General features: G+C 42.1%; 90 protein-coding genes. 21 read left to right on the top strand and 69 right to left on the bottom strand.

Annotated features, from left to right (window positions below; genetic code table 11):
• Positions 1-620: 620 nt before the first annotated feature.
• From NRIC_RS19160 to NRIC_RS01605, 27 genes are all read right to left on the bottom strand, one after another.
• The gene (locus tag NRIC_RS19160; protein WP_175579966.1) at positions 621-797 is read right to left on the bottom strand and encodes a hypothetical protein; all 177 of its coding nucleotides are present in this window, start codon (positions 795-797) and stop codon (positions 621-623) included.
• A gap of 278 nt (positions 798-1,075) precedes the next feature.
• Positions 1,076-2,188, bottom strand: coding sequence for a glycerate kinase (locus NRIC_RS01730; RefSeq protein ID WP_146620971.1), 1,113 nt, complete (start codon positions 2,186-2,188; stop codon positions 1,076-1,078).
• A 107-nt stretch (positions 2,189-2,295) separates the two neighbouring features.
• Positions 2,296-3,060 carry an ABC transporter permease gene (locus tag NRIC_RS01725; RefSeq protein WP_146620970.1) on the bottom strand — a complete coding sequence of 255 codons (765 nt, stop codon included), beginning with the start codon at positions 3,058-3,060 and terminating at the stop codon, positions 2,296-2,298.
• Positions 3,057-3,977, bottom strand: coding sequence for an ABC transporter ATP-binding protein (locus NRIC_RS01720; RefSeq protein WP_146620969.1), 921 nt, complete (start codon positions 3,975-3,977; stop codon positions 3,057-3,059). The genes NRIC_RS01725 and NRIC_RS01720 overlap by 4 nt, the downstream gene beginning before the upstream one ends.
• Positions 3,974-4,186: a PLD nuclease N-terminal domain-containing protein gene (locus tag NRIC_RS01715; RefSeq protein WP_146620968.1), complete on the bottom strand. Its 213-nt coding sequence runs from the start codon at positions 4,184-4,186 to the stop codon at positions 3,974-3,976. The genes NRIC_RS01720 and NRIC_RS01715 overlap by 4 nt, the downstream gene beginning before the upstream one ends.
• Complete coding sequence (locus NRIC_RS01710; protein WP_146620967.1) at positions 4,179-5,306, bottom strand: helix-turn-helix domain-containing protein; 1,128 nt, start codon at positions 5,304-5,306, stop codon at positions 4,179-4,181. The genes NRIC_RS01715 and NRIC_RS01710 overlap by 8 nt, the downstream gene beginning before the upstream one ends.
• 167 nt (positions 5,307-5,473) lie before the next feature.
• Entirely contained in the window at positions 5,474-5,827 is a 354-nt protein-coding gene (locus NRIC_RS01705; RefSeq protein WP_146620966.1) for a PTS glucitol/sorbitol transporter subunit IIA, read from the bottom strand.
• A 38-nt stretch (positions 5,828-5,865) separates the two neighbouring features.
• Positions 5,866-6,864: a PTS glucitol/sorbitol transporter subunit IIB gene (srlE, locus tag NRIC_RS01700; RefSeq protein WP_146620965.1), complete on the bottom strand. Its 999-nt coding sequence runs from the start codon at positions 6,862-6,864 to the stop codon at positions 5,866-5,868.
• A 47-nt stretch (positions 6,865-6,911) separates the two neighbouring features.
• Entirely contained in the window at positions 6,912-7,463 is a 552-nt protein-coding gene (gene srlA, locus NRIC_RS01695; protein ID WP_146620964.1) for a PTS glucitol/sorbitol transporter subunit IIC, read from the bottom strand.
• A gap of 2 nt (positions 7,464-7,465) precedes the next feature.
• Positions 7,466-7,948, bottom strand: a complete 483-nt coding sequence (locus NRIC_RS01690) for a transcriptional regulator GutM (RefSeq protein WP_146620963.1) — start codon at positions 7,946-7,948, stop codon at positions 7,466-7,468.
• 1 nt (position 7,949) lies between these two features.
• Entirely contained in the window at positions 7,950-9,797 is a 1,848-nt protein-coding gene (locus NRIC_RS01685) for a BglG family transcription antiterminator (protein WP_146620962.1), read from the bottom strand.
• Between the two features lie 20 nt (positions 9,798-9,817).
• Complete coding sequence (locus NRIC_RS01680) at positions 9,818-10,618, bottom strand: SDR family oxidoreductase (RefSeq protein ID WP_146620961.1); 801 nt, start codon at positions 10,616-10,618, stop codon at positions 9,818-9,820.
• Between the two features lie 140 nt (positions 10,619-10,758).
• Positions 10,759-11,817, bottom strand: coding sequence for an NAD(P)-dependent oxidoreductase (locus tag NRIC_RS01675; RefSeq protein ID WP_146620960.1), 1,059 nt, complete (start codon positions 11,815-11,817; stop codon positions 10,759-10,761).
• On the bottom strand, positions 11,814-12,650 hold the full coding sequence (gene rhaD / locus NRIC_RS01670; RefSeq protein ID WP_146620959.1) for a rhamnulose-1-phosphate aldolase: 837 nt from the start codon (positions 12,648-12,650) through the stop codon (positions 11,814-11,816). The genes NRIC_RS01675 and rhaD overlap by 4 nt, the downstream gene beginning before the upstream one ends.
• An 11-nt stretch (positions 12,651-12,661) precedes the next feature.
• Positions 12,662-12,844, bottom strand: a complete 183-nt coding sequence (locus NRIC_RS01665; protein ID WP_146620958.1) for a hypothetical protein — start codon at positions 12,842-12,844, stop codon at positions 12,662-12,664.
• Between the two features lie 73 nt (positions 12,845-12,917).
• The gene (locus NRIC_RS01660; protein ID WP_146620957.1) at positions 12,918-13,610 is read right to left on the bottom strand and encodes an L-ribulose-5-phosphate 4-epimerase; all 693 of its coding nucleotides are present in this window, start codon (positions 13,608-13,610) and stop codon (positions 12,918-12,920) included.
• 15 nt (positions 13,611-13,625) lie between these two features.
• Positions 13,626-14,687, bottom strand: a complete 1,062-nt coding sequence (locus tag NRIC_RS01655; RefSeq protein ID WP_146620956.1) for a galactitol-1-phosphate 5-dehydrogenase — start codon at positions 14,685-14,687, stop codon at positions 13,626-13,628.
• A gap of 11 nt (positions 14,688-14,698) precedes the next feature.
• Positions 14,699-16,120 carry a PTS galactitol transporter subunit IIC gene (locus tag NRIC_RS01650; protein WP_146620955.1) on the bottom strand — a complete coding sequence of 474 codons (1,422 nt, stop codon included), beginning with the start codon at positions 16,118-16,120 and terminating at the stop codon, positions 14,699-14,701.
• Between the two features lie 15 nt (positions 16,121-16,135).
• Positions 16,136-16,444 (bottom strand): PTS sugar transporter subunit IIB, encoded by a 309-nt coding sequence (locus NRIC_RS01645; RefSeq protein WP_146620954.1) that lies wholly within the window; start codon positions 16,442-16,444, stop codon positions 16,136-16,138.
• A 37-nt stretch (positions 16,445-16,481) separates the two neighbouring features.
• The gene (locus NRIC_RS01640) at positions 16,482-16,787 is read right to left on the bottom strand and encodes a PTS sugar transporter subunit IIB (protein ID WP_146620953.1); all 306 of its coding nucleotides are present in this window, start codon (positions 16,785-16,787) and stop codon (positions 16,482-16,484) included.
• Positions 16,788-16,815: 28 nt separating this feature from the next.
• Positions 16,816-17,274 (bottom strand): PTS sugar transporter subunit IIA, encoded by a 459-nt coding sequence (locus tag NRIC_RS01635; protein WP_146620952.1) that lies wholly within the window; start codon positions 17,272-17,274, stop codon positions 16,816-16,818.
• Between the two features lie 204 nt (positions 17,275-17,478).
• A complete protein-coding gene (locus tag NRIC_RS01630; RefSeq protein WP_146620951.1) occupies positions 17,479-19,569 on the bottom strand; it encodes a BglG family transcription antiterminator in 2,091 nt (696 codons plus the stop codon).
• A gap of 125 nt (positions 19,570-19,694) precedes the next feature.
• The gene (locus tag NRIC_RS01625; protein ID WP_146620950.1) at positions 19,695-20,753 is read right to left on the bottom strand and encodes a zinc-binding dehydrogenase; all 1,059 of its coding nucleotides are present in this window, start codon (positions 20,751-20,753) and stop codon (positions 19,695-19,697) included.
• An 18-nt stretch (positions 20,754-20,771) separates the two neighbouring features.
• Complete coding sequence (locus NRIC_RS01620; RefSeq protein WP_146620949.1) at positions 20,772-22,040, bottom strand: PTS galactitol transporter subunit IIC; 1,269 nt, start codon at positions 22,038-22,040, stop codon at positions 20,772-20,774.
• 30 nt (positions 22,041-22,070) lie between these two features.
• On the bottom strand, positions 22,071-22,361 hold the full coding sequence (locus NRIC_RS01615; RefSeq protein WP_146620975.1) for a PTS sugar transporter subunit IIB: 291 nt from the start codon (positions 22,359-22,361) through the stop codon (positions 22,071-22,073).
• Positions 22,362-22,380: 19 nt separating this feature from the next.
• Positions 22,381-22,857: a PTS sugar transporter subunit IIA gene (locus NRIC_RS01610; protein WP_146620948.1), complete on the bottom strand. Its 477-nt coding sequence runs from the start codon at positions 22,855-22,857 to the stop codon at positions 22,381-22,383.
• 4 nt (positions 22,858-22,861) lie between these two features.
• Positions 22,862-24,931 (bottom strand): BglG family transcription antiterminator, encoded by a 2,070-nt coding sequence (locus tag NRIC_RS01605; RefSeq protein WP_146620947.1) that lies wholly within the window; start codon positions 24,929-24,931, stop codon positions 22,862-22,864.
• A gap of 357 nt (positions 24,932-25,288) precedes the next feature.
• On the opposite strand from NRIC_RS01605, the gene NRIC_RS01600 reads away from it, so the two are divergent.
• On the top strand, positions 25,289-27,655 hold the full coding sequence (locus NRIC_RS01600) for a phosphoketolase family protein (RefSeq protein WP_146620946.1): 2,367 nt from the start codon (positions 25,289-25,291) through the stop codon (positions 27,653-27,655).
• Positions 27,656-27,730: 75 nt separating this feature from the next.
• Here the strand turns inward: NRIC_RS01600 and NRIC_RS01595 are convergent, their stop codons facing one another.
• Positions 27,731-28,402 carry an HAD family hydrolase gene (locus NRIC_RS01595; RefSeq protein ID WP_146620945.1) on the bottom strand — a complete coding sequence of 224 codons (672 nt, stop codon included), beginning with the start codon at positions 28,400-28,402 and terminating at the stop codon, positions 27,731-27,733.
• 189 nt (positions 28,403-28,591) lie between these two features.
• Here NRIC_RS01595 and NRIC_RS01590 point away from each other — a divergent pair, with 189 nt between their 5' ends.
• Entirely contained in the window at positions 28,592-28,786 is a 195-nt protein-coding gene (locus tag NRIC_RS01590) for a hypothetical protein (protein WP_146620944.1), read from the top strand.
• 95 nt (positions 28,787-28,881) lie between these two features.
• Here the strand turns inward: NRIC_RS01590 and lpdA are convergent, their stop codons facing one another.
• The 12 genes from lpdA to NRIC_RS01530 all read right to left on the bottom strand — a co-directional run bounded on the left by lpdA (position 28,882) and on the right by NRIC_RS01530 (position 41,863).
• Positions 28,882-30,261, bottom strand: coding sequence for a dihydrolipoyl dehydrogenase (gene lpdA, locus NRIC_RS01585; RefSeq protein ID WP_146620943.1), 1,380 nt, complete (start codon positions 30,259-30,261; stop codon positions 28,882-28,884).
• Positions 30,262-30,271: 10 nt separating this feature from the next.
• The gene (locus tag NRIC_RS01580; protein WP_227873706.1) at positions 30,272-30,994 is read right to left on the bottom strand and encodes a 2-oxo acid dehydrogenase subunit E2; all 723 of its coding nucleotides are present in this window, start codon (positions 30,992-30,994) and stop codon (positions 30,272-30,274) included.
• The gene (locus tag NRIC_RS01575) at positions 30,942-31,184 is read right to left on the bottom strand and encodes a biotin/lipoyl-containing protein (protein ID WP_146620942.1); all 243 of its coding nucleotides are present in this window, start codon (positions 31,182-31,184) and stop codon (positions 30,942-30,944) included. Before NRIC_RS01575 ends, NRIC_RS01580 begins: the two co-directional genes overlap by 53 nt.
• 12 nt (positions 31,185-31,196) lie before the next feature.
• The gene (locus NRIC_RS01570; protein ID WP_146620941.1) at positions 31,197-32,168 is read right to left on the bottom strand and encodes an alpha-ketoacid dehydrogenase subunit beta; all 972 of its coding nucleotides are present in this window, start codon (positions 32,166-32,168) and stop codon (positions 31,197-31,199) included.
• A 14-nt stretch (positions 32,169-32,182) separates the two neighbouring features.
• Positions 32,183-33,187: a thiamine pyrophosphate-dependent dehydrogenase E1 component subunit alpha gene (locus NRIC_RS01565; RefSeq protein ID WP_227873705.1), complete on the bottom strand. Its 1,005-nt coding sequence runs from the start codon at positions 33,185-33,187 to the stop codon at positions 32,183-32,185.
• A gap of 28 nt (positions 33,188-33,215) precedes the next feature.
• Positions 33,216-34,448, bottom strand: coding sequence for a RuBisCO large subunit C-terminal-like domain-containing protein (locus NRIC_RS01560; RefSeq protein ID WP_146620940.1), 1,233 nt, complete (start codon positions 34,446-34,448; stop codon positions 33,216-33,218).
• Between the two features lie 109 nt (positions 34,449-34,557).
• A complete protein-coding gene (locus tag NRIC_RS01555; protein ID WP_146620939.1) occupies positions 34,558-37,491 on the bottom strand; it encodes a sigma 54-interacting transcriptional regulator in 2,934 nt (977 codons plus the stop codon).
• A 127-nt stretch (positions 37,492-37,618) separates the two neighbouring features.
• Positions 37,619-38,890: a PTS transporter subunit IIC gene (locus NRIC_RS01550; RefSeq protein ID WP_146620938.1), complete on the bottom strand. Its 1,272-nt coding sequence runs from the start codon at positions 38,888-38,890 to the stop codon at positions 37,619-37,621.
• A gap of 28 nt (positions 38,891-38,918) precedes the next feature.
• A complete protein-coding gene (locus tag NRIC_RS01545; RefSeq protein WP_010756850.1) occupies positions 38,919-39,212 on the bottom strand; it encodes a PTS sugar transporter subunit IIB in 294 nt (97 codons plus the stop codon).
• 22 nt (positions 39,213-39,234) lie between these two features.
• Entirely contained in the window at positions 39,235-39,702 is a 468-nt protein-coding gene (locus NRIC_RS01540; RefSeq protein WP_227873707.1) for a PTS sugar transporter subunit IIA, read from the bottom strand.
• A gap of 37 nt (positions 39,703-39,739) precedes the next feature.
• The gene (locus NRIC_RS01535) at positions 39,740-40,780 is read right to left on the bottom strand and encodes a zinc-binding dehydrogenase (RefSeq protein WP_146620936.1); all 1,041 of its coding nucleotides are present in this window, start codon (positions 40,778-40,780) and stop codon (positions 39,740-39,742) included.
• Positions 40,781-41,044: 264 nt separating this feature from the next.
• Positions 41,045-41,863 (bottom strand): ZIP family metal transporter, encoded by an 819-nt coding sequence (locus NRIC_RS01530; RefSeq protein WP_146620935.1) that lies wholly within the window; start codon positions 41,861-41,863, stop codon positions 41,045-41,047.
• 146 nt (positions 41,864-42,009) lie between these two features.
• On the opposite strand from NRIC_RS01530, the gene spxB reads away from it, so the two are divergent.
• The 3 genes from spxB to NRIC_RS01515 all read left to right on the top strand — a co-directional run bounded on the left by spxB (position 42,010) and on the right by NRIC_RS01515 (position 45,847).
• Positions 42,010-43,731, top strand: a complete 1,722-nt coding sequence (gene spxB / locus NRIC_RS01525) for a pyruvate oxidase (RefSeq protein WP_146620934.1) — start codon at positions 42,010-42,012, stop codon at positions 43,729-43,731.
• Between the two features lie 107 nt (positions 43,732-43,838).
• Positions 43,839-44,384 carry a PadR family transcriptional regulator gene (locus NRIC_RS01520; protein WP_146620933.1) on the top strand — a complete coding sequence of 182 codons (546 nt, stop codon included), beginning with the start codon at positions 43,839-43,841 and terminating at the stop codon, positions 44,382-44,384.
• 2 nt (positions 44,385-44,386) lie between these two features.
• Positions 44,387-45,847, top strand: a complete 1,461-nt coding sequence (locus tag NRIC_RS01515; protein WP_175579967.1) for an amidase — start codon at positions 44,387-44,389, stop codon at positions 45,845-45,847.
• Positions 45,848-46,014: 167 nt separating this feature from the next.
• On the opposite strand, the gene NRIC_RS01510 is transcribed toward NRIC_RS01515, so the two are convergent.
• The 7 genes from NRIC_RS01510 to NRIC_RS01480 form a co-directional block, all read right to left on the bottom strand.
• Positions 46,015-46,869, bottom strand: a complete 855-nt coding sequence (locus NRIC_RS01510; RefSeq protein ID WP_146620932.1) for a PTS system mannose/fructose/sorbose family transporter subunit IID — start codon at positions 46,867-46,869, stop codon at positions 46,015-46,017.
• A complete protein-coding gene (locus tag NRIC_RS01505; RefSeq protein WP_146620931.1) occupies positions 46,869-47,636 on the bottom strand; it encodes a PTS mannose/fructose/sorbose/N-acetylgalactosamine transporter subunit IIC in 768 nt (255 codons plus the stop codon). Before NRIC_RS01505 ends, NRIC_RS01510 begins: the two co-directional genes overlap by 1 nt.
• Before the next feature lie 27 nt (positions 47,637-47,663).
• A complete protein-coding gene (locus NRIC_RS01500) occupies positions 47,664-48,137 on the bottom strand; it encodes a PTS sugar transporter subunit IIB (RefSeq protein ID WP_146620930.1) in 474 nt (157 codons plus the stop codon).
• A gap of 15 nt (positions 48,138-48,152) precedes the next feature.
• Positions 48,153-48,575 (bottom strand): PTS sugar transporter subunit IIA, encoded by a 423-nt coding sequence (locus tag NRIC_RS01495; RefSeq protein WP_146620929.1) that lies wholly within the window; start codon positions 48,573-48,575, stop codon positions 48,153-48,155.
• 26 nt (positions 48,576-48,601) lie between these two features.
• Complete coding sequence (locus NRIC_RS01490; RefSeq protein ID WP_146620928.1) at positions 48,602-49,375, bottom strand: DeoR/GlpR family DNA-binding transcription regulator; 774 nt, start codon at positions 49,373-49,375, stop codon at positions 48,602-48,604.
• 17 nt (positions 49,376-49,392) lie between these two features.
• The gene (locus NRIC_RS01485) at positions 49,393-50,466 is read right to left on the bottom strand and encodes an alcohol dehydrogenase catalytic domain-containing protein (RefSeq protein ID WP_146620927.1); all 1,074 of its coding nucleotides are present in this window, start codon (positions 50,464-50,466) and stop codon (positions 49,393-49,395) included.
• Between the two features lie 189 nt (positions 50,467-50,655).
• Complete coding sequence (locus tag NRIC_RS01480; protein ID WP_175579965.1) at positions 50,656-51,033, bottom strand: PTS sugar transporter subunit IIA; 378 nt, start codon at positions 51,031-51,033, stop codon at positions 50,656-50,658.
• 138 nt (positions 51,034-51,171) lie between these two features.
• Between NRIC_RS01480 and NRIC_RS01475 the strand changes: the two genes are divergently transcribed.
• Positions 51,172-52,800: an ABC-F family ATP-binding cassette domain-containing protein gene (locus NRIC_RS01475; protein ID WP_146620925.1), complete on the top strand. Its 1,629-nt coding sequence runs from the start codon at positions 51,172-51,174 to the stop codon at positions 52,798-52,800.
• 38 nt (positions 52,801-52,838) lie between these two features.
• Here NRIC_RS01475 and NRIC_RS01470 read toward each other — a convergent pair whose 3' ends face one another.
• On the bottom strand, positions 52,839-53,804 hold the full coding sequence (locus tag NRIC_RS01470; protein ID WP_146620924.1) for an AEC family transporter: 966 nt from the start codon (positions 53,802-53,804) through the stop codon (positions 52,839-52,841).
• A 19-nt stretch (positions 53,805-53,823) separates the two neighbouring features.
• Entirely contained in the window at positions 53,824-55,464 is a 1,641-nt protein-coding gene (locus NRIC_RS01465; protein ID WP_146620923.1) for a malolactic enzyme, read from the bottom strand.
• A gap of 128 nt (positions 55,465-55,592) precedes the next feature.
• Between NRIC_RS01465 and NRIC_RS01460 the strand changes: the two genes are divergently transcribed.
• Positions 55,593-56,492, top strand: coding sequence for a LysR family transcriptional regulator (locus NRIC_RS01460; RefSeq protein WP_146620922.1), 900 nt, complete (start codon positions 55,593-55,595; stop codon positions 56,490-56,492).
• Positions 56,493-56,567: 75 nt separating this feature from the next.
• Here NRIC_RS01460 and NRIC_RS01455 read toward each other — a convergent pair whose 3' ends face one another.
• The 14 genes from NRIC_RS01455 to dnaA all read right to left on the bottom strand — a co-directional run bounded on the left by NRIC_RS01455 (position 56,568) and on the right by dnaA (position 72,862).
• The gene (locus NRIC_RS01455) at positions 56,568-57,434 is read right to left on the bottom strand and encodes a DegV family protein (RefSeq protein WP_146620921.1); all 867 of its coding nucleotides are present in this window, start codon (positions 57,432-57,434) and stop codon (positions 56,568-56,570) included.
• A gap of 71 nt (positions 57,435-57,505) precedes the next feature.
• Entirely contained in the window at positions 57,506-58,798 is a 1,293-nt protein-coding gene (locus NRIC_RS01450) for an adenylosuccinate synthase (RefSeq protein ID WP_146620920.1), read from the bottom strand.
• A gap of 178 nt (positions 58,799-58,976) precedes the next feature.
• On the bottom strand, positions 58,977-60,338 hold the full coding sequence (gene dnaB, locus NRIC_RS01445) for a replicative DNA helicase (RefSeq protein WP_146620919.1): 1,362 nt from the start codon (positions 60,336-60,338) through the stop codon (positions 58,977-58,979).
• A gap of 95 nt (positions 60,339-60,433) precedes the next feature.
• Positions 60,434-60,886, bottom strand: coding sequence for a 50S ribosomal protein L9 (rplI, locus tag NRIC_RS01440; protein ID WP_146620918.1), 453 nt, complete (start codon positions 60,884-60,886; stop codon positions 60,434-60,436).
• Entirely contained in the window at positions 60,883-62,856 is a 1,974-nt protein-coding gene (locus NRIC_RS01435; protein ID WP_373862067.1) for a GGDEF domain-containing protein, read from the bottom strand. Before NRIC_RS01435 ends, rplI begins: the two co-directional genes overlap by 4 nt.
• Before the next feature lie 105 nt (positions 62,857-62,961).
• The gene (gene rpsR / locus NRIC_RS01430; protein ID WP_146620916.1) at positions 62,962-63,195 is read right to left on the bottom strand and encodes a 30S ribosomal protein S18; all 234 of its coding nucleotides are present in this window, start codon (positions 63,193-63,195) and stop codon (positions 62,962-62,964) included.
• 25 nt (positions 63,196-63,220) lie between these two features.
• Entirely contained in the window at positions 63,221-63,730 is a 510-nt protein-coding gene (gene ssb, locus NRIC_RS01425; protein WP_146620915.1) for a single-stranded DNA-binding protein, read from the bottom strand.
• Positions 63,731-63,773: 43 nt separating this feature from the next.
• Positions 63,774-64,073, bottom strand: a complete 300-nt coding sequence (rpsF, locus tag NRIC_RS01420) for a 30S ribosomal protein S6 (protein ID WP_146620914.1) — start codon at positions 64,071-64,073, stop codon at positions 63,774-63,776.
• A gap of 179 nt (positions 64,074-64,252) precedes the next feature.
• Complete coding sequence (gene gyrA, locus NRIC_RS01415; protein ID WP_146620913.1) at positions 64,253-66,718, bottom strand: DNA gyrase subunit A; 2,466 nt, start codon at positions 66,716-66,718, stop codon at positions 64,253-64,255.
• 14 nt (positions 66,719-66,732) lie between these two features.
• Complete coding sequence (gyrB, locus tag NRIC_RS01410) at positions 66,733-68,679, bottom strand: DNA topoisomerase (ATP-hydrolyzing) subunit B (protein WP_146620912.1); 1,947 nt, start codon at positions 68,677-68,679, stop codon at positions 66,733-66,735.
• Entirely contained in the window at positions 68,676-69,797 is a 1,122-nt protein-coding gene (gene recF, locus NRIC_RS01405; RefSeq protein ID WP_146620911.1) for a DNA replication/repair protein RecF, read from the bottom strand. The genes gyrB and recF overlap by 4 nt, the downstream gene beginning before the upstream one ends.
• Positions 69,784-70,026 carry a S4 domain-containing protein YaaA gene (gene yaaA, locus NRIC_RS01400; RefSeq protein WP_146620910.1) on the bottom strand — a complete coding sequence of 81 codons (243 nt, stop codon included), beginning with the start codon at positions 70,024-70,026 and terminating at the stop codon, positions 69,784-69,786. The genes recF and yaaA overlap by 14 nt, the downstream gene beginning before the upstream one ends.
• Before the next feature lie 208 nt (positions 70,027-70,234).
• A complete protein-coding gene (dnaN, locus tag NRIC_RS01395; protein ID WP_146620909.1) occupies positions 70,235-71,365 on the bottom strand; it encodes a DNA polymerase III subunit beta in 1,131 nt (376 codons plus the stop codon).
• A gap of 165 nt (positions 71,366-71,530) precedes the next feature.
• On the bottom strand, positions 71,531-72,862 hold the full coding sequence (dnaA, locus tag NRIC_RS01390; RefSeq protein WP_146620908.1) for a chromosomal replication initiator protein DnaA: 1,332 nt from the start codon (positions 72,860-72,862) through the stop codon (positions 71,531-71,533).
• Between the two features lie 503 nt (positions 72,863-73,365).
• Here dnaA and rpmH point away from each other — a divergent pair.
• The 6 genes from rpmH to mnmG all read left to right on the top strand — a co-directional run bounded on the left by rpmH (position 73,366) and on the right by mnmG (position 79,372).
• Positions 73,366-73,500 carry a 50S ribosomal protein L34 gene (gene rpmH, locus NRIC_RS01385; protein ID WP_002293121.1) on the top strand — a complete coding sequence of 45 codons (135 nt, stop codon included), beginning with the start codon at positions 73,366-73,368 and terminating at the stop codon, positions 73,498-73,500.
• A 148-nt stretch (positions 73,501-73,648) separates the two neighbouring features.
• A complete protein-coding gene (gene rnpA / locus NRIC_RS01380; protein WP_146620907.1) occupies positions 73,649-73,987 on the top strand; it encodes a ribonuclease P protein component in 339 nt (112 codons plus the stop codon).
• A 17-nt stretch (positions 73,988-74,004) separates the two neighbouring features.
• Positions 74,005-74,826 carry a YidC/Oxa1 family membrane protein insertase gene (locus NRIC_RS01375; protein ID WP_146620906.1) on the top strand — a complete coding sequence of 274 codons (822 nt, stop codon included), beginning with the start codon at positions 74,005-74,007 and terminating at the stop codon, positions 74,824-74,826.
• Positions 74,827-74,885: 59 nt separating this feature from the next.
• Positions 74,886-75,632, top strand: a complete 747-nt coding sequence (gene jag, locus NRIC_RS01370; protein WP_146620905.1) for an RNA-binding cell elongation regulator Jag/EloR — start codon at positions 74,886-74,888, stop codon at positions 75,630-75,632.
• A gap of 429 nt (positions 75,633-76,061) precedes the next feature.
• A complete protein-coding gene (gene mnmE, locus NRIC_RS01365; protein WP_146620904.1) occupies positions 76,062-77,456 on the top strand; it encodes a tRNA uridine-5-carboxymethylaminomethyl(34) synthesis GTPase MnmE in 1,395 nt (464 codons plus the stop codon).
• Positions 77,457-77,467: 11 nt separating this feature from the next.
• Positions 77,468-79,372, top strand: coding sequence for a tRNA uridine-5-carboxymethylaminomethyl(34) synthesis enzyme MnmG (gene mnmG / locus NRIC_RS01360; protein ID WP_146620903.1), 1,905 nt, complete (start codon positions 77,468-77,470; stop codon positions 79,370-79,372).
• A gap of 88 nt (positions 79,373-79,460) precedes the next feature.
• On the opposite strand, the gene NRIC_RS01355 is transcribed toward mnmG, so the two are convergent.
• Positions 79,461-80,342, bottom strand: a complete 882-nt coding sequence (locus NRIC_RS01355; protein WP_146620902.1) for a shikimate dehydrogenase — start codon at positions 80,340-80,342, stop codon at positions 79,461-79,463.
• A 263-nt stretch (positions 80,343-80,605) separates the two neighbouring features.
• Between NRIC_RS01355 and rsmG the strand changes: the two genes are divergently transcribed.
• The 6 genes from rsmG (at position 80,606) to NRIC_RS01330 (ending at position 85,185) form a co-directional block, all read left to right on the top strand.
• Positions 80,606-81,322, top strand: coding sequence for a 16S rRNA (guanine(527)-N(7))-methyltransferase RsmG (gene rsmG / locus NRIC_RS01350; RefSeq protein WP_146620901.1), 717 nt, complete (start codon positions 80,606-80,608; stop codon positions 81,320-81,322).
• Positions 81,323-81,403: 81 nt separating this feature from the next.
• Positions 81,404-82,171 carry a ParA family protein gene (locus NRIC_RS01345; RefSeq protein ID WP_146620900.1) on the top strand — a complete coding sequence of 256 codons (768 nt, stop codon included), beginning with the start codon at positions 81,404-81,406 and terminating at the stop codon, positions 82,169-82,171.
• Entirely contained in the window at positions 82,158-83,048 is an 891-nt protein-coding gene (locus tag NRIC_RS01340; protein ID WP_146620899.1) for a ParB/RepB/Spo0J family partition protein, read from the top strand. The genes NRIC_RS01345 and NRIC_RS01340 overlap by 14 nt, the downstream gene beginning before the upstream one ends.
• 114 nt (positions 83,049-83,162) lie before the next feature.
• On the top strand, positions 83,163-83,351 hold the full coding sequence (locus tag NRIC_RS19435; RefSeq protein ID WP_227873704.1) for a DUF951 domain-containing protein: 189 nt from the start codon (positions 83,163-83,165) through the stop codon (positions 83,349-83,351).
• Between the two features lie 3 nt (positions 83,352-83,354).
• Positions 83,355-84,455, top strand: a complete 1,101-nt coding sequence (gene ychF, locus NRIC_RS01335; protein ID WP_227873703.1) for a redox-regulated ATPase YchF — start codon at positions 83,355-83,357, stop codon at positions 84,453-84,455.
• A gap of 22 nt (positions 84,456-84,477) precedes the next feature.
• Positions 84,478-85,185, top strand: a complete 708-nt coding sequence (locus tag NRIC_RS01330) for a DUF1129 domain-containing protein (RefSeq protein WP_146620898.1) — start codon at positions 84,478-84,480, stop codon at positions 85,183-85,185.
• A gap of 50 nt (positions 85,186-85,235) precedes the next feature.
• Here NRIC_RS01330 and NRIC_RS01325 read toward each other — a convergent pair whose 3' ends face one another.
• Together NRIC_RS01325 and NRIC_RS01320 are read right to left on the bottom strand one after the other, a co-directional pair.
• Complete coding sequence (locus NRIC_RS01325) at positions 85,236-85,940, bottom strand: DUF4811 domain-containing protein (protein WP_146620897.1); 705 nt, start codon at positions 85,938-85,940, stop codon at positions 85,236-85,238.
• Positions 85,937-87,394, bottom strand: a complete 1,458-nt coding sequence (locus NRIC_RS01320; protein WP_227873702.1) for an MDR family MFS transporter — start codon at positions 87,392-87,394, stop codon at positions 85,937-85,939. Before NRIC_RS01320 ends, NRIC_RS01325 begins: the two co-directional genes overlap by 4 nt.
• Before the next feature lie 141 nt (positions 87,395-87,535).
• Between NRIC_RS01320 and NRIC_RS01315 the strand changes: the two genes are divergently transcribed.
• Positions 87,536-88,024, top strand: coding sequence for a MerR family transcriptional regulator (locus NRIC_RS01315; protein WP_146620895.1), 489 nt, complete (start codon positions 87,536-87,538; stop codon positions 88,022-88,024).
• An 88-nt stretch (positions 88,025-88,112) separates the two neighbouring features.
• Complete coding sequence (guaB, locus tag NRIC_RS01310; RefSeq protein WP_146620894.1) at positions 88,113-89,597, top strand: IMP dehydrogenase; 1,485 nt, start codon at positions 88,113-88,115, stop codon at positions 89,595-89,597.
• Between the two features lie 102 nt (positions 89,598-89,699).
• Here the strand turns inward: guaB and serS are convergent, their stop codons facing one another.
• The 3 genes from serS to croR all read right to left on the bottom strand — a co-directional run bounded on the left by serS (position 89,700) and on the right by croR (position 93,143).
• Positions 89,700-90,971 (bottom strand): serine--tRNA ligase, encoded by a 1,272-nt coding sequence (gene serS, locus NRIC_RS01305; protein ID WP_146620893.1) that lies wholly within the window; start codon positions 90,969-90,971, stop codon positions 89,700-89,702.
• Positions 90,972-91,267: 296 nt separating this feature from the next.
• Positions 91,268-92,464 (bottom strand): sensor histidine kinase, encoded by a 1,197-nt coding sequence (locus NRIC_RS01300; RefSeq protein WP_146620892.1) that lies wholly within the window; start codon positions 92,462-92,464, stop codon positions 91,268-91,270.
• On the bottom strand, positions 92,454-93,143 hold the full coding sequence (gene croR / locus NRIC_RS01295) for a response regulator transcription factor CroR (RefSeq protein WP_146620891.1): 690 nt from the start codon (positions 93,141-93,143) through the stop codon (positions 92,454-92,456). The genes NRIC_RS01300 and croR overlap by 11 nt, the downstream gene beginning before the upstream one ends.
• Between the last annotated feature and the right edge of the window lie 613 nt (positions 93,144-93,756).

Genomic DNA, 93,756 nt, shown 5'->3' with positions numbered 1-93,756 from the left:
TTTTTAGGCGAATCTCTTTCTTGGTCTATTGAAGACTAAGAGAAAAGTAGCTAGGCCATAAAAAACAACCATTGGCATCATTCTTTAATTAGAATGATTTTTTTATTGCTTAAATTAAAGCCAAAGTCGCTTGATATTTCCTAACTAAAACAATTTAATAATAACAAATAATTCGAATTTTCGTATTTTATTTTTCGAAATATAAAATAAAAAGGTAATGACTCAAAATAAGTTAAGTGTATAGCTAAAATGATGATATGTATTGTATTTATGTGAAAATCAACTTCTCACCTTTCTATTGACTAGCAGCACTTGGTCAGATATCTGGCTGATGCTTTTCAAAAAAGAATCCACCAATCTCTTTGGCTACACCCGTCTTTCTCGTAAGTTGACCCACCTCCTACTTTGGGGAAACACAATTTCCCAGCCAAATTAATTATGAGATTGTTGCGGAAACGAAACAAGAAAAAACGAAAGGCCATGGAAACCCGCCTGATCCACCGCCAGGATAATCTCGTGGTACGTTCGTTGACAATCAAATATACAAACTTTCGAGGATTAAAATAGCCCAGAGGCAATCCTCTGGGCATGGGTATAGAAAGGGTATTCTTGCAGATCCTTTATTTCTTGAATGGGCCATCTAATTTCAGAAATGAGAGCATAAGGGAGTTCTTTTCCATCATGTTTTGAGCAATCATACGAGTTCCAATACTGATCCCGCATTTCTCTTCGCACCTTTCAGCGGTCGAGAGCTTGGCTTTATTCGTGTCATGGTCTTTTCTCATTTGACCTAACATCTCTTTCTCCTCGTTTTCTGAATATATCTGACTCGATAGACCCAAGTTATTGCATGAGAGCCTTCACTCATCTATGTTTTTGAGCGTTTCTGCTGTTCTCAGCTTGTTTCTTTTTTTCTCCTATATAAATACATCCGCGCTTAGATGCAAATACGGGGAATCGAAAAAAATGAATGTTTCGACAGCAAATGATTGCCTCAAAAAAAGAGCGAAAGTTCCACCACGAACACATTACTAACTTTCTTACTTGTCTAACTTGTACTTTCCTGACCATTACCTTATTCCAATAGTCGTCGATACAAACCGGCAATTGCTGCACTGGTACGAATCAGATTGCTTTCTGCATTTTCGATTGCTTCAGACAGGCTCATGGGCTGATTCACGATCGGAAACGCAGCGTCGATCCCGGATTTTGTGGTATCTCTCAGTTCTTTAGCAACACTGCCGCAGATCGCAACCACAGGGATGCCTTCTGGAACGCGGCGAGCGATCCCTACCGGCGCTTTACCTGAGAGACTCTGCTGATCCATCCGGCCTTCTCCGACGATCACTAAGTCGGCATGCTGCACCTGTTGATCAAATTCTTGGAGATCCAATACATAATCAATGCCTGAAACGATTTGACCGTTCGAGAAGGCCGCAATACCAGCAGCCAAGCCGCCACCGGCCCCAGCTCCTTCCAATGTTAAGATAGCTGGATTAGCAAGCTGATAAAATTGTTTTAAGGCTTGATCAACCGAAAGAATTTCTGTTTCTTTCAGACCTTTCTGCGGTCCAAAAATTTGGGCGGCACCTTGTTCTCCGCAAAGAGGATTAGTGACGTCGTTGATAATTTTGACGGTCAGTTCCTGAGGCAGCTCAAACGCATGTTGTCGATCGATCGCTGCCACAGAAGTCAAGCTTGCACCAATCGGCTGCAGCCTCTTGCCATCTTGGTCGAAAAAGCGATAACCCAAACCAGCAGCAAATCCGATACCGCCATCTACCGTAGCACTTCCGCCAATGCCGATACCAATTTCTCTAAAGCCTTGCTCTGCTAAATAGACCAGCATCTCCCCCAAGCCTTTTGTTTGGATAGCCAAAGGATCTCTTTGCTTCTCTGGTATTTGAGGCAGTCCGACCAGGTCCGCCATTTCAAAGAAGGCCTGTTGCTGTCGATAAGCATAGCGCAAGTTCGCCTTTTCGCCAAAAGGTCCGGTCACTTCTCTGCTGGCAATTTGCAGATCCAAACTACGGATCAGTGCATCGAGCGTTCCTTCACCACCATCGCCAACAGGCAATAGGTGATAGTCTGCTGGTAAAACTGTTTCAAACCCTTGTTTGATTGCTTGTGCTGCTTCTGACGCAGACAAGCTTCCTTTAAAGGAGTCCGGCATGATCATAATTTTCATTGTGATTTCCTCTTTTCTAGTGGTTCACTCTTCTGTTGTTATCGTACCATAGGTGGAAAAGATCCCACAAAAAAAGGAAGACACCTCCGTGCATCTTCCCTCACTTGCTAAAGTCGTTTTTTGTTCATGACTAGCACGGCACTGCCGACCAATAAAGCAGACAGCAGTCCTGCCAGTAAAAAGGCCGGCCAATAATCCTTTAGTTCGGCTGTATTTTTTAAAAAGACAAGATTCTCCGTAGCCAAGCTAAGCGGATTGTAGGTTTTGGTTTTATCGATCATTTGGATCAAGAACAAAACAACAACAAATCCGCCCGTCAAAAGCAGCCCGTCTGAACTATTTCTAGCAACTGCGGAGGCTAATAAAACAAGACTCATCAGCAGTACCCCGAACACCCACAATGGGAAAACAGCCACTAAGACATTCGGGCTTTGATCATCTGAAAAGTAATACAACGTATACCCCCATGTGACTAGAAGTGTAAGCATCAAACAAATCGACCACTGCACGATTATCGTCAGTGCTTTACTCAGAACTACCGTTTGACGCTTTAATCCCTTCGTGATCAGATTGACCAACGTGCCATTATTGATCTCCTGACTGATCGTTCCACTGGACATCAAAACCAGTACGACCAATCCGATCTGCGGTACATTTTTGTAAAACTGAGTCCAGGAATCCAGAGAGGTCGGGGCTGGAATGGTCGATGCCCAGGCTTCCCCCATCGTTCCTCTGATGATCTCTGGTAAAAATTTGGCTAAAAAAGGATTCATGATGCCTAAAATCAAAAAGACCAGCACCAACATTCCGATTCGTGCCGTTCGCCAGCCCTCCAAACACTCTTTTTTGGTAAAAAAGTAAACGGCTCTCATTTCACCACCTCCAAGAAAATAGTTTCCAAATTAGGGTCAATCTTTTTCAAGGAAACGGGCATGCTTTTTTGCTTCGTCAGCAGCTCGAATACCTGCTCAACTGCAGCATCGTACGTGTCGTGATAGGTCAAGGTCAGGGTTTGTGGATTTTCTTGCTGGATGCCGGTCAATTCAGGCAAAGTCAGAAGCGTATGCTTCATGGTTTGATCAACCGGTTGTGCAAAGGTGAGCTCCATTTTGTTTTGTGCATATTGCTCCTTTAATTCAGGAAATGAAGCGCAGGCCTTGAGTCGTCCTTCGTCCAAAATCCCCACATAATCACAGACTCGTTCCACGTCGCTTAGGATATGCGTCGAAAACAACATCGTGACCTGGCCTTTTAACGAAGCCAGTAAGGTCAAAAATTCATTCCTGCCGCTGGGATCCAAAGCAGAAGTCGGTTCATCACAGATCAGCAGCTCCGGATCATTTAACAAGGCCTGTGCGATCCCTAAACGCTGCTTCATCCCGCGGGAAAAGCCTTTGATTTTTCCTTTTTGATTTTCCAATCCCACCAAACTCAATTTTTCTGCAACTTTTTCTCTTAATACCTTTTTTTTGATCCCTGTCAGCTCCCCGCAAAGAATCAAGTATTCGCTAGCCGTCAGATACGGATAGAAGGCTGGAACATCTGGCAGATACCCGATGTAGCGATTGGTCGGCGTATTACCGAAGCGAACAGACTGGCCTTTGATTTTGACTGTACCCGCATCGGCTTCCTCCAATCCCAAAATCACCTTCATCGTCGTAGTTTTTCCGACGCCATTTTCACCAATAAAGCCAAAGAGTGAGCCCATGGGGACCGTCAGATTTAGCTGATCCAAGACCTTTTTCTTGCCGAAGGTTTTAGTCAATCCCTGAATCTCCAAAATCGTCATGCGTCATCTCCTCGGCCGAATCCAAAATAGAAGATCGGACCGACGATCTGCAGGATGACCACAATGAGTACCCACATCAAACGGTTGCCGAAGCGGTAATGTGGGTGTTTGAGTACGTGGACCAAAGACGTCAGCAGCAATACCAGCTCCAAAAGGATCAAAGGCAGCAACAACGGTAAATTTTCTGTTAAAAAAGACCAATCATTCATCTTTCTTCCCTCCTAGAGGAACCAATCGCTGAATCAGTTCTTGAAGTCTTGCTTGATCTTCAAAGCCTGAAAGCATTGGATTGTCTACAACGGCAGCGACTAATCCCTCTTGAACAAATGCAGGATCGCGCGGCATTTGAGTTCCCGTCTCCAACGAATCGAACCACGGACCCAGCTGATCAAAGTAGCGATCTCCATGCATTTTCATTGGGAATTCTATTTGCTCCATCAGATGGGTAAATTCTTCCAGAATATCCAAGGCTTCGGTTTCTTTTTGCTGCTGCGCATACCCGAACAGCGCTGACAATTGGAAATTCAACAATACAACCGGATGAAGCTGCTCCAAATCAAATACCTCGGCAAATTGATACCCGCGTTTGACCGTTTCTTCAAATTTTTCTGATTGTGGGGTCAAACACCGTAGATAATTAGTAAACGAGCTCATCATGACTGATACATGCTGATACAGCGCGCTTTGCATCGTCTCAATGGCTTTTTGTCCGTCGCCTTTCATTTGAAACGCCGCAGCAATCATACTTTCCACGGGAAAATTTGCCGGTGTGACATCGCCTAAAATTTCCAGCACTTCGTCGGCCTTATGCATCATCAATAAGGCAAAAGCCTCCATCCGTGATGCCTGCAAAATCAGTTCAGGATCCTTGGCATTTGTACGCACATGGACAAACAATTCCAGCGCCTCCAGAAAATAGCGCTGCTCCTTTTCCTGCTGGTTTTCTCCCGGCAGCAGATCCAAGTGATTCAAAATCAGCGAGCCCATCTGCAAAATAAACGGATAGCAGGAATAATAGCGGCGAATGAAGCTGTGAATCGAGGACAAAACTTCTTCTGGCATCATCGTCTCAAAGGATCTCTGAAGCGAAGTATAAATATGCTGGATCTCTTGATTGCTCAATTGCGGTTCGTAATTCAATAATTCGTCGATACTAATATTAAAATAGGCTGCCAGTAAAGGCAGTAAGGTAATATCCGGATAAGTATGCCCCGTCTCCCACTTCGAGACAGATGCCTTCGACACATTCATAAAATCAGCTAATTCTTGCTGGGTTATTTTTTTCTTTTTGCGTTTTTCGGCGATCACTGAACCTAGATTCATACGCATGTCCTCACGTCCTTTCTCTTTTATTGTATGTCCTGCAACGAAGACAAGCAATGGAGTGATTGTTAACTTTTACGGTGAATAGTCAACTTACGCGATACTTACGAGCTGCTTTATACAAAAAAATTCTTGGCAAATACCTTATGAAGGTACTTACCAAGAATCGACGTCTATTGAATACTGATTTTCGTTCCTACCTGGATCACCGGCATCGCTTTTTCTTCCACGTACAACGTGCCTGGAAGCTCTGCCTCTTTCGCACCGTCAAAGCGCAGCGTGATGTGACCTAAATCATCTAAGTTTTTCTTGACCACGTCACCGACAGCCGTGATTTGATACGGCTGGTCATCAAAGGTGAAAGTCATACCCGGCAGAATCTCGCCTGTCGAAGCCTTCAGCTCAATGTTGTAGCAATAGTCAGCCAGCGTATCAGGGGCTTCATCGCCGAAAAAGATCAGCATTTTTTCAGCCTGAAACATTTCTGCTTCTGGTCCAATGTTCGTTACCTGCGTCTCAAAAATCATTTTATCATCTCTCCCAACAACTACTTTTACCTATTAGTTTAACTGTACATCCCGAAACTTGCCAGCCATGCCACAACAACCCGTGGTACTCCATTCAAGAAACGAGAGTACAAAACAGAAGGAACACCAACTTCCACGGTTTCTGCCTCTGCTTCTTCAAGTCCTAAACCAACTGGAATGAAGTCAGCCGCATTTTGCGTATTAATGGCAAACAAAGCGGGCAAGGCCAATTGCGGCGGGATGTTGCCTTTGCCGATTTCGACCCCGATCAAGGTGCCTAAAATCTGACTGATGACCGCCCCTGGTCCTAATAATGGTGACAAAAATGGCAGAGAACAGATAAAGCCGATAATGATCAGACCGATCACATTGCCGGCCAATGGTTTCATCATGTTGGCAAAGACTGTGCCGACACCTGAACCTTGAATGATCCCGATCAACAGCGATACAAAAGCCATAAAAGGAATGACCGTGTTGATCATGGTTTGAACACCCTCGCGCGCAGACTGGTTAAAGGTTGCCACGACTTTTCCAGCACCCATCCCGATCTTAGCAATAAAACTTTGCTGCTCAGCCCGTTGCTCGGTGATCTTTTTGTCCGTAGAATATTTGTATTTCTTTTCTTCCTTTGGTGCTTCAACTGCGGTTGCAGCCGCTTCGCTTTCGTCTGCCAGCATGATTTGTTCCATCCCAACCGCAGAAACATAAATATCTTCGGTGATGTATTGTGCCAAAGGACCACTTTTGCCTGTCGGTACAATATTGACCGTCGGAATGTGTTTTTTCGGATAAATTCCACAGCGCAAGGTTCCACCACAGTCGATAATCGCCAAAGCGATCTCGTCGTCCGGGATCGAGGTTTTAAAGCCATTGACGGGCTCCATGCCGCTTAATTCTGCAATTTTATCGACGATCGCTGGCTTTTCACCGCCGCCGGTCACGTAAATAAATTTATGTTTTGCTTCGGTAGGAGTGATTACTAAGGGTCCACCGAATCCGCTGTTGCCTTTTACAATTTTGATACTTTTATAAGTCATCTTTCGTTCCTCCTGGTTTTAAAATCTGTTCGTCTCTCTTCGGGCGTTTAGTCGACCACTTTTACAGTCTTGCTCAATTCCACGCCTTGCTGTTTACAAACAAAAGCAGTTGTGAAGTCTGTGATCCAGCCACCGAAGAAATTCATGACAAGTCCAACTAGCATGTAACGGATTGCCAATTCCATTGAATTGAGCCCCAAAGCAGTAATCCCTTGCGCGATCCCCATCCAGACGAACAATTCACCGGGATTGATATGAGGAAAGACCCCATTGCTGGTATGGCAAAATTGAGCCAATGAAGCATAATAGCTTGGTTTGTAGTACTCTGGAATAAAGCGGCCCATCGTAAAGGACATCGGATTCCCCAGCATAAACGCCGAGATAAACGGCAAAACCAGATAACGAGTCAATGGGTTTTTGGAAGACGCTCGAGCAACTTTTGTGACACGCTCTTCTCCGAGAAAAGCAATCAGGGTATTCATGGCTACCATCAACAGCAGCACGACTGGCACGATCCCTGTCATCCAGCTAATAAACGTTTCTGCACCTGTTTGAAACAGGCTCATAAAGCCCTCCGCAAATTTGATAAGAAAATCCATTTTTATACACTCCCTTTAGAAAATTTTGTTTGAATCGATTGTTTCAGCAGCGACAACTGCAATCCGGCATTTATCACCGGTGACATCGGCTGTCTTTCTTGGTAATTGCCTTTTTCAACTTCGAGATAGACCTTTTGAGCGTTTAAGGCCGCTTGCCGGGTCAATTTGTTTTCCTTCAATAAAACCGGGTGCTGCTCGGACAATTCGTGAATATCCAAGCCGACAAATTGCGGACGTGGCTTGAAGCGAGCCAGGATAGAGGTTCCCTGCATCATTTCTGCTTCATCAATTCTCCCCGCCGCATCGACAGCAAACAGCAGAAGTGTTCCTGAAGCAATCTTTCCCGGCCTTCTGCCGATAGCTACCTTGCCTTTGCGGCGCATCCGACCATATACCGTGTTAAAATTTTTTATTTGTTTCAAGCCTAAAAACGTCTGAATAATATAAGCAACAAGAGCAATAGCACCTAGAAAAAAGATATTCATCTTAGACTTCCCCTTTCGTTAATAGCTGTGTGTATTCTTCCTTGGAAGTCACTTCCTTCACCTTCTTGCGCAGATGGGAACTGGAGGAAATGGTAAAAATAGTATCGTAAAAACTCAACAGCTCATCCTCTGCTTCCATTGTCAGATTCACTGGAATCGCTACCAGAAAGATCAACTCAATGTCTTCCAGCGACGGCTGTTCAGGATAGGAACCAATAAAGGCAATAATTTGATCGCTTCGATTATTAATTCCGTGGGGAAAGGCAATCTCATTTTCAATCACAGCCGATTCCTCCTGCGATTTTTGCAGGATGTACGTTTTAAAGTCTTTGTCAATCCACTGTTCAGTCTCAAGCTGCTCCAGCATCAGCAGCAGGTTTTCTTCGTACGACTTTTGACTGTCTAAAGCCACGAAGCTGAAATGGATATTTTCAAATGAAGCTGCCTTTGAAGCGATGATTCGTTTCCACTCGCCTAACAGCCAATTGTCATTGAACAGATCGGTCAGCTTAATCAACGTGGTTGGAACCTTTGTCTCCTTTAAAGGAATCGTTGTAAAAATAGCAAAGTACCGATCCAACTCTTGCGTTTGATACTCTTCCTCTGAATAATGGGCAATCCGAATATTGGGGCCCAAAACATTCCCCAGCTGACGCTTCAGCATCAACGCCGTGCCTTTTCCAGTATTGCAGACAATCGCAATTTCTTTAAAGTTTCCACTAGTGTCTGCCTTCAAAGCTAATTCAAAATAAATCGCCAGATAAGATATTTCTGCTGTCCGCCGCGGCTTGTTTAAAAAGTCTGCCAACGCACGAATTCCGATATCAGCTAATTCGTAGGTAAAGGCATGCTTGTTGCGAAAATCATGCCCGAAAATGTCATAGGCCTGCACGCGAAAAATAATGCGATTAAGCAAAAACATAAAATGAGCCCGCAGATTTTTAAACAGCTCCTCTTCATTTATCGTAATGATTACCGCTTCATGAATAGCTGCCATCATTGTCTGAAACAGCTGACGAACAATTGGGTTTTCCGCTACCTGCTCGTCGATCACATTATTGTTGAAAATATTCAACGGGAAACACAGAAAATCAAATTCAAATTGACTCAAGGTGACACTGTAGCTTTCCTCAATCGTCATCCGCAGCTCTTCAACCTGCGGATCTTCAGCAAAATAATTCACATAATTAGGAATAGCGTCTCGCAATGCTTGCCCCTCTTGAATTCGGTCCAACGTCAAACTAACGACCTTTTTCCATAAACCAGCCGTACGAAAATCCAGTTTCTTAGTTATCGATAGTTCTTCAATTAATAATAAAATCGACTCGCTTAAGCCGATATATTCTAGATAATCATAGGCATGGTACAAATACAGCATCCGTAAATTCTCTTCCTGCCCTTGCAGCAGCAAGCCCTTATTCGGGGTTCCAATCAATGAGACATCAAAATCCTTCAGCAGCTGCTTCAAATTCCGCAAATCCTTGTTTACTGTCGAACGACTGACACCTAAAATTTCCGACAAATCATCGATCACCACGTAATCCTGTCGTTTCATAAAACAGTCAATTAGTACTGCCATGCGTTTACTGCTGGAATTAAAATCCATCTGTTGCTTCAGACTGCCATTCATGACAGCTTCAAATTGCTTAGAATCAATGACCTTTAGCTGATAAAATCCGTCAGCTTCAACAATTTTTGCCACATGCTCCATTTGTTCATTCAGCAGCTGAATGGTCTTTTTGACTGTTTGTGAAGTTGTATTGGTAATCAGCTCCAGCTCCTCTAGAGTCAATCGATCTTGAGTAATAAAATGCTGCAATACTTGATACCAACGATTCACCAACGCCATCTTATTACCCCGCTTTCACCTTAACCTCGCGTTTTACCACCTGCGACATTGGTTGTAACACCTGTGATATAACTTGCCCGATCCGATAGGTAGTAGCACACTAGATCGGCCACTTCGCTTAACTTGCCGCTGCGTCCTAAAGGAATAGTTGTGGTTTTGCTATAGTTTTGGCGTAACTCATCAACTGTAATTCCGCGAGTGTAAGCTAACGCTGTTTCGTACTCGATCGTCCGCAAGCCTGTTTCCTCCATAATACCGGGAGCAATTCCCACCACTCGGATTCCTTGCTTGCCTAATTCCTTCGCCCAAGAACGGGTATAGCTGTTAACTGCGGCCTTGGTTGCTGCATAGGCACTCTGTCCTTCAGAACCCTCCAGCCCACTTTCAGAAGACATGTTGATGATGACACCTTGTTTCTTTCCTACCATTATTCTAGCAACTGCCTGACTCATTAAGAAGAGTCCTTTTTGATTAATGGCAAAAATCTTGTCGAAAACGCCATCAGACAGTTCAAATTCACCATGAGGTTCCTGACCATCCACCAATAATCTTGGAACATTAATTCCCGCATTATTTACCAAGCCGTCAATCGTTCCAAATTCTTCTACTACCTTCGCTACATTTGCTTCCACCTGTTCTCTTGAAGAAATGTCAGTAGCAAAGAAACGAAGATTTTCATGCTGCTGTTTGCCTTCATTTAAATCAAAATTCGCAACCTGTACGCCGACTTCCAACAATTCAGCGACGATACTTGCACCAATTCCTGATGAGCCCCCTGTCACAATTACCTTTTTGCCTGCAATGTTTAACCAATCTGTCATAGCACGTTCCTCCTATTTCTAATACACCCAAAGTATAGGACCCTTTTGTCATAAAATTAATACGGTCTTTTTTTCATCTCTGTAAAAAAAAGTGAACGAATTGAAAAAAGACCAAACACGAGGTTTGATCTTTTCTTGGATTAGTTGATTGAATGTGGAATAAGGAGTTCAGAAACGCCGCTTGCTAAATAGTGATTCAATTCTTTTTGCAGCAGCTCCGGTGAACGTTCGATCGCGTCGATCGTATCGCCAGCAATATGTGAGGTAATGATCAAATTATCCAAGCTCAACAAAGGATCATCAGGTCGGATCGGTTCTTCCCAAACCACATCGATTCCAGCACCGGCGATTTTTTTCGTTGCTAAGGCTTCGTAAAAAGCCTGCTTGTTCAAAATATCTGGTCGGGCGGTATTGATCAAATATGCACTAGGCTTCATCAGTTGTAAAAGCTGATGATTAATTAGATTGATCGTCTCCGGTACGACCCGCAAATGCAGCGATAGCACATCGGCTTGACGAAAAACCGTTTCGATATCGGCTAACTGCAATTGGTAACCAGCAGCTTGCAGCTGTTCTTCGTCAGCAAACGCATCATAAGCGATCACTGGAATTCCTAAGCCGTTAAGCTTCTTCACGACCAGCTTGCCAATGTGTCCCAACCCGATCAAACCAACGGTTAGATTGGACAGCGAGGTTTTGTACGGATCATTGAGGAAATGCTGCGGCCAGTTGCCTGCTTGCACTTCACTGGACGATCGAGCGATATTGCGCACGACGCTATACATCATCCCAATCGTGAAGTCCGCCACCGGTTCCGCATTGCGGATCACATGAATCAGCTGTACTTTGGGATGCTTTTCCCATTCCACTAGATCGATATGTTCCAGCCCACCACGACAGGTACCAATCAAGTGTAACTTTTCGGCCACCTGCAGCATGGCTTGTGATACTGGTGCGATATGAACCAACAAAATCTCAGCGGTCTTCATCGCTTCCATTAATCCTTCTGGCAACGAAAATTCATTAGGTCCTTCCTGTTCAATCTGCTTGACGATCTGCCGAAAAGCCTCACGTGAATACTTAGAATACCAGTCAAACGCGCTAATCTCGAAAGGCTGCTGAAGGTCTAACTGTTGCGCAGCCTTGATTAAGCTTTCGGCTGGAACAAAGGGATCGCCCACCACTACAATTTTGGTCATTGGTTTTTCGCCTCCAACACACCGTCTTTGGGAATTACTTGGAAGGTTGAGGCCAGATCCCATAATTGCTGATCTGTAATCTTTTGCAGAACAGGCTGATTGGTTGAGCTGATCTTCAAATAGATTTCAGCGGCTTTTTCGGCTGTTTCGATCAATCCAAACGCATCATCCATTGTCTGACCGGCGCTCATGATGCCATGATGTGGCCAGACCACGATCCGGCAATCAACCATTTTCGCTGCCGAAGCCTCCCCTAATTCATTGGTTCCGGCAACCATCCATGGCAAAACAGCCACACCGTCGGGGAACACCACCAAACATTCGGTAATCATTTGCCACAAAGTTTTAGTAAATGCACGATCTTCTAATGGATGGACAAAGGTCATGGCTGAAATGGCCGAGGCATGGGTATGTAAAATCACTCGGTGCTGTGGATCTTGAGCTAGTCGAATCTGATGGCATTTCAAATGGGAAGCCAATTCGCTGGTTGGCACATCACCGTTTTCTAATCCCCACAATAATTCGTAGCTTGCACCCTCCTCTGAAATACGAATCAAAGCTAAACTGTCCGCCGGATTATGCTGCACGTTTTTAAAGTATTTCCCTGAACCGGACACTAAAAAGATTTCACTAGCTAATTCTGGAACATGAAAGGACAACGGAGTAACTGGAAATGTTCGTTCCAAAGATAAATAATAGCGGACCTCCTCCGCGGGTATCCGATAACTGATATTCCCACCATTGCGCTCAGCCCAGCCATATTGCCACAGCTGATGCGTCGCTTGGCACATTTCTTGAATAAAAGGCGCAGTTAAAATGTTGTGAAGCTTCACTTTTTCCCCTCCTATAAAATCAATAGCAACAGACGACTAACGATAATAAAAGCAAAGCCTAAAATCCCATGAATAACATAGGTCTTGTTTTTGACGATGTCCCCATTGCTGCCAACGATGATTTTCTTAGCACCATCGAAAAAGATTTTGATAAAAAAGGCGAAGCCAATTAATGTAAACAGTTCACTTAACATGTGTAACCCTCCTATTCATTAAAAATCTTAAAAGAAGAATAACCAACTCCTGGAGCTGGTTATTCTTAAGGTCTTACTGACCGTAATAAGCATTCGCGCCATGTTTACGCAAATAATGCTTGTCCAAAACCCGCTGCGGCAGATTCTCCGCATAGGTATTCAGCTGACGGGTAAACAAATTCATTTTGCAAACCTCATCCAAAACTACCGCATTCATCACGGCACTGCTGGCATTTTTGCCCCACGTAAAAGGTCCATGACCATGCAGTAGAACTCCGGGCACCTCCATTGGCTTAATGCCTCTTTTGTTGAAGGTTTCAACAATCACGTTGCCCGTTTCATGTTCATACCCCTCATCAATTTCTCCTTGTGTCAAAAAGCGGGCACAAGGAACCGATCCATAAAAAGTATCCGCATGGGTTGTTCCCATCGCTGGACAATCCAAGCCAGATTGTGCCCAAATCGTAGCCCAAGTGGAATGCGTATGCACAATCCCGCCGATTTCCGGAAACGCTTTGTACAACACGGCATGGGTCGGAGTATCAGAGGAAGGATTCAACTTTCCTTCAATCACTTTATTCTCTAAATCTACTACCACCATGTCATCAACAGTCATATTCTCATAGCTGACACCACTCGGCTTAATCACGAAATACCCGGTTTCTTTGTCGAAGGCACTGACATTGCCCCATGTATATTTAATTAGCCCATGTCTGGGCAGCTCTAAATTCGCTTGAAAAACCTCTTCTTTTAATTGCTCTAACATCATCGATACTCCTTTTTATTCCGGATGAACAGCGACTACGATCTTGTTGTAGCTTAACTCTCGCTTGAACATCTTCGGTAATATTTCCGGCAGCTCTTCTAAAGAGATTTCATGGGAGATCATCTCTTTAAATTTGATACGACCCTTAGACATTTCATCCAAGGTGGCTTCCCATGCTCGACCAGGGTAAGGTGCGGTGTAAGAATTCCAAGACCCGGTCACCGTCAGCTCTGCCCGCATGATTCGTTCCGCTTCTTTTTCTGATAATGGCAAGTCTTGGTGCGAAATACCCACAAAGACGATTCGTCCATGCTTGCGCGTGATCAACAGCGACTGCTTTTGTGTAATCTTACTCCCTGCAGTCTCGATCACCACATCGACGCCTAATCCAGTCAATTCCCGAATGGCTTGCTCTAAGTCAACTTCTTTACTGTTGATCGCCACATCGGCGCCTAGTTCTTTCGCTAATTGCAGCTTATCGTCGAAAATGTCCACTGCTACAACCGTTTTTGCGCCAAATATTTTGGCGATCTGGATCGCAAATTGACCGATGGGACCGCAGCCTAAAACAGCAACTGTATCACCGACCTCGATCTGGGCTCTGCGCAATGCGTGCCAACTGATGGTCGCGGGCTCCACTCCGGCTGCGGATAACAGATCCAGTTCCTCCGGCATGACGACTGCATGGTCTTCGGGAACTTTTACATACTCGCTGAAGGCCCCGTTACTCCCTGTACCAATTATGTTATAATTGTCACTAAGCCCGTAGTATCCTTCTTTTGTGTATTCAGAATTAGGATCTGGGATTAATGGTGCAACAGCTACCTTGTCGCCGACCTTGAGTTTGGTTACATTTGATCCCACTTGATCAACCGTACCGCTAAATTCATGGCCTAAAATGATCGGGTACATTCTTGCACCGTTTTCGAGGTTTGCGCGGGGCACATCTGACCCACAGATTCCCGCGTAAGCCACCTTGATCAATACTTCTTGTTCACCGATTTCTGGAACTGCCACTTTTTTTACTTCCAAAACACCGGGTTCCACTAAAACACTTGCCTCCATTTGTTCAGACATCTTCTCATCTCCTATGCTACTTTGGTTTCCCCAGCAGGTTCTTCGCCGCTGTTTTTCGCCGCTGCACGTTCAATATAGCTGTAGAACGCTTCTTTGTTTTTGCGGAACAAGAAGTAGACCACAAAATAAGCAACGATCGTCAAGCCGATGAAGATCGGATTTTGACTCAAAAAGGCCAAGAAAATCAAACCAAAAATTGGTTTTCCTAAGATATTAAAACTGGTAACCATTAACGCTCCTGCTGGCAAGGTCACACCCACTGTTTGAGCGATTTCAGTAAACATTGGCGCAGTGTAGGTACACATATAAAGGCCTAAACTGAACCAAATCGTCCCATTCAACAAAGTCTTCGCGATATTTCCGTTAGATAAGCAAACCAATGCTTGAACCATGTAAGGGATTGCTAACAAATCGACAACTGGCAAAGTTTGATTTCCCGGTAGGATCATCGCCAATGCCACCATGATTGGGATCAAGATAATTCCAGAAATCAACGTAGCCGGCTCACCGTAACCTGTCGCATCATTTACTCCCAAGTACCATTCACGCTCTTTATTGTTCCCGCGCACATTCTTGCTGGCTGCTTGTGAAATCGGGTTGAAGGCTTGCGCAAAAATTCCCGCCACTTTAGGGAAAATAGCCATCACTGCACTGGTTGCGATCCCGACTTGAGTAATTTGCCCCCAAGATTCTAAGTTGCCAAGTTGACTGAAGTTACCTAAAACACCTAAGAACAAGCCTAAAAACAAGCCCAATGAAATCGGTTCTCCCAAAAAGCCTAGTTTTTTCTGCAGCCCTTGTGGATTCATCCGTACCTTGTGCAGTCCCAGCATGTTCCAAAGCGGGTCCATGATCAGGGCAAAAATTCCTGGCTCAATGTTGTGCATCGCAATGATCGTACAATTTGGATAGTGATAATAATTGGACCAGCGACGTGCCAACATTTCTGACAGCAATAAGCTGTACATGTTCAAAAGACACATTAGCACGATCGCCAAAACCATATTGCGCGTCGCCAGAAACACCATCGACCCCCATACCATGTAAGAATAGTTGTTCCAAAGATCTGACGGTTGGAACACGTTCGTCCATTTCACTAAGAATAAGACCGTTTGCAGAACCAGAGCGATCACTAAGTAAATCATTCCAGCTTCTGTTGAATAAGCAACAAGTGCTGTTGCCTGCCACCCCACATCAAAAGCGGGTAAATTGATTCCTGTCTGATCAACCATTTGCTGGACAACTGCTGAAATAATTGGTGTGTACGAATTCAAAATCAAAGTGAACCCCATCAAACCAACCCCTGCATACAACCCAGACAAGAAAGCTTTTTGTGTTTTTACCTTCAATACTTTTGCGACTACAAAAATCATTACAGGGACAAAAACCGCCGAGCCAAAGGTATCAAACACACTTTTTAACGTTTCTAACATCTCATTTCTCCTTTTCTATTGTTTATTTTTTTCTAGTTCTGCTAAGACCTCTGCAACTTCCTCCAGAAACTCATCGACAAAACCAGTTAAAAACCCCATTGCATTGACCGTAGGCACTCCATAGTCTCCTTCTGGCAGCGGACTCGTGTAGGTAATAAAATCAAACATTCCACCTTGTGCCAATTGCAGCGCTTCGGTTGGCCGTGCTTCCATTGTGGTGATAAAAAATCCCATTTCCTCCGACGATTCCCGCAATTTTTCCGCCACCATTGACGAGGTGACCGTGCCTGATCCGCAGACAGACAAGACTTTGTAGTGCTTCATGTTGTTTCCTCCTTTTTCATAAGTGAAGGGATGTTGCTTATCGTTTATCCAACTCTGCTAAAACACCGTCGATCTCTTCTAAAAATTCTTCATCGCCAAAACCGGTCAAAAAGCCGATCGCATTGACTACCGGTACGCCGTAATCGCCTTCTGGCAGCGGGCTGGTGTAGGTAATAAAATCAAAGCTGCCGCCTTGTGCCAGCTGTAGAGCCTCTGTTGGCCGTGCCTCTGTGGTGGTGATCCGATAGCCCTTTTCCTCTAACGCTTCTCTTAATTTTTCTGCTACCATCGATGAAGTAACTGTTCCTGATCCGCAAACAGACAATACATTATACTGTTTCATTGTGCTTTTCCTCCTAAATTGTAAGGGGTCAAACGACCTCTAATTCTAATTGTGACAAGATTTGATACATCTCTTCCGACGAATTGGCTTGCTCCAGCTGCTTCAGGGTTTCTACGTCTTGGAACAGTCCCATCAATTTGCTAAGCATTTTGACTTGGCCGTCCGGATTCTCCACTGCCATCAAAATGACGAGCGAGACTTCCACTTTTTTGGTGGGATCAATCATTGAATGGACATAAATCGGACGTTTCAAGGTCGCGATCGCCAGCGCCGATTCATACACGTGTTCACGATCGGTATGTGGGATTGCGATTCCGTAATCACCCATGCTTAATCCAGTAGGGAAGCCCTTTTCTCTTTCAACAACTGCGGGAACATAACTCGCTTTTACATACCCGAATGCTTCCATTCTCCCTCCGAGAAAACGAACCAATGACTCGTAATCTTCTACCGCAAGTTTGTGAAATAAGAGTTCTTTTCTTAGCACACGATCTCCTCCTTTTGCTTTTATTTTTCCTTGCTAAAGAAAAGATAGCACGGAACCGCTTTCTTTTGAATTGGTTTTGGAATCACTTTTTACTCAACAAATTCAGCAATACTTGTATGAATTGCTGAAAACGTTGATTTCACAAAGTTTTGTTGGTATAAAAAACAAATGCTCTCCTGAAAAATAATCCAGAAGAGCATTCTCCTATTTTTTAACTGCTGAAATAATGGCTAAGATTTCTTCTTTGCTGATAGCCGCAGCGAGCTTTTGCAGCATCGTTTCATCACTAGCGATCTTCAAAAGCTCCATCATCGGCTGGATATGCTGTTTCTTATCAACTGCCGAAATCGCCACAACGTAGTAAAATCGTTCCGTTCCGCTGGCAAATCCCTGATCGATTTTAGCAAAACACATCCCTAAACGTTTAGTCCCGTTTTCCGGAATCGTATGCGGAATAACAATCGTGTTTCCCAGCAAAATATTCGGCTTCACTGTGGGGAATTGTTCTTGCAAGCTCGTCAGATAGCGAGGCTCAACAATGTCGCGCTCAATCAGGTTCTGTGTCGTTTTTTGCAGCACACTGTTCCAGTCTTCTTCTCCCTTTAGCAAAATGATGCTTTCCGGTGTAATCACATCACAAAGGTGCAGCTTGACTTCATTGTTCAAGACTTCCTGATCCTGGATCTGGAAAATCGAATTGTAGGAAATCAATAATTCTTTACGGATGCGCTCCTCGATTTCCGGGGGCAGCTCAATGTATTTTTTGACGATTGCTAACGTGTGATCCGGCTGCAGCTTGTAGCTGTCGATCTTATAGATCAATTGAATGACCTCGTTGACGATCAAATTTTTGTTCATGGCCGACAGATCATTTCCGACAACGATCACAGGCAGCTCTGTCGTCAGCGGAGTGGTAGAAAAGACCAATTGAACATCCAACAGCTGCTCCTGTTCATAAAATTCCCGAATCGAAAAAGCTGGAATAAAATGGATCATTGGGAACCAATTGTCTAAAGTGTTCTCCAGCAATTTAGAGCTGATGATGCCATTCGGACAAACCACGACGGCATTAACCGTTGTTTTGCTCTCATTGATCGGTTTTTCCTTCTGCATATAAGCGCCCACAAACATCGTGATCAAATAAATCTCGTCACTAGGAATGCGTTCTTCAAAAAAATCTTCTAAAGGCGCAATAGAGGATTTCACCATAAAAAACAAAGGATCCAGCTGATTTTTTACAAAATCCGTGATGGCATATTCTGAAGTCAACCCATACTTGATCCGATAATATGCGGGTGCTAAATGCAGAGCCAAATTCTCGATCAGCTGTGCCTTGTCACTCAGCTGGATCACAATATTCTTCTCCAGCAGCTCGATAAATGAAGAGATATGGCTGCGCAATGCATCTGTATTCAACGAAAAGGTATTGCTTAAATCCGTGATCTTCAAAGACAAAATAAATAAACAGAGATACAGATGTTCACTGTAGCTTTTCGGCAGCTCGTACCGTCCAGCCAACACCTTGACGATCGCCGCATATTCCTTCGTGTCCATCACTTCTTTGGCCATCGTACCAAACGCTTGATCCAGCAAATGTCCATTTTGAATCCGTTTGGTCAATAGAATCAAAAAATACGGAGCTGTCTGGATTCGATTATCTGTGTAGTGAACCTGCAGCTCGGCTTCAATCATTCGGATCAGCTTGCGCTTTTCTTCGATCTCCTGCTCTGAGATCTGCAGATATTTATGAAAGATTACTGTATTGTAGATCGACTCCATCACCTTGTCTGTGATAGAAAGAATCACACCACGAATAGTCTCCTCATTGCCTTTAAAGTAATAGCCTTTTTTACGGGAATACTCGATGGTGATTAGGTACTTGTCTAAGTATTCCTTCAGTTTTTTAATATCTGAGACGATCGTATTTTTGCTGACCTCCAGTGTGTCTGAAAAATGATACAACGATAAATAATCCGAAGAAAAAATCAGCAGCAAGATCACCAGCAGCCGATACTCTTCATCCAAAAAACTGCTTTTCGTCGCCTTTAAGCGGCTCTCGCTGTTGGACACTCCCGAAAAATCATCTACCACTTTGGCGTCCACCACAAAATAGCCTTTTCTGGAACGGATCATCGGCTCGTAATTATTGTCCTTCAAGAAATCATTGATTTTTTTGATGGAGTAATCCAACTGGTTTCTCGTCAGGCCATGCTTTTCCATCAATTCCTTGGAGGTGATCTGCACACTGGAAGAAATCATTTGCAAAAGCTGAACGTTGCGATTATCTAATTCCACCCCTATTCACCTGCCTTGTCATTTTCCACCTAGTCTACCCTTAAATTCGCTTTTAGTAAACGGTATCATTGAATCCCGAAAAAAAAAGAACCTCAGACAGCTAAAGTCTGAGGTTCGCATAGTTCTTAAAATTCACCCGGATTCGATTCGATCATCACCTTGATCTCGTTGCCTTCCATGACTTTATCGAAGGCAGTGCGCCACTCTTCCAGCGGGTATTTTTTGGTGATCATTTCATCAATGTTGATGGCTCCTTTAGCCAGCAAATGAATGGCGATCGGCCAGTCGTAAGGATTTTGTGAACGGCTGCCTACGTACTCGATCTCGCGTTGGATAATCGTTTCTAAATCCAACTCGTTCATTTTGTCTCTAAACAAACCGACTTGAACGAACACCCCTTGTTTGCGCATCAACGGCAGGCTGGCATTGACTGCCGGCAAAGCACCGGAAGCATCATACACTTTATCAACACCATAACCATCTGTCGCTGCTTCAACTACTTTGGCTAAATCTTCTTGCATGGTATCGACAATCACGTCAGCACCCATCTTTTTCGCCAGCTCTAGGCGGTGTGCATCTTTGGTGATGCCGGTCATGATAACAAAAGCACCGATATCTTTAGCGATTTGCAGTAAGAACAAGCCGATCGGCCCCGGTCCCATAATAATGATTTTATCCTGTAATTCCAAGCGGCTCTTTTGATACATGGCATGTACGCAGCACGCCAGTGGTTCACTCATAGCGGCGCCTTCATAGCTCAAGCCATCCGGCAGCAGATGAATGCTCTCTTCTCTAGCTAAAACATAATTTGCCATGCTGCCATTTTGCTGAGTACCGATCCCTTTGCGATGGGGGCACAAGTTGTATTGCTTTTCTTTGCAGTAGTCGCATTCGTTGCAAACCGTAAAGGTAGTCTCGCTAGTTACACGATCTCCTACGCTTACCTTGGCTACCTTGTCGCCAACTGCGACGACCTGACCAGAAAATTCGTGTCCTAAAACAACCGGAGTCGTTGGATTTTTGTATTCACCTTTGAAGGTATGAATATCCGACCCGCAAATTCCGGTATAAGCGACTTTGATCAATACCTTGTCACCGGTCGCTTCTGGAACAGCCAAGTCGATAAACGCCATTTGGTCATACCCCGGTGCTTGTTTCGAAACACCGTTCATTGTTTTACTCATTTAAAAAGCCTCCACGATTTATAATAACGATGCAACTAACTGTGACAGCTTGTAGAATACCCATTTAGAGAAGTTGCCGCCAGTGTCTAAGTTAGTGATCTCAGCAGCACCTTTCGGGAATTCAACGATTCCTTGAGCCATTTCGGTCAATACAGGTGCATAGTCGGTTGCCATTAATAAAGCGACTGCCATCACAACTGTTAACGACAGCACTGAGTGCAAAATGTTTCCCTTTCGACTAGGAACAACTAAAGCCGCAAAGAATGGGATCGTTGCTAAGTCACCAAACGGCAGTACTCTGTTTCCTGGTAAAATAACGGCTAAGAACAAAGTGATCGGTACCATCAAAAGACCCGTTGCTAAAGCTGCTGGAGAACCAGTCGCCAACGCAGCATCCATTCCTAGATAGATCTCGCGGTCGCCATAACGTCCCTGCAATAATTTTTGGGCACTTTCTTGAATCGGGATCAATCCTTCCATTAAGATTTTCACCATCCGCGGCATCAAGAACATCACACCGCCCATGGTCATCCCAATTTGCAAAATACCAGAAATATCATAGCCGCCAAGCAAGCCTAAGAAGATCCCGATGATAATGCCCATGATCATCGGTTCACCGAAGATCCCAAACCGTTTTTGAATTGTTTCCGGTTTTACATCTAATTTATTGATTCCTGGAATCTTGTCGATTAGCCAGCCGACAGGCATTGCCAGTAAAGCATAGCCTTGCGCAGATCCCGTTGAAAGAGCGACACCTTCCAGTCCATAGTATTCTTGTACTTTTGGTGCAGTCACATCAGACATAATCTGCACAAAAATGGTATAAGCGATCCCGCAAATAATGCCAAAGATAAAACTTTTTGTTACAATAAAACCAGTTGCAGCAACTGAACTGATGTGCCAGTAATTCCAGATGTCGATGTTTAGTGTTTTCGTCTTATTCAATGCCAACATGATAAGATTAACAATCAACACAACTGGGATCATCACGGCAGCAATCGGTTGTGCCCACGTACCCGCTGCGACTGCTGGCCAGCCCGCATCAATGATCGTCAGGTTTAGCCCAAACCGTTCGACCATTGCTTGTGCTGCTGGCCCTACACTTGTGGTCAGTAGGTTGATAACCAGATTAATCCCGATCATCCCGATACCGACTGTGATTCCTGAAATAATTGCTTTTTTGACGGGAACACGGAAGACCATACCGACAATAAAAATAATAATCGGCAGCATTACACTGGCTCCCATGTTCAAAATACTTTGGACAATGTTAAACAAACTATCCATTCCATCCATTCCTCCTTTTTTTACAACTCATTATTGAACCGATTTCGCGGCTTCCACGATCTCGTTTTCAACCTTTTCTGTATTGATCCCTGTCAAAAATGCCATCGCTTTGATTGCTGGAATCGAGTATTCTGTTGGCAGCATCGTTGTAGAGATCAGCATATCTGCTTCATCCTGCTTGGCAGCTGCTTCCGCAATCTTGATTTGGATGATGTCTGCCGGAATATTGTGTTTGGCAAATAATTCTTCGACCTTCTTCATGACGACGGTTGATGTTGCAATTCCTGCTCCGCACGCGACTAATACTTTAATTTTTCTGATCATTGTTTTTCCCCTATTCTTATAAATTATTTTTTTTAATGACTTCCAACAAAGCAATTGAATTTGACGCCAACAACATTTCTGACAAGAGAGTCTCATTTTGCAGCAGACCCATTAAGGACTGCAGCATTTCTAACTGAGCATGGGGTTGATTTAATCCTAATACGAAGACGATGTCCGTTTTCACCTGCACCTGTTTGTCTTCCATGCTGTTGAATACTACCGGACCGTCATTCGTGACCACGGCCACAAATTCCTGCAGCACGCATTCAGAATCCGTGTGAGGAATCGCTGCGCCTAAATTCTTTAACTGTATGCCTGTTGGGAAGTTTTCCTCCCGTTCTTTGATTCGTTCCAGAAAATCCTCTCTCACCCAGCCAAGATCAAAGGCTCGGTGATACACCTGTTCCAGCAGCTCATCTCGTGAGCCAAACACCTCCTGTACAAAAATCAGCGGCTCCTTAAGATACCCGCTTAGCTTCGCATCTGCCGTCATCTAATTACCTCCAATAGTCTTCGTTGAAGCTCAATAAAGCTTCTCGTACTTCTTCCTTATTTTTTGCTCGTTCCAGTTGGTCCAGCTGCTCCGCTCCAGCCAAACTCATCAATTCAAATATCAAATCGATGTGTTCATCCTTGTCGTTTGATCCCAGCAACACTACCGTTTTGATTCGGCTGCCATCGTCGGCAATCAGTGCGTGCTTCAAGATCCCTAAACTAATTCCCACGCCGATGGCTCCAGCTTCGGGTACGGTATGTGGGAGGACAATGCGGTTGCGCAGCACCGTGTAGGCTGGTAGCGTTGGCATCTCCTTTTTCAAGGCTTCGACATAATGTTCATTGATCACGTTTTGCCTTTGCAGCGGCTGGGCCAGCTCCTCTAAAACGGTCAGCCATTCAGTCGGCTCTTCAAAGAGCTGAATCGTTTCACCTTTGAGCATGTCGATCAGCCTCGGTCGTTTTCTCTTTAAAATCTTTGATTCCTTTGGTGTGAACAGATTGACCAGTTCACTGTACAGTTGGTCTTCGTCTTCTACTGTCGCGTATTTTTTTACCACCGTTATGACTTTTTCCGGTGTAACAACTCCTGGCTGAATAGCCGCAGTGGAACGTAATACGCGTTCACGCAGTTGTTTCTTCTCTTGCTCCGTTAAAAAGCTGTTTACTACAAAAATCTTCTTTTCCGTCTTTAATGGGACTGCCGAGAAAATGAAATCCACCTCGTAATCCTTTTGATAGAATTCTCGTGTGGACATTAACGCAACAAAATCGATCTCCGGCAGCAGATTGCGCAGAGTATTCTCTAGCAAAACGGCGATAGAAATACCGTTTGGACAAACAATAATACCTTTTTTACGATTTTCTGGATGGATGATCTCGGTACTTTCTACGATATGACTACCGATAAACAAAGAGATGAAAAACAGTTCCGCCTCAGGAATCTCCTGTCCAAAGAAGGTTTCTAGAGGACCGCTAGCCTCCTTGACCAAATAGGCCAATGAAAACAAGTTGGCGTCTTTATTTTCCTGATAGTATTTCGTTTGCAGGTTCAAATGGTACTTGATGCGATAATAAGCCGGCCGCATGTGAACCAGCAGCCGATCCAGCAATTTGGCTTTCTCTTCTAAATTGACCCCGGCAATTTTTTCGAAATTGGCGATGACACCCTCCAATGCCTCCTTCATTTTGTTAATCTCTTTCGCAGATAAAATATCTCCGCGTGAAAGGTTGGTGGTCAAAAGCAGCAGTGTTAGATAAACCCGCTCATTCTCACTGATTCCATCAACGTCCCAAACCACACGATCAGCTGCCAAGTATTCTTTCGTATCCGCCAACTCGCGGTAGTTTATTTTGAAGCTGTAGGAAATCAGCCTTCCTTTTTGTGCCCGTCGAATCAATAAAATAATCAATAACGGCAGGATTTTTAGGCGTTCATCGGTGAATTGAACCTCCAAGTCCTGTTCGATCAACTCCACTCGCTTGCGAAAGGTCTCGATCATCTGCTGCTCCAAATTGGCGAACTGGATGATTACATTGAGGCCATTGTACATCTCTGCTAGATGACTCAATACATCGGAAAGCAGCTGTCGTTTGTTCCATTCATCTCCATCAATAAAATAACCTCTTTGCCGAGTGTACTTTAAGACCAGATCATGTCGTTTAATCTCAAGGTTGGTCTCCTTCAAATCCCGTAAAATTGTATTACGGCTGACCTGCAGCTCATCAATAAAATGATTCAGCGACACATATTCTTCCTTACTCAACAACATCAGTTCAATTAAATAAATCCGTTCTTTGCCCGAAAACACATAATTTTCCTGCGGTTCTCCCAATGGTTCTTCACTACCTCTAAAAAATGAGAGTGTGTCATTCGGTACGATAAAGCGACCATTTTTCGTTCGTTTGATCCGCCCTAGTTTTTCGTCTTGCAGCGAATCATTGATTTTTTTCAACGCGTAATTCAACTGCCCGCGTGAAAGATCAAATTTTTCACACAGTGCTTTGCTGGCGATTTGCGGATTATTCATTAGTTCGACAAAAATTTGGTTGGTACGTTTTTCTAAGTTCATAGGCATCCCTCTCACACATTAAATTTAGTATAAAATCGCTTACATTACTACCACCGTTGTTCCCAAAATATTCAGTGTTTTTTATGCAACATGAGACTCACTTTTTGAGTATATTCACAAAAAAATTTTATTAGCTCTTGAAAACCAGATAAATCCTAAGTGAATCTCCTTTCTAATATACTTTTTTGCCATCACTTTATGCAACTTGATACTCTGGATTTTGGTTTTTCTGCTGATTGAATCTCATTATTTAACAATCCCATGATGCAGCAAGAGACTGATTATTTTACATTTTTCTAAGATGACGTTATAGTGAACTATATTATAGTAAAAAATACTAAAAAGGAGTTTTTTTTTATGACAGTCAACGTAGACTCAACGGAATACCTCAATCGTCTCGATGCATGGTGGCGTGCGGCGAATTACATTTCTGTCGCTCAAATTTATTTAAAAGACAATCCTTTGCTGAAACGACCTATCCAAAAAGAAGACGTAAAAGTCCATCCGATCGGCCACTGGGGGACCATTGCTGGGCAAAACTTTATCTATGCCCACTTGAACCGGGCGATTAACAAATATGATTTGAATATGTTTTACATCGAAGGCCCTGGTCACGGCGGCCAAGTAATGGTCTCGAACGCTTACCTTGACGGAAGCTATTCTGAAATCTATCCAGAAGTCACGCAAGATGAAGCTGGACTAAAACGATTGTTTAAAATATTTTCGTTCCCTGGTGGCATTGCCTCTCACGCGGCACCGGAAACACCGGGATCGATTCATGAAGGCGGCGAATTAGGCTATTCGATCTCTCATGCAACAGGAGCCATTTTAGACAATCCAGATGTAATCGCAGCTACTGTTGTAGGAGACGGCGAAGCAGAAACCGGTCCTTTAGCTGGCAGTTGGTTTTCAAATGTCTTCATCAACCCGGTCAATGACGGGGCGGTTTTGCCGATTCTCTATTTAAATGGTGGAAAAATCTCAAATCCAACGATTCTTTCGCGTAAAAGCAACGAAGAATTGACACAGTATTTTGAAGGAATGGGTTGGAAGCCTTACTTTGTAGAAGGAACTGATCCAGAGAAGGTACATCCGATCATGGCAGAAACCTTAGACAAGGTGATCGAAGAGATCAAAGCCATCCAAACGGAAGCACGCAAAGGCAAAGCAGTAGATGCTGTGATGCCTCACTGGCCAGTGATTATTTTCCGAACTCCTAAGGGTTGGACAGGCCCTCAAACTTGGGATGATGAAAAAATCGAAGGAACCTTCCGAGCTCACCAAGTACCGATCCCTGTCGATGGCGAACACATGGAGCATGCAGACAAATTGGTGGAATGGTTGAAATCCTATCGACCAGAAGAACTGTTTGACGAAAATGGCACTTTAATAGAAGCGATTCGCGAAATTTCTCCTAAAGGTGATCAACGGATGTCCAGCAACCCGATCACCAATGGAGGAATCGATCCTAAGCCATTGAATATGCCTGACTGGCGCAAACTGGCCGTCGATACAGCTCAACCGGGTGCTGTAACCGCGCAAGATATGATCGTTTTTGGCGGTCATGCTCGGGAAGTTATTAAGAACAATCCAGAAAATTTCCGAATTTTTGGTCCTGATGAAACGAAATCCAATCGTTTGAATAAAGTCTTCGAGGTCACTGACCGCCAATGGTTAGAGCCAAAGAAAGACTCCGATGAATGGCAAGCCTCTGTGGGTCGTGTGATCGATGGACAGCTTTCCGAACATCAAGCAGAGGGCTTTTTAGAGGGGTATGTCTTGACTGGTCGGCATGGTTTCTTTGCCAGCTATGAATCGTTCCTGCGAGTCGTGGATTCGATGCTGACTCAACATTTTAAGTGGATGCGTAAAGCCAGCGATCAACCTTGGCGCAAGCATTACCCATCGTTGAATTTGATCTCAACCTCCACCGTTTTCCAGCAAGACCACAATGGGTATACTCACCAGGATCCTGGTGTCTTGTCCCATTTGTCTGAGAAAAAAGCGGAATTCATTCGTGAATACCTGCCAGCTGATGCGAATTCCTTGATGGCGGTCATGGACAAAGCATTGCAGGAGGAACAAGTCATCAATCTGATCGTGTCTAGTAAGCATCCGCGTCCCCAATTCTATTCTGCGCAAGAAGCGGAGGAACTGGTAGCTAAAGGAATGAAGATCATTGACTGGGCAAGTACAGACGGCGACAGTGAACCAGATATCGTCATGGTTGCTGCCGGGACGGAGCCAAACTTAGAAACACTGGCTGCGGTCAGCATTTTAAATGACCATTATCCTGAGTTGAAAATTCGCTTTATCAATGTCGTTGATCTTTTGAAATTACGCCATCCTGACCATGATCCGCGCGGATTGAGCGATGAGGCATTCGATGAATTGTTTACGAAAGATAAACCCATCGTGTTTGCGTTCCACGGCTATGAAAACATGATTCGTGATTTCTTCTTCGACCGTCACAATCACAATATCCGCATTCACGGCTATCGCGAAAACGGGGACATTACTACACCATTTGATATGCGTGTCTTCAGTGAGATGGATCGCTTTCACCTTGCGCAAGATGCAGCCAATGCAGTATATGGTGAAAAAGCTGGCGAATTTGCTGAAAAGATGGACGAAATTTTGCAGCGTCATCATGACTTCATCCGTACAGAAGGAAAAGATTTAGTCGATGTAACGGATTGGACTTGGAAAGAATTGAAAAAGTAATCGAAATTTTAAAGGAGGGGAACTCCAGATTAAACATCTGGAGTTCCCCTCCTTATTTTTCGCGTAACCCTCCAATTAGCCTTCGCGGACTTCTTGGTGGATCTGTGCAAGCGCTTCAGCATCTAGGTCATCAAACGAAGAGACGATCCGATCGGCCAGCTGCAAATCCTGTTTGGGAAAGGCTGGATTTTGAAAGCCTACACAAACCATTCCTGCACGGTGAACAGCGGTGCTGCCGTTTTTGGTATCTTCAATCCCCAAACAGTCAACCGGATCGACACAAAGGCGCCGCGCGACCTCTAAATAGACGTCTGGAGCAGGTTTAGAATTGGGCACCTCTTCAGTGCTCATGACTGCCTGAAAACAGTCCTCAATTCCCAATGATTGCAAAATAACTTTGATTTCTTTCAAGGTCGACGAGGAGGCAACGCCTAAAGGCAATCCGGCGTCATGCAATCGTTTCACTAATTCTGGTGCACCCTCGATGGGACGAATCCCATCTCTTTCAACCATTTTACTTCTGTAGCGGTTCATTTTCTCAATGTATTCTTCTACAGATAGAGGCAACGAAAACTGCTCCTTCATAATCCGCCACATGTGTTCACCGGTGGTGCCCATAAACTGGTAATGATAGCTTTCTTCAACGGGGTGCCCCGCTTCTTCTAAGATGGTCGATTTGCTTTCCAAGTACGTATATTCTGAATCCGCCAAGACCCCATCCATATCAAAAATAATTGCTTTTAACATTTTTTCGCTCCTTTTGTCATCCTTATTCTGTCTCCACTCTAGCATATAACGAAAAGCGATGATAGCCAAAGCTTAGAAATTTCTCCGACTTATAGCCAACAAACAAATACGTCTTAAGTTGGACGTTTTTCATAAAAACGTTTGTTATACTTTATACATCATCAAGAACAGAAGAAAGAAGGAAAACTCATGAATAATTACTCAACTCCTGTACGAATTTTAATGGTCATCGGCTTTTTTCTCGTAGCCAGCTTAGCTCTTCACATCATTGGACCGCTTATTTCCGGTGTTTTATCACTCGTCTTTCGGATCGGTATTCCATTAGCAATCGCTTACTTTATTGTTAATTGGCTAACAAAACGCAGCAGTCAACGCAGATATTAAGCCATTTCATAACCATCTGTATTCAATCGTATCCTTACAAATAGAAACATCCATTGCCTAATAACAGGATAGGCAGTGGATGTTTTTTTGTACGATCAATTGGGGATATGAATGGCCTGTTTTTTCGCAGCCAACGCTGCTTCACGAACAACTTCGCTCACGGTTGGATGTGGATGTATGGTTTCGTTAATTTCTTCAACGGTTCCTCCTTGGCGTAGCACCATAGCAGCTTCGCCGATCAGATCAGTTGCCCGCTCACACAGCAGGTGAACACCCAGTAGCTTATCCGTCTTCTGTTCAATCAACACTTTGACCATGCCATAGGTACGATCCATCGCCAAAGCTTTTCCGCTGGCCTTCATTGGGAATTTTCCAACATGGTAGTGGATTCCCCTGCTGGCTGCTTCCTGTTCAGTTAAACCTACCCCGGCAAATTCAGGATCTGAATAAACACAGCCGGGCGTTGCATATCCATTGAATGCTTGGTTGGCACCTAAAGCATTCTCTGCAGCCCGTTCACCTTGTGCAGAAGCATAATGGGCCAATAAAATCTGTCCCGTACAATCGCCGACTCCATAGACATGGTCCACCGTTGTTTGCAACTGATCATTCACCAGCAGCCGACCTTTTTCGATTTGAATCCGGGTATTTTCTAGTCCTAATCCTTCAAGATAACTCCTGCGCCCCACAGCAACCAATAGCTGTTCTGCAACAAGCATTTCTTCACCCATAGACAGCTGGATCTCATCCTTCTGCTTTTGAACCTGTGTAACGCGTCGTCCCAACACAAAATTGATCCCAGCCTTTGTCATTTTCTTTCGCAGCTGACCGGCCAGTTCTTGATCCATCGCTGGCAAAATCTCCGCTTGCTCCTCCACGATAGTAACCGCTACTCCAAATTGATTAAAGATGAAGGCGAACTCGATACCGATGACTCCGCCGCCAATGATCAGCAGGGAGGCAGGCAGCGTCTCAAGTGATAACGCCTTGCTAGAATTTAGATAATCCACCTTGTTTAAGCCATCAATTGGCGGAATAAACGGCTGCGACCCGGTAGCTAAAATGATACGCTCCGGACTTAGATTGATTTTCTCTCCTTCTGCAGAAACGACTTCCAGCGTCTGATCATCCAAAAAGGCCGCCGTTCCTTGCAAGACCTCGATCTGGTTGGTCTTCATCAATCCTTGAACTCCTTTGACCAGCTGGCCGACCACTCGGTCTTTTCGTTTCTGTACTGCCGCCCAGTCAAATCCGGTAACGGTTGCTTCGATACCAAATTTTTTGGCCTGCTTCGCTTGTTCATAGATTTCTGCCGCTTGCAAAAGTGTCTTTGTCGGAATACAGCCGACATTTAGACAGGTGCCTCCGATTTGCTTTTTTTCGATCAACGTTACCTTGCCGCTTAACTGTGCCGCCCGAATCGCCGCCACATAGCCACCGGGGCCGCCTCCTACGATCACTACTGTTTTTTCCAACGATATCCCCCTATTCCTTTGGTAAATGGATTTTTGGCTGTTCAATAATTTCTGCGAATCGAGTGAGAAAACGTGCCCCCAGCGCACCATCTGCTACGCGATGATCTAGAGTTAAAACCGGCTGTAAGACAGAAGCCGCAATCAACTGGTTCTCTTCGTCAACATAAGGCTTGCGAGCGATTTTTCCGATTGCTAAGATCCCTAATTCAGGTGTGTTCACAATCGAGGAAAACTGTTCTACGTTGAACATCCCCAAATTGCTGATCGTAAACGTGCCGCCAGTGAGCTGCTCCATTGCGAATTTTCCGACTTTGCTTTGTTCTTTGATTTGATTCAAGTCTGTTTGAAGTTCCACCAGCGACTTGGTATCCGCCATCGAGATGACTGGAACCAGCAACCCCCTTTTTGTATCGCTAGCGATCCCGATATTTACGGTTTCCACTGACTCAACCAGCCCGTCCACAAAACGCTGGTTGAGTTCCGGAAATTCCTTCAAAACTATGGCAGCTGCCTTGGCAATCAATGCCGTAAATGAGATTTTTGCCGGCAGACTTTTGCGATACGCGATCAGATTGTCACAGCGAACCGTCGTGCTCAGTTGAAACTGTGGCACATCGGTCCAGCTGCGGATCATTTGCTTCGCCATAGCCTTTTTGATTCCAGTCAGCTTTTTTCCTCCACTACTCATCGACTTCAATCCAGGCGATTGTTTCGCCAATCTCCACCGTTGCATCTTCTTCTTCCACGATCTCTGCCATGACACCGTCAACAGTCGCTTCCACATCGGTCGTTGCTTTGTCGGTTTCGATTTCTACCAGCATTTCGCCTTTTTTCACTGCATCACCGACTTTTTTGTACCAAGTAATAATAGTTCCTTCATCCATATCTAAACCGATTTTCGGCATGATTACTTCTTTTCTCATCCTCTATCTCTCCTACCTTACTGTTTTTTTGACTGCTTCAATGACTTGCCCTTCGTCTGGAACATACGCCTTTTCAAGATTCCGAGCGAATGGGACGGGCACATCCGGTGCAGTGACCCGCAAGATCGGTTTCTTCAACTGATCAAACGCAAATTCTTGAATCTGGGTTGCGATCTCCCCACCAAAACCAGATTTTCTCACGGCCTCGTGGACGATCACAGCATGTCCAGTCTTTTCAACCGATTTTAAGATTGGCGCCATATCTAAGGGTTCGATACTTTTTACATCAACTACCTCCGCGCTGATCCCTTCTTCTTTCAGCTTCTTGGCCGCTTTTAGAGCCACGTTGACCATTGCGGAGTACGCAATGATCGTGATATCCGTTCCCTCTTCCTTCACTTCGCTTTCGTAACCTACCTCATACGGCTCTTCCGGCACTTCGCATTTTAATTTGTATAGCGCTTTGTGTTCCACAAACACCACCGGATTGTTGTCACGAATCGCTCGCAGCAAAAGCCCTTTGGCATCGTAAGCATTTGACGGCATGACCACCCGAATCCCCGGCACATGAGACAAAATATTTTCCAGCGATTGGGAATGCTGCGCTCCATTTCCCAATCCTGCTCCGCATTGAGTTCGAATGACTAGAGGAATACTGACTCCACCGCCATACATATAACGCATTTTTGCCGCCTGGTTCAAAATCTGGTCAAAACAAACACCAATAAAATCCATGTAAGACAGCTCCACGATCGGCCGTCGACCAATCATGGCTGAGCCGATCCCTGCCCCGACGATCGCCACTTCAGAAATTGGGGTATCTCGTACCCGTTCCTCTCCAAAATGATCCAGCAAATCATAGCTGCAGCGCAGCTGTCCTCCGTATACTGCGATGTCTTCTCCGATAGTAAATACATTTTCGTCACTGTTAAAGGCAATGTGCAGTGCTTCATTGACCGCTTGACGCATTGAAAGTTTCCGCATAATAATCTCCTTTCCTACTTAGAAAATATTTTCCATTCGATGGCTTCGAAGGTTGGATCATACAGATCATCCATCATATCTTCAATCGCCGGTTCCGGATCTTGCTTGGCTAGTTCCGATGCGGCCAGCACTGCTTGATTTTCCTCTTTTTCGATGGCTCTTAATTCTTCTTCCGTCATATCATAATCAGTGATCAGAAGCTGCTCGCATCGTAGAATAGGGTCCTTTTTGCGCCATTTTTCCACGTCCGCGCGATCACGATAATTTTCATTGTCTCCAAAATAGTGCCCAGATATCCGATAGGTATCCATTTCCAATAAAACCGGACCGTTGCCGGCTAAAACGTACTTTTTGACTTCCGCAAAGGTTTCATAGACTTTGATCAAGTCATTTCCGTCAATCGTGATGCCTTTTATACCATAGCCTTTGGCACGATCAGAAATGTGTTTGATGTTCATCGATTTTTCGGTAGACGTAGAGATACCATATTTATTGTTTTCACAAATAAAAACGACCGGCAGCTTCCAAATCGAAGCCATGTTCAACGCTTCGTGGAAGGAGCCTTCATTTGAAGCGCCATCACCAAAGAAGGAAACTGATAAATGGGGTTCATGTGCTACCTGCAGTCCTAACGCAGCGCCCATCGCCATGGGAATGCCGCCGCCGACGATTCCGTTGGCTCCTAAATTTCCAGTGGTCAGATCGGCAATGTGCATTGAACCGCCCTTACCTTTGCAGTAACCGGCTTCACGCCCCATCAATTCCGCAAACATTCGACGCAGATCTGCACCTTTGGCAATACAATGGCCATGTCCGCGGTGAGTCGAAGTGATGTAATCCTTATCTGTCAGATGCGCACACACCCCTACAGCAATCGCTTCCTCTCCATTGTAAGTATGGACTGCCGCTCGCGTAATATTTGCCTTGGCCAATTCGATCGCTTCATTCTCAAAAGCCCGAATACGGATCATAGTTTGATAAAGTTTTAACAAAGTTTCTTTTGAAAGTTTTGTTTCCAACGCACTTCCTCCTAATATATGTGTTTGGCTAGGACCAGAATTTCAATGCTTGATCCAATTCTTCATGGTTTTTCGCTGCCTCTGTCACAGGAATCCCTTCCATCACAGCTTCGATCGCCTGCAGCAACGCTTTAGCGCCTGAAATCGCTCCGGCCGGATGACCATAAATTCCACCGCCAGCCATCAAGATGGTTTCATTACCCAATAGGTTCATTAAGTACTCGATACTTCCTGGGTGTACACCGCCAGCAACTGTCGTAAATGCGGGTTCGATGCCTTTCATCGGGGTGGATAGAGCACTGTGGGTTTCAACTAATTCATCGGTAGTTGTGCCAAAACGTCCGCTGTCTGGATAAACCAGAGGCATGTCCATTCCAATCATTCGCGGCAATTTACCACAGCTTAGAGCCGCAGACATCCCATTATTTGCTGAGCGATAATAAGCACCTGCTCCTGCACAGTGACCAAAAATCGGGATTTTGATGTTTTCTTTCTTTAAGAAACGAACTAGGTCTTCCGTTGCTGCCCAACCTAGCGCATTGTAATTGACCATGATCGAGTTGGCACCTGCATCGATCGCTGCTTTGGCACGATCCACTACATTTTGACCAGTAATATTGATTGCATATAAAGTTGTTTGGTCTTTGCCAACATCCTTCAAGTGAGACATCACCGTTTTCACCCGATCAATCATGGGCGAGTATGCCGGATCGCTTAGCAATTCATCATCCTTGATTACATCTGCCCCGCCTAATGCAGCCTTGGCTGCGCCTGCTGCACTAGCCTCTGGAGGAACACCGATACATGGTTTCAAAATCGCTCCAACTAACGGACGGTTTTTGATCCCTAACAACTTGCGAATCCCGCTGACACCTAATAGCGGACCTGTGAATTGTTCCAGCACCACTTCTGGAAACTCAATGTCTACCAAACGAATGCCATCTTGTGCCAATACATTTCCAGCAACCGTACTGATCACCATCGCCATATAGGCTGGGAAGTTGGCGATCGGGTATGCGACACGAGCCACACAAGAAATCCCATCGGACATAGGATAGACACCGACTACTTTTGCCCCATACAAGGCAATGACTTCTGGTGTTTCCCCTTCTACGTGCGTCCACGTCCCCGCACTTTGATCTGCTGCAACCAATTTCACCCAATCGTAGAGATCTGGTTCCTTTTCTGATCGCATGTAATAAGTAGCGACTACAAATTCATTCCCTAACCCTTCAGCCATTTTCAATGTTTCAAATTTCATGATTTTTTTCATCTCTTTTCAATTTTTTAGTTGACTAACTATCGACGATCCATCTTTTCCTCCACATCCTCGACTGTTTAAGAAAGAACTACTTAGATCCCTTTCTCTTTTACGAGGAAAAAGGATCTAAATAGTTTCGAATTTGTTCTTTGTCCTTCGCTTCCACCACTGCCTCAACCAAGTCCATGTCAGAAATGACGGAATAAACCTGACTGAAAATTTGGCTGGTATTCTCGGTAAAGGCTAATAAGAGAACGAGCTTCGCTTCTGACTGACCACCCCAAGGAATCGGTTCTTTAGGAAGCAGTACCGCAATTTGCGGTTTTTTTACTTCTGAAAAGTACCCATGAGGGATCGCTACCCCTGTTTCCAAACAGGTGGGTACCAGCTCTTCTCGCTCAATGACCGTTTTTACAAAGCTGGGCTTCACGTAATTTTTTTCAACCAGCTGATCGGACAAAAAATGAATTGCTTGCTCTTTTGTTCGAATGTCGTGATCGACAAAAATCAGATCAGCGCTCACAATGGTTGAAACTTGGTTTCTGCTCTCTATTTGTGAATTCTGATACCGTTTTTTTATTCTTAATAAAAAGCGCTCCAATGCTCCTGGTTGGTGCATTTCCTGCATTAAAAATAAAGGGATACTACCTGCATCAATATCGAGCGAGCCAGCCATTCCAATGAGGTGATACTGTTCCCTCACTTCACTGATTTGCTGCTCGATTCCCCGATCATTCAATACATTCAAGAAGATAAATTCCACCTCGGAAAACAACTCCAGTACACTGTCCTTCAAATACTCATATAAATATTTGGCACAGCCTTCTCCGGTTAAGCAGAAACAAACGAAGGCGATTTTTTTATTTGATAACACAGGCTGGCTTTTCAGCACTACATTTTGCCGCTGCTTGACCAACGATTCCGCTACTTCATCCAAATCCATATCCACCAGCTGCGTTTTACGAATCGCATCCAGAACCATCAGTGTGTCTACTCGATTAACGGTTCGGACTTCGATCCCTAATTCTTCACCGATCTGACTGCCAAAAGTTTCCGGCGAGCCCATATCCACAAGAATCAAGACGCCACGTCCTTGATTATTTTTCTCCACCAGGTTCAGCAAACGTGTATAGATTGATCGCGGGCTTTCATCTAAACTGATACAAAGCGATGTCAGATGCGAGCTTCCCATCAGTTCATTCGCTACTGCAACCATCTCAGCTGCTACCCGCCCATGTGTCACAACGATGACCCCGATCGCCTCGCCATAACGCACCTTTCCGCTGTTTGTCGCGGAAAGATACATCGCAATAAAACCGATCTCTTCATCAGGAAGTTCCATCCCGATATGCTTTTTTGCCAGTTGGGCCATCCTATACGCTAGTTTAAATTCTTTCGGGTAATGTTTTTTGACATTGTCTAAATTAGGATTGAGAATATGCTCGCCTTTGCGAATCCGTTCAACTGAGGCATTAAAATGTGTAGCCAAACAAAACAGTAACGATTTATCGATTTCCCCTAATTCCTCTTTGGCTATCTCCAGCATCTCCTCCACCATACTCAGCAGTTCTTCTTCCACGATCGTTTGAATATTGTCGGTGAATTGGCTTACGGTTTTATCGGTTTGGATATTGGTGATGTAACGAGAAATTTTCTTTTCCATTAATTTCCAAATGATTGAGTTGATCTCTTTTTCGGACAGTTGATCTGCCTGAAGCTTGGTATATTCGGTCTCAATAATTCGATAAAGCGTATCAGAAAATTCATAAGGATCATTGATTTTCAACTCTGGAATCATCGTTTTGTCCGTTGGATAGACCGTCAGATCCTTAGAAGAAAAGAACTCGATCTCTTTTGAAGGTGCTTCGGTTTCTTGAATCTTCTGATTGGACAAAACCAAGGCCTCTCGATCAATAATAATCCGAGAATTATTCTCTGACTTGTGCATACAGGCTAGATACCCCTTGGCACAGGCCACTTGGATTTTGCTGCGCAACTCGCCAATATTCCCCGGATAATGAAGAGACAGCAGTCGTCTTAGCGCATCAGAGGTAATGAATATTTCTCGATTGACTCTCTGGGCCTCTTGACGGAAAAAGTTCATGACGATATCGTATTTTTCATCGATACCACGCAAAGACAAGGGTGGAACAACAATCACCATTGGAATCCGGCGGCGAAAAGTATCCAACAAGTTTGTCTCAATATCTTCTGTTGTTGCCGCAATAATCATGACTTGGGCATTTCTCGTCAAACGATCACCCAAACGTCGGTAGACACCCTTATCAATTAACTGGAAAAGCATCTCCTGGCCATCTGGCGGCATCCGATGTACTTCGTCCAAAAAGAGGATGCCTCCATTTGCCTGACTGATCATGCCATCACGATCCTCGTCAGCACCAGTAAACGCGCCTTTTTTGTACCCGAAAAGCTGAGCCGTCAGCAATTGCGGATTTTCTGCATAATCCGCACAGTTCAACTCAACGAACGGCATCTCCTTTTCTTCCAGCTGTTTGTTGACTAAAGCAAACTTGTACATCGCCTCAGCTAAAATACTTTTTCCTACACCGGTCTCCCCTACGATCAGTGTATGCAGGCCGATCGGCGGATACATAGCCGCTGCCTTCGCTTGCTCCACTTGAATACTCAAACTACGTTGCGCTCCGATTATCCCGGTAAACGCTTCGTTTCTAGGAGCTCGTGGCTGCGCTTCTTCTTGCAAATTTGCATCGATTGACAGACCTTGCTGGTCCATAAAACTAATAATACTGTTCAACGTAATACGGTATCCAATCTCCACCAGCCTTTTTGTCAGCTGATTCATACTGACGGTTGGTTCCGCTTTCAAAATCGCTTGGATATCTTCTAGTAAAATTTGCTCTCTGCGTTCTCTTGAGTTTTCGATCCCTGCATTTTTTCTCATCATCGTTAACTTGCTGCGGGATAAATGCAACTGTTCAGCCAGCTCTTGATCTGTATAAGGATTTTTTGGATCCTCGGATTCGATCATTTCCAACATGCGATGATCATCGGATGATTTCATACTTTTTACCTCCCCCAACAGATAAAAGAAATCAAGAAATAGAATTCATTCTTTTATTCATCGTACTATAAAAGTATCTTGACTGAACATATGATTCTTAATCTTTTCTAAAATTGGAATAGTCAATTTAGTAGCTGACAAATCCCAAAAGATCAAGAATTTTATACATTATGAAGGTAATCGGATTACCTCCTTCTGACAGACTGCTGATCAAGTTGGTGCCTTCTGGGAATTCAAATCCAACGATTTCGGCAATATGCGTATGTGCACCTGCCATCGCTGTCGCACACCAAAAATAAATAGCAAAAACGACAAATACTGACATACAAATATGCAAAATATTTTCCTTCGCAAAAGCAGTGATCCCGATAATAAACCATGGAACAGCTACTAACGAAGCAGTTGCCAGCATTCTATTTCCAGGAATAATAGACATGAACGTAACGATCGGTGTCATGATTAAAATTGCTGACATGGTTGCTGGATTCCCCATGATGGTAGAAGCATCAATTCCGATCCATACTTCACGGCCCTTCATGTATTTCGCGGTAAAGATTTTGGCTTGGTCGGAAATGGAGATCAAGCCTTCCATCATGATCTGAATCATCCGCGGCAGCAAAATCATTACGGCAGCCATGTTAAAACCTAACAGCATAATTTGACGAACATCGTAGCCGGCAATAAAACCAATCAGCATTCCCAAGATAGCTCCGATAACAATTGGTTCCCCGAAGATACCCATTTTTTCCTGCATGGTTTCTGGATCGGCTTTGACGTTTTTGATACCAGGAATTTTTTGAATTAGTTTTACGACTGGAATCCCAATCATCGCTGGAGCAATAATCGCACCTGTTGGCCAGGTACAGCCAGGAATCCCATAGAATTCTTGATAAGTCGGTGCCATTTTATCTGCCCATTTCAAGGAAACGGCCATGTAGATACAAGCGGCTAAAACGGTGAAGACCATGTTGCCAGTTGCCCCATAAATCAACGCAGCACTTGCTGCAAAGGACCAATAATTCCAAAAGTCTACCATCAATGTCTTGGTGAAATTTAAGAAAATTAGTGCAATATTCGTCGCAATTAGTGCAATAATAACCATCCCTGATCCAGGCTGCCCCCAGGCCATCCCCATCAGTCCCCAGCCGACATCCACAATATCCAGGTTCCAGTTCATCCGTTCAACCATTGACATGGTTGCTGGCGACATTTGAGCAATCAGCATATCCACGGTTAAGTTCAATCCGATAAAACCAACTGTTGCGGTCAATGCTGAGCGGACTGCGTCTCCTACCTTTAACCCTAGAACTAATCCAATAATCAGCAAGGCGACACATAAAATCCCATTACTCCCTAATCCCGTAAACCACTGGAACCCTTTGTTTACTGCTTCAAACATGGATTTACCCCCATTCTTTTTTATTCTTTTACCCCTTAAGAATCTGACGCATTTCTTCCATTGCTTCTTCTTTGCCAATCCCTGAAATAAACGGCACGCCATTAACCTTAGGTGCATTCAATTCCGTTGTAACAGGTGTCATCAACAAATACATATCCGGCTGCATCGTGCTCAAAACCGTCTTCAATTCTGTTGCCCGACGTTTATTCAATTTGACTTTGATACCTAGCTCTTTGGCTACCTTTTTAACCTCATTTTCTCCAGCGGTGGAGGTTGCAAACCCCGCTCCACAAACAACAACTACGATTTTTTCTTCTGCCATTTTTATTCTCCCCTTTCTTTAGTTACCGTTCATTTTCTCTTTTTGAGAACTCCTGATGCATGATGTCTTCTACCTCTTCGGTTGATTTTGCTGCCAAAAGACTCGTAACCACCTGCGTATCCTGAATGATTTCCATAATATCCTTAATCATAAACAGATGATCATCATTCAAACTGGCTGCTAACATAAAGACAACCTTGACATCCAAATACAGATTTGGGTCTTCCATACTAGCAAACTTAGCACTATTCCTTAGTACCGCAACACCGATTCCCGCTTTAAATACCTGCGAACGCTCACTGTGGGGAATCGCAATAGGTACTGGTGTCGGTACGCCTGTTGGAAATTCTAATTCTCTTTCTAAAACGGACTTTCCATAGCATTCTTCTACCATCCCATGTGCAGCCATTTCACCGGCTAGCTGGTAAATAAGTTGATCACGGTCCGTTTCTTCCGTGATAATGGCATGAATTTCATTCTTGCTGAACACTTGCTTCAAATGATTCACCTCCTTCTCCCAGCCACGCTCAGGGAATGATAACCCCTTTGATCATTTTGCCGGCACGCATATCCGTATACCCTTGCGCCAACTCTTTCAGTTCATACTTGTGTGTAATGAATTTCCGCGAATCCAATTGGCGGTTTAAAACCAAATTCAATGCTTTGCGGTTCACTTCCGGTGAATAGGCGGATGCTCCATAAACCATAATTTCTTTGTAATGGATCGCATTAGTATCTAGCAGCTTCGCGCTAGATGGATGAATCCCGCCAAACAAAATGACCTTCCCGCGCTTGCGTGCCAAGTCGACTGCATCGGCTTGAGCCTGTCCAGCTGGACAAGCACTGATTACAACATCAGCACCACGTCCATCGGTCTTTTCCAATACCATCTCTTTTAAGCGCGGATCAGAACTGCTCATATTTATAACATTATCAAAGCCTTGCTTACGAGCCAGATTAGCTTTGTCTTCATTCATTTCAACAATAATCACTTCCTTCACACCGCGGATTTTGGCGATTTCACTATGAAGACAGCCGATGGTTCCTGCTCCGATCACTACAACTAAGTCATCCATAACAATATTGGTGTTGATCTGTGCGCACAGAACGGAAGAAGCTGTTTCCGCAATCACTGTGTCGATCGGATCAATATCATCAGGAATAGCATTGAAACAGCCATGATCGATGATCTCTTTCGGAAAAGCAATATATTCCGCGAATCCGCCATCAATTCCTTCGGCTGTCCCGATCATGCGAATGTTGTCGCACAGATTCTGAATACCATTTTTACAATACCAGCACTCGCCGCAGACCACGACTGGTGCTATCGAAAGCCGAGTACCTACTGGAAATCGTTCGTAATGACTTTCGATCACTTCTGCTGTGATCTCATGCCCTGATATTGCTGGTAAAATTGAATTTTTAGATCCACCACCATACGTACGTAAATCCGAACCGCAAATCCCACACCCTATTACTTTTACTTTTATTCCATCTGCTGGACATGCCGGTTCCACTACGTCTTCATAGCGTACGTCATCGGGTCCATATAAAACTGCTGCTTTCATTTGACCACTCCTTACTCCTTTAATTATGCAATCACTTTCCATAATGCAATTTGCGTGCCAAACCTTTCTCAATTCGGTTATTTCCTGTTCTGCCAAAGAAAGCGTTACCAAAATTTTATAAAAGTTTATCCTTTTTGAAAAAGATATTCTTGTCAATTTGGTTTTGCGCAATTTGGTCAATCCTATTTCCCAATATGGAAAAAAGACTATTTCGCAGCATCGCTGATCGAAATAGTCTTCTCTTTGTTTATTTTTTTGATCCAATTATCCCAACGCCACATCGAGAATCATCATAATAATAAATCCGCTCATTGCCCCAAAAACACCAAAATGATGTTTACTATCCGTCGTCGCCTGTGCCTCTGGAATCAATTCCTCAACAACAACATAAATCATTGCTCCTGCTGCGAACGCCAAAGCATAAGGTAGGAGAGGCTGAACTCGTGTGACCAGCAATGCGCCGATAACGGCTGCGATAGGCTCCACGATACCGGATGCCTGTCCATAGAGGAAGGATTTCGTTCGACTCAATCCTTCTTGCCGCAAAGGAATCGACACTGCTGCTCCTTCAGGAAAGTTTTGAATCCCAATGCCTAATGAAACCGAGATAGCGGCTAATACCGCTGCCGTAGGATTTGCTGCTTCATTTGCTGCACCAAAGGCCACCCCAACCGCCAGTCCCTCAGGAATATTGTGCAACGTTATTGAAAAAACCAGCAAAATCGTTCGCTTTAGGTGACTAGGGAAGCCTTCCTTTTCCTTGTTTGGACCAAAATGCATGTGAGGAATCGTTTTGTCTGCAATATATAAAAACAGCCCACCCAATCCAAACCCAATGCTGACGACCAGCCAGGGGATCGATCCATTTTCTTCCGCCGCTTCAATCGCCGGATCCAGCAACGACCAAAAACTCGCTGCAATCATGACACCCGAAGCAAATCCCAACATGAGATTTAAAACATTACGATTGATATTTTTGAAGAAAAAAACCATGGCTGCACCGAGCGCTGTCATTCCCCAAGTAAACAGCGTCCCCACTAATGCTTGCTGCCAGGCCGTGAGTGTTAACAACCAATCTGCCATAAAGTCCTCCTGAAATCGTTTTTATATATGCATACTATCATATTTTAGGCATACCTTCAATTTTCCAAAGCACTTTCTTTTGTCACAATTTATAAAAGGGTTATAATGACCCTGTGATAAACAATTAGTGAAAGCGAGTGAGAAGCATGTCAAAAATCAATGCCGCTGTTGCAATGGTCAAAGTTTTTGAAGCTTGGGAAGTCGACCATATCTACGGGATCCCCGGAGGTTCTTTTAACTCAACGATGGATGCCTTATACAAAGAACGCGAATCTGTAAAATACGTACAGGTTCGTCACGAAGAAACGGGTGCGTTAGCTGCTGCCGCTGATGCAAAATTAACCGGAAAGGTAGGAGCCGTTTTTGGTTCTGCCGGCCCTGGAGCCAGTCATTTAATCAATGGTTTGTACGATGCTCAAATGGATCATGTTCCTGTGGTTGCGTTGTTAGGACAAGTCGCATCGACTGCTATGAATTATGACTCCTTCCAGGAACTAAATGAAAATCCAATGTTTGCAGACGTAAGCATTTACAATCGAACGGTAATGACGCCAGAAAGTCTGCCTCACGTTGTAGATGAAGCCATCAAAGCTGCCTATAAACATGGTGGTGTAGCCGTGGTGACAATACCTGTAGATTTTGGCTTTGCAGATATTGAGGATCAAGAAATCGCGACCGCTAAAAATCATAAAACCGGTGTAGTCGTTCCAGCTGAAGAAGATTTAAACGCAGCTCTTCCTCTTATTGAAGCTGCAGAAAGGCCTGTTTTATATGTCGGACAAGGAACACGAGGAGGTTTTGAAGCGATCAAAGCCTTCGCAGAACACTTCTCGATGCCGATTGCTGCTGCAGTGTTGGCAAAAGGAATCGTTCCGGATACCTATGAGAACTTCTTGGGCTTTGCTGCTCGTGTTGCTACCAAGCCAGCAAATGAGGCCCTTGCAGTGGCCGATTTGATCGTCTTTGTGGGAAGCGATTTTCCATTTGCCGCTTATTTCTTCAATCCAGAGGCTAAATTTGTTCAGGTCGATATTGATGCCATGAAATTTGGGCGTCGTCACCACACAGATGTTTCTATTTTAGGTGATGGAACAATGGCTTTAAAACGTCTAACTGAACTAGGTAAAGCTCGTTCTGCAGATGGATGGTTGAAGGCCAATCAACAAAATATCAAAAATTGGCACGATTGGCGCAGAAGCTTCTACAATGATGAGCAACGTCCGTTACGACCAGAACCTGTTTTTAAAGAAATCAATCGAATCGCTGAAAAAGATGCTGTCTTCGTGACTGATGTTGGAAATACAACGATCAGTGCCATTCGTCATCTTGAAATGAATGGGGATCAGCTTTTCACAACTTCTGGCTGGTTTGCGACTATGGGCAATGGGGTCCCTGGAGGAATTGCAGCCCAACTGACCTTCCCAGAGCGTCAGGTCTTCACTCTTAGCGGAGATGGCGGCTTTGCGATGGCAATGCACGACATCATTACGCAGGTGAAATATCAATTACCGATCATCAACGTGATTTTCTCAAATGATTCGTTCGGATTTATTGAAGCCGAACAAGAAGACACGGAGCAAAAGAAATTTGGAGTTTTCTTAGAAGGCGCCGATTTCGGTAAAGCAGGAGAAGCATTAGGTGCTGATGGTTTTACTATCACTGAATACAGCCAACTGGAACCAGCCTTTGAAGCTGCTAAAAACAGTAAACGACCCGTTGTGATCGACATCAAGATCAAAAACGAACGTCCGTTGCCGGTTGAAGAATTAAAATTGGATCCGGATAAATTTTCTGAATCAGAAATCGCTGAATTTAAGGAAAAATACCAAGTACATGGTATGCCCGCATTGAGTGAACTGCTAAAATAATAATATTAAAAAGATCTATCGCGTAACATATGCGATAGATCTTTTTATTGACACGTTTATTATTCTACAAGTAGAATAATAAATAAAATAAAGGGTGGGGAATCAATATGTCTCTAAAACACGGTGTACTTGGATTATTGAAAGACAGCCCTATGACGGGATACGAACTAAATCAAGTATTTAAACGGTCACTTTTTAATTTTTGGACTGCTCAAACTAGCCAAATTTATCGAGAATTAAATGACATGGAAAAGAAAGGATGGTTGACGAGCGACTGGGTTATTCAAAAGGAAAAACCGAATAAAAAAATCTATTCAATCACTAAGTCCGGTAAACAAGAACTTAATAATTGGCTTAATCAACCGGAAAAGGATATTGAACAAACTTTTTCTGTTCGAAATCCTTTCTTGATGAGACTTTTTTTCGCAGAACAACAGTCAAAAGAGCAAGTTTTAGCTTTATTGCAGAAATTCAAAGCAGAGTGTGAAAGAACATTGGCTTCTTATGAATCCCTTCAAGAGGGTTGGAAAAATACTTCTGAAGATGTCCATCCATACTGGGATTTGACAATTTCTTTTGGAAAATACGAATGTCATGCAGCCTTAGAATGGGTACACATAGCGATACAAAAGATAGATCAGGAGGATAAATGATGATTAAAGATGCCACTTATTGGGTAGATAAGTTAAAAAATAGAGAAATTCATTTTACAGAACTTCTTGATCAAATGATAGGAAAGATTGCAGAGAAAAATGCTTCATTAAATTCGCTAGTCTCTTACGATAGAGAGTCTGCCATCGATCACTATCACTCAGTCCAAGATATCTCAGAACGCCCCTTTGCCGGATTGCCAATCCCATTAAAGATGCTCGAACAAAATAAGGCTGGATGGCTGGCTACTAATGGGTCAAAATTACTAGAAAATCGAAGAGCTTCCCAAACATCTAATTTTGTCAAACGTTTAGAACGGGTTGGTTTCATTCCCTTTGGTCAAACGAACGCACCCGAATTTGGTTTTAAAAATATCACAGACTCACACTTGTATGGTCCAGCTGCTAATCCGTGGGACCTGACCAGAACACCAGGTGGCTCCAGTGGTGGCGCTGCTGCTGCTGTAGCCGCAGGAATCTTTCCAATTGCTTGTGCTAGTGATGGCGGAGGATCGATTCGAATTCCTGCTGCTTTTACTGGATTGATCGGTTTGAAACCCAGTCGTGGTGTCATGCCCCTCGGACCAAGCAATTGGCGAAACTGGCAAGGAGCTTCTGTCGATTTTGTGTTAACTTGTTCAATGCGAGATACTATAGCGGCTTTCTTTTCTTTACGAGGACTTGATGCTGCTGCGCCTTATCATGTTTCTCCCAATGAATGGGTTTATGATCGTCCGGCAGAAAAAGAACGATTAAAAATCGCTTATTGTTTGGATTCCCCAATATCAAATTCTGTCTCTCAAGAGGTGAAACAAGCATTTGAAGAAGTGCTGTCTTTTTTAACAAATGCTGGACATGATATTTTCCCGATTGATTATCCTGTAGATGGTGAAGAGCTTATCAGGAGCTACTATCAAATGAATGGTGCTGAAACTGCAGCTATGTTTGATAGTATGTCTCAAACTCTTGGACGCCCTATTACAAAACAGGAGGTAGAACCTTTAACTTGGGCTGTCGCTCAATATGGAAGCAAGCTTTCTGCCCATACTTATGTATTAAATATGCAGCTTTGGGATAGAGCAGCAGTTACTATGGAAGAATTGTTTTCCGAAGTAGATCTTTTCCTCTCGCCTACCACCACTCAAGTTGCTCCAAAAATTACTGAAATCATTTTAACTGATTCAATGATTACTACTTTGCTTAACTTAGAGAAACTGTCTCTCTCAGAAGCAGAAAAAGCTCTCATAAACAGTATGAACCAAATGTTGGAAGTCACTCCTTACACGCAGCTTGCCAATTTGACAGGGCAACCAGCCATTAGCTTACCAACTTCACTCAGTCAAGAAGGACTGCCAATAGGAATACAATTCGTAGCATCAAAGGGGAGGGAGGACCTGTTGTTGCAAGTAGGGAAAATCTTCGAAGAGGCTGGTCGGTTCCAATTGCCAAGAGCTTATACGAAATAGAAGAGATGGTGACAGAAGCGATTAGCTCCAAGAAATAAGCCGGATAATCCGAAAATGGCTTCTCCTATTTTTGCGAGTATTCGGCTTACTTCCGAAAGAGCTGCTTCAGTCACACCGATTGTGCGACTTTTAAATAGGCTATAACAGTAATGTCACGGCCTCATTGATTAAATCGAATTGACGATTAAGCCTAATGCGGCAAGAACCGCGCCGCCAATAATTTGAATGACCAGTACCTTTGTAGGGGTATATTTCTTTGTTTTCAACAAGTAGTACGTTAGCAGGGTCACTCCTAAAGGCAAGATCCCTTTTACCAAACTATCCAGTACATCCGTTTGAATAGACAATGATTCTTTTCCACTTAGATGAACCTGCAATGGTGTTGCAATTTTTACAAAATTTGCAGCAAGCGAACCGATGACGATGGCTCCTAAGGTTTGTGAGAAGGTCATGATATAGGACAATCGTCCGCCAGCCATCATTTTTTGGATTCCTTCTTTTCCTTGCTCATAGCCTTGGATCCATAAGAAATAGGCGATCACGGTCATAATGATCCAGTGTAATGCGAAGAACAGAACTGGCCCCATAAAGATATTTCCTTCTGCGCCAAATGGCAGTGTGAAGGATAGCAATATCGGAATCAGCGTCCCCTGCCATAAGGTATCTCCGATGCCTGCCAGAGGACCCATCAATCCTGTTTTTAATCCGTTGATCGTTTGGTCATTGATATCAGCTCCGCTGGCACGTTCTTCTTCCATCGCGATTACCATTGCCAAGATAGGCCCACCAAAAGAAGGTTCGGTATTGAAGAATTGCATATGCCGATCCAGAGCGGCCTTCATTTCATTCTCATCTTTGCCATATAATTTTTTCAAGATCGGACTAAATGCATGGACAACTCCGGTTGCCTGCAAACGTTCATAATTATAATTGGCATGAGAAAAGAAGGTCCAGCGCCAGAAGGCTTTGACGACATCCTTTTTAGATAATAATTTTGGCTGTTCTACAGTCATTTGTTCCATTATGCAAGCCCTCCATTTTTATCTTTTAAGTATAATTCTGTAAATACGTAGCCGATCACCAAAGCAAATACTGCGATCGGAACAGCTGGTAACCCGGAGTAGACGGCTAACATAAATCCTAAAACAAAGAATAACAAGGTTCCCTTCCCGTTCATTGCCCGCAGGTTCATCGCGATCCCCAAAGCTGGCAAGATCCCACCAATCGCAGACAATACAACCAACGGACGGCCGCCTAAAGCATCAACCACTCCTTCTACTGCATCTGCTCCAAGATAAGCTGCTGCTGCGACAGGAACAACGGTGATCAACAACAAAAATAATTGCGGTGGTACGATATGCAGCCAGTTGATTCGATCAATGTTCCCCTCCTCTGCCGCTTTATCCGCCATATGAACAAACGTGATATCTACCGTCATATGAGCTACCCAGATCAATGTGCCCAACAGACCGATCGGAACTGCCAAGGTTGTAGCAACAGCTGGACTAACATTCGCTGCCATTGCCAACGCCGTTCCTAAGGTTCCAGCAAGTGCAGGGTCCATTGCTACTGTTCCCCCAGCAGAAATGAATGCTAAGTAAGGTAAGTTGATCGCAGCACCAATGATACAGCCTTTGACCGGATCGCCTAAAATAAGTCCTACAACGGTCCCATTCACTAACGGACGCATCCAACCATGCGTTCCTACCAAAGACAGCCAAGGTGTTCCATTAATTCCAAGATAGTAAACAACACCAATTAAAATCGCCTGAATAAGGTTGATCTTCATTTTCACACTTCCTTTTTATGTTTAGTTTTATAGCAATCCTTCAATTGCTTGTGATCCTTGGTCTGGAATAACATGAATTTTCATTTTTACATGATGAGCAATGATTTGACGAAACGCTTCTTTCTCTTCTTCAGAAGCAGAAATATTTTTATAGAAGGTTTGACGATTCTTGCGTGCTCCCATACCGCCGATAATGACCTCATCTAATTGCACGCCATTTTCGATCAATGCTAGATATGTTTGCGGTTCTTTTGCTAAAATAATGATTTTTTCATTATCTGGAACGCTTCTCAATACTTCCGACCCATCTGCAATTCCTAAGATCGACAATTTGATTCCGTTTGGTACAGCCATCGACATGATCGATTTGGTAAATTCATCCCCTGCCGTTGCATCATCGACGATTACGATGTGATTGCCTCCTGTAAATTGCAGCCAGGCCGTCATCACCTGTCCATGAATCAAGCGATCATCAATTCTTGCTAATACGATTTCTCCCATTTAAAAAACGCTCCTTTATGCATTCATTTTGTTCATTTCTTCTAAAAATTCCTTGATTCCTTCTTTACCAGCAGTCATCACCGCTTGATACATGGTCGTCAGATCTGCTCCTATCATCCGTTGATTGAAAGCCTCTATCAGCATGGGAAGATTTGTACCTGCAATCAACCGATAGTCATGCTGCTCTTTTAATTTGTTGAAGCACATCGCCGCCTGGTTATACGGGCTGGCGGACAGAAGATCAACAAGGACTAAAACACCTTTTCCTTTGTCCAATTCAACAATACTTGCTTGAATTTTTTCATTGAACTCACTAATGTCGTCGCCGTGTTTCAGCCCTAAGGTTAAATAATCACTTTGCTCCCCCATAATAAGACTTAAACTATCCATCATCCCATTGGCCATCTCCCCATGGGTGACTACCAAAATTCCTGCCATATAATCCATCCTTTCGCTTGTTTCTTCTATACTGTTTTGATGCGTTTGATGCCATTAGTTTTCAACTGCTTAAGTAGCAGAGGATCAGCCTTATCATCTGTGATTAACGTGTCGATCTCATTCAGTGGTAAAAAGGGATATAATGCTCGATGACCGATCTTTGAATGATCCGCAACCACAATCTTTTGACTGGCTGCCTGCACCATTCCCCTTTTCGCTGAAACCAGTAGCTCGTTGAAATGATTCACTCCTGTTTCGATATCCAAAGCCGGCGTTGCAATAAATCCTTTGTCGACATTTAGTTTGGCAATTGTTTCGTTCGTAATCTGTCCGTTTAACATAAAGCTGTCATGGAATAAAGTCCCTCCTGTTACAACAGTGGTAATTCTGTTATTCCCCCTTAAAAAAGAAGCAATATTGACGTCATTAGTGATAACGGTTACATTTCGGATGTTTTTCAACGCATTCAAACTTCGTGCAATCTGCAAAGTTGTCGTTCCCGAATCTAAGATAATACACTCACCATTTTTGATCAGCGTTGCTGCATACTGTCCAATGCGGATTTTTTCCTCAATCTTTTCCGTTTCTCGTTCGTTAAACGTGGGTTCCTCCTGTTTCACGTCAGAAGGAACCACCCCTCCGTGAATACGAATCACTTTTCCTTGCTCCTCTAACTCATCGAGGTCTCTGCGAATCGTTGTTCCATGAACATTAAAAATACGCGATAGCTGATTAACAGAGATGAATTGATGTCTTTTTATTTCGGCTAGAACCTTCGCTCTTCTTTCTTCTGTAAGCACAAGCACAACCCCTAGGTTTACCAATGAAAGTGCATCACCGTTTTGTTCCAACCAGGATTTTCAACAAATTTTGCCATCACCGCATGAAAGTCGCCTCCGTTGGAAATTTCCTTCACCTCTTTTGGTAAGATTTTTTTCAATGCCTTCCGATACGCTTCTTTTTTCATTCCTTCAACAACTGCTTCAAAATCAGCAGTCGATGAACGACTGCTCCCATGAATGGTGATTCCCTTTTCTAAAACGTCCCTCGTATTAATTGGAACCAACTCTTCCGTGACGCCCATGATAATCAAATCTGCCAATGAATCTGCGATTTCAATCGCTTGATTAATAGCACTTTCGCTGAAACGTCCGCCGGTACATTCAATCAATACATCGAATTTTTCTGTCTCATGAGTAAAATCATAGGACAATACATTGGCTGTTCTTGCAAAATCGAATTTTTCCAATTTATCGTCTGCTGCACCAAAAACCACAAAACGTTCTGCATCAACACCATATAAATATTTCAACATAACCGCGGTGAAATAGCCGACTGGACCATCTCCAAACAACGCTACTCGATTGGCTTTATCGATCAGTTTTTCTTTTACGTGACTAATTGCATGATGCGAGACCGAAGACAACTCAGAAAGTACGGCAACTTCATTTGGGATCTCATCCGGAATTTTAACAAGGCATTCTGCTGGGTGGACTAAAAGACTCTGTGCCAATCCGTCATAGCCACTGCCCAGAAAAGCATTCCCTTTCGAATAATTAGCCGGTACTCCTGCTTTCTGTTGAATTTCTGGGTGAACTATTTTTCCAGGAATATTAGGAACAACGACCACTCTGTCTCCTTCAGAAAATTGCTCAGCATTTGATTTTTTTACGATTCCTATTCCCTCATGAAGCAACGCCATGGGTAATTTTTTCGCTAACGCTTCTGGTCTTCTTAAACCAGCAAAGTAACGCAAATCTGCATGACAGATACTGGCATAGGTGGGTTCTAATGCGACCCAATTTTCAGGTATTTCTCTAACCTTGGTGACTTCGTCTATTACTTCAGGTTTTGTTAGACTAAACACTCTTGATTCAAGGGAATCATTCATAATTATCCTCCTTTAAGATAAGCACTCACACAAACTCATTACTGCTCGTAAACGAGTATATCACCTTGTTTATTTTTTGTAAACGGTTCTTATACTCTTTTTTGATTCTTTTTGCTTGTTTACGTCTGAAAAATCTCCTAAAAAACCATTTAAGCATAAAAAAAGAGCCCATAAGGACTCGTTTTTGCTTTATATTCGTCGGATAGCTTCTTTGCTTTCCAGTTCAAGTTGCCTAGTTAATTCCTCTGCAGTCAAGTTACTGTTAGCCAATGCTTGTAGCAGCATGGGCAAGTTCACTCCAGTAACTAAATGCTGTTTTGCATCCTTTAGAACGAGCTGGCTGGTGTATCGAAATGGAGTACCCCCAAATATATCCACTAGCCAGACGATCTCGCTGGTCTTCTCCAACATTCGCTTAGCTGCTTCTTCAAATCGGTCTTGCAGATTGTTTGCTTTGACCTCTACAGAAATAGTATCTACATGTGTTTGTTTGCCTATAATCGCTTCTGCAGTATCTACGAGTCCTTGCGCCAAGTGGTCATGAGTTACAACAATTATCCCAACCATATCTTCACACTCCTTCACCACTTAGTCTATCTTATTTTAAAACACAAGTAAATTCTTAGCGATTCGCTTGAAACTTCATATTGTCCCCGTTATAATGCAAAGAGACTTAGGTCAATTTTTATAAAGTGAGGAAATTCATTGATTACAGTAAATGATGTCAGTTTACAATTTTCTGACCGTAAATTATTTGATGACGTTAATATCAAATTCACTCCTGGTAACTGTTATGGGCTGATTGGTGCAAATGGTGCCGGAAAATCGACCTTCTTGAAAATTTTATCCGGAGAGATTCAACCAACTACTGGAAATGTCGCATTAGGACCAAACGAACGTATGGCCGTTTTAAAGCAAAATCATTTTGATTATGAAGAGTATACAGTAATCGAGACGGTAATCATGGGGCACGAACGTCTTTATGAAGTGATGAAAGAAAAAGACGCAGTCTACATGAAAGAAGATTTTACCGACGAGGATGGTATTCGAGCTGCCGAACTGGAAGGCGAATTTGCTGAACTGGATGGATGGGAAGCAGAACCTGAAGCCGCAGTTTTACTGCAAGGTCTAAATATCTCTGAAGAGCTGCATCAGCAAAAGATGAGTGAACTGACTGCTGGACAAAAAATCAAAGTCTTACTGGCACAGGCTCTATTTGGCAAACCAGATGTTCTGTTGCTGGACGAGCCGACAAATGGACTCGACATTCAATCCATCAATTGGCTAGAAGAATTTTTGATCAATTTTGACAACACCGTGATTGTTGTTTCTCATGACCGACATTTCTTGAACAAAGTCTGTACCCATATGGCGGATCTTGATTTCGGAAAAATCCAGCTCTATGTTGGGAATTATGACTTTTGGCTGGAATCCAGTCAGCTGGCTGCGAAATTAAAGTCTGATTCCAATGCAAAAAAAGAAGAACATATCAAAGAATTACAGGACTTTATTGCCCGTTTTAGCGCCAATGCGTCGAAATCAAAACAGGCGACTTCGCGGAAAAAAATGCTGGAAAAAATCACCTTGGATGATATTCAGCCTTCCTCTCGCCGTTATCCGTTTGTGCAATTCAAACCAGAACGTGAGATCGGAAATGACCTTTTGCAAGTCGATGATGTGACTGTTACGATCGATGGCAAAACGATTTTAGACAAGATCTCTTTCACCTTGAACCGTGATGACAAGGTAGCTTTCATTGCCGAAAACGATATTGTGACTACCACACTTTTTCGTGTCATGATGGGGGATTTAAAACCTGACTCTGGCACAGTTCGTTGGGGTGTAACGACTAGCCAGGCTTATTTGCCTAAAGATCCCTCTAAGGAATTTGAAAGTTCGTTAACGATTTTGGACTGGCTGCGTCAATATGCCAGCAAAGAAGAAGACGATAATACTTTCTTGCGCAGTTTCTTAGGCCGTATGCTGTTCTCAGGCGACGAAGTGATGAAGCCGGTCAATGTTTTATCTGGAGGAGAAAAAGTTCGTTGTATGCTGTCTAAACTGATGCTCTCTAAATCCAATGTTTTAGTTTTGGACGATCCAACCAATCACTTGGATCTAGAATCGATCTCTGCTTTGAATGAAGGATTGATGGCGTATACTGGAGCACTGCTTTTCGCTTCTCATGACCATCAATTTATTCAAACTTTGGCAAACCGAATCATTGCCATCTCAGAAAACGGAGTTGTAGACCGCAGCGAAACGACCTATGACGAATTCTTAGAAAACAAAGATGTACAAGAGAAATTGAATCATCTATTTACTGGGAATTAAAAAAGGAAAGCTCGAAAATGAGCTTTCCTTTTTTTCGTTTAAATAAATTGAACCAGCTGCATTAGAATGGGCACTACGATAACAAACAAAATCGTGCTGGTGGTGACTAAATTCGTCGCGTATTTGACATCCCCATGTGCTTCATTGGCTAAAATTGGCAAAACAGCTAACATTGGGGTTGCTGATTGTACAATCAGAGTTTGTTGCAGCAATGGCGCTAATTCTGCACCGAACATATTTTGTCCAACAACCAACAACGCAATCAGAATCGCTGGTGCTAAAATGAATCGTCCCAACAAAGCAACCACGGTATCTCGATCAAAACGAATACTTTTTAATCCAGCATCATGCAACACGATCCCAATGTACAATAGGGATAATGGTGTAACGATGTTTCCTACATAAGTCAAGGTAGAATTGATGAACGTGGGCACTGGAATACCAACCAGCAAAAAGACGATTGCCACGATAAAGCCTAGCAATGGTGGTGGCAGTAATTTCTTCCAATTCAATTTTGCTTTGTTCTCTCCTTTAACCTTGGTTGGATCATCATTCGAGATCAAGAACACCCCAAAGGCCCAAGTTGAGACAGTATTGGTTACATAATATACTAAGAAGTAAGGTAGCGCCTTTTCACCGAACAATGCAATGTTCAAAGGCAAACCAATGAAGATCGTGTTGGCATTCACTACCGCATTCATAAATATCCCGCGACGGCCAGGTCTAATTTTTAATAGCTTCACCAATGCATAAGCAATGATGTATGAAATAATGACCCCGCCGACTGGATAGACTAAACTTCCTGACAATTCAAATAATGAATCTTTTGTCAGGTTTTTTAAAACCGAAACGAAAATCGACGCAGGCAAGGCCACCTTTGTGATTAAGGATGAAATACTTCCGCCAAATTTTTCGTCAAACCATCCTTGGCCTTTCAAAATATAGCCCAAAGCAATCATCAAAATAATACTGATGACACTTTGAATTGATTGAAAGAATACCATGTTTACTTCCCCCTCTTAATTATTCAGCATCTAGTGAGTGGTATTCTGGGTACCATTTCATGTCTTCTACTGCTTGTTTGATATCTTTGATTTCCTCTTTATTCAACTGTTGATCCAGTACACTTTGACCCACCACTTCTGCAATAGTTTGAGAGAACTCAGTCAACTTGGATACTGGAGGCAAGACAGCTGCTCCAGGTTGTGTAGTGTCAACAATTCCACCCAACGCATGACTAGCTTGTGACAAGGTTTCGCCATTTACACGAGAAGCCGTTGAAGCGATGATTCCTAATCCCAAACCAGGATACATTAAAGCATTATTGGCCTGACCGATTTGATAAGTGACGCCTTTGTATTCTACATCAGCTGCGGGAATCCCTGTTCCAATCAGCGCTTTTCCATCAGTCCACTTAATTAGATCTTCCGCTTTGGCTTCTGCCAATTTGGTTGGGTTAGACAATGGGAAAATGATTGGACGTTCCGTATGAGCCGCAATTTCTTTCACAATTTCCTCAGTGAAAGCACCTGGCTGCGTGGAAGTTCCAATAATAATCGTTGGATGAATAGCTTTAACCGCTGCTGTTAGGTTGGTTAATTCATCGGCATTGTCAAACTCACTGCGTTGACGAGTGAATGGTTTTTGACCATTGGTTAAGTCCGCAGTATCTTCAAATAAGACACCTTGTTTGTCCACCAAGTAAAAATGTTTGCGCGCTTCGTCTTCTGATAAGCCTTGACGAGTCATTTCATCTAACAATTGGTTGGCAATGCCGACACCGGCAGTCCCTGCACCAAAAGTCATAACGGTTTGCTTAGTCAGATCTTCACCAGAAATATTCAAAGCCCCTAGTACACCAGCTAATACCACAATGCCTGTTCCTTGAATGTCATCATTGAAGGTAGTAATTTTATCTTCGTATTTTTCCAAAATATTGGCTGCATTTGAACGTCCGAAATCTTCCCAGTGCAACAATAATTTAGGGAACAATTCTTGTGTTGCATCAACGAATTGATCAACAAAATCATAATAACGTTCACCATAAACTCGTTCATGACGATTGCCTAGGTACAATGGATCATTCAATAATTCTTGATTGTTTGTCCCGGCATCAATCGATACTGGTAATACTTGAGATGGATTGATACCTGCTGCAGCTGTATAAACCATCAATTTCCCGATTGCAATATCGACACCATTGACGCCCCAATCACCAATACCTAGAATTCCTTCCGCATCGGTTACCACGATCAAACGGATATCACGGCCGGCCGCTGCATTTTGCAGGCTTGCTTTGATTGCTTCTGGTTCATCAATGGATAAAAAGGCTGCGTCTTGAGGTCGAACGAATAACTCATTGTATTGCTCAATCGAATCTGCCACCGTTGGATCATAAACGACAGGCATAAACTCAACAACGTGTTGGCCCATTAGTTTATAAAACAATGTACGATTCGTATTGAAAAGATTCATCAAGAAAATACGTTTTTCTAAATCGGTTGATTTACTTAGGTATTGTCCATAGGCCTGTACCGCTTGTTGTTCCAAAGTTTGTACTTGTGCAGGTAGAACCCCTTCTAATCCGTATGTTTTTCTTTCTTCTTTCGTAAAAGCTGTTCCTTTATTCAAAAATGGATTGTTTAAAATCTCGATTCCTTTCATCTCAATTCCTCCTCTTTGTTTTACAAGAGTTAGCTTACTCTTGATTGCTTGTCATAGTCAAAAATAAGGCTTATGATAAATATTATTTATATGACCCGATGTTTATCTTTTTATTAAAGGAGTAATTTATGAATTTAAAAGACTTGGAGTATTTTCAACGTTTAGTGAAGGAAAAAAGCTTTACGAAGGTTGCTCAAGCGTTTCATGTCAGTCAACCCACCGTCACCTATGCGGTAAAACGTTTGGAAAAGGAATTAGATACCGATTTAATTTTTCGAGATCAATCTCATCGATCGTTGGTCATCACAAAATCCGGCATGATCTTATCGAAACATATTAGTACTATTTTGAATGAACTGTCTGTAGCAATTCGTGAAATTGATCATTTAAAAAAGCAGACGCTGGAATTTGGTCTGCCACCGATTATCGGCAATTATTATTTCCCTAAATTGTCTGCTTTTTTATTCAAAAATAATTTGATGGAACATGTCAATTTAATAGACGGTGGGTCGAAAGATCTCTACGTATTATTAAAACGTGGAAAAATCGACATGGCTTTGCTTGGTTCCACAGAGCCTATTCGTGATCCTGAGCTTTATAGTGAATTGTTGGTTAAAAAAAATTTTTCGATCGTTGTCAGTCCTGACCATCCCCTCGCTCAACGAAAAAGCGTATCCTTCAACGAACTAGAAAATGAAGCTTTTGTTCTATTGAATGAGCATTATGTCCATCCGATTGCTTTTCAAAAATTTAGTCAGCAAGCCCATTTCGAACCAAACATTATTTATCAAAGCAACAACCTAACTATTTTAAAGGGAATGATCAAAGAACGCGTAGGAATTGGCTTTTTAGTCGATTTAGCCATTGGACCAGAAGATCATCTAATCTGTATTCCAATCAAAGACCAGCCTCAACCAGATTTTTTGATCTCCTTAGTTCAAAGAGACAGTGCGCTCGAATCTCATTCTCGAGATCAAATGTGTCAGCTGATTCGTGAATTTACAGATATAGAGCATCCTTCCAGCTAAACACCACAAAAAGGAGAAGAAGAAACCCATAAAGTTGGGTATTCCTCTTCTCCTTTACTAAGATTTATTGATCTTTTATTTTCTCTCTTTTCCTCTTGTAAAAACAGCGATACATCCTAATCCGGTATGACTCGCGATCGTTGGTCCTAAAGGGAAGATTCGGACTTCTTTTGGCTGCATTTGCTCTTCGATCAGCCGTTTGACCTCTTCTGCACCTTCCAAATCTGCACTAGTATTAATAAAGATTACCTGATGTTTAGGATCCGCTGTGGTTTCCACAACGTTGTCTGCAATATGCTGCAGCGCCTTTTTGCGACCACGAATTTTTTCCAAGGTTCGAAGTTTTCCATCTGGATCTACATCGATAATCGGTTTGATATTCATCAATCCGCCAATAGCCGCACTAGTTTTAGAAATTCTGCCGCCACGCTGTAAATGGTTCAAATCATTAACAGTCACCCAATGCTGGTAAGTTAAGCGATTGGTCTGCAGCCATTTCAAAAGCTCCTCTAAAGAAGCACCTTCTTTTTGTTTTTGTGCTGCTTCATAAACCATTAGTCCCTCGCCGCCGCTTGCCGCTAGCGAATCAAAAACATGGATTTCCGTATCAGGAACGTCCTCTCTTAAAATCTCAACTGCCTGAACAGCACTTTGGTAAGAACCACTCAAGCCAGAGGAAAAGCAAATGTATAAAATAGGTATCTTCTGATCCGCGTATTTCTTAAAAAATTCGACATAGCGTCCCACATTCACTTGTGAGGTTGTCGGCATAGCGCCTTCTTCAATTTTTTTATAAAAAGCCGAAATATCAAAGTCTTTTCCTAGGTCATCCACCATTTCTTGTCCATTTATATCAATATACATGGAGATAAAATCTACATTCAATTCGTTTAACAGCGTATAAGGAACATCACAACACGAATCGGTTAGAATTTGATACATTTTTTATCCTCCCAACACTTTTTAGTACCTCGATTATACTAAATATTTTGTTGTTTGTTCCAATAATACAATTAGATTTGTGCCCAAACACTTTCTAAAATATTGGTTTGAGTACGATCTGGACCAACTGAGAAGGTCGAAATACGAACACCCACCAATTCAGACACCCGACGAACATAATTTCGAGCATTCTCTGGCAATTCCGCCAAATCACGACACTCAGTGATATCTTCACTCCATCCAGGTAGTTCTTCATACACAGGCTTGCAGCGATTCAACTCTTTTAAACTAGCTGGATAATGATAGATCAATTCGCCGTCCAATTCATAAGCGGTACAAATTTTTACTGTTTCTAAACCGCTCAATACGTCGATTGAATTTAAAGAAAGATTGGTAATCCCAGAGACACGTTTTGAATGACGCATCACAACGGAATCAAACCAGCCCACACGTCTTGGACGTCCTGTCGTAGTTCCATATTCGCGACCAACCTCACGAATCTGATCTCCTACTTCATCAAACAGCTCCGTAGGGAATGGTCCGTCTCCCACGCGAGAGGTATAAGCTTTACAAACACCTACGACTTTGTCGATCTTAGAAGGACCCACACCGCTTCCGATCGTTACCCCTCCAGCTACTGGATTGGAAGAGGTAACAAACGGATACGTTCCTTGATCGATATCCAGCATAACCCCTTGTGCACCTTCAAAAAGTACCCGTCTTCCTTCATCTAACGCATCATTCAAAATGACAGAGGTATCTGTTACGTATTGTTTGATCTGTTGTCCGTATTCGTAATACTCTTCAAAAATATCATCAAAACTCATGGCTTCATCATCAAACATTTTAACAAACTGACGATTTTTTTCTTCCAAATTTATTTCTAAGCGTTCAGCGAAAATTTCTTTATCCAGCAGATCCGCAATTCGGATCCCCACTCGTGCCGCTTTGTCCATATACGCAGGACCGATCCCTTTGATCGTTGTTCCGATTTTATTCTCGCCCTTAGCATCTTCTTGCAGCTGATCCAACTTGATATGATAAGGCAAAATGACATGTGCACGATCTGAGATACGCAAATTTTCAGTTGTAACACCCCGTTCGTGTAAATAGGCCAGCTCTTTTACCAAGGATTTAGGGTTCACGACCACACCATTCCCGATCACACTGATTTTATCTTTGTAAAAGATCCCAGAAGGAATCAAGTGCAATTTGTATGTTTCATTGTCGAATTTGATTGTATGACCAGCATTGTCTCCGCCTTGATAACGAGCGATCACTTCAGCATTCTCACTTAAAAAATCGGTGATTTTCCCTTTACCTTCATCGCCCCATTGAGTACCTACTACTACTACAGATGACATCTGAACACCTCGTTCTATTTTATTTAATCCTGAATTATTGTACCAATAAAATCCTATTTTTTCAATAAAAATTCGAATATTAAACTTTTTAAACTTGGTTTTTTAAGCAAAATACGAACATTACGTAAAAAATCCACGTTTCGATCACCTCAAAAAAACACGCAACCTCGTCACGTGTTTAAAAGTCTTCTCTCGGTGAAAGAGAAGAAAATTTATTGTACTCTTTGATAAACAACAATTCGACAGTTCCTCTTGCCCCGCTCCGGTTTTTTTCGATAATGACTTCAATCACGTTTCGGTTAGACGTATTTTCTTCTTCCTCTCCTCCTTCACGTTCATAGTAATCATCACGATACAGAAAAGCTACAATGTCCGCATCTTGCTCGATTGAGCCGGATTCTCGGATATCACTTAACACAGGACGCTTGTCTTGTCGTTGTTCTACCCCTCGAGAAAGCTGTGACAAAGCAATGATCGGTACTTTTAATTCTTTGGCCAGCTTCTTAAGTTGCCGTGAGATCTCCGAAACTTCTTGTTGCCGATTTTCTCGTCCAGTGCCTTCGATCAATTGCAGGTAGTCAATTAGAATCAACCCAAGATTGTCTTTTTCTTTCGCTAACTTATGGCATTTTGCACGAATCTCAGAAACTTTGATCCCTGGTGTATCATCGATAAAGATATTCGCTCTGGAAAGACTTCCCATGGCAACGATCAGATTTTGCCATTCTTCTTCCGATAGTTGTCCCGTTCGTAAGTGGCTTGCTTCAATCGATCCTTCTGCGCAAAGCATCCGATTAACTAAAGATTCCGCTCCCATTTCCAAACTAAATATTGCTACAGAACGATCCGTTTTCGTACCAATATTTTGTGCAATGTTCAATGCAAAGGCTGTTTTACCAACGGCAGGTCGGGCGGCTAAAATGATCAATTCTTCGGGTTGCAGTCCAGCCGTCATCTTGTCTAATGCTGCATAGCCCGTTGGTATTCCTGTAATTTCTTCATTGTTGCGGGCCAGCTGATCAATATTTTCGATCGCTGTATTCAGTACTTCTGCAATCGTCAGGAAACCACTCTTATTTCGCCGCTGAGAGACTTCCATAATATCTCGCTCTGCAGTATCTAAAATGGTCTGAACATCGTCTCCTTGCTCAAATCCTTGCGTCACAATGTTGGTTGCCGCCTGAATCATGCTTCTTAAAAGAGATTTTTCCTCTACGATTTTGGCATAATAGCCCACATTTGCTGCCGTGGGCACACTTAAAGCCAATTCAGAAAGGTAGCTCAACCCGCCAGCATCCTCTAGCAGGTTCTCCTGCTCTAAAGCATCTTTTACTGTTACGACATCGATGGCTTCGTTTCGGTCGCTGAGTTTGATCATCGTTTGATAAATAACCTGATGACCACGTCGATAAAAATCCTCTGGTTGAATGTATTCCATCGCTGTAATCAAAGCATCTGTATTTAAAAAGATCGAGCCAATCGTTGCCTGTTCAGCCTCAATACTTTGTGGCGGTATTCGATCATGTAACATTTCATTCATCGCTTTTCTCCTAAATTTCTTCGTCCATCTATTTTACAAAATATACCGTAGAAATACAATAAAAGCTGAGATAGTCTCATCCCAGCTTTTTTCATTTATTCTTCACTTACATGAACCTTAATTGTGCCTGTTACCTTTGGATGCAATTTTACAGGTACTTTGGTATAGCCCAATGTACGAATTGGTTCTTCTAATTCAATCTTCCGCTTATCCAACTTCAAATTATATTGTCTTTTTAATCCTTCTGCAATTTGCTTCGATGGGATGGAGCCAAATAAACGTCCATCTTCTCCTGCCTTTGCCTTCAGTTCGACAACCGTCTCTTCTTTGTCTAAAAATTGTTTTAACTCTTCAGCTTCTGCCAAAACCTCAGCATCTTTTCTAGCCTGTGCTTTCTTTTGTCCTGTCAGTTCAGAGATGCTTCCTTTGGTGGCTTCCTTCGCCAAATTATTTTTTAAAAGATAATTTTGTGCATAGCCGGTAGGAACCTCTTTGACATCTCCCTTTTTTCCTTTGCCTTTTACATCCTCTAAGAAAATAACTTTCATTCTTCTTTTTCCCCTTCCGACAATTGATTGTTGATAGCAGTCAATAGTTTTTCTTTCGCACCTGTTATGGTCATATCGGACAACTGCGCTGCAGCATTCGTGAAATGACCGCCGCCGCCTAAGCTTTCCATGATTATTTGGACATTTATAGTCCCGGAACTGCGTGCACTGATCGCAATCACTCCATCCGTTCGTTTAACAATAACAAACGCTGCATTGATATCAACCATAGAGAGCAGCGTATCTGCGGTTTTAGCCGCTGTGACGTTATCATATTTTTTCGACTCGCTGCCTGTGGTGATTACAATATCCTCTCGAACATATTCACTTTCACCCACAAGTCTGCTGATCTCTAAATAAGATTGGATATCTGTACTTAATAAGTATTGTACTAAAGTCGCATCTGCTCCACAAGTCTTTAAATAGCTTGCCACATCAAAGGTCCGCGAAGTTGTTCTTACCGCAAAGTTCTTCGTATCAACTGTCATCCCAGCAAGCAAGAGTGTCGCTTCCATCTTAGTCATTCTGCGATCCTCTTTACTCTCAAATTGAATCAATTCAGACACTAATTCAGCAGAAGAAGATGCGGAGGACTCAATGTAAGTCAATAGTGATCGACTTGGAAACTCTTCTCCTCTACGATGGTGATCAATAATTACAACATTCTCAAATTGTTCATAGAACTCTTGTGAAATGGAAAGCGACGGACGATGATAATCGACCATCACTAATAAATCTCCTGGTTTGCGTTGTTTGATTGCTGCTTCTGGCGAAAGCAATAGTTTCTCCATATTTTCATCTTTATGGATTTCTTCCAAACAACGTTCCACATCCGGGATGGTTTCATTCTCGTTAATTATGACATATGAATTCTTACTGTGAAAACGGGCCAAACAGGTTACACCAAAAGAGGCTCCAATGGCGTCCATATCAGGGAAACGATGCCCCATGACATAAACATTTCCGGTCTCATTGAATACATTTTTTAAAGCAGTCGACATCGCTCTAGATCGCACGCGCGTTCTTTTTCCAGTACTGGCTGAGTTTCCACCAAAGAACGTCGGTTTTGAATTTTCATCGGCATCTTTAACAACTACTTGATCCCCACCTCGAACCAACGCTATATCTAAGTTGTTTTGAGCAGTATCACCGATCATCTCTAAGGACTGATTTCCGAAACCAATCCCCATACTGATTGTCACCAGCACCCCTTCTTCTTCTGCAGAAGACCTGATCTTTTCCAATAAATCAAATTGATTTTCTTGCATTTCTTCCAGGTCCTCGTATCTCGCCAAAAAGAAAAAACGCTCCGCATTGATTCGCTTGTAAAAAATTCCATAGGAGTCCATCCAGTCTGAAATCACAGCAGTAATAAAGGAATTGATATAGGAAATTTCCTTATCATCTTTTCGGTCCACCACATCATCGTAATTATCGACTGAAAGAAGACCGATCACCGCTTGTAGATTTTGCTCCTTCGTTTCTAATTCAACTTCTTTTGTAATATCAATCAAATAAACTAACTGCTTGTCCTTGTTTATTTGAAAGTGATAAAGAGTATCCTTGATTTTATAAATGCTTTTTTTCTTTTCATCTTGTTGAATCAACTCTTTTATAACATTTTGTTGTTCCTCAAGGGATAAATCATGCACTTCTTCCGTGATATAAGGGTTAGTCCAAACAAATTGATAATCTGTCCCCCAAGAGATCACACCCACGGGCATATCCTCTGAAACAAAATCCAACGCTTGTTCCGCTACTCTTGACGCACGCATGATCTTCTCGTGATTGCTTATTTGCAATCGTTTGTGTTGAGCAATGATTTGCCCCAACAAAAGCAGGTCAATGACTACAACTATAGAAGCCGTCACATAATTTAACGGCAAGAACAATATAGCTGACAATTGGATCAACAATAGAAGAAAAAAGAAAAAAAGAGAGAATATAAATCTTTTATTTTTTTTCATCATTTCCCTCCTGACAGGAACAATTTTATCACATTCATTGTCGGTAAGCGACTTTCTGATGTTTCACGTGAAACAAAAAGAGACTCCTATGAGAAGTCTCTTGACTGATTATTCTTCAGATACAAATGGTAGTAACCCCATAATACGAGCGCGCTTGATAGCAACGGTCAGTTTACGTTGGTTTTTTGCACTTGTTCCAGTTACGCGACGAGGTAAAATTTTACCACGCTCGCTGATGAAACGTTTTAGTAATTCAATATCTTTGTAATCGATATATTCGATATGGTTTGCTGCAATGTAGTCTACTTTGCGACGTTTGCGACCTCTTCTTTGTTGTGCCATTCCGTTTCCCTCCTATCAGTAATTGTTAGAATGGTAAATCATCATCTGAAATGTCGATCGATGATCCACTAAATGGATCAGAGTCTCGATCGAAGTCAGGCATTGTGTTGTTAGCTGACGGAGAAGATTGTTCAAAATTGTTATTGGTATTGCTTGAACCCTGAAACCCACCATTATTAGAGTAGTTTGGACTTTGTTGACGCTGTTCGCTTGCGGAACGCGACTCCAACAATTGGAAGTTTTCTGCAACAACTTCTGTCACATAAACTCTTTGTCCTTGTTGATTCTCATAATTGCGTGTTTGGATGCGCCCGGTCACTCCTAGAAGCGTACCTTTTCGAGCATAATTCGCCAATGTTTCAGCAGACTTGCGCCAAATAACACAATTAATAAAATCGGCCTCTCTATTCCCGCTTTGGTTTGTGAAATTACGATTCACTGCTAACGTAAATGTAGCCACACCTGTCCCATTTGCGGTATAACGTAAATCTGGGTCCTTAGTCAAACGACCAACTAATACAACGTTGTTAATCAAGTAAAGCCAGCTCCTTTCTCGTCAATTGTTTCACGTGAAACAATTACTCCTCAATCTTTACGATCATGTGACGAATGATATCGTCGTTGATTTTTGCTAGACGATCGAATTCGTTGATTGCACCGGCTGATGCTGGAGCAGTTACATTGACGATATGGTAGATACCTTCACGGAACCCGTTCATTTCATAAGCGAAACGGCGTTTTTCCCAATCTTTAGAATCGATAACTTCTGCACCGTTATCTTTTAAGATTGCATCGAAACGTTCTACTAAAGCAGTTTTTGCTTCTTCATCAATGTTCGGACGAATAATGTAAGTAACTTCATATTTCGTGTTTTGCATTGATATTCACCTCCCTATGGACTTTAAGGCTCTTAGTTTGCTAAGAGCAAGGAGAGTTATCTAAACATGTTTAGACTTCTCACAAATATTCATTATACATAATCGCTAGACAAAAATCAATTGTTTCTTATTTTTAATATACGTAAAAAGGACTGAGATGATTTTCTCAGTCCTGATTTTTATTCTGTTTTGTCGTTTTCCTCAGATTCTTCAACATCTTCTTTTTCGACCACAGCCATCGTGACTACTTTGGTATTTTCTTCCATCTTCATCAAGCGGACACCTAATGTTGCTCGTCCCGTTTGAGAAACACTGTCGACATTAAACCGTATAATAACACCTTTATCTGTAATTAAAAGGATGTCTTCATCACCATTCACAGTTGTCAAACCGGCTAATGGACCATTTTTAGCGGTAATATTTGCGGTTTTGATTCCTTTACCACCACGACCTTTTACAGGGTATTCAGTCGATCTTGTTCTCTTACCATATCCCTTTTCTGTAATTACCAGAACTTCTTGCTCTTCTTTCATTACAGCAGAGCCAATCACATAGTCTTCATCCCGCAAACGCACTCCTCGGACACCGCTAGCGGTACGTCCCATATCACGAACAGCTTGTTCTTCAAAGGTCACCGAGTATCCATTATGGGTTCCAAGGATAATCTTTTCATGACCATCCGTCATTAGAACATTCACCAATTCATCGTTTTCTTTCAATCCAATGGCAATCAATCCGTTGCTTCGAATGTTAGAAAAGGCGGTTACGGTAGTACGTTTGACAATTCCATTCTTCGTTACAAAGAATAAGAAATGTCCGTCCTCTGCCTGACCATTTACAGAAATGACTGCTTGAATAGTTTCATTGGAATCAATTCCCAACAAGTTAATGATGGGAATTCCTTTTGCAGTCCGTCCATATTCTGGAATTTCATACCCTTTCGCTCGATAAACTCGACCTGAATTAGTAAAGAAAAGCAAGTTGTCATGCGTAGAGCAAGAAATCAGAGTTTTAACGAAATCATCATCATGGATGCCCATTCCCTGTACTCCGCGACCACCTCTGCGTTGTGCACGGAATTCACTTGAAACGACACGTTTGATGTAGCCATTGTTTGTTAACGTGATGACGATATCCTCTTCTTCAATCAAATCTTCATCTTCAAGGCTCAATACTTCACCAACTAGCAGCTCTGTCCGACGATCATCGCCAAATTTTTGAGCCACTTCGCTAAGTTCTGTTTTAATGATTTCGATGACACGCTCTGGACGCGCTAAAATGTCTTCTAAGTCCTCAATCAAACGTAACAGCTCTTGGTATTCATTTTCGATTTTCTCGCGTTCTAAGCCCGTTAAACGGCGTAGACGCATATCCAAAATTGCTTGTGCTTGTCGATCAGATAATTCAAAACGTTCAATCAACGTATTTTTAGCAATTTCATCTGATTCAGAACCACGAATAGTCGCAATGATTTCATCGATATGATCCAGCGCAATTCTTAATCCCTCTAAAATGTGGGCACGTGCTTCCGCTTTACGTTTTTCAAATTTTGTTCGTCTAGTGATAACGATTTTTTGGTGTTCTACGTAGTTTTCTAAAATGCGTTTCAAACTTAAAATCCGTGGAACGCCTTTTTCAATCGCCAGCATGTTAAAGCTAAACGATGTCTGCAAAGCAGTTAATTTATATAAATTATTTAGGATAACAGATGCACTCACATCACGACGGACCTCGATGACTACTCGCATTCCTTCACGGGAGGTTTCATCTCTTAAATCAGTAATTCCTTCGATCCGCTTGTCTCGGTGCAATTCTGAGATACGCTCGATTAGTTTAGCTTTGTTAACCATGTACGGAAGCTCTGTTACAATGATCCGTTCTTTGCCATTTTTTTGTTCTTCGATCTCGATCTTCGCACGAACGGTAATAGAGCCTTTCCCAGTTTCGTAAGCCCTTCTGATTCCAGATTTCCCCATAACCAATCCACCAGTAGGAAAATCAGGTCCAGGCAGAACTTCCATTAACTCTTGGGTAGTAACGTCCGGGTTATCCATCAATAGTCCTACAGCATCAATGACTTCTCGTAAATTATGTGGTGGGATGTTGGTGGCCATTCCGACCGCGATCCCGGTGGCCCCATTGACTAATAGATTCGGAAAACGAGCAGGCAATACATCGGGCTCTTGTTCGCTGTCGTCATAGTTGCCGTGGTAATCTACTGTGTCTTTGTTGATGTCCCGCAACATCTCCATAGCTATTTTGCTAAGACGAGCCTCAGTATAACGCATCGCTGCTGCACCGTCACCATCAACCGAGCCAAAATTTCCGTGCCCATCGACTAGCATATTGCGGTAACTAAAGGGTTGTGCCATCCGAACCATCGATTCGTAAATCGCACTGTCGCCATGGGGATGATATTTCCCCATCACATCTCCTACGATACGAGCCGATTTTTTATGGGGCTTATCTGGTGTAACTCCTAATTCATTCATCCCATACAAAATTCTTCGGTGAACAGGTTTCAGTCCATCTCGAACATCCGGCAATGCCCGTGCCACGATAACACTCATGGCATAGTCAATAAAGGATTCTCGCATTTCACTGGTCAGATTGACATCATGAATATTTTCTCTTTGATCTTCCAAATCGATCCTCCTCACTAAATATCTAAGTTCTTCACGTAATGGGCATTTTCTTCAATAAAGGCGCGTCTAGGCTCCACACGATCCCCCATCAGCATTTCAAAGACCTGATCCGCCTCGATCGCATCATCGACACTGACACGCAGCATCAATCGATTTTCTGGGTCCATTGTAGTTTCCCATAATTGATGATCATCCATTTCTCCCAACCCTTTGTAGCGTTGGATATTCGGTTTAGGTGAAGCTGGCAGTTCATTCAATTTTTGCTGCAGCTCCTCTTCAGCATTTTTTCCTGGCTGGATATAGGTGATATTTTTTCCTTGTTTAATACCGTAGAGTGGTGGCTGAGCGATATAGACATACCCAGCTTCAACAATAGGCCGCATATAACGATAAAACAAAGTTAGCAGTAAAGTTCGAATGTGCGCTCCATCAACGTCGGCATCAGTCATAATGACCAATTTATGATAGCGTGCTTTTGATACATCAAAATCAGCACCAAATCCCGTACCCATTGCCGTAAACAATGACCGTATTTCTTCGTTCGCCAAGATTTTATCCATTGAAGCTTTTTCAACATTTAGGATTTTCCCGCGAATCGGCAAAATTGCCTGAAACTCACGGCTGCGTCCTTGTTTAGCTGATCCACCGGCAGAATCTCCTTCGACGATAAACAATTCACATTTTTCAGGATCATTGCTTGAACAGTCTGCCAATTTACCAGGCAGATTGCTGATTTCAAGAGCGCCCTTGCGACGAGTGACCTCACGTGCACGCTTCGCAGCCAAGCGAGCTTTTGCAGCCAAAATCCCTTTTTCGACGATCTTCCGTCCTACAGAAGGATTTTCCATCAAAAACTTGCTTAGATTTTCTGAAAACAAGCGATCCGTAACTGTCCGCACTTCAGAGTTGCCCAATTTGGTTTTTGTTTGCCCTTCAAACTGGGGATCTGGATGTTTGATCGAAATAACAGCAGTCAAGCCTTCTCTGACATCCTCTCCAGAGAGGTTTTCATCATTGTCTTTCATGATTTTTTGTTTACGGGCATAATCGTTGATTACACGAGTCAAGGCGGTTTTAAATCCGAACTCATGCGTCCCACCCTCATACGTATGAATGTTATTAGCAAAGCTTAGGATATTTGTATGGTAACCGTCCGTATACTGCATAGCTACCTCTACAGTAATATCCTGCTGTTCACCTTCTACATAGACAGGTTCATCAAATAGAACAGCCTTTGTCGCATTAAGATGTTCTACATAGCTTTTGATTCCACCGTCGTAGTGGTATTCACGAAGTACAGGTTCTTCCATTCGTAAATCTTCGATTGAGATTTTCATTCCACGATTCAAAAAAGCTAATTCCCTTACTCGGGTTGCCAATTTATCAAAGTTGAACTCTGTACTCTCAGTAAATATCTCCGGATCAGGAATAAAGTGAACCATGGTTCCATGTTTTTCAGTGTCTCCAATGATTTTTAAATCATCCACGACGGCTCCACGACGGTATTCTTGGAAATACACTTTGCCGTTTTTAAACACACGTACATCTAAACTCGTAGACAACGCATTTACAACTGAAGCCCCTACACCATGAAGTCCTCCAGAAACTTTGTATCCTCCACCGCCAAACTTTCCACCTGCATGCAAAATGGTATAAACGGTCTCTACCGCAGGACGCCCTGTCTTGGCTTGTATATCGACAGGAATTCCACGACCATCATCACTTACCGTGATACTATTGTCTTTTTCGATCACCACTTGAATAGTTGTAGCAAAACCAGCCAAAACTTCGTCGATGGAATTATCTACAATTTCCCAAACCAAATGATGCAATCCTTCAGTACTTGTCGAACCGATGTACATCCCAGGCCGTTTTCTAACTGCTTCCAAACCTTCTAGTACTTGAATTTGACTGGCATCATATTCTTGAGCCCGTTCTCTTAAACTCTTTTCTTCTGTCATTCAGCCTTTTTCCTTTCTATCTGTCCTTGATGGACGTAAAAGATGTCTGGGTCAACAGTCATCTTTCCCTTCACGTGATCTAATGTCGTTGTTGTCAAAAATGTTTGTACCTTGCCTTCGATGGCCTCCAACAGATGTATTTGACGATTGTCATCCAATTCGCTCATGACATCATCCAAAAGTAATACTGGATACTCGCCAGTTTCTTCTTTGATCAAGTCGATCTCCGCTAATTTGATGCTTAAAGCCGTCGTTCGCTGCTGTCCCTGCGATCCATAAGTTTGAACATTTTGGTCATTTACCAAAAAGCGTAGATCATCCCGGTGAGGTCCGACTATTGTGGTCCCCCGAAAAATCTCTCTTCTTCGGCTTTTTTGTAATTCTTGCATAAATACTTCTTGGATCAAGGAAAGATCTCTTTTCTCAAAAGAAAAACTAGATAAATAGTCGATCACCAATCGTTCTCTCTGATTGGTTATTCTAGTATGTAATGTATTTGACCAATATTCCAAACGGTCAATGAAATGAAGCCGGTCTAATACAACTTTACCTCCAAAATCAACAAGCTGTTCGGTCAATACATCTAAATAAATTTCGTCCGTTTGCTTTTTTTCTGACAATTGTTTCAAATAAGTATTGCGTTGTTTTAAGACCTTCTGATATTGAGTTAGATTGTAAAGATAAACCGGACTAATTTGTCCCAATTCCATATCGATGAACCGCCGCCTCATTTGTGGACTGCCCTTAACGATCGACAAATCTTCTGGCGCAAATAAGATTACATTCAGCTGACCGATATAACTGCTGAGTCGCTTCTGTTCAATATGATTGATCTTGGACTTGCGTCCCTTTTTGGTCAGCAATAGCTCTAATTCAAGCTCGCTAGTCCCTTTGCTGATTCGTCCTTTGATCTGCGCAAACTCCTCATCCCAACCAATCAACTCTTGCTCGCTGTTGGTTCGGTGACTTCTAGTCATTGCCAACACATAGATACTTTCCAGCAAATTCGTCTTTCCTTGCGCGTTCTCCCCTAAAAAAATAGTTAAATGATGAGGAAAATCAAGCCCCAGATTCTGGTAATTTCGGTAATTTCTCAGCTGGAGTTTATTCAGCTTCATGTTGCCCGTCCTCGTTTTTAGTCATAAAAAAAGTACCCGTACCCGGTATATCAATCATCATACCTGGATAGAGCTTACGTCCCCGGCGGTTTTCAGGCTCTCCGTCCACAAAGACAGTCTCTTCAGCCAGAAACCATTTTGCTTGACCACCGCTAGAAATCAAATTGACCTCTTTCAACAGCTGTCCAAGCGTCATATATTCTGTTTCTAAAAATATTTTTTGCTTCACATTCATCCCTCGTTTTCATCTTAGAAACACTACTATATTATACCCTTTTTTCAAGGAGAAAACAAATAACCTCGTTGTATTTTTCGTTTTAAGAAGGTTTATCCTTTTTCAAAGGTTTTAATCAAAAAAAGCTAAAAGGTCTTAAAATCGATTTTAAGACCTTTTAGCTTCATTTTTACTTTATCGAAAGTTACTTGAAAATTTTACATTAATTCGTCCGAACAGGAGTAATCAACTGAATGAAGGACTGCCCTCCCTCCGTCGGTTCTAAGGTAAATGGTCGGATAGGGGAAATAAAGCGGATGGTAATACTCATATCTCCAAAAGCACGCAAGGCATCTTTCATGTAGTCTGGATTAAAAGAAATTTCTAAAGGATCTCCACTGACCTTTTCATAAACAAGCGTTTCTTCTACTTTTCCGATTTCTGGTGAGTTTCCATACAAAACGACGGAATCTGACCCGATCGCCAAACGAACAATATTATTACGTCCCTCGTGAGACAGTAAAGATGCGCGTTCAATGGCTGCTAAAAAAGTGGGAACAGAAAACGCAATTTCTGTATTGAAACTTGTTGGGATCAATCGATTGGTATCAGGGTAATTTCCTTCCAAAAGACGAGAATAGAAATACATATTCGCCGTTTTAAATAAAACCTGATTCTCCATGATGCTGATTTCAACTTCTTCTTCATCATCGCTTAAAGAACGAGAAAGCTCTGACAAACTTTTCCCGGGAATGACGATATCAAAATCATTTGCGGCATTTTCTACAGGAATCACTCGCTGACTTAAACGGTGTGAATCGGTTGCTACTGCCAATAATTTATTTTGAGACAATGTAAAATGTACCCCGGTCAAAATAGGTCGACTCTCGTGTTGAGAAACAGAGAATACTGTTTCCCCGATTAATTTTGTCAACATGTGGACAGGTATTTTTAATTGATTTTGTTCTTCCACAACAGGTAAATGTGGATAATTATCCGCATCCAAACCATTGACCGTAAACTGAGCTGCTCCTGAGGTGATTAACACTTGATGGTTTTCCATGACTTCCAACGTGACAGTATCCTCAGGCAAGCGGCGAACGATTTCTCCAAAGAATCGTGCTTGAATAACAATCATTCCTGTGGATTCGATCATTAATTGAGCTTTTTCATCTTCAGTAGACAAAAACGTTTCAATAGAAATATCTGCATTGCTCCCTGTTAAATGCAGACCTTCCTCCGTTAATACGATTTTGACGCCTGTTAATATAGGAATAGTCGTTTTTGTAGAAATAGCTCGTTGTACGATTTGCAATTCTTGAATGAAGCGTGAGCGATTGATTGTGAAATTCATTTGAAAGCTCCTTTTTTATTTATAGTTAATTAATAGTAATAAGTAATAACAGTAATAGGTCTTGTGGAACCTGTGGAAAAATCAAAAGAACGGTGAAGGAAATAGTTTTTCACTTGTGGAAAAGGTGTTGATAACTTTTTTATAAATCGCCTTTTTTTCCACAAGTTAGTTTAGGAGAAAATTCCTGATTTCTGAAACCTCTTGCTGCATACTGCTGTCGTTTTTGATCAATTGATCAATTTTTTCGTGTGCGTGAATCACTGTTGTATGGTCTTTGCCACCGAATTCTGCACCGATTTTAGGCAATGAGCTGTCCGTCATTTCCCGAGAAAGATACATGGCGATCTGTCGAGGGACTACAATGGATTTTACTCGTTTTTTCCCTTTTAGATCCTTGACATGAATGTGGTAGTACTTGGCTACTTCTTCTTGAATTTGAGCAATGCTTAATTGAGTCATCGTTGTCCCCTTCAAACTCTTTAGAGCATCCGCAGCAATGCTGGTAGTGATATCTGCATTATTCATTGTAGCAAAAGCTTGCACTCGAACTAAGGCCCCTTCTAATTCACGAATATTTGAATCAATTTGACCAGCAATATAACTCAAGGTGTCGTCAGGAATTTCTAAATTTTCTGCCTGCGCTTTTTTTCTTAGGATCGCCGTTCGTGTTTCTAAATCTGGTGGTGTAATGTCAACGGAGAGACCCCAAGCAAAACGTGAAACTAGTCGTTCTTGCAGTTTAGGGATTTCATTAGGCAATCGATCACTTGTTAAGACAATTTGCTTGTTGTCGTTATAAAGGTTTTCAAAGGTATGGAAAAATTCTTCTTGTGTGGCCTCTTTTTCTGCAAAAAACTGAATATCGTCGACCAGCAGCAAATCAACTTTTCGATATTCTTGGCGAAATTCTTCAGATCGTTTGTTTTTAATCGCGTTGATAAAATCGTTCGCGAAAGTCTCACTGGATACGTATTTAACTTTAGCATCGGGATTTATGGTTAGCATTTGATGGCCGATCGCATGCATCAAATGTGTTTTCCCTAAACCAACTCCTCCGTAGAAAAACAGCGGATTGTAAATCGATCCCGGTTCTTCTGCTACTACTAATGCTGCTGCGTGAGCCATTTGATTTCCTTTTCCAATAACAAATGTATCAAAGGTGTACTTGGGATTAAGCATCGCCTTTCTCGTAATGGTTCCTGTCGGCAAGGAATTTTTTTCGATCACAGGTGCTGGTGCAGAAACCGTTTCTTCTGGTGTCACAAAAAAAGGCGAGATCTCTTCACCTGTAATTTTAAAGCCAATCTCTACGATTTTTGCTGCTAGTTTTTTTTCCCAATATTTCTTGTGTAGATCACTAGTTACTTCGATGGTCAGTTGATTATTGTTGAATGCTAAGGGCTTAGCAGTATCAACCCAGGCATCATAACTGGCAGGAGCCAATTCGTGCCGATAGCTTTCTTTCAGCTCATCCCAGATATCGTCTAATGAGGTCAAAAAAGTCGCCTCCTATTTATTATAAAGTCAGGTGTAACTACTTTATCATTTTTTCGAAAAGTTTTCCACAAGCAATGGTCGTTCGTTTTTCTTTTTTTACTTTTCCACACAAATAAGACATGTGGAAAAAAGATATTCAAGCTGTTAAAAAAAAGATATCCACAGAGAGAGGAAAATAAGAGAATCCTTTTTCTTTCCACGGGTGTTTCCACAAATTATTTTCCAAAAAATGCTTGTTCAACAAGGATTTTCAATAGTTTTCCACAAAAGTTATCCACTGGGTGGATAACTTTTCCATATCTTTTCATTTTGTGGAAAGGTCTGCTGAAAAGTAATACACACTTTTTTCTGTGGATTGTTTATCCACAAATTCCTTTTTTTATCCCCAGAATTTTGTGGATAATTCTTTTGTTTTTTTTATTTTTATAGATTGACAAAAGGTAAGAGAAGTCGTTATACTACTAAAGTATGTCTATGTATAGTAAACAATGGAGGTGGAATAAATGAAAAGAACTTATCAACCAAATAAACGTAAACGTCAGAAAGTTCATGGTTTCCGCAAACGTATGAGCACTAAAAACGGTCGCCGCGTATTGGCAAGCCGTCGTCGTAAAGGAAGAAAAGTACTTTCTGCTTAAGCCACTGTCGGTTCAGTGGTTTTTTTATTTGTTCAAGTTGATTAAGGAAAGATTTTGTGTTTTTTAAGTTAGTAAAAATTAGATGAATCCTCAAATTGAAATATGGTATTATTGATAAGTATAGTTTAAAAGGAATGAAGGAAACTAAATGAAAAAAGCATACCGTGTCAAAAAGGAGAAGGATTTTCAAAAGGTGTTTCAAGAAGGTACTTCTTTTGCGAACCGTAAGTTTGTTGTTTATCGTTTAGAACCTTCTGGACAGGATCATTTTCGTGTTGGTATTTCTGTGGGGAAGAAAATAGGAAATGCGGTGGCCCGAAATCGAGTAAAACGTCTGATTCGTGCGGTTTTGCAGGAGTCGAGTCTTCAAATCGATGATCGGATCGATTTTATTGTAATTGCGCGTCCTGCTGTAAAAGGGCTTACCTATGAAGAAGTACGTTCTAATCTGACACATGTTTTAAAATTAGCAAAAATAATCAATTAGGAAGGAAATATAATGAAGTGAAGAAATACAATCGAATAATTGCGATGGCAGGATTGTTAAGTTTGGTCTTCTTGTTGTCAGCCTGTGGTACTGGAGATGTAGATGCAAATAGTACCGGCATTTGGAGTCGCTACATTATTTATTACTTTGGAGAGGCAATCAAAGCGTTATCTTTCGGGAATGTTGGGATCGGGATTATTTTGTTTACTATTATTATCCGAGTTATCTTGATGCCCCTGATGCACTTCCAAACGAAGAGTATGCGCAAGACGCAGGATTTGCAGCCGCAAATTAAAGCGTTGCAGCAAAAGTATTCTTCCCGCGACCAAGAAACACAAGCAAAGCTGCAAGCGGAAACAAAGAAACTTTATGCGGAAAACAATGTAAATCCTTATGCAGGATGCTTGCCATTGTTAGTGCAGATGCCGGTAATGATTGCTTTATATCAATCGATCTTAAGAATACCTGCATTGAGACAAGGTCATTTTATGTGGTTGGATCTCAGTTCTCCTGATCCGTACTTTATTTTACCGATCTTAGCCGCCATTTTTACCTTTGCAAGTACGTATCTGTCAAGCATGAGTCAATTGGAATCAAATCCATCGACAAAAATTATGAACTTTGCAATGCCAGTGATGATTTTTGTGATGGGGATGAATTTAGCGAGTGGGTTGTCTCTTTATTGGACGATCTCTAACGCTTTCCAAGTTGTTCAAACATTATTACTAAATAATCCATTTAAAATCAGAAAAGAAAGAGAAGAAGCGGCTCGAATTGCTCGTGAGAGAGCTCGAGCATTAGAGAAAGCGAAGCGACCTAAAAAGAAACGTAAAAAATAATCGGAAAATCTATTTTAGCTGAAAATTTGGTAGACGAATAAGAGTAAGGGGGTACATGTATGCCTGTTTATGAAGGACTAACGATTGAAGAAGCAACGGCTCGAGGCTTAAACGCTTTAGGATTGACCAAAAAAGAAGTTGACATTACTGTCATTAGTGAAGGAAAAAAAGGATTTCTCGGTATTGGTAAGAAAAATGCTGAAGTTTCAATAGAACCAACGGTCAAACAAGAAATTAATGAGTCTGTAGAAGAGACTGTAAATGAGGTCATTGAAACAACTGAACCCGAAATGCCTAGTATTGAAAAAAAGATAACGACACAAGAATTATCGGAATTAGATGATGAAGAGGCTCTAAAGGAACTGGCTATCTACTTGACAACGATCACGAAAGAAATGGGTGTTCCAGCGTTGGTGAAAGTAGAGCATACAGAGACAGGACTGACCGTAATGCATTTAGAGACTAGTAAACAAGGAATGCTGATCGGAAAACACGGAAAAATACTGAACGCGTTGCAATATTTAGCTCAAGTTTTTGTTCACCGAGTGGCCAAAAATAAACTTTCTGTTGTCGTGAATGTTGGAAATTATCGTCAAAAGCGCGAGGAAGTCTTAGCCCGTCTAGCCAAACGGACGGCTGAAAAGGTTAAAGAAACGGGACGACCTGTTTTCTTAGAACCAATGCCTGCATTTGAGCGCAAGATGATCCACTCTGTTCTGAGCGAAGATGACTATATCAAAACTCATTCTGAAGGAGAAGATCCTTATCGATATTTAGTCGTCGAGCCCGCAAAAAAATACTTCTAGAGAGGCTGCATCCTTTGCGATGCGGTCTTTTTTTGATTCAGTGAGAATGTCTTTTTTAAAGAGTTAAACAGGATAGATTTTCGTAATACTCTTAAGAAAAGCGTCGTAAAAAAAATTTGGTACGTCCACATTGGAGAAATTTATTATCATAGATTGACAAAGTTTCTCAAAGCAAGTATATTGTGTTAGAAATCATTCTTATCAAAGTATACGACAAAGTTGTTCCTGCTTTGAGGGAACCCTCGTACCAGCGGGGGTTTTTTAAACTAAAAATCAAATAAAAAATTTGATAGAAAAGCAGTCAAAGTGCTAGATCTATCCCTTTAACAAGGGGTGGAGTGGGCACTTTTTTTGCGTGATTTAAGAAGAATTTGTTCACTATGTAGAAGAATATTAATAGAAGCAAGAAAATATAGGAGGAATTAGTTCGTGGCTGAAATTTTAGAATTTGATACGATCGCTGCAATATCAACTCCGCCTGGGGAGGGTGCAATCAGCATTGTTCGTCTTAGCGGCGACCAAGCTGTATACATTGCTGACAGAGTTTTTAAAAGCGGAAAAAAGAAATTAGAAAATGTAGATAGTCATACAATTCATTACGGTCATATTTTCGACCCGAAGAGTCAACAGCTGGTCGATGAAGTGATGGTCAGTGTGATGCGGGCTCCTAAAACATTTACGAGAGAAGACATTGTGGAAATCAATTGTCACGGTGGCATCGTGGTGGTGAATGAACTATTGCAACTGATGTTGCGCGAGGGTGCCCGATTGGCTGAGCCAGGTGAATTTACTAAACGCGCGTTCTTAAATGGAAGAGTCGATTTATCTCAAGCAGAGGCTGTGATGGATTTAATCCGTGCTAAAACGGACAAAGCAATGAATATTGCGATCAGCCAATTAGACGGAAATTTATCCCATTTGATCCGTGCGTTAAGACAGGAGATCTTGGAGACGTTAGCACAAGTGGAGGTTAATATTGACTATCCCGAATACGACGATGTCGAAGAACTCACGACCCAATTATTACTTGAAAAAGCAAGTTATGTTGAGAACCAAATCAATGCGCTGCTTTTGAACGCGAAGCAAGGAAAAATCTTGAGGGAAGGGTTAAGTACGGCGATCATAGGCAGACCCAATGTTGGAAAATCAAGCTTATTAAACTACCTGCTGCACGAAGAAAAAGCGATCGTTACAGATATTGCCGGAACAACTCGAGATGTTATCGAAGAATATGTAAATGTTCGCGGGGTGCCTCTAAAGTTGATCGACACTGCTGGCATTCGTGAAACAGAAGATGTTGTCGAAAAAATTGGTGTCGAACGAAGTCGAAAAGCATTAGGTGAAGCGGACTTGGTTTTGCTTGTTTTGAATCAAAGCGAAGCGTTGACACCAGAAGATCGAGAACTTCTAGTGGCTACTCGAGAACTAAAACGAATCGTTTTATTAAACAAAACGGATCTTCCCTCAAGAATAGGTAGTGAAGAATTAACGGAGTTGGTAAATGATTCTGAAATTCTGGCTGTTTCCGTGGTTGAAAAGGACGGGCTAGATCAATTAGAAGAAGCCATTGCTGAATTGTTTTTTGGCGGAAAAACCAATGAGAAAGATGCAACATATGTTTCAAACACACGGCACATTGCTTTGTTAGATAAGGCTTCTCAATCTTTAAAAGAAGTACAAGTAGGAATCGAAACTGGTATGCCAGTAGATCTTGTGCAGATTGATATGACCCGCTGTTGGGATTACCTAGGTGAAATCGTAGGAGACAGCGTACAGGATGAACTAATCACACAACTATTCAGCCAATTTTGTTTAGGTAAATAAGGAGAGATACTATGGAATATCAAGCAGGAGCATACGACGTTATTGTAGTAGGTGCCGGACATGCAGGTTCTGAAGCAGCTCTAGCAGCTGCTAGAATGGGTTCCAAAACATTACTAATCACCATCAATCTTGATATGGTTGCATTTATGCCATGTAATCCTTCAATTGGCGGGCCCGCCAAAGGAGTGGTTGTCCGAGAAATTGATGCATTAGGCGGAGAAATGGGCAGAAATATTGATAAGACGTATATTCAAATGCGAATGCTTAATACAGGGAAGGGACCTGCTGTCCGCGCATTGCGCGCGCAAGCGGACAAACACGCCTATGCTGAGGAAATGAAGCATACTATCGAAAAAGAAGAAAACTTGACTTTGAAACAAGGAGTAGTCGATCGTCTGATTGTGGAAAATGGGGTTTGTCGGGGAGTAGTAACCTCCACTGGTGCAGCCTATCAAGCCAAATCGGTGATTATCACTGCTGGTACAGCCTTGCGCGGAGAAATTATTATCGGAGAATTGAAATACTCTTCAGGTCCTAATAATTCCCAACCATCAATCAAATTATCAGACCACCTAAAAGAGTTAGGTTTTGAGATTCATCGCTTTAAAACTGGAACGCCGCCAAGAGTCAAATCAGGTTCGATTGATTACAGCAAGACAGAAATTCAGCCAGGTGACGAGGAACCTAATCATTTTAGTTATCAAACACCGGACAAAGATTATAATCAGGAGCAGATTCCTTGCTGGCTAACCTATACCAATCCACGCAGTCATGAAATTATCCGCAATAATTTGCATCGGGCACCGATGTTCACAGGAATCGTCGACGGTGTCGGTGCTCGTTACTGCCCATCGATCGAGGATAAAATTGTTCGATTTGCTGATAAAGATCGCCATCAATTGTTCCTAGAACCTGAAGGGTTGCACACAGAAGAGGTTTATGTACAAGGACTATCAACTTCTTTACCTGAAGATGTACAAAACGACGTGCTGCATTCTATTGATGGATTAGAAAATGTAGAGATGATGCGAACTGGATATGCAATTGAGTATGACATGGTTGCGCCACACCAGCTGCGTCCAACATTAGAGACTAAAGTAATAGAAAATTTGTATACCGCTGGACAAACCAATGGTACAAGCGGCTATGAAGAAGCGGCGGGTCAAGGATTGATTGCTGGAATTAATGCTGCCTTGAAAAATCAAGGAAAAGAACCGTTCATCATGAAACGCAGTGATGGATATATTGGTGTGATGATCGATGATTTGGTTACCAAAGGAACAAATGAACCTTACCGATTATTGACTTCACGTGCGGAATATCGGTTGATTTTACGTCATGATAATGCTGATCTGCGCTTAACAGAGTATGGTCGTCGAATTGGACTGGTGGAGGAAGAGCAATACCAAAGATATCTTGTGAAGAAGGCTAACGTGGAGGAAGAAATCCGCCGTTTACAAACGATTCGAATCAAACCAACTGAAGATGTTCAAACTTTTCTAACCAAAAAAAATAGTGCAAAGTTAAAAGATGGGGTTTTGGCCGCAGATTTTTTAAAACGTCCTGAAATCAGTTACCAAGAGTTGATACAATTTATTCCAGTAAATGATCAATTGTCTACTAAAGAAGTAGAACAAGTTGAGATTCAAATTAAATATGAAGGATACATTAAAAAAGCGATGGAAAAAGTAGAAAAGTTGAAACGCTTGGAAGCTAAACGAATTCCCGAACGAATAGATTACGACGCGATCAATGGACTTGCTACCGAAGCCCGTCAAAAACTGAAAAAAATTCAGCCGGAAACGATTGCACAAGCAAGTAGAATCAGCGGTGTAAATCCTGCAGATATAAGCATTTTAATGGTTTATGTGGAACAAGGGAAGATTGCAAAGGTGAATGAAAAGGCAGTGCAATAAAACTGCAAGAGGTAAGAAATGTTTCATGTGAAACACTTTTAGAGAAAAACGAGCCAGAATGAATATTTATTCATTCTGGCTCGTTTCATCAATTTTCATTAAACAATAAATCTTTAATGTACTCTACAGGCATATCTTCGTCAGTAAACATCTTAAAGGCTGCAGCACCTTGATAAAGCATCATTCCTAAACCATTGATTGCTTTTTTGGCACCATGCTCCTTAGCGAATTTTAGAAGTTTGGTCTCTCTTGGAGAGTAAACGACATCAAATACGACAAGGTCTGAACGAATCATACTTGGGTCTTCAATTAAACTAACATCTTCCAGAGGTTTCATACCTGCACCTGTTGCATCAATATAAATCGAACTTTCAGCGATTGATTGTTTGAACGCCTCTTGATTACTTAAGTCAGTTGCGGTCGCTTTACAATCGGTGTTTTCGTTGATTTTTTTTGCTGTTTCTTGAGCATTTTCCAATAATCCGTCATTGATGTTGAAAATCCGAATTTCTTTCGCACCATCAAACGCCGCTTGAACAGCAACGGCAGTTCCGGCACCGCCAGCACCGGTCAGAGTAATAATCGCATCTTTTACATTGACACCCTCATCTCTTAATGCTTCCATAGCACCGATACCATCTGTATTATATCCAATTAAGTGCCCTTTGGCATCCTTATTTGTTACGGTATTCACTGCGCCAATTAGTTGCGCTTCTGGAGATACTTCGTCAAGATACTTAATAATTTCTTGCTTGTTAGGCATTGAAACATTTGATCCGCGGAGCCCCAAGGCGCGAATCCCCTGAACGGCATCTGCCAGCTGCTCGTTTTCAACTTCAAAAGCCAGATAAGCATAATCTAAACCTAGCTTTGCAAAAGCTTCGTTGTGCATTGTTGGAGACATACTGTGTCGGATCGGATAAGCCATTAAACCAATGAGCAGCGTGTGACCTGTCAAACGTTCGGTCATAAATAAAAACCTCACTTTTCTTTTTTATTGTTACCACTTACACAATCATTTTACGTGAGAGAGCGGATGAACACTAATGTTTTTTTTGAATACATTAGATAAAGCTCGTTTATCAAACGAAACGCGATAGAATGTGAAGTTAAAACTTTCTTTATACAGGTTGTGAAACTCAACCAAAGCATTGCAAGAAAGGAAGTTTTGCGTTAAAGTAGAGGTTAGTCTGTGAAACATTTTTTCTGTTTCACAAAATGAGAGGACTAGCTATGAAACCAGAAGAATTTCAAGCATCGCTAAAGAAGCGGGGCATTACTCTAGACGAGACTCAAATGGAACAATTTGCATCGTATTATCGTCTTCTCGTAGAATGGAACCAGAAGATGAATCTGACAGCAATTACCGAGCAAAAGGAAGTATATCTGAAGCATTTCTATGATTCCTTGACTTTGGCATTTTCAGCAGATTTTCAAACGAGTGGTTCGTTGTGCGATGTTGGTGCAGGTGCGGGATTTCCGAGTGTTCCGTTAAAGATTGCTTTTCCTGATTTAGAGATCACGATCGTTGACTCTTTGAATAAACGGATTCTTTTTTTAAACCACTTGACCGAAGAATTAGGGTTAAAAAAGGTATCATTGTTTCATGATCGAGCAGAGACCTTTGGAAAAAGAAAAGAGATTCGTGAGACGTTCGATTTTGTGACAGCTAGAGCCGTGGCGCGGTTAAATGTATTGGCAGAACTTTGTTTACCGTTGGTGAACAAACAGGGCTATTTTTTTGCAATGAAAGCGGCAAAAAGCGAAGAAGAACTGGTAGAGGCCCGTTCGGCAATCGCATTGCTTGGTGGCAAATTAATTGCGGAACAAGATGTTTCATTGCCGAAAGACGGTGGCAGTCGCTATATCGTAACGATCCAAAAGAAAAAGGAAACGCCAAAAAAATATCCGCGAAAACCAGGAACACCAAATAAGCAGCCAATCAAATAGCAAAATGAGCAACTACGAAAAGGTATAAAGAAATTATAAAATAAAAAAAGCTATCTCTAAGTATCAGTCAGGAGGAAAAACATGGCACGGATTATTTCTGTTGCAAATCAAAAAGGCGGTGTTGGGAAAACAACAACCACCGTCAATTTAGGCGCGTGCTTAGCATTTATCGGGAAAAAGGTATTGTTGATCGATAGTGACGCTCAAGGAAATGCAACGAGCGGATTAGGTATTCGCAAACCCGATGTGGAACAAGATATTTATGATGTTTTGGTTAATGAGACGCCAATCAAAGAAACGATCTTGCAAACGGAGAGAGAAAATTTATCCATCGTTCCGGCCACTTTGCAATTAGCAGGAGCGGAAATTGAATTGACCTCAATGATGGCACGCGAATCACGCTTAAAAGGGGCTCTAAATGAAGTTTACGACGATTATGATTTTATTTTAATCGACTGTCCGCCTTCGTTAGGGCATTTGACGATCAATGCGTTTACTGCCAGTCACGCCATTTTGATTCCGGTTCAATGTGAATATTATGCATTGGAAGGTTTAAGTCAGTTGTTAAATACAGTGCGTTTAGTACAGAAACACTTTAATCCAGATCTGGAGATCGAAGGAGTGTTATTGACGATGTATGATGCACGAACCAATCTTGGTGCTGAAGTAGTGGAGGAGGTTCGCCGCTATTTCCAAGAAAAGGTTTACGATACGATCATTCCAAGAAATGTTCGACTGTCTGAAGCACCGAGTCATGGTAAACCCATCATAGATTATGACCCGCGATCAAAAGGTGCAGAAGTTTATCAAGCCCTTGCAAAGGAAGTGTTAGCTCGTGAGCAAAAATAAAGGATTGGGTCGAGGCATCGACGCATTGTTCCAGGATTTGTCTGGAATTGAAGAGGTAGATATCAAAAACGATCAAGTAATCGAAATTTCGTTGAGTGAACTACGTCCAAACCCTTACCAGCCAAGAAAATCATTTGATGAGACTTCTTTACAAGAATTGGCTAATTCAATCGAACAATCAGGCGTATTTCAACCTATCATTGTTCGCAAATCAACAGTAAAAGGGTACGAATTAATTGCTGGCGAACGTCGTTTTAGAGCATCAAAGTTGGCTGGAAAAGAAACGATTCCTGCAATTGTGCGTGAATTCGACGAAGAAGCAATGATGCAGATTGCTGTGTTGGAAAATTTGCAGCGAGAGGATTTGAATCCACTGGAGGAAGCGGAAGCTTACGAAATGTTGATGAAAAACTTGAAGTTGACTCAAGCAGATGTTGCAGCTCGTCTGGGAAAAAGCCGCCCTTACATTGCTAATTATTTGCGTTTGTTGACATTGCCTAAGCTGGTCAAAGAAATGGTTCAGGATGAACGTTTGTCTATGGGACAGGCTAGAACATTATTAGGATTAAAGAAAAAAGATCAAATTTTAAAGTTAGCCAATCGTGCAGTGAAAGAAAGCTTAACTGTCCGTCAATTAGAACAGATCGTTACAGAGTACAATGAAGGCAAGGGAAAAGAGAAGAAAAAGGTTCCGCGTTTGTCGAAAGAAAAGCCATACTATCTGCGTGAGAGTGAAGATCGATTAATGGATAAATTTGGAACAAGTGTTGAGATTGTCGAAAAAGACGGCAAGGGAAAAATTGAGATCGAATACTTGTCTCCAGACGATTTGACCAGAATTTTAGATATCCTGAGTATTCACTTTGATGAGTCGTAAAAGCATTCATCACTTCATGCTGCGGACACCTTGAGGATCTAAGAGTTATAAATGGCCTATTGAACATACTGTTGCAGCAATTTAGATTCATTAGTACGAAAAGGAGAGGTTAAGATGTACGATCTAGGGGATGTCGTAGAGATGAAAAAGCCCCATGCATGTCAAACCAATCGCTGGGAAATCGTGCGCATGGGTGCGGATATCAAAATAAAATGTGAAAATTGCGGACATGTTGTTATGATGACACGTCGCGAATTTGAAAAGAAAATGAAAAAAATCCTTGAAAAGAAAGAGATGAAGTAAATCATGGCTTTAACAGCCGGAATTGTTGGATTGCCCAACGTAGGAAAATCCACTTTGTTTAATGCAATCACTAAAGCAGGTGCCGAGGCGGCAAACTATCCTTTTGCTACGATCGATCCAAATGTTGGGATGGTAGAAGTACCTGACTGGCGTTTAGATCGTTTAACAGAATTAGTAAAACCGAAAAAGACGGTTCCAACTACCTTTGAGTTTACAGACATTGCTGGAATAGTAAAAGGTGCCAGTAAAGGTGAAGGATTGGGCAATCAATTCTTGAGTCACATTCGTCAAGTTGATGCGATTTGTCATGTGGTTCGCTGTTTCGACGATGAAAATATTACGCACGTTGAAGGACGTGTCGATCCATTAGAAGATATTGAGACAATCAACTTAGAATTGGTCTTAGCGGATTTAGACTCTGTGACAAAACGGTATGCTCGGGTAGCAAAAGTAGCCAAAACCAAGGAAAAAAATGCAGTGGCTGAATTAGCTGTCTTAGACAAACTAAAACCTGTATTGGAAGAGGGCAGATCAGCTCGTACGATCGATTTTTCGGAAGAAGAACAAAAAATCGTCAAAGGCTTATTCTTACTAACCAATAAGCCAGTTTTGTATGTGGCCAACGTAGATGAAGAAACTGTAGCGGATCCGGACAATAATCCTTATGTACAAGTGGTTCGTAACTTCGCTGCTTCAGAAAATTCACAAGTCATTGTAATCAGTGCGGAAGCAGAGGAACAAATTGCTGAATTAGATGATGAGGACAAAAACGAGTTTCTTGAAGCAATGGGTGTGGAAGAATCAGGATTAGATCAGCTGATTCGTACAGCTTATGATCTGTTAGGACTGGCTACGTATTTTACAGCGGGGGAACAAGAGGTTCGTGCGTGGACCTTCCGGAAGGGAATGAAAGCACCTCAGGCAGCCGGAATCATTCATACGGACTTTGAACGTGGTTTTATTCGTGCAGAAACAGTTTCCTTTGAAGATTTAGATAAATATGGCAATATGCATGCCGCAAAAGAGGCTGGACGCGTTCGTCTAGAAGGCAAGGAGTACCTTGTTCAAGACGGCGACGTCATGCTATTCCGCTTCAACGTGTAAGCGAGGCGAAAGGGGAAGAATAATGGAACCAGAAAAATTGCAGACACTGACAGCGGAAAATAGACAGATAGAAACGCAGTTGACGAAACGCAATGAGCAATATATCTTTGATTTGAAAAAATCGATGGAGGCAGCTAATCTTTCGGAGGAAGAGCGAGAAACGGCTTTACATGAAATGTTGACAACATTAGTATCCGAACAAAAAAGCGGTAAAACTGCTCGGCAGTTATATGGAACTGTTTCTGAACGGTTAGACGCAATTGTCAATAAACCCGAAGAAAAACCAATTTCTACTAGACCTAGTTTGATGATTTTGGACAATTTTATGTTCTTGTTTGGGATTTTAACGTTGGTCACTGGCGGAATGGCTTTGTTCGTTTCACGTGGAACACAAGTGGCAACTTACGGATTAACTGCGTTGCTTGTTGCTTCAGGCCTAGGTGCGGTGATTTTCTATATGATGTATCTGCTCATTTATCAATATGAATATCCGGGAGCGGATAAATCGAAAAAACCAAAAACCTGGAAAGCAATTCTTGCTTTGGGATCTATGACATTAGCTTGGTTCCTGATTTTCAATGCAGCAATCTTTTTACCAACACAACTGAATCCATTCATTGATCCGTTTGTTTTAGTAACGATTGGTGCAGGCTTTTTAGCTTTGCGCTATTACTTGAAAAAACGTTTCGGAATTATCAGCAGTTTGGCAAGTCCGCGTCAGGTAAGATAAAAGCAGCTGATCCCTTTGATCGTTTGATCAAGGGGATCAGCTGCTTTTATCTAGCGTATTTCTTCTATAACTTTCTTCATACTTTCTTTTTGAAACTCAGCAGTTGCGTGCTGAAGGATAGTTTGTTGTTCATTAAGAGTCAAAGAAGGGTTGTGACTCATCGCATCCTTGAGCTTTTCTTGTGCGAAAGTTTTTTCGGATTCTGCTAGTTGGTTCTTGTTTTCTGCAGTCTTTTGAACTAACTGCTTCGCTTGATCGTTGGAAAGAACAAACCAACCTTCGGCTATGTCGAACGTATTGTCCTCTTCGATCAGCTCGTGATCTTTGCTGGTTAATTTGAACCAAAGCTTTGACATGTCACTTTTATAGACCCAATAAGACTTCTTTTCAATCAGCTGATTGGTTTTCTGATTATTTTTGATATGGTTATGAACATGATCGGTACCTGTTGTTTTGGGTTTCTTTTGATTTTCTGCGGTCTTATATAGATAGATCATTTCTGTACCGTTGCCTAAAGGTTGGTACAATAAAAGATTTGCCTGCTTGTAATCTACGGTAGAAACTAGTGGATTGACCGTTGTTTCGGTCATTTTTTTCATTCCAAAGTGGTAGTGATCATTTGCAATAATAAAACCTAAGCTCACAACAAAAATTGCTGCGAAAAAGATAGATAAAACGGTATGCCAGGCTTTTTTTGCAAAAATATTGGTTACAGCAAAAGCGAGGACACTTAAAATAGTAATCAGAAAAATCATCCTATTTGTTCTCCTTTCCTATTTTTTTGTTGTAAGAAGAAAGTAATAGCAAAACCAACTAAACCAAAAGCGACTGCTGTGAAAAATGCTGCATGGTAACCAGATAACGTAGCGTTTAATGCTTGATTCTTATAGGTTAGCGGTAATGTTTTCAATAAGTCGGATTTTGGCAGATTGCTTTTTGTAACATTGCTTAAAACACTGATCAGGATGGCCGTTCCAATCGAACTGGCTACTTGACGAAAAGTATTGTTTACAGCTGTTCCGTGACTGATCAGATTCATAGGTAAAGCATTCATTCCAGAAGTGGTGACCGGCATCATGACCATTGAGATTCCAAACATTCGCAAAGCATATAAGATAACGATCATAGGTATTGGAGTCTCTTGGGTCAGAAAAGCAAATGGCAAGGTTGCTGCTGTCAAAATCAACATGCCGCTGATAGCTAAACGTTTTGCTCCATGTTTATCAAAAATTGCGCCAGTGATCGGCATCATTGCGCCCATGATCACTGCACCAGGCAAGAGCATCAATCCAGAATGGAAAGCAGACTCGCCACGAATATTTTGGATATACAATGGTAATACCAGCTCTGCACCAACCATGGACATATTGACTACTCCAACTAAGATAGCAGCAATCGTAAACGTCCGAGATTTGAACACGCGCAATTCTAAGAAGGGGTGTTCCAAATGCAATTGGTGCCATACAAATATCCCAATGACAATAATTCCGACAGCTAGGAAACCGAGGACTTTTGGACTTCCCCAACCATCATCGCCGACCGTAGAGAAGCCATACAACAAACTACCAAATCCAATAGTCGACAAGACAGCAGATAAGATGTCTAGACTTGGACTTGAGAGGTTAATGACACTCTTCATTAAAAAGGTTGCCAAAATCAGCACAAAGATAACGATCGGAATAACCATTCCGAACAGATCTCTCCATGTATAATGATCAATAATCCAACCGGAAAGTGTAGGGCCTAAAGCCGGAGCTAAACCGATAACAATACCAGCCATACCCATTGCAGACCCGCGTTTTTCAGGCGGAAAAATCGATAACATAATATTTTGCAGCAAAGGCATCGAAATACCGACACCGGCTGCTTGAATCAGCCGACCAATCAGCAAAACAGAAAAACTAGGAGCAACAAAACAGGTGATCGTTCCAACCAGAAAGATTGTCATAGCAGTTAGGTACAATTTTTTTGAACTAAATTTATTGATCAACCACGCACTAATCGGGATCATGATTCCATTGACTAATAAAAAGCCAGTAGTTAACCATTGAACACTAGAAGCTGAGATGTCAAAAGCTTTCATTAATGTTGGAAAAGCCGTTGTCAGCAGTGTTTGATTTAAAACAGTACAAAAAGTTCCAATCAGCAATACAGCGACTAATAAGGAACGATTGTAGGGTTTTCCGTAAATATCGATCGATTCTTTCACGATCTCACGCCCTTTCTTTTATGAAAATTTTCAGAAATAAAAACATCTGTTTGTAACTTTACTGCTAGTTGGTTTCTTTGTCAACTTACTTGACACTGTTGTTAGCGAAAGTATAATGATAGTGAAATGAGGTGCTTATTAATGAAAAATTCAAGTGTTAAACAATTGTTGGAAAGTGATGAATTAGTTATCGGAATTAGCGAACTAAGTAAAATGACTGGAGTATCACCACGTCAACTTCGTTATTGGGAAGAAAGAAGCTACATTGAATCAATTGCTACAGAAACAAAAGGGAGTCGGCAGTATCGATTGCCTACAGTTTTAAAAGTGGAGATGATCAAATCCCTTTTGGATGAAGGGTATACGCTAACTGCAGCTGTTGAAAGAGCTAAGGAAAAACAAAGAAGCATTCACGAAGCAAAACTGCTGTTAAAGCAAACCATGAAGGAAATTCTGATGATTGGTGATCGCTATATCGTACTGCATCTAGCTGACTTTTCCAACAATGAACAGGCCTATCTAGTAAAGGAATTATTCACTGAGAAAGTACTGATCAAAGTGGGAGACAAAGACATTGATTTAAATGAGCCTGTATTAGAGATGTGGTTTGATCAAAATACTAAAGGTTAGATGAGGAAATGAATGCAAGTTATTGACTTGAGGAAAGGCATCTGTTAGTTTATTCAGTAAAAATAAATCTGAGGAGTGGTTACGAACAATGTCTAATTGGGAAACAAAATTTGCTAAAAAAGGGTTGACCTTCGATGATGTTTTATTGATTCCAGCTGAGAGTCGTGTATTGCCAAATGAAGTGAACATGAGTGTGCAGTTAGCCAAAAACATTACGTTGAATATTCCTTTAATCAGTGCAAGCATGGATACTGTAACAGACAGCAAAATGGCCATTGCCATGGCACGTCAAGGTGGTTTAGGGGTCGTCCATAAAAATATGAGTATTGCAGCCCAAGCAGATGAAGTTCGTAAAGTAAAACGTTCGGAAAGTGGTGTGATCATCGATCCTTTCTTTTTAACGCCTGATCATGAGGTACAAGAGGCTGAGGATTTAATGAGCAGATACCGGATCAGCGGAGTGCCTGTTGTCGATACGTTAGAGAATCGCAAGCTGGTAGGAATCATTACCAACCGTGATATGCGTTTTGTTACAGATTATAAGATGTCTATTGATGATGTTATGACGAAAGAGCATCTGGTGACTGCGCCAATCGGTACTTCTTTAAAGGATGCAGAGAAAATTCTTCAAAAACACAAGATTGAAAAATTACCTATCGTAGATGAAGAAGGTCGTTTGAGCGGCTTGATTACGATCAAAGACATTGAAAAGGTGATCGAGTTCCCGAATGCCGCCAAAGATGAACATGGACGGTTGCTGGTTGCGGCAGCAGTTGGAGTGACAAGTGATACCTTTGAACGTGCGGAAGCATTGCTGGAAGCGGGAGTTGATGCGATTGTAATTGATACTGCGCACGGTCACAGTGCAGGTGTTTTACGAAAAATTGAAGAAATTCGTCAAACCTTTCCTGAAGCAACGTTGATTGCTGGAAACATTGCGACCGCTGAAGGTGCAAAAGCGTTGTATGATGCAGGCGTAGATGTTGTAAAAGTGGGAATTGGACCAGGTTCGATCTGCACAACACGTGTCGTTGCAGGTGTCGGTGTTCCTCAACTGACGGCAATTTATGATGCAGCTTCCGTGGCGCGTCAATATGGAAAAGCAATTATTGCAGATGGCGGAATCAAATACTCTGGAGATATCGTTAAAGCATTAGCAGCCGGTGGGTATGCGGTCATGCTAGGTTCGATGCTGGCGGGTACCGATGAGTCGCCAGGCGAGTTTGAAATTTTCCAAGGTCGTCGTTTTAAAACCTATCGTGGGATGGGCTCGTTGGGTGCAATGGAAAAAGGATCCAGTGACCGTTATTTTCAAAGTGGGGTAAACGAAGCCAACAAATTAGTTCCTGAAGGGATCGAGGGACGGGTAGCTTATAAGGGGAGTGTCGCGGACATTATTTTCCAAATGATCGGCGGATTAAAATCTGGAATGGGGTATATCGGAGCTGCAAACTTAAAAGAGTTGCGTGACAATGCTCAATTTGTTCAGATGAGCGGCAATGGTCTGCGTGAATCACACCCACATGATGTACAAATCACAAAAGAAGCACCTAATTATTCGGTTGAACACTAAAAATGAAATAAAAAGAGCCTCGGATCCCGCAATCCTTGGCTCTTTTTATTTATGGATGAATTCAGAGACAGCAGCCGCGCTGCTCGAATTTGTCCCAGGACTCTATTTGATAACCTTTTGGTTACCCATATATGGTACCAAAACTTTTGGAATTGTGACAGACCCATCTTCATTTTGATAGTTTTCTAAGATCGCAGTTACAGTTCTTCCTACAGCCAAACCAGAACCATTCAAGGTGTGTGCATACTGAACCTTGCCATTTTCATCACGATAGCGGATCATAGCTCGACGTGCTTGAAAATCTTCGCAATTTGAGCAAGAACTAATTTCACGATAGGTATTTTGCGCAGGAACCCAGACTTCAATATCGTAGGTTTTTGCTGCTGAGAATCCCATGTCTCCAGTAGATAGTGTCACTACACGATAAGGCAACTCCAATTTTTGCAAAAGCGTTTCCGCATCTTGAGTCATTTTTTCCAACTCTTCATAGGAATGCTCTTTGTCACTGAATTTGACCATTTCTACCTTATGGAATTGGTGCAGGCGAATCAATCCGCGAGTATCGCGTCCGGCACTGCCGGCTTCCGAACGGAAAGAAGGAGACATTGCTGTAAAATAAATTGGCAGATCTTTACCGTCTAGGATCTCATCTCTATAATAGTTCGTTAATGGTACTTCTGCTGTTGGTATTAATGTTAAGTCTCGTCCTTCAATTTGGAAGACATCTTCCTTAAATTTAGGAAATTGACCTGTTCCAAACATTGAGCTGCTGTTTACTAAATAAGGTGGAATCATTTCCGTATATCCTTGTTCATAAACATGTTCATCTAACATAAAGTTGTATACAGCACGTTCTAAACGAGCACCTAAGCCTTTATAGAAGACGAATCGGCTGCCCGCCACTTTTGCTCCTCGTTCAAAATCTAAGATATCGAGATCCTCAGCAATATCCCAGTGCGGTTTAGGCTCAAAATCAAATTCTCTCGGTGCTCCCCAGCGATGCATTTCTACATTGTCGTCTTCGTCCACACCAATGGGAACAGAGTCATGGGGCAAGTTAGGCAAGGTAGTAGAAATTTCCATCAAGCTTTCGTCGATATCAGCAACTTCGACGTCTAAGTCTTTGATTTTTGTCCCAACCTTTTTCATCTCAGCAATTTTATCATCTGCATTCATTTTCTCACGTTTTAACTTGGCAATTTCACTAGATACGTCGTTGCGGTATTTTTTTAATTCCTCTGCTTTTACTAAACGTTTTCTTCTTTGTTCATCCAATTCCAAAAAGCGATCTAAACTATCGTCCTTCACTCCGCGAGTTGCTAGTTTTTCTTTCACGTCCTCAAAATTATTGCGAATCATTTTTACATCTAACATCGCAAATTCCCCCTTATGTATTAAAATAAAAAACGCCATTTCATCCCATCATGCTTGGGACGAAATGGCGTATCATTTCGCGGTACCACCCGAGTTCAGCAAAAAAGCTGCTCTTGTTAGCAGATATCGGCTGCCGACCGGTTTTTCTTTCAAAAAACACAGCTTGCGAAACTGGATTTCCAAAAATTCGCTTGTTGATTCTCACCAGCCATCAACTCTCTAAAAAAGCGATATTCTTGTACTTGGTTTCCTGTCTTACAGTATTGACATTAGTATAAGAAATTTTATCTGCAAAGTCAACGAGAACCGGCAGAAGAGTCTTTACTAGTGTTTGCTTTTAACGGCAAGTGGATAATGAAAGAGGTCCACTGACGATTGGATTGGGCGTAAATGTAACCCCCATGCAAGTTGACGATATTTTGAGAAATGGCCAAGCCCAAACCTGTTCCGCTGATTTCTTGAGAACGAGATTCGTCGACTCGGTAAAATCGATCAAATAATTGGTCCAGCGACTCTCTTGGAATAGGTGTTCCGTTATTTTTTACGGTTAGAATCGCCTCCGTCCCGGCTTTTTCAATCTTGATCACGATTTGAGTAGCTCCCGTCCCATATTTCAAGGCATTGGTGATCAAATTACTAAATACGCGAACTAACTTCTCAGTGTCTCCATCCATGATCAACGAGCTTTCTGAGGTCTCGACTAAAACTTGCACCCCCTTTTTATCCGCTTCTAATTCAAACTCAGCAGCCAGTTGCTCAACCAGTTGAATCATATCAAAGGAGACCCTGTTTACTGGAACAGAAGGCTGACGAACTTTCGTATATTCAAAGAGATCGTCAACTAGCGATTTCATCTGTTTTGCTTTTGTATAAGCAATGTGGGTATATTTCAGCGCTTCTTCTTGCGTTTGATACTGTCCGTCTTCAATCAGTCCAAGATAACCGATTATCGAAGTTAAGGGAGTGCGGATATCGTGACTGACATTCGTAATTAACTCATCCTTTGATTTTTCAATTTCACGTTCATCTTCAATGGCAGCCACGGTGCTGTCGACCAAACCGTTGATGCTTGCAACAACTTTACTTAAATCACCTCTTAGCTCAAAGGGAATCCGATAATTGTAATTTCCATCCGCAATATAATGCAATTCATTAATGATGTGTCGCAGCTGCATCTGACGGTATCGACGAATCAAACGCCAAAAAACGATCAACGCATCCACAATAAAGAAAAATGGAAAGACGAAATTACGCCCGCTCCAGAAAATATCACTGTCCAGACTGCTGGCAAATATATTTTTTGAGCGGTAAATAGCATCGCTCAAATTAGGCGAATTGTTTAGCATCTGGGAGAGAACCACCATGATGGCTACATTAAGTAGCAGCAAAAGAATCACCGTGACGATTCCTTCTGCAATTAATTCACTGATTTCCTTTGATGTAAGAGTTATCCTTTTTCGCTTCTCAACTCGATTGTTTTGATTATTTTGCATCGATCTTATAACCAACACCCCATACGGTCTGGATCACTTTTTCTCCATCGGTTGCTTCTTCGATTTTATCTCGCAAATGGCTGACATGGACCATTACTGTTTTGGCGGATACGATGCTTTCTTGTTTCCAAACGCGTTCAAAAATTTCGTCCGCGCTAAATACGCGATTTGGATGGCTAGCTAACAGATATAGGATACCAAACTCCAGAGCAGTCAATTGAATCTCTTTCCCGTCTACAGTTTTTACTTCATGAGAATCCTTGTTTATGATCAATGATTGAATCTCTAATACATCCGGCTGGTTTTCTGCAACCTGCATTTGACTTCTTCGCAAAAGCGATTTTACTCGAGCCATTACTTCAAGTGGATTAAACGGTTTTGTTACATAATCATCTGCACCAGCGACTAGTCCTTTGATCTTGTCCATATCTGTTGTTTTTGCAGTTAGCATGATGATCGGAATTTGCGATTCTTTACGCAATTCTTTGACCACTTGCATACCATCCATTACAGGCATCATGATATCTAAGATTAACAAATCAATATCCGAAGAGGTTCTCAGCTTAGTTAAGGCCTCTTTTCCATCGTAAGCTTTGACGACCTCGTATCCTTCATTGTGTAAGTAGATATTTAATAGTTCAACAATTTCTTTATCATCATCTGCAACTAATACCTTCATAAAAAAAACCTCCAATTGTATAGTTAAAGTAACTTTATTCCTATTCTACCAAAGATTTTACAGCAAGGCGAAAATCCGCTTTACGAGTTTATAAAAAAACAAGAATAGAAATGACGAATATTCCCTATCCATAAACGAATATATTTCCCTAATATTTCGGATAAAAACGAACATATTTATCTAGAATTCCGGTTATTTATCGTGTTTGTTTTTTTGTCAAAAAACTTGAAAAAATTGATTGACCACAGATGTCAAAACTGCTATATTAATTGATGTTCGAAAGCGAAAATTAATTTCAATATTTGAACAAATGACTATTGACAGAAGGCGAGTATTCAGTTATTCTATCAAAGTCGCATTCAGACAGTTGATAATTTTGAAAGCTTTTTGAAACAAAAGTAAATAAAGTTATTGACAATCAGTTGTTGAACTGATAAGATGTAAAAGTTGCTGAAACAAAGCAATAGATATGTAGACCTTTGAAAACTGAACGAATAAAACAAACCAAATGTGTAGGGCGCTTCTATTAGTAATAGAAGCAAACAATACAGCAAGCAAATATGCTAGCGAATCAATTTTTAAATTGAGCTGAACAGTCTAAGACTGTTTCAAA

It is taken from the genome of Enterococcus florum, assembly GCF_004309355.1.
GTDB classification, from domain to species: Bacteria; Bacillota; Bacilli; order Lactobacillales; family Enterococcaceae; genus Enterococcus_A; species Enterococcus_A florum.
This window is presented reverse-complemented; position numbering and strand designations above follow the sequence as displayed.

Bases quoted from the DNA above. Each gene is read 5' to 3' on its own strand.
- NRIC_RS01575 (WP_146620942.1), bottom strand. From the start codon at position 31,184: ATGAGAAAAGAAGTAATCATGCCGAAAATCGGTTTAGATATGGATGAA.
- NRIC_RS01485 (WP_146620927.1), bottom strand. From the start codon at position 50,466: ATGAATGATTCCCTTGAATCAAGAGTGTTTAGTCTAACAAAACCTGAA.
- NRIC_RS01660 (WP_146620957.1), bottom strand. From the start codon at position 13,610: ATGTTAGAGCAATTAAAAGAAGAGGTTTTTCAAGCGAATTTAGAGCTG.
- NRIC_RS01435 (WP_373862067.1), bottom strand. From the start codon at position 62,856: ATGATGAAAAAAAATAAAAGATTTATATTCTCTCTTTTTTTCTTTTTT.
- NRIC_RS01645 (WP_146620954.1), bottom strand. From the start codon at position 16,444: ATGAAGCACTACAAAGTCTTGTCTGTCTGCGGATCAGGCACGGTCACC.
- NRIC_RS01720 (WP_146620969.1), bottom strand. From the start codon at position 3,977: ATGACGATTTTGGAGATTCAGGGATTGACTAAAACCTTCGGCAAGAAA.
- NRIC_RS19435 (WP_227873704.1), top strand. From the start codon at position 83,163: ATGTACGATCTAGGGGATGTCGTAGAGATGAAAAAGCCCCATGCATGT.
- croR (WP_146620891.1), bottom strand. From the start codon at position 93,143: ATGAAGGTATTAGTTGCAGATGATGATAAAGAAATTGTTGAACTATTA.
- NRIC_RS01725 (WP_146620970.1), bottom strand. From the start codon at position 3,060: ATGAGAGCCGTTTACTTTTTTACCAAAAAAGAGTGTTTGGAGGGCTGG.
- NRIC_RS01680 (WP_146620961.1), bottom strand. From the start codon at position 10,618: ATGACAGATTGGTTAAACATTGCAGGCAAAAAGGTAATTGTGACAGGG.
- NRIC_RS01300 (WP_146620892.1), bottom strand. From the start codon at position 92,464: ATGCAAAATAATCAAAACAATCGAGTTGAGAAGCGAAAAAGGATAACT.
- ychF (WP_227873703.1), top strand. From the start codon at position 83,355: ATGGCTTTAACAGCCGGAATTGTTGGATTGCCCAACGTAGGAAAATCC.
- guaB (WP_146620894.1), top strand. From the start codon at position 88,113: ATGTCTAATTGGGAAACAAAATTTGCTAAAAAAGGGTTGACCTTCGAT.
- serS (WP_146620893.1), bottom strand. From the start codon at position 90,971: ATGTTAGATGTAAAAATGATTCGCAATAATTTTGAGGACGTGAAAGAA.
- NRIC_RS01325 (WP_146620897.1), bottom strand. From the start codon at position 85,940: ATGATTTTTCTGATTACTATTTTAAGTGTCCTCGCTTTTGCTGTAACC.
- NRIC_RS01580 (WP_227873706.1), bottom strand. From the start codon at position 30,994: ATGCAACGGTGGAGATTGGCGAAACAATCGCCTGGATTGAAGTCGATG.
- NRIC_RS01355 (WP_146620902.1), bottom strand. From the start codon at position 80,342: ATGACCGAACGTTTGACAGGTCACACGCTGCTCATTGGTTTAATGGCT.
- NRIC_RS01730 (WP_146620971.1), bottom strand. From the start codon at position 2,188: ATGAAAATTATGATCATGCCGGACTCCTTTAAAGGAAGCTTGTCTGCG.
- NRIC_RS01550 (WP_146620938.1), bottom strand. From the start codon at position 38,890: ATGTTTGAAGCAGTAAACAAAGGGTTCCAGTGGTTTACGGGATTAGGG.
- NRIC_RS01590 (WP_146620944.1), top strand. From the start codon at position 28,592: ATGAATAATTACTCAACTCCTGTACGAATTTTAATGGTCATCGGCTTT.
- NRIC_RS01655 (WP_146620956.1), bottom strand. From the start codon at position 14,687: ATGTCTGAACAAATGGAGGCAAGTGTTTTAGTGGAACCCGGTGTTTTG.
- NRIC_RS01620 (WP_146620949.1), bottom strand. From the start codon at position 22,040: ATGGATAGTTTGTTTAACATTGTCCAAAGTATTTTGAACATGGGAGCC.
- NRIC_RS01520 (WP_146620933.1), top strand. From the start codon at position 43,839: ATGTCTCTAAAACACGGTGTACTTGGATTATTGAAAGACAGCCCTATG.
- dnaB (WP_146620919.1), bottom strand. From the start codon at position 60,338: ATGAATGAAATGTTACATGATCGAATACCGCCACAAAGTATTGAGGCT.
- NRIC_RS01455 (WP_146620921.1), bottom strand. From the start codon at position 57,434: ATGTATCAAATTCTAACCGATTCGTGTTGTGATGTTCCTTATACGCTG.
- NRIC_RS01715 (WP_146620968.1), bottom strand. From the start codon at position 4,186: ATGAATGATTGGTCTTTTTTAACAGAAAATTTACCGTTGTTGCTGCCT.
- NRIC_RS01600 (WP_146620946.1), top strand. From the start codon at position 25,289: ATGACAGTCAACGTAGACTCAACGGAATACCTCAATCGTCTCGATGCA.
- NRIC_RS01560 (WP_146620940.1), bottom strand. From the start codon at position 34,448: ATGAAATTTGAAACATTGAAAATGGCTGAAGGGTTAGGGAATGAATTT.
- NRIC_RS01465 (WP_146620923.1), bottom strand. From the start codon at position 55,464: ATGAAAGGAATCGAGATTTTAAACAATCCATTTTTGAATAAAGGAACA.
- NRIC_RS01460 (WP_146620922.1), top strand. From the start codon at position 55,593: ATGAATTTAAAAGACTTGGAGTATTTTCAACGTTTAGTGAAGGAAAAA.
- NRIC_RS01605 (WP_146620947.1), bottom strand. From the start codon at position 24,931: ATGAACTTAGAAAAACGTACCAACCAAATTTTTGTCGAACTAATGAAT.
- NRIC_RS01495 (WP_146620929.1), bottom strand. From the start codon at position 48,575: ATGGCAGGAATTTTGGTAGTCACCCATGGGGAGATGGCCAATGGGATG.
- NRIC_RS01610 (WP_146620948.1), bottom strand. From the start codon at position 22,857: ATGACGGCAGATGCGAAGCTAAGCGGGTATCTTAAGGAGCCGCTGATT.
- rnpA (WP_146620907.1), top strand. From the start codon at position 73,649: ATGAAAAAAGCATACCGTGTCAAAAAGGAGAAGGATTTTCAAAAGGTG.
- NRIC_RS01570 (WP_146620941.1), bottom strand. From the start codon at position 32,168: ATGCGGAAACTTTCAATGCGTCAAGCGGTCAATGAAGCACTGCACATT.
- NRIC_RS01555 (WP_146620939.1), bottom strand. From the start codon at position 37,491: ATGAAATCATCCGATGATCATCGCATGTTGGAAATGATCGAATCCGAG.
- recF (WP_146620911.1), bottom strand. From the start codon at position 69,797: ATGAAGCTGAATAAACTCCAGCTGAGAAATTACCGAAATTACCAGAAT.
- NRIC_RS01650 (WP_146620955.1), bottom strand. From the start codon at position 16,120: ATGTTAGAAACGTTAAAAAGTGTGTTTGATACCTTTGGCTCGGCGGTT.
- NRIC_RS01690 (WP_146620963.1), bottom strand. From the start codon at position 7,948: ATGAATATCTTTTTTCTAGGTGCTATTGCTCTTGTTGCTTATATTATT.
- rpmH (WP_002293121.1), top strand. From the start codon at position 73,366: ATGAAAAGAACTTATCAACCAAATAAACGTAAACGTCAGAAAGTTCAT.
- srlE (WP_146620965.1), bottom strand. From the start codon at position 6,864: ATGACTTATAAAAGTATCAAAATTGTAAAAGGCAACAGCGGATTCGGT.
- NRIC_RS01595 (WP_146620945.1), bottom strand. From the start codon at position 28,402: ATGTTAAAAGCAATTATTTTTGATATGGATGGGGTCTTGGCGGATTCA.
- jag (WP_146620905.1), top strand. From the start codon at position 74,886: ATGCCTGTTTATGAAGGACTAACGATTGAAGAAGCAACGGCTCGAGGC.
- NRIC_RS01330 (WP_146620898.1), top strand. From the start codon at position 84,478: ATGGAACCAGAAAAATTGCAGACACTGACAGCGGAAAATAGACAGATA.
- NRIC_RS01500 (WP_146620930.1), bottom strand. From the start codon at position 48,137: ATGGGAGAAATCGTATTAGCAAGAATTGATGATCGCTTGATTCATGGA.
- NRIC_RS01450 (WP_146620920.1), bottom strand. From the start codon at position 58,798: ATGTCATCTGTAGTAGTAGTAGGTACTCAATGGGGCGATGAAGGTAAA.
- NRIC_RS01665 (WP_146620958.1), bottom strand. From the start codon at position 12,844: ATGTTAAGTGAACTGTTTACATTAATTGGCTTCGCCTTTTTTATCAAA.
- NRIC_RS01505 (WP_146620931.1), bottom strand. From the start codon at position 47,636: ATGAAGATCAACCTTATTCAGGCGATTTTAATTGGTGTTGTTTACTAT.
- spxB (WP_146620934.1), top strand. From the start codon at position 42,010: ATGTCAAAAATCAATGCCGCTGTTGCAATGGTCAAAGTTTTTGAAGCT.
- NRIC_RS01710 (WP_146620967.1), bottom strand. From the start codon at position 5,306: ATGCGTATGAATCTAGGTTCAGTGATCGCCGAAAAACGCAAAAAGAAA.
- rpsR (WP_146620916.1), bottom strand. From the start codon at position 63,195: ATGGCACAACAAAGAAGAGGTCGCAAACGTCGCAAAGTAGACTACATT.
- NRIC_RS01315 (WP_146620895.1), top strand. From the start codon at position 87,536: ATGAAAAATTCAAGTGTTAAACAATTGTTGGAAAGTGATGAATTAGTT.
- dnaN (WP_146620909.1), bottom strand. From the start codon at position 71,365: ATGAATTTCACAATCAATCGCTCACGCTTCATTCAAGAATTGCAAATC.
- mnmG (WP_146620903.1), top strand. From the start codon at position 77,468: ATGGAATATCAAGCAGGAGCATACGACGTTATTGTAGTAGGTGCCGGA.
- NRIC_RS01675 (WP_146620960.1), bottom strand. From the start codon at position 11,817: ATGACCAAAATTGTAGTGGTGGGCGATCCCTTTGTTCCAGCCGAAAGC.
- NRIC_RS01530 (WP_146620935.1), bottom strand. From the start codon at position 41,863: ATGGCAGATTGGTTGTTAACACTCACGGCCTGGCAGCAAGCATTAGTG.
- NRIC_RS01345 (WP_146620900.1), top strand. From the start codon at position 81,404: ATGGCACGGATTATTTCTGTTGCAAATCAAAAAGGCGGTGTTGGGAAA.
- NRIC_RS01640 (WP_146620953.1), bottom strand. From the start codon at position 16,787: ATGAAACAGTATAATGTATTGTCTGTTTGCGGATCAGGAACAGTTACT.
- NRIC_RS01535 (WP_146620936.1), bottom strand. From the start codon at position 40,780: ATGAAAGCAGCAGTTTTATATGGACCCGATGACGTACGCTATGAAGAC.
- rplI (WP_146620918.1), bottom strand. From the start codon at position 60,886: ATGAAAGTTATTTTCTTAGAGGATGTAAAAGGCAAAGGAAAAAAGGGA.
- NRIC_RS01545 (WP_010756850.1), bottom strand. From the start codon at position 39,212: ATGGCAGAAGAAAAAATCGTAGTTGTTGTTTGTGGAGCGGGGTTTGCA.
- rpsF (WP_146620914.1), bottom strand. From the start codon at position 64,073: ATGCAAAACACGAAATATGAAGTTACTTACATTATTCGTCCGAACATT.
- NRIC_RS01510 (WP_146620932.1), bottom strand. From the start codon at position 46,869: ATGGAACAAATGACTGTAGAACAGCCAAAATTATTATCTAAAAAGGAT.
- NRIC_RS01705 (WP_146620966.1), bottom strand. From the start codon at position 5,827: ATGATTTTTGAGACGCAGGTAACGAACATTGGACCAGAAGCAGAAATG.
- gyrB (WP_146620912.1), bottom strand. From the start codon at position 68,679: ATGACAGAAGAAAAGAGTTTAAGAGAACGGGCTCAAGAATATGATGCC.
- NRIC_RS01625 (WP_146620950.1), bottom strand. From the start codon at position 20,753: ATGAGTAAAACAATGAACGGTGTTTCGAAACAAGCACCGGGGTATGAC.
- srlA (WP_146620964.1), bottom strand. From the start codon at position 7,463: ATGGATTTTCTTATCAAATTTGCGGAGGGCTTTATGAGCCTGTTTCAA.
- NRIC_RS01685 (WP_146620962.1), bottom strand. From the start codon at position 9,797: ATGGCGTTGGTGAATCGTTGGTATCAAGTATTGCAGCATTTTATTACT.
- NRIC_RS01480 (WP_175579965.1), bottom strand. From the start codon at position 51,033: ATGGTTGGGATAATTGTTGTAACTCATGACCACTTGGCGCAAGGACTC.
- rsmG (WP_146620901.1), top strand. From the start codon at position 80,606: ATGAAACCAGAAGAATTTCAAGCATCGCTAAAGAAGCGGGGCATTACT.
- NRIC_RS01470 (WP_146620924.1), bottom strand. From the start codon at position 53,804: ATGGTATTCTTTCAATCAATTCAAAGTGTCATCAGTATTATTTTGATG.
- NRIC_RS19160 (WP_175579966.1), bottom strand. From the start codon at position 797: ATGTTAGGTCAAATGAGAAAAGACCATGACACGAATAAAGCCAAGCTC.